The 115343-nt window shown below is 41.2% G+C and carries 83 protein-coding genes, 3 tRNA genes and 2 pseudogenes (1 of these 88 running past the window's edge); 27 read left to right on the top strand and 61 right to left on the bottom strand.

Going from position 1 to position 115343, the window contains the following annotated elements; all coding sequences use genetic code 11:
- From ACJV45_RS02520 to map, 5 genes are all read right to left on the bottom strand, one after another.
- Window positions 1-871, bottom strand: partial view of a CHAP domain-containing protein gene (locus ACJV45_RS02520; protein WP_004126147.1) — the 5' portion only. It extends 524 nt beyond the left edge of the window; 871 of the gene's 1395 nt are visible here — the first part of the coding sequence; it begins with the start codon at window positions 869-871; its stop codon lies off the left edge, out of view.
- 154 nt (window positions 872-1025) lie between these two features.
- A complete protein-coding gene (gene ftsX / locus ACJV45_RS02515; RefSeq protein ID WP_004120862.1) occupies window positions 1026-1949 on the bottom strand; it encodes a permease-like cell division protein FtsX in 924 nt (307 codons plus the stop codon).
- Window positions 1949-3301 carry a cell division ATP-binding protein FtsE gene (gene ftsE / locus ACJV45_RS02510; protein ID WP_419397582.1) on the bottom strand — a complete coding sequence of 451 codons (1353 nt, stop codon included), beginning with the start codon at window positions 3299-3301 and terminating at the stop codon, window positions 1949-1951. The genes ftsX and ftsE overlap by 1 nt, the downstream gene beginning before the upstream one ends.
- Before the next feature lie 118 nt (window positions 3302-3419).
- Window positions 3420-4562 carry a peptide chain release factor 2 gene (gene prfB, locus ACJV45_RS02505; protein ID WP_004113494.1) on the bottom strand — a complete coding sequence of 381 codons (1143 nt, stop codon included), beginning with the start codon at window positions 4560-4562 and terminating at the stop codon, window positions 3420-3422.
- A 60-nt stretch (window positions 4563-4622) separates the two neighbouring features.
- Window positions 4623-5396 carry a type I methionyl aminopeptidase gene (map, locus tag ACJV45_RS02500; RefSeq protein WP_004107450.1) on the bottom strand — a complete coding sequence of 258 codons (774 nt, stop codon included), beginning with the start codon at window positions 5394-5396 and terminating at the stop codon, window positions 4623-4625.
- A gap of 91 nt (window positions 5397-5487) precedes the next feature.
- On the opposite strand from map, the gene ACJV45_RS02495 reads away from it, so the two are divergent.
- A complete protein-coding gene (locus ACJV45_RS02495) occupies window positions 5488-7626 on the top strand; it encodes a M13 family metallopeptidase (protein ID WP_419397581.1) in 2139 nt (712 codons plus the stop codon).
- Between the two features lie 118 nt (window positions 7627-7744).
- Here the strand turns inward: ACJV45_RS02495 and ACJV45_RS02490 are convergent, their stop codons facing one another.
- On the bottom strand, window positions 7745-8956 hold the full coding sequence (locus ACJV45_RS02490; RefSeq protein WP_004113062.1) for a CAP domain-containing protein: 1212 nt from the start codon (window positions 8954-8956) through the stop codon (window positions 7745-7747).
- Window positions 8957-9349: 393 nt separating this feature from the next.
- Here ACJV45_RS02490 and ACJV45_RS02485 point away from each other — a divergent pair, with 393 nt between their 5' ends.
- Entirely contained in the window at window positions 9350-9994 is a 645-nt protein-coding gene (locus ACJV45_RS02485) for a single-stranded DNA-binding protein (protein WP_419397580.1), read from the top strand.
- Window positions 9995-10200: 206 nt separating this feature from the next.
- Here ACJV45_RS02485 and ACJV45_RS02480 read toward each other — a convergent pair whose 3' ends face one another.
- From ACJV45_RS02480 to ACJV45_RS02425, 12 genes are all read right to left on the bottom strand, one after another.
- Window positions 10201-12030 carry a proline--tRNA ligase gene (locus tag ACJV45_RS02480; RefSeq protein ID WP_353582838.1) on the bottom strand — a complete coding sequence of 610 codons (1830 nt, stop codon included), beginning with the start codon at window positions 12028-12030 and terminating at the stop codon, window positions 10201-10203.
- A 383-nt stretch (window positions 12031-12413) separates the two neighbouring features.
- Window positions 12414-13871, bottom strand: coding sequence for an ATP-dependent DNA helicase (locus tag ACJV45_RS02475; protein WP_419397579.1), 1458 nt, complete (start codon window positions 13869-13871; stop codon window positions 12414-12416).
- Window positions 13872-13910: 39 nt separating this feature from the next.
- Window positions 13911-14618: an oligoribonuclease gene (orn, locus tag ACJV45_RS02470; RefSeq protein WP_419397578.1), complete on the bottom strand. Its 708-nt coding sequence runs from the start codon at window positions 14616-14618 to the stop codon at window positions 13911-13913.
- Between the two features lie 85 nt (window positions 14619-14703).
- Window positions 14704-15012, bottom strand: coding sequence for a type II toxin-antitoxin system RelB/DinJ family antitoxin (locus ACJV45_RS02465; RefSeq protein ID WP_019261631.1), 309 nt, complete (start codon window positions 15010-15012; stop codon window positions 14704-14706).
- Window positions 15013-15243: 231 nt separating this feature from the next.
- Window positions 15244-16788: an IMP dehydrogenase gene (gene guaB, locus ACJV45_RS02460; protein ID WP_004113076.1), complete on the bottom strand. Its 1545-nt coding sequence runs from the start codon at window positions 16786-16788 to the stop codon at window positions 15244-15246.
- Between the two features lie 81 nt (window positions 16789-16869).
- A complete protein-coding gene (locus tag ACJV45_RS02455; RefSeq protein ID WP_353582842.1) occupies window positions 16870-17973 on the bottom strand; it encodes an MraY family glycosyltransferase in 1104 nt (367 codons plus the stop codon).
- Window positions 17970-18632 (bottom strand): L-threonylcarbamoyladenylate synthase, encoded by a 663-nt coding sequence (locus ACJV45_RS02450; protein ID WP_419397577.1) that lies wholly within the window; start codon window positions 18630-18632, stop codon window positions 17970-17972. Before ACJV45_RS02450 ends, ACJV45_RS02455 begins: the two co-directional genes overlap by 4 nt.
- A complete protein-coding gene (prmC, locus tag ACJV45_RS02445; protein WP_419397576.1) occupies window positions 18625-19533 on the bottom strand; it encodes a peptide chain release factor N(5)-glutamine methyltransferase in 909 nt (302 codons plus the stop codon). The genes ACJV45_RS02450 and prmC overlap by 8 nt, the downstream gene beginning before the upstream one ends.
- A 57-nt stretch (window positions 19534-19590) precedes the next feature.
- A complete protein-coding gene (gene prfA, locus ACJV45_RS02440) occupies window positions 19591-20688 on the bottom strand; it encodes a peptide chain release factor 1 (RefSeq protein ID WP_419397575.1) in 1098 nt (365 codons plus the stop codon).
- A 167-nt stretch (window positions 20689-20855) separates the two neighbouring features.
- Window positions 20856-21068 carry a 50S ribosomal protein L31 gene (gene rpmE, locus ACJV45_RS02435; RefSeq protein WP_004114884.1) on the bottom strand — a complete coding sequence of 71 codons (213 nt, stop codon included), beginning with the start codon at window positions 21066-21068 and terminating at the stop codon, window positions 20856-20858.
- 102 nt (window positions 21069-21170) lie between these two features.
- Window positions 21171-31193, bottom strand: coding sequence for an InlB B-repeat-containing protein (locus ACJV45_RS02430; protein WP_419397574.1), 10023 nt, complete (start codon window positions 31191-31193; stop codon window positions 21171-21173).
- Between the two features lie 817 nt (window positions 31194-32010).
- On the bottom strand, window positions 32011-32631 hold the full coding sequence (locus tag ACJV45_RS02425) for a 50S ribosomal protein L25/general stress protein Ctc (protein ID WP_419397573.1): 621 nt from the start codon (window positions 32629-32631) through the stop codon (window positions 32011-32013).
- Window positions 32632-33020: 389 nt separating this feature from the next.
- Between ACJV45_RS02425 and ACJV45_RS02420 the strand changes: the two genes are divergently transcribed.
- Both ACJV45_RS02420 and ACJV45_RS02415 read left to right on the top strand, forming a co-directional pair.
- A complete protein-coding gene (locus ACJV45_RS02420) occupies window positions 33021-35087 on the top strand; it encodes an AMP-dependent synthetase/ligase (RefSeq protein ID WP_116692010.1) in 2067 nt (688 codons plus the stop codon).
- 535 nt (window positions 35088-35622) lie between these two features.
- The gene (locus tag ACJV45_RS02415) at window positions 35623-40242 is read left to right on the top strand and encodes a coiled-coil domain-containing protein (RefSeq protein ID WP_419397572.1); all 4620 of its coding nucleotides are present in this window, start codon (window positions 35623-35625) and stop codon (window positions 40240-40242) included.
- Window positions 40243-40655: 413 nt separating this feature from the next.
- Here ACJV45_RS02415 and era read toward each other — a convergent pair whose 3' ends face one another.
- From era to ACJV45_RS02385, 6 genes are all read right to left on the bottom strand, one after another.
- A complete protein-coding gene (era, locus tag ACJV45_RS02410; protein WP_419397571.1) occupies window positions 40656-41741 on the bottom strand; it encodes a GTPase Era in 1086 nt (361 codons plus the stop codon).
- A gap of 18 nt (window positions 41742-41759) precedes the next feature.
- Window positions 41760-43304 carry a hemolysin family protein gene (locus ACJV45_RS02405; RefSeq protein ID WP_419397570.1) on the bottom strand — a complete coding sequence of 515 codons (1545 nt, stop codon included), beginning with the start codon at window positions 43302-43304 and terminating at the stop codon, window positions 41760-41762.
- A complete protein-coding gene (gene ybeY / locus ACJV45_RS02400) occupies window positions 43294-43821 on the bottom strand; it encodes an rRNA maturation RNase YbeY (protein WP_004124548.1) in 528 nt (175 codons plus the stop codon). Before ybeY ends, ACJV45_RS02405 begins: the two co-directional genes overlap by 11 nt.
- A gap of 2 nt (window positions 43822-43823) precedes the next feature.
- Window positions 43824-45125 (bottom strand): PhoH family protein, encoded by a 1302-nt coding sequence (locus ACJV45_RS02395; RefSeq protein ID WP_419397569.1) that lies wholly within the window; start codon window positions 45123-45125, stop codon window positions 43824-43826.
- Window positions 45126-45128: 3 nt separating this feature from the next.
- Complete coding sequence (locus tag ACJV45_RS02390) at window positions 45129-45497, bottom strand: histidine triad nucleotide-binding protein (RefSeq protein ID WP_004122874.1); 369 nt, start codon at window positions 45495-45497, stop codon at window positions 45129-45131.
- Window positions 45498-45610: 113 nt separating this feature from the next.
- Window positions 45611-46408: a 16S rRNA (uracil(1498)-N(3))-methyltransferase gene (locus ACJV45_RS02385; RefSeq protein WP_419397568.1), complete on the bottom strand. Its 798-nt coding sequence runs from the start codon at window positions 46406-46408 to the stop codon at window positions 45611-45613.
- A gap of 118 nt (window positions 46409-46526) precedes the next feature.
- Between ACJV45_RS02385 and ACJV45_RS02380 the strand changes: the two genes are divergently transcribed.
- On the top strand, window positions 46527-47690 hold the full coding sequence (locus tag ACJV45_RS02380) for a succinate dehydrogenase/fumarate reductase iron-sulfur subunit (RefSeq protein WP_419397687.1): 1164 nt from the start codon (window positions 46527-46529) through the stop codon (window positions 47688-47690).
- A 46-nt stretch (window positions 47691-47736) separates the two neighbouring features.
- Here ACJV45_RS02380 and ACJV45_RS02375 read toward each other — a convergent pair whose 3' ends face one another.
- The 5 genes from ACJV45_RS02375 to ACJV45_RS02355 form a co-directional block, all read right to left on the bottom strand.
- The gene (locus ACJV45_RS02375; RefSeq protein ID WP_353582854.1) at window positions 47737-48597 is read right to left on the bottom strand and encodes an LOG family protein; all 861 of its coding nucleotides are present in this window, start codon (window positions 48595-48597) and stop codon (window positions 47737-47739) included.
- 69 nt (window positions 48598-48666) lie between these two features.
- Complete coding sequence (locus ACJV45_RS02370) at window positions 48667-49926, bottom strand: Na+/H+ antiporter NhaA (protein ID WP_020761832.1); 1260 nt, start codon at window positions 49924-49926, stop codon at window positions 48667-48669.
- Window positions 49927-50176: 250 nt separating this feature from the next.
- Window positions 50177-50249, bottom strand: a tRNA-Ala gene (locus tag ACJV45_RS02365).
- Between the two features lie 129 nt (window positions 50250-50378).
- Window positions 50379-51503, bottom strand: a complete 1125-nt coding sequence (locus ACJV45_RS02360) for a hypothetical protein (RefSeq protein WP_353582855.1) — start codon at window positions 51501-51503, stop codon at window positions 50379-50381.
- Window positions 51504-51580: 77 nt separating this feature from the next.
- The gene (locus tag ACJV45_RS02355) at window positions 51581-52576 is read right to left on the bottom strand and encodes a DMT family transporter (protein WP_353582856.1); all 996 of its coding nucleotides are present in this window, start codon (window positions 52574-52576) and stop codon (window positions 51581-51583) included.
- 830 nt (window positions 52577-53406) lie between these two features.
- On the opposite strand from ACJV45_RS02355, the gene ACJV45_RS02350 reads away from it, so the two are divergent.
- Window positions 53407-53811, top strand: coding sequence for a pyridoxamine 5'-phosphate oxidase family protein (locus ACJV45_RS02350; protein WP_419397567.1), 405 nt, complete (start codon window positions 53407-53409; stop codon window positions 53809-53811).
- A 174-nt stretch (window positions 53812-53985) separates the two neighbouring features.
- On the opposite strand, the gene ACJV45_RS02345 is transcribed toward ACJV45_RS02350, so the two are convergent.
- The 6 genes from ACJV45_RS02345 to ACJV45_RS02320 all read right to left on the bottom strand — a co-directional run bounded on the left by ACJV45_RS02345 (window position 53986) and on the right by ACJV45_RS02320 (window position 58125).
- Window positions 53986-54435, bottom strand: a complete 450-nt coding sequence (locus ACJV45_RS02345; RefSeq protein WP_004122890.1) for a DUF3021 family protein — start codon at window positions 54433-54435, stop codon at window positions 53986-53988.
- 89 nt (window positions 54436-54524) lie between these two features.
- The gene (locus ACJV45_RS02340) at window positions 54525-55046 is read right to left on the bottom strand and encodes a LytTR family DNA-binding domain-containing protein (protein ID WP_419397566.1); all 522 of its coding nucleotides are present in this window, start codon (window positions 55044-55046) and stop codon (window positions 54525-54527) included.
- A 213-nt stretch (window positions 55047-55259) separates the two neighbouring features.
- Window positions 55260-56081, bottom strand: coding sequence for a histidine phosphatase family protein (locus ACJV45_RS02335; protein WP_004122897.1), 822 nt, complete (start codon window positions 56079-56081; stop codon window positions 55260-55262).
- Window positions 56082-56090: 9 nt separating this feature from the next.
- Window positions 56091-56537 carry a ribosome silencing factor gene (gene rsfS / locus ACJV45_RS02330; protein WP_419397565.1) on the bottom strand — a complete coding sequence of 149 codons (447 nt, stop codon included), beginning with the start codon at window positions 56535-56537 and terminating at the stop codon, window positions 56091-56093.
- 22 nt (window positions 56538-56559) lie between these two features.
- Window positions 56560-57987 (bottom strand): bifunctional UDP-N-acetylglucosamine diphosphorylase/glucosamine-1-phosphate N-acetyltransferase GlmU, encoded by a 1428-nt coding sequence (gene glmU, locus ACJV45_RS02325; RefSeq protein ID WP_419397564.1) that lies wholly within the window; start codon window positions 57985-57987, stop codon window positions 56560-56562.
- A gap of 65 nt (window positions 57988-58052) precedes the next feature.
- A tRNA-Arg gene (locus tag ACJV45_RS02320) sits at window positions 58053-58125 on the bottom strand.
- Window positions 58126-58363: 238 nt separating this feature from the next.
- Between ACJV45_RS02320 and ACJV45_RS02315 the strand changes: the two genes are divergently transcribed.
- Window positions 58364-58437: transfer RNA gene (locus tag ACJV45_RS02315), tRNA-Leu, on the top strand.
- Between the two features lie 348 nt (window positions 58438-58785).
- Here ACJV45_RS02315 and pyk read toward each other — a convergent pair.
- From pyk to ACJV45_RS02295, 4 genes and pseudogenes are all read right to left on the bottom strand, one after another.
- A complete protein-coding gene (pyk, locus tag ACJV45_RS02310; RefSeq protein WP_415685733.1) occupies window positions 58786-60225 on the bottom strand; it encodes a pyruvate kinase in 1440 nt (479 codons plus the stop codon).
- 278 nt (window positions 60226-60503) lie between these two features.
- Window positions 60504-61835, bottom strand: a complete 1332-nt coding sequence (locus ACJV45_RS02305; RefSeq protein ID WP_419397563.1) for a glycosyltransferase family 2 protein — start codon at window positions 61833-61835, stop codon at window positions 60504-60506.
- Between the two features lie 699 nt (window positions 61836-62534).
- Entirely contained in the window at window positions 62535-62876 is a 342-nt protein-coding gene (locus ACJV45_RS02300; RefSeq protein ID WP_419397686.1) for a helix-turn-helix domain-containing protein, read from the bottom strand.
- A pseudogene (locus ACJV45_RS02295) lies at window positions 62876-63288 on the bottom strand (type II toxin-antitoxin system RelE/ParE family toxin). The gene ACJV45_RS02300 and the pseudogene ACJV45_RS02295 overlap by 1 nt, the downstream one beginning before the upstream one ends.
- Before the next feature lie 302 nt (window positions 63289-63590).
- On the opposite strand from ACJV45_RS02295, the gene ACJV45_RS02290 reads away from it, so the two are divergent.
- A complete protein-coding gene (locus ACJV45_RS02290; RefSeq protein WP_419397562.1) occupies window positions 63591-63902 on the top strand; it encodes a hypothetical protein in 312 nt (103 codons plus the stop codon).
- Here ACJV45_RS02290 and ACJV45_RS02285 read toward each other — a convergent pair.
- From ACJV45_RS02285 to ACJV45_RS02250, 8 genes are all read right to left on the bottom strand, one after another.
- Window positions 63887-65398, bottom strand: a complete 1512-nt coding sequence (locus ACJV45_RS02285; protein ID WP_419397561.1) for an RNA-binding domain-containing protein — start codon at window positions 65396-65398, stop codon at window positions 63887-63889. The genes ACJV45_RS02290 and ACJV45_RS02285 overlap by 16 nt on opposite strands.
- 452 nt (window positions 65399-65850) lie before the next feature.
- Window positions 65851-67980, bottom strand: a complete 2130-nt coding sequence (locus ACJV45_RS02280; RefSeq protein ID WP_419397560.1) for a hypothetical protein — start codon at window positions 67978-67980, stop codon at window positions 65851-65853.
- A gap of 384 nt (window positions 67981-68364) precedes the next feature.
- Window positions 68365-70479 (bottom strand): excinuclease ABC subunit UvrB, encoded by a 2115-nt coding sequence (gene uvrB, locus ACJV45_RS02275; protein WP_419397559.1) that lies wholly within the window; start codon window positions 70477-70479, stop codon window positions 68365-68367.
- An 80-nt stretch (window positions 70480-70559) separates the two neighbouring features.
- Complete coding sequence (gene coaE, locus ACJV45_RS02270; protein WP_419397558.1) at window positions 70560-71249, bottom strand: dephospho-CoA kinase; 690 nt, start codon at window positions 71247-71249, stop codon at window positions 70560-70562.
- Window positions 71250-71304: 55 nt separating this feature from the next.
- Window positions 71305-71829, bottom strand: a complete 525-nt coding sequence (locus ACJV45_RS02265; RefSeq protein WP_419397557.1) for a GNAT family N-acetyltransferase — start codon at window positions 71827-71829, stop codon at window positions 71305-71307.
- 147 nt (window positions 71830-71976) lie between these two features.
- Entirely contained in the window at window positions 71977-72306 is a 330-nt protein-coding gene (locus ACJV45_RS02260; RefSeq protein WP_004123395.1) for a TM2 domain-containing protein, read from the bottom strand.
- A gap of 161 nt (window positions 72307-72467) precedes the next feature.
- Complete coding sequence (gene rpsA / locus ACJV45_RS02255; protein ID WP_004122912.1) at window positions 72468-73970, bottom strand: 30S ribosomal protein S1; 1503 nt, start codon at window positions 73968-73970, stop codon at window positions 72468-72470.
- 163 nt (window positions 73971-74133) lie between these two features.
- Entirely contained in the window at window positions 74134-75018 is an 885-nt protein-coding gene (locus ACJV45_RS02250; RefSeq protein WP_004122914.1) for a bifunctional methylenetetrahydrofolate dehydrogenase/methenyltetrahydrofolate cyclohydrolase, read from the bottom strand.
- A 233-nt stretch (window positions 75019-75251) separates the two neighbouring features.
- Between ACJV45_RS02250 and ACJV45_RS02245 the strand changes: the two genes are divergently transcribed.
- Window positions 75252-76325 carry a metal ABC transporter solute-binding protein, Zn/Mn family gene (locus ACJV45_RS02245; protein WP_419397556.1) on the top strand — a complete coding sequence of 358 codons (1074 nt, stop codon included), beginning with the start codon at window positions 75252-75254 and terminating at the stop codon, window positions 76323-76325.
- A 122-nt stretch (window positions 76326-76447) separates the two neighbouring features.
- Here ACJV45_RS02245 and ACJV45_RS02240 read toward each other — a convergent pair whose 3' ends face one another.
- A complete protein-coding gene (locus ACJV45_RS02240) occupies window positions 76448-77044 on the bottom strand; it encodes a CarD family transcriptional regulator (protein ID WP_196218602.1) in 597 nt (198 codons plus the stop codon).
- 146 nt (window positions 77045-77190) lie between these two features.
- Between ACJV45_RS02240 and glgB the strand changes: the two genes are divergently transcribed.
- Genes glgB through ACJV45_RS02225 form a run of 3 tightly spaced genes read left to right on the top strand, consistent with a single transcriptional unit; the run spans window position 77191 to window position 81357 of the window.
- Window positions 77191-79464 (top strand): 1,4-alpha-glucan branching protein GlgB, encoded by a 2274-nt coding sequence (glgB, locus tag ACJV45_RS02235; RefSeq protein WP_004122368.1) that lies wholly within the window; start codon window positions 77191-77193, stop codon window positions 79462-79464.
- 47 nt (window positions 79465-79511) lie between these two features.
- The gene (locus tag ACJV45_RS02230) at window positions 79512-80252 is read left to right on the top strand and encodes a response regulator transcription factor (protein ID WP_004123388.1); all 741 of its coding nucleotides are present in this window, start codon (window positions 79512-79514) and stop codon (window positions 80250-80252) included.
- Window positions 80224-81357, top strand: coding sequence for a sensor histidine kinase (locus ACJV45_RS02225; protein WP_415703551.1), 1134 nt, complete (start codon window positions 80224-80226; stop codon window positions 81355-81357). Before ACJV45_RS02230 ends, ACJV45_RS02225 begins: the two co-directional genes overlap by 29 nt.
- 7 nt (window positions 81358-81364) lie before the next feature.
- On the opposite strand, the gene ACJV45_RS02220 is transcribed toward ACJV45_RS02225, so the two are convergent.
- A complete protein-coding gene (locus ACJV45_RS02220; RefSeq protein ID WP_419397555.1) occupies window positions 81365-82171 on the bottom strand; it encodes a ComF family protein in 807 nt (268 codons plus the stop codon).
- Window positions 82172-82290: 119 nt separating this feature from the next.
- Window positions 82291-83109 (bottom strand): HAD-IIB family hydrolase, encoded by an 819-nt coding sequence (locus ACJV45_RS02215; protein WP_415704812.1) that lies wholly within the window; start codon window positions 83107-83109, stop codon window positions 82291-82293.
- 151 nt (window positions 83110-83260) lie between these two features.
- Here ACJV45_RS02215 and ACJV45_RS02210 point away from each other — a divergent pair, with 151 nt between their 5' ends.
- Entirely contained in the window at window positions 83261-83689 is a 429-nt protein-coding gene (locus ACJV45_RS02210; RefSeq protein ID WP_004138024.1) for a metallopeptidase family protein, read from the top strand.
- A 46-nt stretch (window positions 83690-83735) separates the two neighbouring features.
- Here the strand turns inward: ACJV45_RS02210 and ACJV45_RS02205 are convergent, their stop codons facing one another.
- Both ACJV45_RS02205 and ACJV45_RS02200 read right to left on the bottom strand, forming a co-directional pair.
- Window positions 83736-85337 (bottom strand): DUF5719 family protein, encoded by a 1602-nt coding sequence (locus ACJV45_RS02205; protein WP_419397554.1) that lies wholly within the window; start codon window positions 85335-85337, stop codon window positions 83736-83738.
- 49 nt (window positions 85338-85386) lie between these two features.
- Entirely contained in the window at window positions 85387-88686 is a 3300-nt protein-coding gene (locus ACJV45_RS02200; protein WP_419397553.1) for a glycosyltransferase family 2 protein, read from the bottom strand.
- A gap of 104 nt (window positions 88687-88790) precedes the next feature.
- Between ACJV45_RS02200 and ACJV45_RS02195 the strand changes: the two genes are divergently transcribed.
- The 4 genes from ACJV45_RS02195 to ACJV45_RS02180 all read left to right on the top strand — a co-directional run bounded on the left by ACJV45_RS02195 (window position 88791) and on the right by ACJV45_RS02180 (window position 94233).
- Window positions 88791-90245: an LCP family protein gene (locus tag ACJV45_RS02195; RefSeq protein WP_004123373.1), complete on the top strand. Its 1455-nt coding sequence runs from the start codon at window positions 88791-88793 to the stop codon at window positions 90243-90245.
- Between the two features lie 141 nt (window positions 90246-90386).
- Window positions 90387-91772, top strand: coding sequence for an LCP family protein (locus ACJV45_RS02190; protein WP_016813300.1), 1386 nt, complete (start codon window positions 90387-90389; stop codon window positions 91770-91772).
- 105 nt (window positions 91773-91877) lie between these two features.
- Complete coding sequence (locus tag ACJV45_RS02185; protein ID WP_419397552.1) at window positions 91878-93779, top strand: FtsK/SpoIIIE domain-containing protein; 1902 nt, start codon at window positions 91878-91880, stop codon at window positions 93777-93779.
- Window positions 93780-93960: 181 nt separating this feature from the next.
- Window positions 93961-94233, top strand: a complete 273-nt coding sequence (locus ACJV45_RS02180; protein ID WP_004113182.1) for a WhiB family transcriptional regulator — start codon at window positions 93961-93963, stop codon at window positions 94231-94233.
- A 7-nt stretch (window positions 94234-94240) separates the two neighbouring features.
- Here ACJV45_RS02180 and ACJV45_RS02175 read toward each other — a convergent pair whose 3' ends face one another.
- A complete protein-coding gene (locus tag ACJV45_RS02175; protein WP_016813303.1) occupies window positions 94241-95725 on the bottom strand; it encodes a sensor histidine kinase in 1485 nt (494 codons plus the stop codon).
- Between the two features lie 96 nt (window positions 95726-95821).
- Here ACJV45_RS02175 and ACJV45_RS02170 point away from each other — a divergent pair.
- Window positions 95822-96001 (top strand): annotated as a pseudogene (locus ACJV45_RS02170) (toxin-antitoxin system HicB family antitoxin); the annotation flags it as partial.
- Window positions 96002-96024: 23 nt separating this feature from the next.
- On the opposite strand, the gene ACJV45_RS02165 reads toward ACJV45_RS02170, so the two are convergent.
- Window positions 96025-96630, bottom strand: a complete 606-nt coding sequence (locus tag ACJV45_RS02165) for a pyroglutamyl-peptidase I (RefSeq protein WP_419397551.1) — start codon at window positions 96628-96630, stop codon at window positions 96025-96027.
- 336 nt (window positions 96631-96966) lie between these two features.
- On the opposite strand from ACJV45_RS02165, the gene nox reads away from it, so the two are divergent.
- On the top strand, window positions 96967-98307 hold the full coding sequence (gene nox / locus ACJV45_RS02160; protein ID WP_419397550.1) for a H2O-forming NADH oxidase: 1341 nt from the start codon (window positions 96967-96969) through the stop codon (window positions 98305-98307).
- 164 nt (window positions 98308-98471) lie between these two features.
- Entirely contained in the window at window positions 98472-99605 is a 1134-nt protein-coding gene (locus tag ACJV45_RS02155; protein WP_419397549.1) for a 4-hydroxybutyrate dehydrogenase, read from the top strand.
- 97 nt (window positions 99606-99702) lie between these two features.
- Here the strand turns inward: ACJV45_RS02155 and ACJV45_RS02150 are convergent, their stop codons facing one another.
- Together ACJV45_RS02150 and ACJV45_RS02145 are read right to left on the bottom strand one after the other, a co-directional pair.
- Window positions 99703-101781 carry a YhgE/Pip domain-containing protein gene (locus ACJV45_RS02150; protein ID WP_032812326.1) on the bottom strand — a complete coding sequence of 693 codons (2079 nt, stop codon included), beginning with the start codon at window positions 101779-101781 and terminating at the stop codon, window positions 99703-99705.
- Window positions 101771-102514 carry an ATP-binding cassette domain-containing protein gene (locus ACJV45_RS02145; protein WP_419397548.1) on the bottom strand — a complete coding sequence of 248 codons (744 nt, stop codon included), beginning with the start codon at window positions 102512-102514 and terminating at the stop codon, window positions 101771-101773. The genes ACJV45_RS02150 and ACJV45_RS02145 overlap by 11 nt, the downstream gene beginning before the upstream one ends.
- Before the next feature lie 582 nt (window positions 102515-103096).
- On the opposite strand from ACJV45_RS02145, the gene ACJV45_RS02140 reads away from it, so the two are divergent.
- The 3 genes from ACJV45_RS02140 to ACJV45_RS02130 all read left to right on the top strand — a co-directional run bounded on the left by ACJV45_RS02140 (window position 103097) and on the right by ACJV45_RS02130 (window position 106344).
- Window positions 103097-104428: a Na+/H+ antiporter NhaC family protein gene (locus ACJV45_RS02140; RefSeq protein ID WP_016813311.1), complete on the top strand. Its 1332-nt coding sequence runs from the start codon at window positions 103097-103099 to the stop codon at window positions 104426-104428.
- A 189-nt stretch (window positions 104429-104617) separates the two neighbouring features.
- Window positions 104618-105370 (top strand): SDR family NAD(P)-dependent oxidoreductase, encoded by a 753-nt coding sequence (locus tag ACJV45_RS02135; RefSeq protein ID WP_004123030.1) that lies wholly within the window; start codon window positions 104618-104620, stop codon window positions 105368-105370.
- Window positions 105371-105381: 11 nt separating this feature from the next.
- Window positions 105382-106344 (top strand): 2-keto-3-deoxygluconate permease, encoded by a 963-nt coding sequence (locus ACJV45_RS02130; protein WP_004123028.1) that lies wholly within the window; start codon window positions 105382-105384, stop codon window positions 106342-106344.
- A gap of 172 nt (window positions 106345-106516) precedes the next feature.
- Here the strand turns inward: ACJV45_RS02130 and ACJV45_RS02125 are convergent, their stop codons facing one another.
- Window positions 106517-107095 carry a LemA family protein gene (locus ACJV45_RS02125; RefSeq protein ID WP_419397547.1) on the bottom strand — a complete coding sequence of 193 codons (579 nt, stop codon included), beginning with the start codon at window positions 107093-107095 and terminating at the stop codon, window positions 106517-106519.
- A gap of 81 nt (window positions 107096-107176) precedes the next feature.
- Window positions 107177-108163 (bottom strand): DUF3137 domain-containing protein, encoded by a 987-nt coding sequence (locus tag ACJV45_RS02120; protein ID WP_419397546.1) that lies wholly within the window; start codon window positions 108161-108163, stop codon window positions 107177-107179.
- A 335-nt stretch (window positions 108164-108498) separates the two neighbouring features.
- Here ACJV45_RS02120 and ACJV45_RS02115 point away from each other — a divergent pair, with 335 nt between their 5' ends.
- From ACJV45_RS02115 to ACJV45_RS02100, 4 genes are all read left to right on the top strand, one after another.
- Window positions 108499-109098 (top strand): hypothetical protein, encoded by a 600-nt coding sequence (locus ACJV45_RS02115; RefSeq protein ID WP_016813314.1) that lies wholly within the window; start codon window positions 108499-108501, stop codon window positions 109096-109098.
- Window positions 109099-109176: 78 nt separating this feature from the next.
- Window positions 109177-109977 (top strand): energy-coupling factor transporter transmembrane component T family protein, encoded by an 801-nt coding sequence (locus ACJV45_RS02110; RefSeq protein WP_004113221.1) that lies wholly within the window; start codon window positions 109177-109179, stop codon window positions 109975-109977.
- Window positions 109959-110813 carry an energy-coupling factor ABC transporter ATP-binding protein gene (locus ACJV45_RS02105; RefSeq protein ID WP_419397545.1) on the top strand — a complete coding sequence of 285 codons (855 nt, stop codon included), beginning with the start codon at window positions 109959-109961 and terminating at the stop codon, window positions 110811-110813. The genes ACJV45_RS02110 and ACJV45_RS02105 overlap by 19 nt, the downstream gene beginning before the upstream one ends.
- Window positions 110810-111625, top strand: coding sequence for an energy-coupling factor ABC transporter ATP-binding protein (locus tag ACJV45_RS02100; RefSeq protein ID WP_419397544.1), 816 nt, complete (start codon window positions 110810-110812; stop codon window positions 111623-111625). Before ACJV45_RS02105 ends, ACJV45_RS02100 begins: the two co-directional genes overlap by 4 nt.
- Window positions 111626-111866: 241 nt before the next feature.
- Here ACJV45_RS02100 and ACJV45_RS02095 read toward each other — a convergent pair whose 3' ends face one another.
- From ACJV45_RS02095 to ACJV45_RS02085, 3 genes are all read right to left on the bottom strand, one after another.
- The gene (locus tag ACJV45_RS02095) at window positions 111867-113129 is read right to left on the bottom strand and encodes an ATP-binding protein (protein WP_019261468.1); all 1263 of its coding nucleotides are present in this window, start codon (window positions 113127-113129) and stop codon (window positions 111867-111869) included.
- 322 nt (window positions 113130-113451) lie between these two features.
- Entirely contained in the window at window positions 113452-114291 is an 840-nt protein-coding gene (locus tag ACJV45_RS02090; protein WP_419397543.1) for a nucleotidyl transferase AbiEii/AbiGii toxin family protein, read from the bottom strand.
- Window positions 114292-114840, bottom strand: a complete 549-nt coding sequence (locus ACJV45_RS02085; protein WP_004123016.1) for a type IV toxin-antitoxin system AbiEi family antitoxin domain-containing protein — start codon at window positions 114838-114840, stop codon at window positions 114292-114294.
- Window positions 114841-115343: the final 503 nt, after the last annotated feature.

Here is a 115343-nt window from a genome sequence, read left to right as displayed (position 1 = left end):
CTGCAGCCGTAGCAGCTAAAGCCCTAGCTTGAGCGTCAATTTGTGACTTCAAAGCAATTATTTCAGCAGCTTCGCGAGCATCTTGAGAAGTAAGACTATTCTTTTGACTCTCTAACTGCTTTCTTAGAATAGTTCCCTGATCTCTTAAAGACTGAAGAGAACGCTGCTTTTCACTAGCAGCCTTAGCCGCAGCCTGAGCACTTTGCGCCTCAGAATCAGCTTTTGCTTTTAACTTTTGAATCTCTGTTTCAATAGCAGCTAAGCGCTGACGTCTATTCATAGAATTATTCAAAGTCACAGCAGCATCATTTGCAGCATTTGCTTCGCTACGTGCAACAGCAGCTTCTGATTGAAGTTTTCCAACAAACTGCTCAGTAGTAGTGGAATTAGTCACCATTGCCATTACGTTAGAAGCATTGGAGCCATGGAAACTTTTGCGAGCAAGTTGAGCTACAGCAGCCTTTGCATCATCGAAATCTTCGCCAGTCTGCTTGATTTTTTCTTCCAAATCGCGTTTGTCTTTTTGTGCAGATTGCAAACGCTGATTTGTTGATTCAACAAGACTCATAGCTTGTTGAGCTTGCTCCTGAGCTTGCTGAGTAGCACGGACTTGATTAGGGATTTGATGCTCGTTTAAATCATTAAGCTCTAGAATTTTATCAGCAAGCTGTTTATTTACTCCAGCAAGACGCTTTTTAAGAGCAGCATTACTTTGAACTTTCCTGTTGTAATCTTGCATGGTAACGGCATCAGCGCGTAGTGGCTGGTAAGCATATAAGGTAATACCAGCGGAAAGCATAAGAAAGCTGCTTGCAATCGCGCTTGCAACAGTGCGCTTACAATATTTTGCATGGCATTTCTTGCTTTCCATATTTACTTCCCTTTCAAGTAGAAAATTCAAACACAACTAATGCGAATTATACATTGAAAATTCTATTATCGATAAAATTTTTTTATTTATGATTTTTTATTTATGATTTTTTAATGTTCATAATTTATTGATAATTTAAATTTTGCTTTTATATTTACGCTTGCAGATATCTTCTGAGTGCAGCCGCGGAGGCGACTATCGAAAGTAGCACAGCTCCAAGAACCAACACTGGAACTGTCATCCAAACAGTTGTCTGATTCACAAATGGCATCCAACGAACGTTTTGTGCAAGCCAATCTGTAATAAACACTTTAACAACAACGCTTAGCGCGCATCCAGATAGCAGAGATCCCATAAGGGACGCAAAAGCACCTTCTAAAATAAATGGCATGCGAATAGTCCAATTAGACGCGCCCACAAGTCGCATAATCTCCGTCTCTTGTTTTCTAGAGGCTGCAGACATGCGAATAGTTGTGCCTGTTAGCATAATCGCAACAACAACCATAACTGCAGCAAGCACAATAGTCACAGCCGTAGCATGATTCAAAACGCTAAACACTGGGTCAAAAATCTGCCTTTGGTCTACTACTTCCTCAACACCATTTCTGCCAGAAAGAACTTCTGAAACAACCTGATATTTTGTTGGATTTGTAAGCTTTAGTCGCAAAGAATCTTGCATATCGGCAGCTGTTAAAGTGCGACCCTGGTATAAGCCATTAGGATATTGCTTAAGAAAAGTGTTCTTGTAAAATTCGCTTCTACTAACATAAGTAATATTCGAAACATCATCACCTAACTCTTGGTTAATAATGTTCTCTAATTTTACAATTTCTTCTTTAGTAGGAGCTTTTCCAGAAGCACATGATGCTGACTGACTTGTACCGTCTGGGCAAAGCCATGCTACGACTTCTACCTTGTCATACCAATCGCCTTTGGCTTTTGTGATTTGCGCTTGCATAAGAACGGATGCGCCTATAAACAAGAACGATATGAAGGTAACGAGCATTACCGAAACAATCATAGAAACGTTTCTGCGCAAGCTAATCCACGTTTCTGAGAATATGAACCGCAATCGCATTACTCGTCTCCTTCATTCTTAAGATTTTCGCTTTTACTGGCTTCAGATTTACTGTTTTCATTGGATTCTTTAGATTCAGTATAATCGCCAGTTTCGCTTGAGTTTTCGCTTGTATTGTCAACGTCTTTGCCAGAATTATCTACAGAATTATCACCAGAATTATCGCCAGAATTTTCAATATCGTTTTCGACAATATTTTCTGTATTATTCTTATCTTTTTGATTCTCGCTTAAATCCAAAGAGTCGCCAGAATCTGCAAAATCTGAATTGTTCTTATCTTCAGCATCATTCGACTTTTGCACAGGAGGAGCTGGTGGAATCGAAAGACCACGCCCCCAAGTCATAGTTGTTTCTAAAGGCTGAAAAACTTCACCATATCTACCCGTTCTGCCTGAATGAACAGATTGCGCAAGTCGAGCAATACCCTCATTATCTTCAGAACCATTTTGCAAAGTTTGCGCAACAGCATCCATAGCTTGCTTTGCTTGAGCGGCACGCTTTGCGCGTTTAGACATGAATCTGTAATTTTTAGGATCTTCAGAAGACGAGTTAAAACTAGTGTTATCAGAGCCAGAATCTGCCACAGCACGAACACCTGAATCGCCTTCAACTGCCTGCTGAGCTTTCGACTTTTGCTCAACATCTGCGTCTGGGAAGTAAAGCGCGGAATCATAAGAGCCTTCGCGCTCGTCTCGCACAATCTTTCCAGCATGAAGCTCCACAACTCGCTTGCGCATTGAGTTAACAATTTCCTCATTATGCGTAGCCATAACAATTGTAGTGCCCGTACGATTAATGGCGTCCAAAACTTCCATAATTCCAAGCGAAGTAGTTGGATCCAAATTACCAGTAGGCTCGTCGGCGAGAAGAATTTGCGGATGATTCACGTACGCGCGCGCAATAGCAACACGCTGAGCTTCACCACCCGAAAGCTCATGCGGATAATTATTTTCTTTACCCGTTAAGCCAACTGTTTCAAGCACACGCGGAACAAGCGACTTAATAGTAGAACGACTCGTACCAATAACCTCTAGCGCAAAAGCCACGTTCTGATACACGGTTTTATTATTCAACAGTTTATAATCCTGGAAAATAAAGCCGAGAGTGCGTCTATACTGCGGAACCTGACGATTCACAAGGCGTCGCAAGTCATTGCCAGCAACGTGAATCTCACCCTTAGTTGCCTCCTCTTCACGCAACAGCAAGCTTAGAAGAGTTGTTTTACCAGATCCAGACGCTCCAACAAGAAACACGAAGTCGCCACGATTAACGTCTAAAGAAATATCGTCCAAAGCAGGGCGCGTACCCTTAGGATAAATCTTCGACACATGTTCTAGTGAAATCAGAGACATATTCTGCAGTTTCCTTTACGAACTATTGAACGATATACTTTAATTTTGTTTTTAACTATTTTATATTTTATTTTTGATTTTTATTCTGACTTTTATCTTGAATTTTACCTAGTGCAGACTAAGCTTGCGACTTTTCCTCGGCTTCTTTTTTAGCTGCAACTCTCTGTTCGTGTCTCCATCGAATTCCAGCTTCAATAAAACCGTCAATATCACCGTCAAAAACAGCCTGAGTTTGCGAAGTTTCGTAGCCAGTGCGCAAATCCTTCACCATCTGGTATGGGTGAAGCACGTAAGAGCGCATTTGGTCTCCCCAACTTGCCTTAATATCTCCAGCAAGTTCCTTCTTTTTCGCTGCTTCCTCAGCATGCTTAAGCACAAGTAAACGCGATTGCAAAACCGCCATTGCAGCAGCTCTGTTTTGAATCTGACTACGCTCATCTTGCATAGAAACCACCAAGCCGGTTGGCAAATGCGTGATTCGCACAGCAGAATACGTAGTGTTCACGCCCTGACCTCCAGGACCAGAAGCTTGGAAAGTATCCACTCGAATATCTGAATCTGGAATATCAATATGATCTGTAGCTTCAACAAGAGGAATTACTTCCACGGCACTAAAGCCAGTTTGACGCCTGCCTTGATTGTCGAATGGAGAAATACGAACCATTCTGTGAGTGCCGCCTTCTACAGAAAGGCGACCATACGCATATGGTGCATCTACTTGGAAAGTGGCGGATTTAATACCAGCTTCTTCAGCATAAGACGTGTCCATCATCTTAGTTTTATAGCCGTTTCGCTCTGCCCAACGCAAGTACATTCTAAGAAGCATTTGAGCAAAATCGGCAGCATCCACACCACCCGCACCAGAACGGATTGTAACAACCGCCGCACGCGCATCGTATTCGCCGTCAAGAAGAGTTTGCACTTCCATATCGTCCAACTCGTGAGCAATATTTCCAAGCTCCTCTTGAGCCTCGCTCATGGAATCAGCATCCTCTTCTTCCTGACCAAGTTCAATCAAAGTCTTAGTATCTTCAATTCGCTGCTCAACAGCTTGTAAACGCTTCAACTGAGACTGAGCAGCCGAAAGCTTACTCGTAACCTGCTGCGCATGCTCAGAATCATCCCAAAGCCCAGGCTCCGAAGCCTGCTTTTCTAAATCTGCAATAGCAGTCTTCAACGAATTAACGTCTAAAGCCTTAGAAATCAAAGAATACTTTGCTTCAACATCATTTAACGCTTGGGCAAAATCAAATTCCGCCATTTACTTAAAGTACCTCTTTATATTTTATATTATTCGTTTTACGCACTTACTATTCGAAGTTTAGCGTACGGTCAAAATCTCTGGACCATTCTCAGTAATTGCAATCGTATGCTCAGTGTGTGCACCGCGAGAACCATCAGCAGAACGAAGAGTCCAGCCGTCCTTTGGATCTTGGTAAATTTCGTCAGTAGTCTTTAGGAACCATGGCTCAATTGCGATAACAAGACCTGGGCGAAGCTTATAGCCGTGGTGAGCAGTGCCATCGTTAGGAACGTGCGGATCGCCATGCATAATATGACCGACTCCGTGACCGCCAAACTCAAGGTTTACGCTGTAACCATACTCGTGAGCAACGCAACCAACAGCTGCAGAAATATCTCCAAGACGGTTTCCAGGCTGAGCCATGTTAATTCCAGCCTCAAGCGCTTCCTCAGTGCACTTAATTAAGCGCAAATCCTCAGGATCCGCATGCTTTCCAACCACAAAGCTAATAGCAGAATCTCCAACCCAACCATCAACGTTAATTGCTAAGTCAAGAGTCAACAAATCGCCGTCTTTAAGGTTATAGTCAAAAGGAACTCCGTGAAGAACAGCATCGTTTACAGAAGTGCAAATGTAGTGAGCAAAAGGACCAGTTCCAAAATCAGGAGCGTAGTCAACATAGCAAGAAGACGCACCTTTACGGCTCATAATGCGTTGGCGAACAAAGTCATCGATCTCAAGAAGATTTGTGCCAACTTTTGTCATTGCTTTCAAGTCTTTAAGAATACTACCAACGAAGCGACCTGCAGGCTTCATAGCTTCAATTTCGGATGGAGTTTTAAGTTCAATCATGATTTAAGACTAACTCGCAGGCACGAAAATAGCGCAAAATATGGCGAAAATACTAGCTAATGATGTCGCTTAATACTTGTAATCTAGGCACATGCATAATAACAATGAAAATAATAATAACAATGAGGAATCGCAGAAGGAAATTTCTGCTGTAAATTTTGACCCAGCTTCCTTCTCTTCAGTTACTCGACCACAAGACGATTTGTTCCGCTATGTGAACGGTCCTTGGATTGACACTTACACTCTTCCAGAAGATAAGCCAATGTATGGTGCTTTCTACAAGCTCGCAGAAGATGCAGAGACGCAAATTCGAGATATTTTAGAAAGCGAAGATTGCCCAGCCAAAAAGTCGCGAATCTTATACCGCAATTATTTGGATACTGAAGCTATTGAAAAAGCTGGAATTACGCCAATTAAGGGCGATTTAGACGCTGTTGATGCGGCTGCTAGCAAAGAAGACTTAGTTCGCACTATTGCTGCACTTACTCCATATGGCGGACCAAATGCAATGTTTGCTTTTGGCGTTTGCGGAGACCCTAAAGACCCTAAGACGAATATTATGCATATTGAGCAGGCTGGATTGGGCTTGCCAGACGAAGCATACTATCGCGAAGATAATTACGCTCCAATTCGCGCTGAATACGTAAAAATGGTGGCAAAGTTGCTGCGCTTAGCTGGCTACGGTGATGCCACAACTACAAGCGAGCAGTCGGAACGTTTCTTGAAGGTTGAAACACAAATCGCAAGCAACCATTGGGATAACGTAGCAACACGCGATTCTCAAAAAACTTATAATCCTTACAATTATGCGGATTTGGCAAAAACGCTTGAAGCTCTGAATCTTGACGCTTTCTTAGATGCTGCTCAAAAATCATACGACGATTCCGAAGAAGCAAAGAATCAGCCAATAGATTTTCGCAAAGCTTTTAGCAAAGTAGTAGTTCACGAACCAAGCTTTATAGAAGGATTGAATAAGATTTGGCAAGAAGCCGACTTAGAAGATTTAAAACTTTGGGCACGCGTGCACGTGATTTTGTGCTGGGCAAGCATGTTAAGCGAGGACTTTGCACAAGCACGATTTGACTTCTACGGTAAAGTGCTTTCTGGCGCCACCAAGCCGCGCGACCGCTGGAAGCGCGCAATCGGAGTTGTTGACGATGCTTGCGGCGAAGAAGTTGGCCGCGAATACGTGCGCTTGCACTTCCCTGAGTCTTCTAAAAAGTATATGCAAGGCTTAGTTGACAATCTTATTAATGCTTACCGCGAGTCGATTTCTCACAGCAGCTGGCTTGGCGAGGAAACTAAAGCAAAGGCTTTGGAAAAGCTTAGCAAGTTTGAGCCAAATATTGGTTACACGAATCATTGGATTGACTACTCTGCGCTAAATATTAAGGAAGATGCTGGCTTAATTGAGAATATGCGCGAAGTTTCTCGATTTGTGTTTGGTAGGTACACTGCAAAAGCTGGAGAACCTGTGGATCGCGAAGAATGGCAGATGACTCCGCAAACTGTAAACGCTTACTACGATCCGTTGCTTAACGTAATCGTGTTCCCAGCTGCGATTTTGCAACCGCCATTCTTTAGCCCAAGTGCTCCAGACGCAGCAAACTACGGCGCTATTGGTGCCGTAATCGGTCACGAAATCGGCCACGGTTTTGACGATCAAGGTTGCGAATACGACGGCGACGGCGTACTTAACAATTGGTGGACTGAAGAAGACAAAACCAACTTCACTGAGCGCACTAAAGCGCTTATTGAGCAATACAATGCTTTTACACCAACGCAGCTTATTGTTAAATACTCTCACTTAAAGAGCAAAGAAGAGCGCGATGCAATGCCTCACGTAAATGGCGCTTTAACAATCGGCGAGAATATTGGTGATTTAAGCGGCGTAACTATTGCTCTTAAAGCCTACGCTTTTGCTTTGCAAAAGAGCAAGGGACAAGAAATCGACGGAAGTGACGATGCGATTCGCGAAACTTTGCTGAGCGCTCCTAAGATTGATGGCTTCACTGCTTTGCAACGATTCTTCCTAAGCTACGCGCTTGTATGGCGTTCAAAGTCTCGTAACGAGATTGCGGAGCAATACCTTCAAATCGACCCACACTCCCCTGCAGAGTGCCGAACTAACGGCATTGCGCGCAACGTTGACTTGTTCTACAATGCATTCGATGTTAAAGAAGGCGACGAGATGTGGCTCGACCCTGCTAAGCGCGTACACATTTGGTGAATTGCATATTAAAACAAATAAAGTAAACAAATAAACAAAAGCCTGCAAGCGTTTAAAACGTTTGCAGGCTTTTTAAATGATACTAATCAGATTTACTAATCAGATTTACTAATCAGACTCACACTCCGAAAGCGTAGGTCTTAACGTCAGACAAATTACCGTTCTCATCGTAAGCTTCGAAATGAGTCCAGTAAACGCCTGGGCGTGGGCTCCACAAAGCCCAAGGACCATCAAATCCTTCAACCCACTGCTTAGCATTGTAATCATAAATCTTAATCTTGGTAGAACCATTAGGATTATTAGTAGTTGCACCAAGAAGAACATTATTACCCTGCCATGCAGCATAAGTTCCAGAAACAACAGTCTGACTTGGAACAGCATAATGGAAAGCAATGGTCTTTTCTAGAACAACTTCCTTGGTAGAAGGATCACGAGCTTCGCAATGCAGCCAATAGTCACCTGGCTTTGTAACCCAAGAAGCCCAGTTTCCAGTACCCCAATCAGCAATAGTAGCCCACTGCTGAGTATTCAAATTGTAGGAAAGCCAACGATACTCAAGCTGCTTGTCGGTGTAAGCATTTGCACCAACAGCAATATCGTTGTTACGGATAATCCAAGCAAAATCAAGGTGAGGAGCAACACCTAACTTGCCTTGTGGGTAGTCAGTGTCTCCAACCTGAGTTGAAAGAGTTAAAACAGATACTCTTCCGTATGAGGTACCAGCTACTTCACCATATCCGAAGGAAATGTTTTCTGGATTCAAAATCTGGTAAAGATGAGCATTGTCAGTAGTTGCAGCACCATTAGACTGATGTAACGCAGATTCCTCTCCAGCAGTCCAATCCGACATAGCTTCTTCTGGGCTTTCACCCCAAGCAATGTTTTCGCCCCAAGCCTTACGACCATCGTAGTTTGGAAGGCTCACACCATCCGCAGCAAAATGTCCAAGTTTTCCATGCTGAACAGTCTCACTTGCGCGACGATAAGCATCCTCTTCATTAGCGCGATCGTAGCGAATATCGTTAATATACTGTTCTTTTGTAAGACCCTTAGAAGCAACATAATCTGCAAGAGGCATACCGTTCATAAGGGTAACGCCATCGTCATAATACTTTGAACGCACATCACGAATTGCACCTAAAATGTAGCTTGCAACTGACTGATTCTGAACTTGCCAATTAGTATTAACATTAGCAACACTGTGATTCTGCACTATAACCAAAGCACTAGCAGATACGGCAGTAGATCCAATCATTGCCACGCAAGCAACGGCTGATGCCGCAGCAGCTAAACATTTCTTTGCAGAAAATACGTGCGACTTATGCCACATAAATGTAGTCCTCTCTCCACGTGATTAATAACTACTTTTCAGTAATCTCTGATTCAAATAACGCAAACAAGTAGGCAAAAAACTCAAGTTTCACCTTCCAATGCAAATGAAAAACAAAAACTACTTTCGCTAAGTATATCAATCTACATATATTTTCCACATTTTAGACTCGCCTACTCAGTTTTATATATTTTGTCAAGAGTTTTTGAACGATGTGCATAAAGCATAGGCTTTAACCACATTGATAAAAATAACTTGCAAAACTATTTTTGATACTTCATAGTTGATTCTACTGCGGCGAATTTATTGAAAATCACAATAATCAACACGTGTTGCGTGATGAATTTTGAGATTTAAATTAGTCGCAGTCCAAACTTTTGAAAGGTTAAGAATATGGCACAACAACAAGCAACACTAACAATCAGCGGCTATGTAGGGAGTGACCCTGTGAACTTTAGTCGCAACGAAAACTCACCAGCATGCTCACTTAGAATAGGAAGCACAACGTCTTACTATCATAGCGAGGAAAGACAGTGGAAAGATAGACCGACAACTTGGATGACAGTAAAAGCATACAAGTCTTTAGCTGCAAATGTGCTAAAAAGCGTGCATAAGGGAGATGCGATAGTCGTGTGCGGAAATTTAAACACGGAATCCTGGCACAAAGATGGAGAAGACCGGTCTCGAGTTGTACTAGAAGCAACCGCAATTGGACACGACCTAAATCGAGGAATTAGTGCTTTTACTAAATACTCTTATAATCGTGGAAGAACCGATCAGAGCAGCAATAGTAAATATCACACTAATCAAATAAACCAAGAAAATCGGGCAAATCAAGATACTTATTCCAATCAAGATTTGAGCTTGGCGATGAAAAACCCTATGGCTAATACTTATTCTATGGATTCTTCACAAGAAAACGACAGTCAAGAATACCATCATGATGCTGAATCTTCAGCAAAAGAAACAATAGATTTCGGCTCACAAGTCGAAGAAAACCAATATGACGATATTGAAGGAGGCGCGAATGATTTTTAGAAAGTTTTAATAGAATTAAATATTAAAACTTATGAACATTTTATTTTAACAATTCAGATAATTTTTTACTATTCATAGCAATATTGCCGCTGAAAATAATGCGCATAATATGCAAAGCATTACACCAACGGCAATATTGCTTAGTCGTTTAATTGTTTAATAGTTTAATTGCTTAATCGCTGATTAGTTGTTAACAGCTATTGCGATTACAACTGTTCGCGAACGCGCTCTACAATGCGGCTAGCAGCCTCATCCACTGGAACCGCCTCAACGTTTGAACCGTTACGATCGCGGATTTCAATCGTTCCATTGTTCACAGTATCGCGGCCGGCTACAGCAATCAGCGGAACGCCAACAAGCTCAGCATCCTTAAACTTCACACCTGGAGAAACCTTTGGACGGTCGTCGAAGATTACTTCAATTCCCTGCTTACTAAGCTCTTCAACAACTTTTTCAGCAGCATCGAAAGCAACTTGATCTTTGCCTGTAGCAACGACGTGAACTTGAGCTGGAGCAATCGCCATAGGCCACGCAAGACCAGAATCATCGTGATGCGTTTCTGCCAAGCATGCAATCACGCGGCTAACGCCGATACCGTAGCAACCCATCCAAACTGGTACAGCTTTACCGTTTTCGTTAAGAACGCTTAAGCCCAAAGCCTTAGAATACTTTAAGCCGAGCTGGAACACCTGACCGATTTCCACGCCGCGTTCGAAGCTCAATGGTCCGGAACCATCTGGGCTCATATCGCCATCGCGAACCTGAGCTGCTTCAACAACACCATCAGCCTCAAAATCGCGGCCGTAAACAGCGTTATAAACATGCTTTCCGTCTTCGTCAGCTCCTGTAATCCAGGCGCTTCCCTTTGCAACATGAGCATCCATCAAGTAGCGGACAGGATTTTCAATTCCACTACCCTCTTTGCGAGCTTGAGGACCTAATACACTAAAGCCAATGTAGCCCTTAACAAACTCAGGATGAGCCTTCAAATCATCCTCAGTTGCTTCTTCAATTTCTGCAGGAGCAAACTGAGCTTCAAGACGCTTCATATCTACCTGGCGATCACCTGGAATACCAATAGCAACGATTTCGCGCCATGGCTCTTCATGCTCGCCGCCCTCAGCATCAGCCGGGTGCTTAACAGCAATAATAAGGTTCTTCAAAGTATCGGACGCTTGCCATTCGCGACCATCTTTACGCGGATGCAAATCGTTGGAAACCTTAACCAAAGCCTCAATTGTCTTAGCGTCTGGAGTTTCAAGAGCTTCTGCTGCAGGAGTTGCCGAATAATCAACCTCTTGCATTTCTGGAGTGGTAAGAGCTTCAACATTCCAAGCTTTTCCAGAAGGAGCGAGAGCAAAAGTATCTTCGCCAATTGGCATTGGAGCCAAGAATTCCTCGGAATCAGAGCCACCCATAGGGCCAGAAACAGCGTGAACAATCACGTATTTAATGCCCAAACGGTCGAAAATTCGAGAGTAAGCAGCACGCTCTTCAACATAAGCAGACTTTAAACCATCTTCGTCAATCGAGAACGAGTAAGCGTCTTGCATAATAAACTCGCGGCCGCGAATAAGACCTGCGCGAGGACGGAATTCGTCGCGATACTTCGTTTGAATCTGATACAAAGTAACTGGCAAATCCTTGTAAGAAGAATACATATCCTTAACAAGGAGCGTGAAAACTTCTTCGTGAGTTGGAGCAAGAAGATAGTCAGCCTCATGACGATCTTTAAGACGGAAAATGTTATCGCCATATTCTTCCCAACGGTTTGTAGCCTCATAAGGCTCACGTGGAAGAAGCGCTGGGAAGTGGACCTCCTGCGCACCGATACCGTTGATTTCTTCGCGAATAATCGCCTGAACCTTGTTTAAAACCTTGAGTCCGAGCGGCAACCAAGTCCACACACCTGGGGCAGATTTACGAATATAGCCTGCGCGCTGCATAAGTTTTGCGGAAGTCACGTCCGCGTCTGCTGGATCCTCGCGCAGCGTACGAAGGAACAGCTGAGACATACGAAGTACATTGGAATTCATGCGTTCCAATCTATTTGCGCATGAGGACATAAACACTTGTTTACACTATTAAACAATAGCAAAAATAGCGTTCGCGCGGTCTATTCGCGCGAACGTCTTCGCCGCACGTAAAGTCCACTGGACTTTACGTTTGAGCGTCTCAGCGCTCCGAATTGACTTCTCGCGCTACGCTTTAAGCTCGAAGGCAGGTCGTCGCGCCCGCGTTTGTTTCTTTTTTCCCGCATTTGTTCCCTTTTTGGGTCAAATGGTAAACAAAAGCAAGAACACTCTCCCGCATTTGTTCCCTTTTTGGGTCAAATGGTAAACAAAAGCAAGAACACTTCCCCGCATTTGTTTACCGTTTTGCAAAATAACAACACCGTTTCAACAGCAACAAATAAAAACTAAAACTCGTTATCGAAGGAAAATTCGTCATTATACGCGTAATCGCCAGAGCCAAAAATATCAAACTCTTGTTGATCGGCAGAATCGCCTTCAAACTTATCTGTCGAAAACACAGAAGCACCATCGCTAGCAAGCATCTGACTTGCTTTCTCAGAAGCCTCACGCAAAGATCCGTCTAGCAGTACAGCATCCGCCGAAACACTAAACGCGCGATCGTTAATACCTTCCAGATAAAGCCCGCCCAGATTTTCCACGCGAGAAAGCGCCACGTATCCCATTCCAGGAGCAAAAGTTCTACGCAAATCCATTACAGCACTGTCAAGCGTCATACCTTGCGACTTATGAATCGTAATTCCCCACGCGCAACGAAGAGGCACTTGATTTACGCTTGCAAGTACAGTCTCACCGTCCGTCATTTCCCATGCAGCTGGCTTAAGAGTGACAATATTGCCGTTTTCAAACTCAACAATCGGCCAGCCACCTTTGGATTCAGGTGCGAATCTCAAAACTCGCCCAACAGAGCCATTTACATACTGCTTTTCCTGATCGTTTCTTAAAGCCATTACTGCAGCTCCGGCCTTTAAAACTAAATGCTCCGGAGCAAGCATATTCTTTTTTAAACGCTCGACGAGATTTTTAGGCCCTGCTTCCGTTGCCACGAATTCGTGAGACTCAGCATCAATCGCCGCAAGTTGCACATTATTTAAGCCATCTGCCTGTGAGTTCGTAGGGAAAAGATGAACCGAAACTTCGCTATTTTGAGGATATTCTCCAAGCCGACTGGCAAGAACTTGTTTATCTTCATCACTCACAATACCGCTTCGAATATCCGTCAAAACTTCAAGCAATTTGCCGTCATCCTGACGATGTTGCTCAGTTAAATAGCACACAACAGGCTTTAAAGAATCCCAGGCGAAAGATTCCGTAATATAGCCTTCCGGATTTTTGCCAGCGGCAGCATACTTTTCGCGCGACTCAATAAATGCCTGACTTGGCTCGAACACATCGCGATTTCGCATAGAAGTGTTAACCGGCGGCAACTGGAAGAAATCTCCCGAAATAACTACTTGAAGCCCTCCAAAAGGAGCAGGATTTTTGCGCACTTTACGGCATACTTCGTCAACCATGTCAAAAAGCCACGCGTGAATCATTGAAACTTCGTCCAACACAAGCACGTCCGTGGCTTTTATGCGTTTCCCCCGCCGAGATCGAATAGTTTTAAGAAGCGTATCACTAAGCGCATTTGAAACTCCAACTCCACTCCACGAGTGAATGGTTTGACCGTTCAAATGAGTTGCCGCAATACCGGTAGAAGCAGTTACGGCAACACTTAAACCGTTTTTTCGCATTTCGCGAATAGCTTCGTTTAATACGTAGGTTTTACCTGCACCCGGAGCGCCGGTAATGAACGCGCTTGCACCAGCGTTGATTATGGTTAGAGCTTCGGATTGCTTCATTGGCAGTACCTTTTATTGCGTTTAGTAGTCGCGCTTTGTTTAGTAGTCGCGCTTTTCTGCGGAATTTACATCTTCTAGCGCTTCACCACGACGTTCGTAGTCACGAAGCAAGCTCGTGCTCTCAATGTGCTGCGCACCGGCTTTTACCTGAGCCTCGCTTGGGCCTGGCGCTGGAACGAACATCATATCACGGTAGTAACGAAGCTCATCAATCGACTCAATAATATCCGCGAGCGCACGGTGGCCGCCATGTTTTGCTGGCTTATTGCGGTATACGTCTGGGTAAAGTCTGCGCGAAATCTCCTTCAACGTGCTTACGTCGATTACACGATAGTGCAGATTTGCCATTAAATCTGGCATATAACGGTCGAGGAACTTTTTGTCGGAACCAACCGAGTTTCCAGCAAGATGAGCTTTTCCGCGCTCTGGCAGGAAACGCTTTACATACTCAACAACCTGCTTTTGCGCTTCTTCCAAAGGCAAACCGTTCTTATTCCACTCGTCAACAAGTCCAGAAGAAGTGTGCATATTGCGCACAAAATCGTTCATATGAGCCACAGCAGCATCGCTCGGCTTAATCACTAAATCAATGCCATCGTCTAGAACTTTCAAATTAAAATCGGTTGGAACTACAGACACTTCGCATAATTCGTCGTGGAAAATATCGAGTCCCGTCATCTCGCAATCGATCCAAATTAAGCGCGATTCTTCCGGCGTAAACGTAAGATCTTCCTTAACTTCTGCCATTTTCGTTCCTTTCCTAATATTTTCGAACCCATCAGCCTACATCTTCCCAGCGACGACTATGAGCTGAGACGAGCGAAATATTGATTTAATCATCTAATAAATCCTGCATAAGTTCATCTGTGTTATTAAATGATTTTCCCTCATGAGCTTCAGATTGACGACGAGCTTCAACACTTTCACGGCTTTCACGAGTAATCAAAAAAGGCATAGCTTGATCAACAATTGACTGTCTTAAAAAGACATTAATCGCAGTCGACAAATCCATTCCCATTGAAGAAAATAATTTTTTTGCTTCCTCTTTAACTCTAGAATCTGTGCGAAAACTCACAGTTGCTTGAGACGTGTTTTCAGTATATTTACTTTTGACGCTATCGCTAACCAATATTGCAGACAATTTTATACACACTTTCTAATGATTTTTATTTTTATTAAATTGCTATTGTAATACAATATACATACAACAGCAATCATAATGTTTAAACAAACAAAAAACGACGAAAAGCATGCAAGTTGTGGGAAACTTGGTTAACTTTTCGCCGTTTAAAATAGTTGCGATTTATACGCGCTTTATACGCGATTTAATTGCACAATACGCGCGACATACACACCACGCGCACCACGCGATTTAGTTGTGGAAACCGCTGTAGTTTGGCGCTTCTGCAGTCATCACGATATCGTGAGGATGCGATTCGCGAAGACCTGCATCCGTAATGCGAATAAAGCGTCCGCGCTCTTGCATTTCCTTAATATTGTGAGCACCAACGTAGAACATGGATTGATGCAAGCCGCCAAGCAACTGGTAAAGCACAGCGTTAAGCGGACCGCGATATGGAACTTCGCCTTCCACGCCTTCTGGAACCACCTTGTCAGAGCTGGTAACGTCTGCCTGGAAGTAACGATCCTTAGAATAAGACTTTTTACCGCGAGGAGCCATTGCGCCAAGCGAGCCCATGCCACGATAAAGCTTATACTGCTTGCCGTGAAGCAAAACCTTTTCACCTGGAGCTTCCTCGCAACCAGCCAAAGTGCCGCCGAGCATAACGGTGTCAGCGCCAGCAACCAAAGCCTTAGCAATATCGCCAGAATAGTGAATACCACCATCAGCAATGCATGGAATGCCAGCAGCCTTGCAAGCCTGAGCAGCGTCGTAAACTGCAGTAAGCTGAGGCACGCCAACGCCAGCAACAACGCGCGTAGTGCAAATAGATCCTGGGCCAACGCCAACCTTTACAGCGTCAACGCCAGCATCAATCATCGCCTGCGCACCCTGGCGAGTAGCAATATTTCCGCCAATAATTTGTACGCCGTCAAATGCCTTATCTGCCTTAATGCGACGAATCATATCAAGAGCCAAGCGAGCCTCGCCGTTTGCGGTATCAACCACAAGTACGTCAACTCCAGCTTCCATAAGAGCGCACGCACGCTGCCAAGCATCCCCAAGGAAGCCAATTCCAGCAGCCACGCGCAAGCGACCCTGATCATCCTTAGTAGCATCTGGATACTGCTCAGTCTTCACAAAGTCCTTAACAGTAATCAAACCAGTAAGCTTGCCTTCTGCATCAACCAAAGGCAATTTTTCAACTTTGTTGTCTGCAAGCAAACGATGCGCGTCTTCTTTAGAAATATTAGAAGGACCAGTGACGAGATTTTCGCGAGTCATCACGTCTTTGACTTTCAAACGATCATAGTCTTCGGAAGCAATGAAACGCATATCGCGATTGGTAATAATACCAACTAGACGATTTTCGCTATCTACTACTGGCAAACCAGAAATATGAAAACGCCCGCACAATTTATCTAAATCTGCGAGCGTTGCATCTGGGTGAACAGTGAGTGGGTCTGTAATCATACCAGACTCGCTGCGCTTAACAATATCAACCTGCGCAGCCTGATCATCTATAGAAAGATTGCGATGAAGAACACCAATTCCGCCATTTCGAGCCATTGCAATAGCCATATCGGACTCGGTTACTGTGTCCATTGCTGCAGAAATTGCAGGAACTTTCATAGTGATTTCGCGAGTCAGATGAGTGGTTGTATCCACTTCGGATGGGATTACATCGGTTTCGTTTGGAAGCAACAGCACATCATCATAAGCAAGGCCGAGCTTCTCGAAAATTGGTGGAACAGGAGCATACACGGATTCCGTGTTCATATCAGTTGTAGCCATAGGGTTACTATACGTTTTTGCTATGACGTTTGTAAAAATCGCGTTTCATAAACTATGATTCGCGAGTATTCGAGTATTATTTCACGAATTTCGTAGCTCTGGCAGCCGCCTGCGCAAATATGGCATCATCGTGAGCACTGTAAGCAGCACAGCCGCAATAATCATGCCAATCATCACGTAAACTGCTTTAAAGAACAGTATCATTATCGAACCGAAAGATATAAGCGCCGCCCATCCCCAAAGAATAAGCACAGCTCCTTGCACAGAGTGCCCAATGCGCAACATGCGATGATGCAAATGCATGCGGTCTGGATGCATTGGCGACTGCCCTTTTGCAAGCCTCCTGCATATTGCTAAGCACATGTCTAATACTGGCAAAAACAGTACTAAAATTGGTAGCAAAATCGGCATAAATACTGGCAAATAGATACTTGTGTGCACTGCAGATGGATCTAAGTGACCTGTCATTATAATAGACGCGCAAGTTATTAGATATCCGATTAGCATGGATCCAGAATCGCCCATAAAAAGCTTTGCTGGATGCCAATTGTGCAAAATAAACCCTAAGCACATTCCCACCATTGCAACGTCTATAAGAGTTGCCATTGACGCATAGCTTGGAGATGTGCGCGCAAGAATATAAGAGTATGTTGCGAATGCGATTCCGCCTATTGCTACAATTCCAGAAGCCAGCCCATCTAGTCCGTCTACAAAGTTGACTGCATTAATTGAAGCCACGATTAGTATTGCGGTTATTGCGATTGAAAGACTTGGAGACGCTGTAACTAGCGATCCTAGCGGCAATGTAACAATTTGTAATCCGCCCCACGCTACAAAAACAGCTATTAGCAATTGACCTGCAAGTTTTAGCATCCAATCTAAGTCCCAAATGTCGTCGCAAACGCCCAAAAGGCATATGAGTACAGCTCCAGCTAAAACTACCCACGGCTGGTGTGTTCCTGTAAAAAGCCCTGAAATAAAAGGCATGGAGCTTGCAAACGCCATTGATACAGCAAAGCCGAATAGCATTCCCACTCCACCCATACGTGGCGTAGGTATTGTGTGCACGTCGCGAGCGCGCACTTTTCCAACGGCTCCTATGCGAATCGCAAGATGACGTACAAGCGGCATTATTAGCCAAGTTGCGCCTCCTGCGACTGCCGCTATAAACAGGTATACCCTCATTTCTTGCGACTTTCTGCTCTTATCTGTTCTTCACTTATTACGCCTTCGCGCAAAATCACAATTCCGTCTTTATCGCTTGCATCCGCGCCAACTACTGTGCTTGCTACGTGCGAGCGAGTTGGACCGGCATTTAAATACAGAGGAATCTCGTCTCCAAAAGCTGCTACTGCCTCTTCTACGCTGTCTGCGCTCTCGTTTCCGCTGCGATTTGCGCTAGATGCAGCCAAAGGCCCAGTAACTCTTAAAATTTGCATTAATTCTGGGCAATCTGGCACGCGCACGCCTTGCGTTGCTTCACATTTCTCACTGCTCTCATCTGCTTTACAAAGCGTAGCAAGCCTTGTAGCTACCGAATCTTTTTTTGCGCGCGCGATTGGCGAGTATCCGCCTGGCAGGAATTTTTCCGCCAGCACGTCTAATGGGCTTGGCAAGTAAAGACCGAGTTTTTCTAAATCACTTACGCTGCTCATAAGTATTTGCAAGGCTTTTGTGCGTGGCCTGCGTTTTAGTTGGTAGATTTTCGCTACTGCCGCCTCGTTAAATGGGTCGCATGCTACTCCGTAAACTGTGTCAGTCGGCACTACGATTACGCCGCCTGCGTTGATTATTTGCGCTGCGAATTGCAATGATTCTTCGTTAATCGTGCAAATTTTACTCATTTTTAGCCTCTTTTTTGCATACTACAAATCTTGCTCTGTTTGTTAAGTCGTTTTTGACTTTTGCGCTGCTAAATCCTATGTTTTTTGCATAATCTGCAAGCGCTTTTCCTTGTGTAACGTCGTGTTCCATAATCATTATTCCACCGTTGCGCAAATACGCAAAACTTGTTTTCATAATTTTTTGCGGTATTAGTAGTCCGTCTTGAGATCCCCCGTATAGCGCCATTTTTGGGTCGTAGTCGCGAGCTTCAATCTGCTCTAGTGGCTTGCTTTCTGGCACGTATGGTGGGTTTGTGATTACTACGTCTACTTTCTCTTTAATCGCAGCTGTTTCAGGCAGATTAACGTTTGTAGCATCGCCTAATATTGCGCGATATCTGTTTGAAATATCATATTTTTCCGCGATTTTGCGATAGTTTTTTTGCAAATATTCAAAAGCTTTAGGCGACTTTTCTACAGCCCACACTTGCGCATCTACGACTTCCGTCACAACCGACAATCCAATTGCTCCCGATCCTGCGCATAAGTCTAAAACAATAGGATTTTTTAGATTATTTGCGCGAATCCAATCTATTCCCTCTTGAACTACAACTTCTGTTTCGGGCCGCGGCACAAAAACGCCTTTTCCAACGCTCAAATCTAAGTATCGAAAAGTTGCGCATCCAATAATGTGCTGCAATGGCTCGCGCGAAGCACGCCTAGATATAAAATCGCTATATTTGCTAGCGTAATCGTGCGAAAAATCTTTAAAATCGCCAAGTATTAGCGCTTTGTTTAAGTCTGCCAAACTTACGCCACAAGCGTGAGCCAGTAGCAAACGTGCGTCGTATTCTGCTGACTCTACTCCTGCAGACTTAAGTTTTTCGGCAGATGCGCGCAAAATGTGTAAAATTTCTTGCATTTTACAAGCCACGTGGTGATTTTACTTAGCTTACTTAACTTACTTGGATAACTTAACTTACTTGGCTTTAGCTAAGCGATCGGCTTCATCCGCCTGAATATCACTGTCGATAACAGGCTGCAAGTCGCCGTTAAGCACCTGGTCAAGATTGTATGCCTTGTAGTTTGTGCGATGATCCACGATACGATTTTCTGGGAAGTTGTATGTGCGGATTCGCTCGGAGCGATCCAACGAGCGCACCTGCGAGTGGCGCATATCCGCCGCCTCCGCTGCCTCCTGCTCGTGCTTCATAGCAAGCAAACGCGACTTTAGCACGCGCAATGCTGCCGCACGGTTTTGAATTTGCGACTTTTCATCTTGCATGCTAACCACAATTCCAGTTGGAATATGCGTCATACGAACAGCGGAATAAGTAGTGTTCACGGACTGTCCACCAGGACCAGAGCTCATGAAAATATCGATTTTCAGGTCTTTTGGATCGATTTCGATTTCGTCATCGTCTTCGTCTGCTTCTGGGAACACGATTACGCCAGCCGCGGAAGTTTGAATACGCCCCTGAGATTCCGTAACTGGGATTCGCTGCACGCGATGCACGCCGCCCTCGTACTTCATACTTGCCCACACGCCGTCTTCTGGAGCAGGCGTGCCTTTTGCGCGAATCGCAAGCTGCACATCTTTTACGCCACCAAGTTCCGTCGAATTTTCGCTTTGGATTACGGTAGTCCAGCCGCGCTTTTCCGCGTAACGCATATACATGCGCAACAAATCGCCAGCAAACAGAGCCGCTTCTTCGCCGCCCGTACCAGCTTTAATTTCCATAATCATGTCTCGCGCATCGTCTGGATCTCTAGGAATCAGCGCTGTGCGCAACTTTTCTTTTGCTGCTGGAATTTGTTCTTCTAAATGTTTTGCTTCTTTTGCCAAGTCTTCGTCTTCGCTTGCCATTTCGCTAGCTACTTCGTAGTCTTCGCAAAGCTGCTTGTAATTTATGTACGCGCTTACAATTGACCCGAGTTCTGCGTGCCTACGACCGAGCTTGCGAATTGCGTCTGGATTAGACGCTACTTCTGGCTCTCCCATGCGATTTTCAATATCGCGGTATTCGTTTAGAGCTGTAACCGCTGCTGGGAACTGTTCTTCTACTGACTCAGCCATTTTGTTCCTTTGTAGTCGCGCATAACGCGGATTTTGAATCGAAAATATTAAATATTAAGTTAAGTATTAAATATTAAATAAGACACACGAGCACATGTATGTTTAGCACATAAAACGCCAGCCCCGATTCCGCGAGTTACACGAAAGCAGGGCTGGCGTTTAAAAAGCTACTTAGTCTTCTTACCGTAGCGCTTCTCGAAGCGAGCCACGCGGCCGCCGGTGTCGAGAATCTTCTGCTTGCCGGTATAGAATGGGTGGCACTTTGAGCACACGTCAACCGTCATATGATCACCATTAGCGGTGGAACGAGTTACGAAAGTGTCTCCGCAGGAGCAGGTAACCTGCACTGCGTGATAGTCGGGATGAATACCCTGCTTCATAATGTCTCCTATGGAATTCGGGCGACCCGGGTCGCAAAGCCCCAATAGCTAAGCGTGAACCGGAACCTTCGTTATTTTAGTCACCACCCTCGACTCAACAAATCAACTTTCGTTATCTTCGTTCTTACGTCTGCGATGCTTAGCAGCAAATCCAGCTAAACCAACAGACGCTAGCAAGCTGGCGACTAACGCGGACTGTGTAACGTCACTACCAGTTTGAGGCAAAGCTTCTGACGGCTGTTTTGCAGTATCCTTCACAGCTTCTGGCTCTATTTTTTGCTTCGGTTCCGCAGCCTGTTCAGGTACGACTTCAGTCGAAGGAGCTTCAGGCATTGGAATATACGGATATAATTCTGGCATCGGATATTCTTCTTGTCTTGGTTCTTCTTCTGGCTTCGACGGAGCTGGTGTAGGAGCTGGCGGCACAGGCGTTGGAACAGGTGCTGGAGTTGGCACTGGCACTGGAACAGGCTTGCTCTCAGAAATCACATCAATTTCAACAGTAATTTCCGCTTCGCGACCGTACTTGTCAGTAGTAGTAAACGTTAGCTCAACTTTTGGCTTTCCGTCCACAATCTTCGGAGTGCCGGAAATTGTGCAAGCAGTACCAGCGCAATTTGCGTTAATGCCGTTTACAGAATTCTTAACCTGGGAAACTAAATCGTTAATAGTTACTTCCTTGCCGTCTACTGTAATCTTTGTATTCTTAGTATCCGGCGTTCCGTCAGCATTAAGATTGCCTTCAGTCATGTTTTGCAAACTAAAGTTCGTTAGAATACCCTCGCGAGCAGAACCACTAAACTTAAACTTCATAGGAGCCATCTTCTCGAAGTTTGCAGTAATGATGGTTTCACGTATTGGCTTAGGCTCTGGTAGAGAAGTCTCAGGATTTACACCTACATTGCGCAAAAGTTGCTTCAAAGCTTCCAAACTAGACTTCTTGGAGCTGCGAATTATCTTTGCAACAAATGATTTACCTGCAGCATCAGCAAGATCAGCAAGCTTGTCGCGTTCAATAGTATTATTAATCTCCAACGGATTAGTAATATTCTGCGCTAATAAGTTACTCAATACAGCTAAAGTACTGTTATTAGATTTGCGAATCAAATCAGCTAAGTAATTCTTACCATTACTTTCCGCAATTTTAGCTAATTGTTCTTTCTTCGCGTCATAAATTACCTTTGCATTCTCCTTTTGAGCTTCACTAAGCAGATTCTGCAATGCAGCCAAAGTAGAATTATGCGAATTACGAATAATCTTTGCCACAAACTGCATACCATCAACAATAGCTATATTAGCCAATACTTCACGCTCTTCATTGGTAGCTTTACGTTGATCTGCCGGAGACGCTGGCTTTTCAATCGTCTTAGACGACCAATCCTTAAACACGTATCCCTTATCAGCAAGAACGTCTGGAATATAATCTTTTATTGCAGACTCTTTGCCATTACGCACCCAGTAAGTGTGCATTGGCGACTGCATGGTTCCACCCTCGCCAGCTGCATACATTACCTTCGTGTAGTTCTGCGCAATAAATTCATATTCCTTCGTACCTTTTTCTGGCAAATCTTTATCCGCAATAACTTTCGGAAGCACACGAATATGTACCTTAACAGGAACTATTACCTGTTCCTTCTTATCATTCGTGCGAGTAACGTTTACTACGACAGTGGTAATACCCGGCTTAGTAATTGCCTTGTTAATATCGTATACGCCAGCACCTTGCACGCCAACAATATTAGGATTCGACTTAGCATCATTCCCGTGCACAAGCTCATCAGGACCAGGTATGCCGTCGCCAACGCTTAGAACAATATCCGACGCGTTCACGTCGTCAACACGCGCCTGTTTTGCAACATATACGCGAGTTTCTTTTTTATTATAATCAGGTGAAGCGGACGTGAGTTCGTTGCCAGCAGCACCATAAATAGACCAGCCACCAAAACCTTTAAGCTGACTACCTAAATCATCAACTTTATTATTAATATCGTTATAATAGTTACTACTTTCTGGATCAAAGTAGTACACCTTCGGATTGGAAGTGCCATCGGTCCACCTTCTACCAAAACCTGGTAAGAACAAATGTGGCACGTAATTATCCGGAATCTTCTCATTGGTGCCAGGCTTCAACACGTTATCCACTCTTCTAAGGACAGCTCTAAACTTGGTGTTTTGAGTAAACGCCATCTTAGCAATTTGTTCTTTAGTGTAAAGATTTGTCGTTGACGAGCCACCCGTATTAGCAGAACGTGTTTCAGCAGGAGATGTTGCGTTAGATATAGTTGCAAACAGAGCTAACGTTGGCAGAGGAGCTGCAGCAGGTAAGCTAGCACGTGTGGCAGGCACAGTACTGCCCTCAACCATCTCCCAACCAAGAAACTCGTAGTGGAAGCTACGATCATCGTGCTTTGCGCCAGTAACTTGAGGAGCCTTTATGCCCTTAGTATAGTCTCCACTTGTAATTTCGTCGCTGCTAGCCTTCAAGATGTAATATTCTTTACGGCCCGAAGCAGCACCTTCATAAGCAGTTGGATCCTCAAACTCTACCTTAACGTAGTTTTTGTTATTCTTTGTAACAAAATCAATCTCGCCAGATTCGCCAATAACTGGTTGTTTATCAGTCTGAGTACCAGAACCAGGCTGTTGAGTACCAGAATGAGTATTATCAACCTTCGGCAAGCTTTCTGGATACATCAGCTGGTAAATCACCTTAAGGCGGGCAACGCGCTTATACTTTTTAGGTTCCACTCCGTCCTTGTAATTGACTGTAATCCTTAGCGGCACAGTGTACAAAGAAGGCTTCTTAAGCATTTTATCTTCAAAGTCTTTTGGATCCTTACCTTTCGGCAAATCGTATTCGATTTTTACATCTTCTATATCGCCCTTAGTTTCTGCCTCTTTCTTCAAATCATCAAGATTTGTCAAGTACTTGTCTAACGCCGGAAGCGTGTCACGCTTATCTTGCACAGCAACCAAGTAATCAGTCTGCACTTCTGGCTCTGTCCAAGGAGTTTGATCTGCCACAAACTCTTGGAATGGTTCATTGACATGCCAGCCGTCTTTCCAATCACCAGTCACGTCAGCAACATCTTTAACTTCAGCAACTTTATTACCGTCATTAAGCATGCTGCTTCGAGACCACTTGCCAGTAGGGTTGGTGAGATTGTTTTGAAGCATCTCAAGAACATTCACTGTCTTCCCATCAACAGTCTTCGTGATTTGGGAAAGATCAGTGCCCTTCTTTACGTAGAACACCTTAGGGCCATTTGTGCCGTCAATCTTCCACTTTCGTCCTGGAGCAGGCTTGAAGATTGCAACTACAGAATCTTCTGGAACTGTTCCGTTGTCGGACGAGCTGGAGAAGTAGTCGATTCGCTTGTAAATAGCGTGGTAAGTTACGCCGTTGTCTAAATTGACCTTCTTGTAGCGGTCGCTTGAATTTATGTCAAACGTCTGCTCTGGCTTCTTCTGCTCTGGCTGTGCTGTACCAGCAGAAGTCGTGCCAGAAGAAGGCGTACTAGTAGTCGGTTCTACAACCTTAGTCGCCCAACCCTTAAACACGTAGTGGTAATGCTGGTCGTTGTAATCTTTACCGAAGGCTTGCGGCACACGGATTCTAACATCCTTACCCTTATAAACGTACGCAGTAAGCGTAGTTTCTCCGCCAGCAGGAGTATTAGCATTACCGCCATCGTGACCAATAATAGTGCCTTCATCGTTCTTGCCAGTAAAGGTAATCGGCACGTAATCGCCAGCATTATTGCTGCCGTAGTCAGTAGCCTTAAACTTATCCCAATCGCTTGCGTACACTAAATCTGGCAGCACGCGGTACAGCACTTCAGCTGCAGCAGTGTTATTGCCAAGCGTCACTTGCACTTTAATCTTGTGCAATCCTGGAGTGTTGTCAAACTTTTCGCCAGGCGCAAAGCTGAACGTAGCATCAGCCGGATAATCATTAGCATTGGTTATAAGCTTCTTAGCATCATCACTACTTCCGGTACTAATATTCTCCTTTGGCGTAAGCACTTGCGGAGCTGCAGCAACAGGTGCCTTCAGCTTGAAGTTAGCAATGTAAATTACTTCAGGGCTGTTCTGCTCTTCGGAGCGAATCGGCAAACGATTTACGCCATCAGAATACTGAAGCTCCGTAGAACCAGCTTCAGACGAACCGATTTTCGAAGTCCAGCCAGCAAACTCATAGCCTTGCTTCGCTTTCACTGTTGGAAGCGGCATCTGGTAAGCCTTCGTGCCCTTAATCGCATCGTACACAAGAGCAGAGCCGTCAGCTACCTTACTTCCTTGCCAGTCAACAACGCTACCCATAGAGCTTTGGTCTTTGGCCACTTTAAACACGTAGCGCGTGTAGTGATCCGGGCGATACTGAGGATGCTTAGGATCCTGATACTCAGTATCCTGAGGATGCTCAGTATCCTGAGGAGGATAACACTTGCGCTTAAGCACGCGAACGTCTTTATACCTGAAGGTGATTTCAGGAATCGTATCAGCTTTTTGCTTGCCATCATCGTAAGTGTCATACGTAAAACTATTCTGCGTAGTTTCCGGCATAAAGCCTTCAATCGGCTTGTAGAATGCTACGTCATACTTTCGATTTATAGAGCTGACTTCGCTTTCTGGAAGAAGATCCTTTTCTTTGCCATCCTCACCAATAGTTACATAGCGAACCTTATACTTGCGCGTATTGTACGTTTGGTACACAAACTCGCCAGTATTCTGATTCTCATCGCTCGAAGCTTCAAAGCTCGTGAAATGCTTATCTGGGAAGTGCGTTTCGTCACTGTAGACTGCTTCCGCATTGTAGCGCAAATGCTCACGCAAGCCGGAAACCGTTTGAGTAGAAACGTGATCCACCATCGCGGCTTTGGCTACAGCATTAGTAGCATTCTTATAGTCAGTAAACGTGTACCCTGGCTTTAAGAATATATGCTTAAAAGTACCGTTGTAGCGAGTATCCTTAACCCACACTGCATCAAGCGTTATATCTTCTACTACTTTGTTGCCAAAAGCGTACGGCAAAGTCGTGCCGTTCTTTTTAATCTCCCAGCCGTAGAAGTCGTAGCCTTTGCGAGTTGGAACCTTTATATCTTTATTTTCCTTAATAACATAGTAGTGATCGAACTGCTGTTTCGTAACTACGTTAGAGTCCTTTATTTCTTTGCCGTTTCCGTCAATTTCAGGCATATTGTAGTTAAGCGTTACAGTGTGCTTAATACCTTCTGGCTTACCCCACGCAGCGTAAAGCTTAATGCCGTTGACTGGCACTGTAATATCTTTGTCTTCGCCATTTATAAACCGAGTGCCGGCTTGATCAACAGCCCAGCCCTTAAAAACGTAGTCTTTTGGCAGATTTTTAGGACGCTCGATGGAGTAAGTCTTGCCATTAAGCGTGAAAGTGTACTTGCCGTCGAACTGAGTTGCGGTATCGGTGCCACCGTTTTTAGTTACAGAAGCATCGTAAGACTTAACGTTGCCATTGTCGTAGTACAAGTCTGCGTCTTTGCCCGTCAATTTAGCGTTGCCGCGCTTAGACAAGCTATACTCAAACGGCAGTTCTTCTGTAGCAGCGACACTGCCGTCCTTTATAGCATTGCCGTCCGCATTATAAAACCGCACGAAGTACTTCTGGCGCTTGTACTCGAGAGTTACTATTCCGTTTTCTTCTAATTCATTAGGAACATTGCTGTCACCAAACTTAAGCTTTCCTTCAAATCCAACAAGATAAGAATGCCAACTAATATGATACTTTTTCTTAAACTCATAATATTTCTTATATGCTGGATCAGTTTTAAGTCTTTCAGCAATAGCATCATTTAAATTTTTAAGAGCAAGTCCTCCATCTTCATCTTCTTCGCCAGAAGTATAATTAGGGGTAGGAAAGCTGTTCCTATCTTCTTCTGGAGCATCTTCGTCTGGAGTATCTTCACCTGTTAAATTGTTATAAATATCATGTATTTTGTCATAGAAATCACTGAAATCGTCCCGTTCAGGTTTTACTTTTTCATCTTTTGGTTCAAAACCAGCAATAGACGGCGCAGTATACTTGTACTCGTCGTTATTGGTATCATCCTTAGCATAGGAATCTGTTGAAATCACATAATCATCATCGCTTGGATCATTGCCGCTTTTAGCAGACGCAATACTTTGCTTTTTAATAATAACCGTATATGGAATATCATTATGAGCACCGGTTGTATCAACTGTAAGCAGACGCTGATTATCTTTTAACTCGTGTGTAGTCTGAGGATTATGCTCAGGGTCATCGCTAATTTTAGGCGCTTGTTTCTCACCCACTACACGGAATTTAGGGTCAGCAAATTCTTTTTTAGTAAAACGAAATGGAGGAGTGTCACGATAATCCGCTTTACCTGCAGGTCCAATACGCCACCCAAGAGAAGCCTTTTTTTCTTCTTTATCACTAAGCAGATCATTACTAAGATCTATCTCTTCTGCTCCTGGCCAAATATCAGTAAGCTTTTGACCGTAGCGAACATTTACACGGTAACCTTTGTGGTTAATCTCAGTGCCATGCTCATCTTTGGTTGCGCCATCATACTTCTTTGAGCACTCACCGCCGCCAGCATAGCAGTAAATAGTTGTTTTGCCATGCTCGTCTGTTTTCTTTATAGCAGCATTGTTGGCACCTTCAAAAGATTTAGCAGGCTTAGCAAAAATAAGCTCATAAGTATTGCGGTCGTAAACTAAGTTGAGTGTGTTGTTTAAGTCGTCCGCGCAAAGCATCGACTTACTGCGTTTGCCAAAATCTGGGCGACCCGGCACAAAATCATGTTCCTCACGGTTAAGCTTTTTAGTAAGCTCCTTATTCACGTGGAAGTAGCGCGTGAATAAGTCCTTAGAAGTTCTTATGCCCTTAGCGTCTTTAACATAGTTTCCTTTAGAATCTTTAATGTAATTGTTTTCAAGATTATTAGTATCATACCCGTCTAAGTTTGTTACATGCGTATCGTTCATCCAGTTGAACTTTGCAATTAAGCCGTCTTCGTGGTCATTCGCTTCTGTACCCTGCAGCTCTTTTCTAGTTAAGCCAAGCTCTGGGCTTTCTACATAATCATCTACGCTTTCGCCATTAAGCTTACTAGTATCCTTAGCAACGCCAGCATCATCCATCTTATCAAGCGCAACTTCACTATCAGTTTGCACGTTCTTGCGCTCAACAAGACCAACAAAGTCGTAGTTTGCAAGCGAATTCGGATGCTCTTTATCAACCAAATCCGCCTTTTGCACCCACACATTCACGCGGTAGCTAGTAGTCTTGTTCGCTTCCCAATTAGCGAGGAATTGCACATTGTGATCCGGCATCTGGTAGTCATCAAGAGAAACAATAGTATTATCATCATAAAGTGAATTACTCTTTTTGCTAGGATCTACTAAAGACCATCCTTTAAAAGTGTAGCCGCGCCTAGTTGGTTTCGTAACTTTTGGCACAGGTTGCTGGTAATACACTTTTTGAGCAGTAACATCCGTACCGCCAGCAGAATCGTAAGTAACCTCATACGCTTTACGGTAGTAGCGAAGGTTCAAAACAAGCTTGTCGCTTTCATCTTCAGAATCCGAAAGCGGCGAGCTAATAAGATTGTGCTCAGGTTCATAGCCTGGAATATACGTTGAAACAGCTGTTACATCCGAGCCAACTGTGCCAGTAATCTCCGTAACGTGAATATTCTCAGAAGTGCCATCCTTATGCTTTACAGTAATTACTTTACCTATACCCAAATTTGGAGCATCGTGGAACTCATCCTTATGATCAAGATCCTGCACCAAGTGACGCACATAGTACTTAGCTGTTTTAGGAGCGTAGTTGATGTTCAACTCGCCGTAGTACTGAATGCCGTCTTCTGCTTTTGGCTGCGTAGAGGATGAAGATTGCGGATTTGTAGTTGCTTGAGATGATGAGGTTTGCGGAGCTTGAGCGCCGTTATTGCCCCCAACAGCCGGCCTTTCCTTTACAGCGTAATCAGTAATCAGCTTCTTGCTTAAACGCAAGTAGCGAACAGCATCCGCATCCGTGCCATCGTCAATAACGAACTTGCTGTTATCTCCCTCACCTTTTTTAACGTAGTACTGGTAATCACCGGAGTGATATACGGACGGGCGGTATCCAGCAGACTTTGGAAGCTCAATGTATTCGTAACTATTAACATCGTCAAGCTTATTCAACTTTTCAACGTCAATCGTAAGCTCGTACGGCTGCACAAGCTGCTTATTCGCAGCGCCACCAATCGTGTAGCGAATTTTCAAATTGTAAGTAGCTTTTGGCTTTTTGTCAGTTTGTACCTGACCATTGGCTTCACTGGTGCTGCCAGCCGTTGGATTATCCGTATTAGGCTTAATTACCTGGCTATTTGGATCAGTTGCTGCGTTATTAGTTGTTGTGCCAGTGGTCGGTGTGCCAGTGGTCGGTGTAGACGTTGAAGCAGGTGAAGACGTTGGATTATTGCTCGAAGCAGACCCAGGCTCTGAAGCAGTGTTTTGTGCAGTAGCTGAATGCGTAGCGCTTTTATCTTCGCTTGTAGCACCTGTAGTTGCACCTTCTGCACTGCTTTGCGAACCTTGAGCATTGGTTTGCGCACTTGGTTTTTCTGAACTTGGGTTCGCTGTAGTTCCAGCACCAGCATTAGATTCCGCACTTGCAGGAGTTACAGGAGCAGACGGTGCAGTTGTATTGCTTGCAGGAGTAGTAGTCGGAGTTGCAGTTGTATTATCTGCAGGAGCTACACTACCCCCATTAGAAGCACCATCGCCGCTCCCAACAGACCTACGAACACGCCCATTTGGTGTATTTGCATCGCTTACTGTATTCGTATTTTCTGAGTGAGTGCTTGAAGGTTGTGCATTTGTATTCTGCTCAGCCGCAGGCTTCGAGCTTTCAGCATTTCCAGACTGCGCATTCGCAGGCTGCTGATTTTCAGCTGGCTTAACATCAGTAGGCTTAGTACCCTCAGAATCAGTATTTGAAGCAGCTGGTTTTGCGTTTGCAGGCTGCTGATTTTCAGCGTGTTCAGTCTGCGCTGAATTCTGATTTGGTTCAGCCTTTGCTTCTGGTTCCGTCTTCGCAACAGGCTTTGCACTTGCAGGCTGTGAAGTTTCTGGTTGTGTAGGTTGCTTCGATGCAGGAGCGGCAGCTGGCTTTGTGCCTGCTGGCTTTACAGCATCAGGATTTGTCGCAGCTGGCTTTGTATCTGAAGCCTTTGTGTCAGCTGGCTTTACAGAATTTTCAACTTTAGGTTTTGCAACAGCTGGCTTTTCAGTCGTTTTAGTTGCAGGTACAGACGCGTTCGACTTTGGCTTTTCCGCAACCTTACCAGTTTCAGCTGGATTGGTTTGCTCAGCCTTAGTATGCTTTACATCTGGCTTCTTCGCAGATTTTACAGGTTTTGCAATCTCAGAACTTGCTGTATCTTGCTCACTCTTAGTCGCAGTCTTAGTAGCACTATTATCTGCACTACTAGTAGCAGATCTATCCTCAAAATTATTAGTATCAAAAGAACGATTTGAAGGCGAAGACGAATCGCCATTTGTAACAAAATATTCGCCAGAATCCTTAACACCTACGGAAGAATCGCCAGCAACCGTTTCCTGATTCTTAACGCCTTCAGCGATAGCATTAGAATCAGTATTCTTAACTAAATATTCCTTAACAGAATCAACCATCTGACGCATAGTGCGATCAGAAGTAGCACCCGTGTTAAGCAATCCATTCTTATATAAGCCGTTTCCATCGCCATCGCCCTTGCCATTACCAGAGCCTTTGCCGGCGCCATTTCCAGCACCTTTGCCAGAAGTCTTAGCAACACTATTTACATAAGACGGATCAAAAGAATCAGGGTTAAAAGAAGTCCTAGCTAAAGCCGCTGCGCCAGGCAACACCATAGACAATGTAGACGCTAAAGCTACAGCTGCAACGCCAAGGCGACGACCAGAAACACTAGTAGCGGTAGACGAAGAAGAACGCTTAGCAGTCTTAGCATTTTTCTTAACGCTCTTAACACTCTTAACGTCATTAGCGTTACTAGCGTCGCCAGAAACGCTCTTATGCTTAGCAGATTTAATGCTTAAAACGTCACTACCACTATTTTTAGTTCTAGCCAATTCGACTCCCAAACTCCGTTACATCTAGTATATAGAATCAACATGCACGTTTAGTATTTAACAATCAAAATACACAACATACGACAATGTTTAACAACCAGTGCACTCCAAAAAAATACTTAACCTTTATTATTCAAGCACAAGCTATGGATACCCCCCCCCCATAACAATTGCAATATATGTGTTTTTGGTGTTTCTTGTGATAAATGTTTAAGAAATACGCAATTGTTCAAGCATGCAAGAGGGCTGGGTGATTCTTGGTCGAACAATATAAGAGCGGCAGCCGATACCAAATAATCCAATGAGCCACCACTACAAACAAACTTCAACCAAAAAAACAAAATCAAAGACAAAACGGAACAACCGCAACAACAACCAACACGCAAGAGGCAGAGCGTTGTGCGAATCGAAGTGACTTCTCGCGCTACGCTTTAAGCGAAAAGGCAGGTCGGAGCGCAAGTGAGGTGGAGATTCGAGATTTTTCGCACTGAATGAGATGAACCTCAGCATCTTTGATGGTGATTCATCGAATGAAGAAGAAAAATCGAGAATCTCGGTGATTAAGATATACGCAAAAGTTTTAGATATTCAGAAGGTTTGATGTATTTCTATACGAGCAATAAAAGAGGAGCGTAGCGACGGGAGTTGCGAGGAGAGAAATACTCAAACCTCGCGCAACACCAAGTAGGAAAGCGCGCTACGCTTTAAGCGAAAAGGCAGGTCGATTCGAGTGTGCAGAAATAACAAAAACCGCGCAAGCCAAGAAAATCTTGACTACGCGCGGCTTATAAAATCTTAGAAAATCCTAAGCAAAACCTTACTCGGCTGCAGGAGCTTCTGCAGCAGGAGCCGCAGCAGCATCGGCTGCAGGAGCGGCAGCTGTCTCTTCTGTAGCAGCATCTTCTGGAACAGTGACGCTAACAACAGACTCTTCGCCATCCATGTCGAGCACAACGCCCTCAGGAAGCTTAACATCTTTAGCAAACACCTTGGTGCCATCGGTCAAGCCGTCAACATTAACCACCAAGCGCTCTGGCAAGTTGGCAACGTCTGCGCGAACCTTGAGCTCCTGAACGTCTACGAATGCAACAGCAGCACCCTTTGGAGTGCCTTCAACAAACACTGGCACCTCGACGTCAATCTTTTCGCCAGCCTTAACTTCGTAGAAGTCAATGTGCTCAACGATGCGCTTAACAGGGTTGCGCTGAACGTCCTTAACAACTGCGATTCGCGATTCCTTGCCAAACTTAATGGTAAACAAAGCGTTTGCGTGACGAAGAGAAAGAGTAGTCTCTCTCATTGGAAGAGTCACATGTACAGGCTCAGCACCACCAGCGTAAATGCTGGCTGGAATCAAATTGGCAACACGCAAACGGCGAGCAACGCCCTTACCGAATTCATTGCGAACTTCGCCTTCAAGTGTAATCTTTGTAGCCATATCGGTCTCCTTATGGTCTGGATTATGCGGATAATCTTATTTAAATCCAGCTTCAGGCGCACCGACGCGCCGAAAACCACCATAAGTTGGCTATCAGCCCAGTCGATAACGGAACTTACACAACAATCGCAAGCAACCAACGAATCGCAAAGTGCCTGCTACAAGTATCGTAGTGTTATTCCCTCGCCAAAGCAACTTACCTAGTCTACAAAAACACTTAGACAGATAAAGTCTAAAGTCAAATCCAACACCAAAAGGTGACTTGAATCACACCAACGATTATCATGTATATATAGTCAAAGGCGCATAACAAATATGTGCTCGAAACAAGCTGATTTAACCAAAACAAATTAGCAAATTTAAGCATTTAGCAAAATTAAGGAGCAGATGTGTCCGTCCTAAATACACTCCAGCAGCAAGCTTTCAATCTTGCTCGCAAGGCTTTGCAAATTGGCAGCAACTTCGCGCACCCAGTAAGCGACGACATCGCAGGAGAACCAGACTATTCTATTCCACAAGATCAGCAAGACGGATCACAGAATAAACAGAATAATCTGCTTCAGCAAAATCAGCATCTTCCACGAGTAGACGAATGGGGTTCCCAACTACAAACCACCACTTTCCTAGACCCACAAACTGGCTTGCTAACCACAAAAACGGACGGAAATCCGCCATTAGACGAAGGCACAAGCATCTACGACTTGTATGCAGACAGGGCAGCCAGAATGGGAGATGATCCGCTTTACACATACAAAGAAAACGATGAATGGGTTACAAAAACAGCCAACCAGTTCCTTACAGAAGTTAGAAAAGCTGCAAAAGGCTTGATTCACTATGGATTGCGCAAAGGCGACGCTGTTGCACTAATGTGCAAAACCTCGTATGAGTGGGATGTTGTTGACGCTGCAGTTATGGCTTGCGGAGGCGTGCTGGCTACAATTTACGACACGGATTCTGCCGAGCAAATTCGCAACATTGTAAACAACTCCGACTCGCGCTTTTTGATTGTTGGCACAACTGAAATGAAAGACAAGGCAGATGGAGCTATTGAAGAATGCCCGAGCCTTGAGCGCATTATTTGCATAGAAACAGGCGGATTGGCGGAACTACAGGCCTTTGAATACTCCGTTAGCGACGAAGAACTAGACGAGCGCATTGACTCGGTTAAAAAAACCGACTTATGCTCTATTGTGTACACTTCTGGCTCTACGGCTGCGCCAAAAGGCGTGGAAATGACGCATGAGCATTACTGCACAACCGCGTTAAACTTGCCAACTTATTTGCCGGACTTGCTTAGCGAGCCTAACGGTTCTGTACTTTTGTTCTTGCCTCAAGCCCATTCGTTTGCGCGCGCAATCAACTATATTGTTGTTGCTAGCACGCTTAGAATCTACATTGCGCAAGGCATTACAACGCTTATATCTGACCTTCAAGTCGCAAAGCCAACTGTTATGATTGTTGTTCCGCGTGTGCTCGAAAAAGTGTATAATGCGGCTTCGCAAAAGGCGGGTCATGGTGCTAAGGGACTTGCTTTCCAGGGTGCTGTTGTTACAGCTCAGCAATATATGAAGGAAGTACAGGATTCTGGAGATGCTAAAGCGCTAACAAAGGCTCGCCGCGCTGCTTACGACCCACTCGTTTACCGCCCGATTCGCCAAGCGCTTGGTGGGCGTGCGCGCTGGATTGTTGCTGGCGGTGCGCCACTGGATCCAGAGCTGCTAGCGTTCTTCCGCGGCGCAGGCGTGCCAGTTTACGAGGGCTATGGTCTTACGGAAACCACTGCACCGTGCGCGTTTACTCCTATTGGCGTTCCATTCCGCGAAGGTTCCGTTGGCATTGCTTTCCCAGCTTTCACTTTGCGAATTGCTAAAGATGGCGAGGTGCAAATTAAAGGCACTTGCGTGTTTAAGAAGTATCACAAGAACGAAGAGGCGACCGAAACTTCGTTTACAGAAGACGGATGGTATGCTACTGGCGATTTGGGCAGAATTGACGACGATGGCATGCTTTACATTACTGGTCGCAAGAAGGACTTAATCATTACTGCTGGCGGCAAGAATGTGGCTCCTGGTCCTATTGAAGAAGTGATTAAGCGTTGCGAGCTTGTGTCTCAAGCTCTTGTTCTTGGAGATAAGAGGCCATTTATATCTGCTCTTGTGACTTTAGACGAGGAGATTTTACGCAATTGGCTTAAAACCAAGGGCTTGGACGATACTATGAGCATGGAAGACGCCGTAAATAACGCGGTTGTGCGAGCGGAAGTCCAAAAGTTTGTGGATATTGCAAACGAGGGCGTATCGCGCGCGGAATCTGTGCGAAAGTTCATTATTCTGCCAGAAGAGTTTACTCAAGAAAACGGATTAATGACGGCTTCTATGAAGATTATTCGCCCGCGCGTTATTAAGAAGTATTCCGCATTGCTCAACGCGCAAATGTACACGATTCGCAAGAAGTAGCGCTTAAAGCGTAACTCGCAAATCGCCCAAAACCGCGGTTGACTGGTCTTATAACTGACTAGTCTTCCGCGGTTTTTCGTATCTACACACGATTCAGCGTTTCGTATCTATCCCCCACACCCATGCTTTTTGCATCTACCCCATGCTCATGCGTTACAAATGCCTCACTCGCGAGACAAATCTAACGAAATTAGGGCAAAAAACGTTACAAATGCCTCATCAATGATGCAAATATAACGAATTTAACCCAAAAAACGTTACAAACGCCTCACCTCCGAGACATATATAACGAATCCAGCCCTCGCTCAACAGTAAACAGAGAATGTCGCTCGCACAGATTTAATCCATAGGTATTTGATAAAATCGCATTGAAAACTTGATACCCCCCCCCCGTAGAGCTGTATACTGTTTTCGTATGAAGCAAGGTTTAAAAAAGATCGCAATGGAAGCGAACAAAAATTGCGATTCTCGCACAAAATCTTGTTTAAATAGCAGAGTCTACGATTTTAATCATTAGAAAGAGGAGAGGTTAGTTATGAACGCTAAGCTTGCCGTAGCAATATCTTTAGGCGCAAGTTCTCTTGCATTATTCGGCATGGCAGGTGTTGCCAATGCTGAAACGGTTAATCCAACAAATTCTGGCACAAATCCACAACCTGTTGTACAGACTCCACAAGGTGGAAACACAAATCAAGGTGGTGCTTCTGGGCAGAATCAACCTGGCAGCACTCCTGCAGGCCAGCAAGGCGGTGGAGATAGCGAGGGAACGAAGCCAAAAGAAAAGAAAGATGAAGCTGCAGAACAAGTTATAAAGGATGCAGAATCCAAGAGTAAAGACGCTCAAAAAGATGTAACTGCAGCAGACGAGGAAGTTAGGCAAGCAAACGAAAAGGCAACTAAAGCCAAGAACACTGCCAAAGAAGCTCAGAATGGTTTAAATGCTGCTAAAGAGTTAAAAGATAAAGCAGATAAAGAAAAGACTGAGGCTGACAACAATTTAACCGAAGCTAACAATGTTGTTAAGGAAAACGAGAAAGTAGCTAAAGAAGCTAAAGGCGATGTAGCTGAAAAAGAAAAGACTTTAAAAGACGAGCAAGCTAAGCAGACTGCAGCTGAAGAAGCAAAGAAGAAATCCGAGGAACAAAAAGCTGCGGCTGAGGAAGAAAAGAAAACTGCTGAAAATAATGTTAATGATAGAACCAAAGATTTAGAAAAAGCAAGTGGAACTTTAGAATCTAGGCAAAACGAGAAAAACGATTACGACAAAAAATTAAAGGAAGCGAAAGAAAAGTTAGAAGATGGAAAGACGGAACAATCTCGTTTAGATGATATAGCCGATAGAGCCAAAACAGAACAGAAACGAGCAGATGAAGCTGTTGAAAATAACAAAAAAGAGCAGCAAGAGAAACAATCTGCTATTAACGCTCTCGAGCATCCAGAAACAGCTCCAACAAACGAAAAAGTTCAAAATCTAAAGAAAAAAGCCGAACAGGCTCAAAAAGATGCTACTGCAGCAGAAGAAGCTGCAAAACAAGAAGAGAAAAACGTTACAGACAGAAATAAAGAAGTTGACACTGCTGGAAACAATCTCAAATCAGCAGAAAAAGATCTTGAAAATAACCAAGACGCTAAGAATTTGAGCGATGCAGAAAAAGCTGTGAAAGACGCTAAGAATGCTGCAGATAAAGCTGCTAAGAATGCTTCTAAAACTACAGCAAACTTTGCAGGATTCTTGGATTATGTGATTGAAACTTATAAAAATTCTACTAGCAAAGAAGATAAAGCTCTTCTTGAAGACGCTCAGCGCGCTAAGCAGATTTTGAACGGTGAAAGAGTTGAAATCATGAAGCAAGTCCAGAACGGAGACAAAACAGAAAACGTTCTAGACCGCGTTATAGAAGTTCCTATGTGGTATAAGGATCTCGTAAAGCTCGGAAAAGTTGGCGGCGCGGATTCATTGCAAAACATGAAGGAAGCTGCAACTTACTACGATGCGCTCAACAAGTTACGCAAAGAAGATAGCAATGTGAACAGCGCAAGTACTGAAGAGAAAAAGGCGTTGGGCGACGTTAACGTGCGTCTTAGCTTGATTGCAGAGTCAATTGTAAACTCCTTCTATTCTGGTGCATATCATAATCATGCTCAAAATCACACTGGTTATAAGAGTAACGAAGTGATGAAAACTAACCCGTACAACGCTACAGAAAATCTTGCGTGGGGCAATTACGACGGCGATTCTACAGAGCACAAGAATCAGGAATATGGCAAGTGCTATGTAACAGCAAATGGCAATACGTCTTGTTCCGTTGATTCTGAAAAATATAACGCTCTTAGCGGCTGGTATACGGTTGAAAAAGATCGTTACGACAAGGCTATTGAAGGAACGTTTGTAACTGGCAAAGGTAGCAGTGCGAAAACACACGCGATTTCTGATGCTGGTAAAAAGGTTCTTAAAGAACATCGTTATGATTTACGTCAATACATGTGGCAGCATCCAGATACTAAGTTGTTTGAGTCTGCTGATGATAATAATGGTAATCTTAAGGACATTTTCTTGGAATCTGTGGGTCATTACACGAATTTTGCTAGCAAAGATATTACTGCTGGCGGATTCGCTGAAAGCGACTTGAGTTTGGAAGAAGTTACAAAAACAACCACAAAAACAACCACAGAGGGAACTACATCTACAACTAGCAAAGAAGATGTTGCAGGAGATGTAGCTGTATGGCACGGAAGCAACGAATCTTCGATTACTATTGCAAAGTATAAAAAGCTTCTTGATGATTATGAGAATAGTCTTGGCAGCAGCGCTAAGGCAGAGCTGAAAGAAGATGACGCTATAAACAAGCTGAATGCTGATGCAAATAAAGCAAACTACGATTTGTTTGTTAAAAAGTATGAGCTTCGTAAATTGCATTATGACTTGAACATGAGCGATGCTAACAACTTAGACGCTGCAGATGCCGCTAAATCTAAAACTGGTTTGCAAGATCAGGAAATTGTTGCTCTTGAAAATGATGTTAAAGAAGTTCAAAAGAATATTGACTACATTAATTCAGAGAAGCAAAAAGCAGCAAACTTTATAAAAGAATATGAAGATCATTTGAATGACGTACATAGTCATTGGAAAAATCCAACTGAAGCAAAGAATGTATATGACAATAACAAACAATATTTGGTGTATGCAGAACAAACTATTGCCGAATTAACTTCTGATTTATCTTCTAAGAAGAGCACATTAGATACCGCTAAATCTGCTATAAATACTGCAAACGCTACGCGCACTAATATTGAAAAACTTAAGACTGCTGTTTCAAAAGCAAATACGGAGTTTAAAAAGGCTAAAACTGCTTCTCAAGAAGCAGCTAAAGCTTTAGCACAGGCTCAAGAAAAAGCTAATAGGTTAAATACTGAAGCTACAAAAGCTCAAGAGGCTGCAACAAAGGCTGAGCAGGAGGCTCAGGCTGCAGCTCAGCAGACTATTGAAGAAAAACAGAAGCAGATTACTGAGCTTAAAAAACAACTGCAAACTTTGCAAGCAACAGCACAAGAGTTGAGCACAAAGGCTGCGCGAGCCAAGACAGCTGCTGATGCAGCTCGCGGTAAAGCAATTGCACAGCAAACAAAAGTTGATGTCGAACTTACCAAAGCTGTTAATGAAGCTCAAGACACGGTTAATAAAGCAGAACAAGCTGTAAAATCGGCTGAGCAAGAAAAAACTAGAGCTGAGAAAGCTGTTGAGAACGCCAAAGCAGAGGTTTCTAAATTAGAAACCAAGATATCTGGATTTGCTGCATCAATACAAAAACACAGCAATGAGATTGCAGCTGCAGAAACCAAGGTAGCTGCTGCTCAGCGCGAGCTTAATACAGCAAAACAAACGCAAACTAGCGCTGAAACTGATCTTAACAATGCAAAGCAAGCAGCACAAGAAAAAGCTGAAGCCGTTAAAACCGCTAAGCAAAATGTAGAAAAAGCAATTGTTGCTATTAATGATGCTAAAGAATCTGTTAAGCAAGCTAAAGCTAAGGTTGCTTCTGCTCAATCTGTTCTAGAAGCTGCTAAAGCTAAGGTTACACAGGCTCAATCAAAGGTTGAGTCTTATAAGACTGAATTCGCAGCAGCTGTGGCTGCTCTTCCAGCAGAGGTCCAAACAACATATACTACTGAGTTTGCTGCTGTAACTGGTAACTTTGCAACAATGCTAGTAAATCTTGGAAAGCTAAACACTACATTAACAAATGTTGCTAGTACGTTGCAAACATCAGCACAAAGCCTGTCCAAGGCTGTTCCAGAGGAGCAGCATACAGAAGAACCACCTGCTCCTGTTCCTCCAACTCCAGCTCCTGCGCCAGTTCCATCCCCTGTTCCTGTTCCAACGCCACCAGTAGTACCGGAACACAATAGTGAAGGTGGTTCTAATACCAACACTGGCACTGGAACACAAGAGCAAAGCACTGAGTCAGGAAACGCTAATCAGAATACTGGTTCAACTAGTGCAACGCAGAATAACACTAGCAGCAGTAAGAGCAACACTTCTAATAGTTATAACAGCAGTACGAGTTCTAGCGAATCCTTCGAAAACTACTACAACCAGTATCTTGCAGGATACGCAAACAACTTGTTCGGCAACGAGCAACTCGGATTCCACGCTGCTATTCCAGCTGCGCAATCGCAGAGTGCAAACGGCGCTAACGGAGCTAACGGTGCAAATGCTCAAAACGCTCAAAATGCTAATGGCGTTGCAGCAAATAATGTTGCAGGAGCTGCGCACGCTAACACTCTTAGCGCAAGCAGCGCTAACCGCATAGCAGCTGCTCTTGCATCTGGCGCTAAAGCTGCAGTCAAGGATCTTGCTAAAGATCTTGCTAAAGCACAAGATGCTGCTAAGGATTCTGCTGCTAAGAGCGAGTCTAAGCAGGATAATGCAAAGAACGATGCAAAGGATTCTGCTAAGGATTCCGCAAAGAGCGAATCTAAGAACGAATCCAAGGAAGATTCCAAGATCGCTCAGGCATCTGGCGGCGCACAAGACGGAGCGCAAAGCGCATCCAACAGCACTACGATTAAGATTGTTGCAGCTATAGCGACTGTTGTTGCAGGAATCGCAGCAATCGGAGGCGGCACTTACTTTGCTCGCCATCGTCGCTCGTGACGACCTGCCTGAGCGCTTAGACCGCACTAACGATACGATTTGTTTTCCGCATTTTGTACGTGATTTGGGTCAAATTTGGTACAAAGTGCGGAAGTTTATGTAGTGCGTTTGTATCGCGACACGCCGTATTTTAAGTACAATCGCACTACAAGAAAAATCGAGAATCTCGGTGATGAAAGACACGCAATTGTTCAAGCATGTAAGAGTGCTGGGTGATTCTTGGTCGAACAATATAAGAGCGGCAGCCGATACCAAATAATCCAATGAGCCACCACTACAAACAAACTTCAACCCAAAAACAAAATCAAAGACAAATCGGAACAACCGCAACAACAACCAACACACAAGAGACAGAGCGTTGTGCGAATCGACGACTTCGAGCTGCATATCGCGCGAGAAGTCACCTCGATTCGCTAGAACCCCAAGCGCTCAAGCTTCTTAGGGTCGCTCTGCCACCCCTTTGCAACCTTTACATGCAAATCGAGCACAGCTTTAGCGCCCGTAATACGATTCACAGCAGTACGCAAACGCTTCTTAACACGCACAAGATGCTCCGCACCGCGCCCAATAATAATCGGCTTTTGCGAATCTCGCTCAACATACACCGACACAATCACATGCGCTTTATTATCGTCATATTGCGCATCACCCCCATCGCCTGGGCGCACAATGTCATCTACAACAACCGCAAGCGAATGTGGCAACTCGTCGTCAAGCTCCTCAAGAAAAGCCCCACGAATCAGCTCCGCAATCATGCTAGAAGGGCTTTCCTCGCTAAGCTGATCGTCTGGATACATCTTTGGGCCTTCTGGAAGATTGTCAATCAAAACCTTCTTAACTTCGTCAACATTGTCTCGTTCTAGCGCGCTGACTGGCACAATATCTGTAAAATCAGCAAACTGTTGAATCTCAATCAAATGAGACACCAACTCATCGCGGCTTAGCGTATCAATTTTTGTGACGATGCCAATAAGCGGAACCTTCCACACCCAGTTTCCCGACGCGTCTTTTTTAGCAAAGTCGGAGCGAAGTCGGCTTAAGATTCTTCTATCTCCCGGCCCAATCTCCTGATCTGCTGGAAGCAAGAAAGCAATCGCATCCACATCTGCAAGAGACTCGTCTACAATATCGTTCAAACGCTGACCTAACAAAGTGCGCGGTCTGTGGATTCCTGGCGTATCAACTAACACCATTTGCGCGTTTGGAGTTGTTAAGATTCCGCGAATCGCCTTGCGCGTTGTCTCTGGGCGAGAAGACGCGATTGCGATTTGCGTTCCAATTAGCGCGTTCATAAGCGTTGATTTTCCAACGTTTGGTCTGCCTACTACCGCAACAAATCCCGATTTATAGCCGTTAAAATCGGGCGCTTCTACGCTAGCTTTTAGGGAAGGATCTAAATTAGCAAACATTTCGTCATTCATATCGTCCATATCGTCCATATCGTCCATATCGTCCATATCCTCATTCATTTCATCATTCATTTCATCAATATCTTTCATATTATTCTTAATTCCACACTATTTATCGCCAGCAACTTGCGACGATCTACTGTCTTTGCCACTATCTTTATCGCCATTTTTTCCATCAGTCTTTCCATCGTTTTTCCCATCAGTCTTGCTATCACTCTTTCCGCCGCTCTTTCCACTATCGTCTTCTTCTTTGAGACCTTGAATATCTTTAAGCCCTTGAATATCTCGCTCAACAAGAATAGTGGAGACTTTCTTGCGCCGCCCAGCAGAATCAACAGCGGTTAGTTTAAGACCTCGCGTAACAGCACTCGACCCAACAATCGGCACGTTTCCAAGCAACTTGGTAAGCAACCCAAACACAGTGTCTACATCGTCTTCGTCTATATGAACTTCAAAAATATCTTCCAAATCAGCGATTGGCGTGCGCGCAGGCATTTTCCACACGCCCTTACTCACCTCTTGCGGATCCGCGTGCTGAGTGCGGTCGTGCTCATCTTCTAGCTCTCCAACAATTTGCTCAATCGCGTCTTCAATCGTCACAAGCCCTGCAATTCCGCCATATTCGTCTACAACAACAGCAACGTGTTGGCGGATTCGCTGCATTTCGTGGAATAAATCATCCACTGGCTTGGACTCTGGAACAAGCATTGGACTTCTACTAATCGTAGAAACCGCGCGCGAAGATGCCGCTGGATTAAACACGGTTGCGCGCACAGCATCCTTTAAATACGCGATTCCTTCCAAATCGTCAACCGACTCGCCAATTATAGGCACGCGAGAAAATCCGGATCTTGAGCATAATTTTAGGAAATTTTCCAGCGTCTCATCGTTTTTAACGCAAATCATATCGGTTCGCGGAACCATGATTTCTCGCGTCAACGTGTCGGAAAGCGTAAGCACATTGCGCATCATTTCCGAAACTTCTGGGTCAAAATCGTTTGCTTCCACGAGCCTATCAATACTCGCTTTAGCTTGGTCTAATTGAATATTTTCCAACTCTTCGTCGTCGGAAAGCGCAACATTTTTCTTATGATTTTGGCTTTGATTTTGCGAATCTCCACGGCTTGCGATTTTTGCAAAAGGATTCATAAAAACAGCAATCGAAACTATTCTAGACAAGCGCATTAGCTTAAAAACTGGCTGAGCTGCGCCCACTGACCTTGGTCGCACAAGAATGGAAACAATTGCAACAATCATTGCCACTATTAGTCCGATTAATAACGTTAACCAAAGAGGCGCGCCAAGAGTCGCCGCGATTGCAGAAAAAGCCACACCATCTAGCACGTTACACACGATTCGCACAAACGCACACGCTCCGCTAGTAGCATATCTATCTGCTATAAGCTTTTTTGCTCTGCGTATTCTAGCAAGCTTCCTCAAGCGAACGATTTGACTTTCGCTATCGTTTGTTTGCTCTTCAATCATAAGATTATTAAGACTAGACCTTGTAACTCTTGGCACAGCTCCTTCCGCCGCCGCCATTGCAAGCGAAAGCCACACAAGCAAAACTGCGACTATTGCAATCGCACCCAAGCAAGCCCACATATGCGCAGGTAAATCGGGAATCGGCGGAATTGTAATGTTATTTAGCATGATTTTTCTCGTATTCTTCCAGCTCATTTACGGCACCATCTGGCAAAGTGGCGTCGTAAAGTTCGCCAGATCTAGCTGCAAAGAACGTTAGCAAAAGCTGTCTTTGCAAGCCGAACATCTGCTTTTCTTCTTGAGGCGTAGTGTGATCGTAGCCAAGCAAATGCAACATTCCGTGAATCGTGAGCAATAGCATCTCTTCCATTGTGCTATGCCCTGCCGCTGCCGCTTGTTGAGATGCTACCCATGGGCAAATCACAAGGTCTCCAAGCATTCCTTCACTAACTTTGTCGTCGCTTCCAGGAGTCAGCTCGTCCATTGGAAAGCTCATAACGTCTGTAGGACCTTCTAAATCCATCCACTTTTCGTGAAGACTAGCAATTGGCTCTGGGTCCACAAAAGTAATCGACAAATCGGATTGAACGCTTACTCGCATTTGTTGCAAAACCCACATTCCAAGGTCGGAGAATATTTTTGGGTCGATTTGCCAAACGGTTTCGTTCATCACTTCAACACTCATGATTACTTGCTATTCCTCTCAAGACTTTGCGATTCTTCGGTTTCTGGCGACTCTTCGGTTTCTGGCGACTCTGCGGCTGCTGGCGATTCTTCGGTTGCTTGCGACTCAAGACTTTTCCGATTTCTGTACTTCTCGCGCCTAAAATCAGCCTCGCGCTTTTCCCACGCTTCATACGCTTCTACGATTCGCCCAACAAGCTCCGCTCTAACAACGTCTTGTGCATTTAAGTGAACAAACGCAATACTTTTAACGTCTTTTAGCACGTTTTCAATCGAAGCTAAACCAGATTTTGGAACCGCTAAATCGACTTGCGTTCTATCTCCCGTAATCACCATTGTGGTGTTAAATCCAAGACGCGTCAAAAACATCTTAAGCTGCTGAACAGTGGCATTTTGCGCTTCGTCTAAAATAACAAAAGCGTCATTAAGCGTGCGACCTCTCATGTATGCAAGCGGAGCCACTTCCACAACGTTTTCGTCCATATACCTCTTAAGTTGCGGCGCGCCCAACATGTCGGAAAGCGCGTCGTAAAGTGGCCTTAAATATGGGTCTACTTTGTCGTTTAGTGTTCCTGGCAAGAATCCAAGATTTTCTCCAGCTTCTACAGCAGGGCGCGTCAACACTATTCTTCGCACTCGCCCGTCTTCTAAAGCTCTAACCGCTTTAGCAACCGCCAAATACGTTTTTCCGGTACCAGCAGGCCCAATGCCAAACGTTACGGTATTTGATTCCATTGCTTGCACATAAGCCGTTTGACCCGCAGTTTTTGCGCGAACAGGATTTCCGCCTGCAAAAGTTATAACGCCTTTAGCCATTCGCGCTTTGCGGCTCATTGCGCGCCTTTTAGCATCTTCACTAGATGGCATTAAATCGGCAGAATCTCGCGCAAAATCGCTTTCCATTGAAGCAGAGCCAAAGCCAGCCCCATCTCCAGCACCAGTACCAGCACCAAAAGACTTTAATCCGCCAAAAACTCCGCCATTGTGCCCAATCCTATCGATTCTCACATTATGTTCAGCGCCTTTAAGCACATCTCTTTCTAACATGCGTTTTACAGCATAAGAATCAACAGGAGCTTCGTAAGCGCAGTCAACTATTTTGCGCAACGCGTGTTCGGCTTTGCAAGCGTCTTCCTCACTTCTTGCGCTTCTAGATACGATTTTCACACAATCCGCATGAACGGAAATATCTACGCTTGGAAAAGCCTTCTCCAACTCTCTTAAGTTTGAATCTGCTGCTCCTAAAACAGCAACTGGGCTTAATTCGCTTGGAATTTGAACAATACGCGTTGTACTATTTGCCACGATTTATAAACTACCTTCTTCAAGTTTTTCGCCTGTTAAAACATGAGCATGAACATGGAACACGGTTTGACCAGCTCCCAAACCAGTGTTAAAAACAAGGCGATAATCGCCATTATAAAAGTCGTTTGCAATTTTTTGCGCAACGCATGCAATATGAGCCAAAACAGCAGAATCATTTTGCGCAAGATCTGCAACATTCTTGTAATGATTGCGCGGAACAATCAAAACATGCACCTTGGCTTGCGGATTAATGTCTTTAAAAGCCACTACCGAGTCGTCTTCATACACTTTACTGCTTGGGATTTGCCCATCAATTATCTTGCAAAAAATGCAATCGTCGTCAGTTTTGTATGTTTTGCATGCTTTATCCATTATTTTGCCCACTTTTCAATAATTCTTGTTGCAATTCTTATTGCCGAACACCATTTACTATTTTACACAGAACACGCACAAAGCTCTCAAAAATTGCTCGCAAAGATTGCTTACTATTCATACCTGCCAAGTGCTCTAGAAAGCAACGATAAGCATACTGGTCCTGCTGTAGATGCGCGTAAAATATTGCTTCCTAAAACGCAACTTTTAGCGCCAGCGTCTATAAAACTTTGCACTTCTTCTTCGCTAATTCCGCCTTCTGGCCCCACAATTACGTAAACAGTGCGCGTTTTGCCGTCTTTTAAGCATTTTTCTGTTAAGTCGTTTACGTAGTTTTCGATTTGACTAAAAGAATCCGTTGCGTCTTGATGCAAAACAACTACAAGACTTCCGTAAACGCATGCACGCCTACAAATCGCTAGAATCTGCTTGCTTGTGACTGGTTCTAAAAGTTCTGGCATCCACGCTCTGCGCGATTGCTCCGTTGCAGCCTCAAGCACCTGATTCCATCGCTTATCTGTGCGCCCTGGCTTCCATTTTGAGATTGACCTATTCGCGCACCAAGGAATTACTTCATCTACTCCGATTTGCGTAGCCATGTCTATTGCTTGCTCGTCATGGCCTGTTTTTGCGAGCGCCTGAATAAGCGCTAATCGGGTTGTTGACGCTGGCTCTTTTATAAACGAATCTACTCTAACTAAGCCGTTTTCGCTGTCTGTAATTGTTGCGTGAATTCGCACTCCTTTTCCATCCGAAAGGTCTAGCGAATCGCCCTCCGAAAGTCGCATTGCGCTTATTGCATGCCTTTTAACGTGTTGAGGCAAGCTAAGAGTCCAGCCCTCTTCAATACCGTTTGCAAGAACGGGCGCATCGTCTTTATTTGTATCCAGCAAAAACAAAGCATCTGTCATAATTTAAGCCTAACGTTAGGCGCAGCCAACATTTTTGTTTACTTCTGTATTTCTGTGCAAGTATTTCTGTGCAAGTATTATGGCAAACTAGAATTGTATGAATTGGAGGTATGCGCAAATGGTTGACGATTTTAGACGCAACTTTGCGCATCCCATTAATCAAGATTGTACTTTACAAGATGAAGCTTTTGTGACTTTTCGCATATCTCGTTTTACACCAAATGATGATTTTTGCGACTCTTCGACGGCTCTCGACTCTTCGGTTGCTGGCGACTTAAACTCTGGTTCAAACTCTGATTCAACACCAAGCACTTCCACTAACTCCCATGGTTTAGTTAGAAGACAACGAGAAAGCCCTTTTGCAAAAAAGCGCAAAAGTAACCCATTTTCAACGCAAAATTCTGGCGATTTACATGCCAAACCATTAAGCGGAAAACATTGGATTCAAGATTATACGATTCGCGCGCGCAAAAACGACACGATTTTAGACTGTTTGCTTAAAATTAAGCGCACACTAGACCCCACTTTGGCATTTAGATACTCTTGCGGTCACGGCGTTTGTGGATCGGATGCTGCAAATGTAAACGGCATGCCCACTTTACTTTGCACAGCTACAATCGCCCAAAACGCTAGGCAAAATACGCAAACTCAAGGTGTTAGATCAAGCGGTTTTAGAAAAACTGGTAGCGTAAAGTCGCAAGCAACCGCAACAGCAACAACAAACGAAAATCACAATCCGCAAGTGAAATCTCAAGAAATGTCTTCTTTAATCCAAAATGGAAGCTTTGGCATTATTGAAATCGCACCACTTTCAGGCTTTGCTGTTCAAAGAGATCTTATTTGCGACCTTTCTACAATGATTGCTCAGCTTAAAAGAATGGAACCATATTTGCAAGCGCAAAACGTTCAAACAAGAAACAGCAGCGGAAAGCTTGCGATTATTGAGTTTTTGCAACACCCAGAGCAGCTTGCAAAGTTTGAGCTTTTAAGCAATTGCATAATGTGTGGAGTGTGTGAAGGAATTTGCCCAGTTTATGCAGGCGGAGAAGCGTTTATTGGACCTGCAGCGCTTATAAATGCTGCGCGATTTATTAACGATTCAAGAGATAACGCCACTAATCGAAGATTAGATTTGGCGGATTCTAGCGACGGCATAAGCGCGTGCCAATCCGTGCGCGCGTGCTCTAGGCAGTGTCCGCGCGGAATCGACGTTGGAGAAGAAATTTGGCAACTTACAACGCTTATAAATGAGCGAAAAATAAGCCAAAATAAGCAAGGATAAGATAAGACTAGCCACAACTATCTAAGATTAGATAAGACAGCTAAGACTAGTTAATAAACTTATCTCCGCTAGCGATTCGCACAGCTTCTATAGGATCGTCTGTAATCGCAAGCAAACTAGGGTCAAAAGACGATATAAGTCCTCTTTCTTTAACCGTAGTTTCAATCCAATTCATAAGACCCTTCCAATATTCGCTGCCAAAAAGCACTACAGGAATTTTAGAAACCTTATGCGTTTGAACAAGCGTAAGCGACTCAAAAAGTTCGTCCATTGTGCCAAAACCGCCTGGGCACACAATAATTCCTGAAGAATATTTTAGGAACATTGTTTTGCGAACAAAAAAGTAGCGGAATTGCATACCGAGATTCACCCATTGGTTTAAGCCCTGCTCGTGAGGCAATTCGATTCCAAGCCCCACGCTTGTTCCTCCAGCTTCTGCAGCTCCGCGATTTGCCGCTTCCATAATTCCAGGACCGCCGCCCGTAATCACCGCAAAACCGCGTTTTACAAGCTCTTTGCCCATTATGCGAGCGCTATTGTATTCTGGCTCATCTGGCTTTATGCGAGCAGAACCAAACACGCTAACAGCTAATCCAAGTTTTGCTAAAGCGTCGAAGCCATCAATAAATTCGGCTTGTATTCTAAGAACTCGCCAAGGGTCAAGTCCTTGCCACGCGTGATTATCTTGCAAATCGCCGTTAGGTAAATCGTGTTGCAACAGCGTTTCCGTTGTGCTTTCCTTAGGAATCATTGGACCGCGCATCATTACGGCGCCGCTGTAATAAGTGTCTTTCCAAGGTGAGTTCTGTTCGCTTTGCGCGCGCAAGTCGCAAGAATTATCTGGATTATCTGGTTTACCAGAATTACCTAAATTATCAGAATTACCTAAATTATTATTAGAAACCATAAGTCACCTTTAGAACTTTCTAGTCACTTTCTAGTCATCTTGTAATCGCGTTAAATAAACGCATTAAAGTCACTCTTCAATATCGTCTAATTCTTCTTCCATATGATTCGATTGCTTTGCAAGCATAAATCCCGAAACAGCAGCCGCAATAATAGACGCCACTAGTACGCCGAATCGTGCCTCGCCCGAAAGATCCGCGTCGCTATAAGAAAGCGAAGCTATTAACAAAGACACAGTAAAGCCAATTCCGCACGCGCATGCTGTAGGAAAAAGATCGCGAACGCGCAAATCGTCTGGAACGCGCAAGCCCATAACTTTCTTAGCAATCCAAGCAGTAATCATAATTCCAAGAGGCTTTCCAACAACTAGCGCAATCGTAATCGCAATTAATATTGGAGACAAGAACAGCTGCCAAGTCAAAGTTTCAAAATGAACTCCAGTTGCGAAAAGCGCAAAAATAGGCAACGCAAACAGAGAAGACAAAGGCTGAATTTTCTGGCGATACCTTTCAGCTCTAAGCGACTTTTCGCCGTGAACAAGATGCGCAGGAGTTAGCAAACCAACCATTACGCCTGCAAGAGTAGGGTGAACGCCGGCCTGATACATCATAACCCACGCAAGCAATCCAACAAGAGCCACAACTGGCCATGGAACGCGCTTTAATCGCACAAGCATAGTCCACACTAATCCGCATAAAACAACGCCTACAAACCAATACCATGCGTTAAGCGAAGAGAAGAATAATGCGATTAATGCGATTCCAAGAAGATCGTCAACTGTAGCCAGAGTCATTAAAAATGCGCGCAATGCTTTAGGAAGCGTTTTAGCAAAAAGCGCAAGAACCGCCAAGGAGAATGCTATATCTGTTGCCGTAGGAATAGCCCAGCCAGCGCGAACCATGTCTAAAGACGGAAGCGCTCCAGAAGTAAGTCGCATAATCTCTTGACCAGCGTGCAACTCCGAGAATATTGTAACAGTTCCAGCAAAAAGAATAGGAGGAACAATCATGCCACCAACCGCGCAAATCATTGGCATTGCTGCCGCGCGAGGGTCTCTAAGCGATCCTGCAATAAGCTCGTGCTTTAAGTCTAAACCAACTGTAAGGAAGAAAATAGTTAGCACGCCGTCTTGAACCCAGTGGCTAATCGACATGTGAATATTTGTGTATGGAATTCCGATTTGCGTGTGGGAAACAGCTTCAAAAATCGGCGACGTAAATGGCAAATTTGCAAGCATTAACCCAGCTAAAGCAAATCCGAGCATAATCAACCCAGACGTACGCTCATTATTGGCTATTTTGCATACTGTTTTCCAAGAGCGGCTTAGCATTATGTAAATCTTCCCTCCGATTTTCTATCTTTTATTTTCTATTTTCTATCTTTGACTTTTGACTTTTGACTTTTGACTTTTGACTTTTAGTTTTTAATTTCGACTTCTTACTTTCGACTTTTGTTTAACAATTTACGGCATATAAATTTTATGCGATAAAGTTTATGCACCTAGGACTTATAAGTATATAGGATACGTATCGAAATATAACAAAAAACGCCACCTCGCTTAGAAGTGACGTTTCAAATCGTGGAGCTAGGGGGATTCGAACCCCCGACCCCCTCCATGCCATGGAGATGCGCTACCAGCTGCGCCATAGCCCCGTTTTTAATTGTGCGGCTCAAACGAACCTTTGATAGAATACAACAGATTTTGCTACCAACCAAACTCGGCGTGTCGTAAGCTCCTCAATTTTTTTTGTAAAAATATGGATTTATTGCCACATAAAGCTATTACTCGCCACTACCCGATGATTGTTGCGATCCAGATTCTCCCTGCTGTACGGAAGTACCACCATCCGCACCATTAGGTGAAGAATAAGAAGGAGATGAAGGAGACGAAGCCGATCCAGAATCTGTGTTTTGTGAAGAATCGCCTTTCGATCCGCTAGATTTTGAGTCAGATCCAGAATTGTTTAATCCATCCGCACCCTTTGAATCACCGCTATTCGAAGAGTTTTTATCATCTAAAGAGTTTCCTTCATGATTATTCTCATCTTTTTTATCAGACGGTTTTTTATCCGAACTATTCTCATCATTCTTATTGTCTTCACTAGATTTGGAATAGTTGCCTGAATCCTGATTCTGGTTTTGAATACGATTATTCTCACTATTTTCAGGAGCCTGATTTCCCCTATTAGTCTGATTATTATTTTGCACAGGGTTCTGCGGTAAATTGTTTAAATTATCAGTGCCTTTTCCTTGCGTAAACAGCAGAACCATGCCAGCAGTAATAATCACCGCAGCAAGGGCGCTAAGAACAGCAACTAAAATAGTAAGTCGTTTGTACCTTGACTCATTATCTACGTAACTTTTCTGCTTTGCATAGTCATAATCACCATTGTTGCCTAATCTACGCTTTGCGTCGGTTAAGGTAAGCAGAGAATCCGAATCCCCTTCCGAAAGCGAATTATCTTCTTCTTTCATCTTTCTTAATGAAGACAATTCCATGATGCTTGTGTTATCGACGCTATTATTAGGATTTTGCTCAGAGGCAGTAGCCATAACTTTTCTAACTGTTTTTATTCTGCGAGGTTCGTTCGCTTCATGAACCTCATATTCTTCTGGCATATCATCCTCTAATGCAATAAACCGCGCATTATTTACAACTTTAGTGTCATCATCTGCATAATGGCTTGAAACTGACTTTAATGCAGAAGAAGACTGGATCTTTTTTGAAGACGCGTGAATAACATTTTGATAAAGTTGTGATGCTACAGCAGACACAATCGAACCTATTGCAACACCAATTACTGATCCTGCTATACCGATCTTTGACGATAGAAGGAATGCTGTAACAGCTGCTAAGGAACCAGCCAGCACTTGCGTAAACGATATTCCTTTGAAGAAGTTCTTCACAAGTACCACCTTACAAAATTATTATTTACTACTATTCAAATTGACAATTATTGACAACTATTTAAATTGACAACTATTTAAATTGTAGATGCTGCTGCAGATGCAACTTTAGACTCTGTTCCAGAAATTTTCTGCTTATTTTTGATTTTTAAAAGCTCAATATGCTCTGCCAAACTTGCAAGCAAAATCGCAGCAAAAATCAATGCAAAGCCAATAAAAGCAACGCTTGTTACGCGCTCATTGTAAAGAATGCTAGAGAATAGCAATGTAAACAAGCATTCTGTGCACATAATCACGGAAGCGTTAGCTGTTGAAAGATAAATCAGAGTATAGTTTTGAATAATTTGCGCAAGAACAGTTACTATCACTATAAGATAGAACATGTTCGTAATAGTTATCCAATTATCTTCGGCATTGAAGTTAGGCAAAGGCTCACTTATTGCAGCTCCGCACAAAAATAGAACTCCAGAAACACTAAACTGACCGAATGTTAAAGCAACGGGATTGTATTGCCTAGAATAATACGCTAAGTATGTTAAGTTAAACGCAAAAACAGCCGCGCAGATAAGAGTTAAAACGTCTCCGTGAGAAAGTGTAAGAACAAGAGATCCTGGCTTTAATGCAACGAATCCAACACCTACAACGCATGTTAGAGCCGCAATAATTCCTAAAAGCGTTGGCTTTTTTCTAATAATTATCCAAGCAGAAAATGGCGCTATAACACAGTATGCGGCTGTAAGAAATGCGCTTCTACCTGGATCAATCCACCTTAATCCTTCTGTTTGCGTAACTAAAGATGCGTAGTATGTAACGCCTGTTAAAAGCGAAGGAATTATCAGCTTTTTAGTAAAATTTTTGCGGATTGTTTTAAAGAAGACTACGCCCATTATTATGCACGCTCCAAGCATGCGAACTCCCATAAGCCATTGAGGTGGGAATACCTCTAGAGCGTATTTAGATGAGACGTAGCTTCCGCCCCAAATTGCGGCGCATAGAAGCAACATGATTCGCGCGAAGTTTACGTTAATTCGATTGTTCTGCCTTGGTTGAACCGCGCTATTTATTTCACTCATGTCACTCCCCTCAATTTCTTGCAAATCACAAGTCTATAGCATTAAATTTTTCTTTAAGTTAGCTAAATTGCCTTATAAACTTTATAGAATAGCCACAAAAACAAGAAAAGTACAACCTATCGGCGTTCCTTCGGAAAATTTCCTAATTGACAACTGAATTGGTTGTACACACTGCGACTTTACCTTAATATTTACGATTCATGATTTACAACCAAAAATTTACCAACACATAATTTATAATGATTTATGTAGTGCGTTTGCTCCACGCACGCCCGAGTTTGTTTATCTTTCCCCGCGTTTGTTCCCAACTTTGGCATTTCGGTAAACAAAAGCAAGAGCACTTTCCCGCGTTTGTTCCCAACTTTGGCATTTCGGTAAACAAAAGCAAGAACACTTCCCCACGTTTGTTCCCAGATCGACCCATTTGGTAAACAAAAGCAAGAACACTTCCCCGCGTTTGTTCCCAACTTTGGCATTTTGGTAAACAAAAGCAAGAACACTTCCCCACGTTTGTTCCCAACTTTGGCATTTTGGTAAACAAAAGCAAGAACACTTCCCCACGTTTGTTCCCAACTTTGGCATTTTGGTAAACAAAAGCAAGAGCAACGACCTGCCTTTTCGCTTAAAGCGTAGCGCGAGCGATTTACCGACTTTGTAGCTCTAACGATATTCGGCAATTAGTGATTTAAGTCACAAGTTTAGGCATTTTTGCAAAAACACATCGAATTTTAAGCCTTTATATGCAGGATTGCGCGTAATCTTAGATGTGATTGAATCATAATTATATGATTGCGCGATTGCACAATAATCAGTTGAAGAAAGGACTCAACATGGCAGCTCTTAGTGAAGATATGAAGACTTTTATCGCGAACAATTTGGCTTGGATTGCAACGATTAGCAAAGATGGCGAGCTTGATCTTGGACCAAAGATGTCAATGTTTGTACTCGACGACAATCACCTTGCCTATCATGAGCGCACTGCAGGTCAGCATTATAAGAACTTGCAAGACGGCAGCCAGCTTGTTGTTGCCGTTGCAAATTTGGCTGAAAAGAAGGGATATCGCTTCCGCGGAACCGTTACTCTTCACACAGATGACGCGATTTACGAAGAGCAGGTGCGCGTTGCAGAAGAAAAAGGCACGAAGAAGCCTGCTGCTGTTCCTGTTATGGAGATTACTGAGATTCAGGATTTGACTTCTGGAGCTAATGCTGGAAAGACAATTGCTAAAGATTAATCAAAATACTAATTTTTAGCAAAAATCTAACAAAACGCCGAATTTTTAGGTCTCTAATACGAGGCATACAATAGCGAGTGGCGTTCGTCCTCAATGGCGAAGATGAACACCACTCAATTATTTACTTTATGATTTTATTTGATTATTTTATTTGATTATTTGATTGTCACTAATTTACTTGCTTTCTTTACGCAATGCTTGCAATCTAGAGTTCATTTCTTCCGCTTTCTTCTTCTCGAAGTAATAGATTATTCCAGCAATTGCAATCGGGAAAATAACAGTGAACGCAATCCATCCGCAAATAACCGCTGGCTCATCTTTGAATGAAATCCATCCAACAATCACAGACACAATAAATTGAATAGCAATTGGTGGAACTAGCGCAAAAACAAACTTTGCAAGATTTGACATACGTTCATTCGACCAAAAAATAGCGAACACTCCATAGCCTATGCCTATAACAAACGCTGCTACAGCATAAGATGCGATTCTGTTTCCAACCGCGCTATGCGCTAACAGGCTTGAAATAAAAGACATTACTGTAAAAATAGTGCATCCTATGCCAATGCCATTAACAATGTTTTTTACCATTGTTTTACCTAATGTTGTAACTTGCTTTTCCATAATAATCGCTTCCTTTTTAAGTATTAAAATCTAGTAATAAATAATTAGTATTAAAATTTTGATAGTTTTATATCTAACTACGCTTAAAATTACATTCCTAAGCGCTTTTTGAACCCAGCTAAGCATCTGCGACTAATCCACTCAACGCTTCCGTCGTCCATTTTTACGCTCATACTTCCGCCGAATCCTGGATCGACTCGAACAATGCGATTCAAGTTCACGATTGCGGATTTAGATATGCGCACAAACGACGCGAATTGCGGATTGTCGAAATCCATTAAGCGCTTGTAAGACACGCACTCGCCTTTATCACTGTGAATGATTACGCGCGAATTTTCTACGCAAATCATAATCACATCTGGCTCGTGCATAACAATAATCGAATCGTTAATATAACCGTATATGAATGAATTATTGTTGCTATTTGCCGCATTCGCAGTACTATTTTCGACAATCTCAGTATTATTTTCAGCGTTGCTTGCTTTTGCAGACTTAGAATCAACGCTTTGCAACTGAGCTATAAGACGCTTAATATCATCGTCAATATTGTGAATTGACAACTGCGCGAACTGCTCCTCTTCTGGCGGAACAATAGCAATCGTTACTTTCATCAGTCCTCCTTTCCATATTGCTACCGTTAGCGTTTACTAGCTTTTGCTAGCCTTTACTAGCTTCTGCTAACTTTTCTTAGCATTGCTAGCTTTTTGTTTTGTAATTTTGACTATACGGCACTGTAAATAGTCTGTCTTTACAAAATCGCTAAACGGTAGCTTTCGAGGATTAAGCGGCGAAAAGCGGCGAAAATGGAAAGATGACGCAGCTCCCTATGCAGCTCCCCAAATGCGAATAAGACGCTGACTTGTAGGGTCGGCTGCAGGACCTTGATCGTAAGCATCCAAACGCCAATGAATCGAGCCATCTGAGTTTTGGCTTGGAATTAAGCGCGCCCAACGACCGTTTCCCATTCCGCCAATCGTCTTATAAGAAGGATCTACCTTGTCTAATCCAAGAAGCTTATGAACAGTTTGTGAAAGACAAGATCCGTGTGAAAATACTAGTAAATCGCGGTCTGAGCCAGTTTTGCGCGCCCAATCCTCAACAGCTTTCGCCGCGCGATCGCCAACTTCTTGCTTAGTTTCTGCACCGTGGTTGAGTTCTCCACCTTTGCCATCAACCCATGACTTAAAATCTTCAGGCCATTTTTCGCTAATTTGCTGGCGATTAAGCCCTTCCCACTCGCCAAAAAAGCGCTCGCGCACGTCATCTTCAACATGCACATTAAGCCCAATCTTATCCGCAAAAGCGTGAGCTGTCTGTTGTGCACGAATAAGCGGCGAAACAATAGCAACAAAACTCGCGTCAGCCTCTTCTGGAGTAATGCGAACGTGCTCTTCGCTATTTGGATTCTTTGGGTCTTCTAAGTCGGAAGCTCCAAAAAGAACGCGCAAAGCTTTGCCAGAGCGAGTCACCTGGTCTATTCCAGACTCATCTAAAGCAATATCAATCATGCCTTGAAGTCTAAATTGAGCATTATAAGGCGTCTGACCATGGCGAACAAGCATTACAGAACGCGCAATACCTTCGTGAGAGCTGTTTTTATTGGCATTATGCGCGATTTGCGTCGCGCTTTCAACAAAATCAACCATTATCTTGCACTACCTTTCAGACTCTTGATCGCCATTTTGCGCATCATAGCCATAATCGCCATCATCACTATGCGCATCGTTTTCGCTATGCTCTGGAAGTTGCAAATCAATTGCAGGACAATCATTCCACAAACGCTCAAGGCGATAAAACTCGCGCGCTTCCTCGTGCATAATATGAATCACAAAGTCGCCAAAATCAAGCAAAATCCACTGTGCTAGTTCTAAACCTTCGCGAGATATTGGCTTACGCTTGTTGTCTTTTAAGTACAAGTCTTTTTCGATTTCTTCACTAACAGCTAAAACTTGACGCTCGTTAGATGCAGAAACAATCAGCATGGCGTCTGTAATTCCAAGCAGATTGCTAACGTCAAAAGCTTGGCAATTAGTGGCTTTTAACCTATCAGCTGCAGCCGCAGCAATCCTAATCGCGTTAACAGAGCTTTCTAAAGCCGCCATATGTTTCTCCTTAACTATCGAACTAGCGCTCCCAAGCTGGCTTCCAGCCTTCTACAACGTGCTGCGTGTTTTCCGAATACACCATGGAATCCGCTGGAACATCGTGACGCACAACAGAGCCTGCACCCGTTGTAACCCCATCTCCAACAGTAACTGGAGCTACAAACAGGTTTCCTGCGCCAACATGCGCGTTAGAGCCAATAGTCGTATGGTTTTTATGCACGCCATCGTAGTTTGCTGTAATCGTGCCACCACCAATATTCGTGTGCTCTCCCAAATCAGCGTCGCCCATATAGCTCAAATGCGGAACCTTAGTACCGTTTCCAATATGCGCTTTCTTCATCTCCACAAACGCACCAGCTTTGCTATCCTCACCAAGCACATTTCCTGGTCGCAAGTACGTCCACGGACCAATGTTTGCAGCGCGGCAAATATGCGATTCTTGCACACGCGAGCGCTCCACAACCGCGTCTTCATCCACTTGCGCATCAATAAGCGTTGTATAAGGACCGACTACAGCACCGCTTTTAATAATCGTGTGCCCTTGCAAGAAGCACCCTGGAAGAACAGTAACGTCTTCTTGCAAAACAACATCGTCTTCAATCCACGTGTTTTCTGGGTCTAGAATCGTTACGCCTTCAAGCATCCACTTTTCGCAAACGCGCTTGTTGTATGCTTTTGCAAGCGCAGCTAACTGAACGCGCGTATTCACGCCTTCTACACTCAACGAATCTGCTGCCGCCATTGCTCCAACTCGTCCCATTGTGCGAGCGTGCTCTAACGCATCTGTTAAATAGAATTCGCCTTGAGCGTTCTTTGAATTAAGGTTGGATATTGCGTCTGTAAGCACTTCCGCATCGAACACGTACACAGATGTGTTCACTTCCTTAATCGCAAGCTCTCCCGCATTGGCATCTTTGTGTTCTACAATTCGCAAAACATCACCATTTGCTTCTCGCACAATTCGCCCATAGCCAGTGGCGTCGTCTAAAACAGCGGTTAAAACAGTTGCCACATTGCCTTGATTATTGTGAAAATCGATTAATGATTGCAATGTTTGCGTGTCTAAAAGTGGTATATCGCTTGCTGCGATTAACACAGCCCCTTTAAGCGCATTACCGCATTCTTGTTTTGAAGCTTCATTAAGATCTCGCATTGCGCATTGCACAGCCCTGCCATTTCCAGGCTTATCATCCTGGTTCACAATCCGCACAGCATTGTTGTAGCTTTGCGCAGCTGCCGACACTCGTTGCGCTTGAGCGTGCACTACAACAGCAAGCTCCTTAGGATTTACGCCTGACATTGCGTTCATTACGCGATTTAGGAATGTTTTTCCAGCAAACTTATGCAATACTTTCGGCGTTGTTGAACGCATGCGCGTCCCATCACCTGCTGCCAGAATTATTGATGCTGCTACACTAGCATTTTTCACTACACTATGATTTTCCACAAGTGCTCCTTATTTTTCATAATACGTGACAAACATTTTTCACATAACACAAGAGCAAAGCAAAGTGCCCCCGACGCGATTCGAACGCGCAACCAACGGATTAGAAGGCCGTTGCTCTATCCATTGAGCTACAGAGGCGCAAGTTGCAATTATACCAAAATTCTTACATCAACACACCCAGTCTTAAATAATTTGCAAATTAATATTTCTGTTTTGATTCGGTTTTGATTTATATTTATTTATTTTGATTTTACTTTGGGTTTTTGGCGCACGGTTGCTTGCGACTTTTCCATGCGCGCAACACGCGGTATATTTGATTACTCTACAAAATGTGGTATAGTCATCAAGTCGCGTTAAAACGCGGATAATTTAAGATGCCCCTGTATCCCAATTGGTAGAGGAAACAGCCTCAAAATCTGTGCAGTGTGAGTTCGAGTCTCACCGGGGGCACGTGCACAAAGCCGCTTACATTCTAAGCGGCGTTTTTGTTATCTTCATTCCTGCGTTTGTTCCCTCGTTCGCTCAAATGGATATTTGTTATCTTCTCTCTCACGCGATTTTGCACGATACACAAACTACACACAAAACGACACACCTAATCCTCGTAGCGCTTTTCATTCCCGCATTTGTTCCCTTTTTGGCCCAAATGGTAAACAAACGCGGGAATCGACGACTTCGAGGTTAAATCCTAGCGTGAGAAATCACAAGATTCGCACTAAACAAAAACGCGCACCCCAAAAGGATGCGCGTTTAAGAAACTAACGATTAACTAGCAATCAGCTAGCAATTAGCTATCGATTAGTCGCAAGCACCAACGGTGTGAACGTAAATAGAGTCGGTACGACCGGCCTGGCGCTCACCCTGAGCAGTGCTCAAAACAACAATCTTGTCGCCGTCAGCAACCTTGCCAGCTTCACGAAGAACCTTGTCGGTGAAGATCATAAGATCGTGACGATTCATATCGTGGTAATCCTCGCTAATCAAGAAGCCTTCAGTGCCCCAGCTCAAAGCCAACCAGTGATAAGTGTGCTCATTGTTGGTCAATCCGTAGATTGGAGCAGCTGGGCGTTCACGAGAAATACGATGAACAGTACGACCAGTTTGAGTGTAAGCAACAATCGCCTTAGCGTTGAGCTTGTCTGCCAAGTCTACAGCTGCAGAAGAAACTGCACCCGTGCTAGACATGTCAAGTTCCACGGCTGGAATGCGATCATAACCATTTTCAGTAGCGTACTGAGAAATACGGGACATGGTCTGAACGGTAACTGCTGGATACTTGCCAACTGCAGTCTCGTTAGAGGTCATAGTTGCATCGGCGCCGTCAAGAACAGCGTTAGCGCAGTCAGAAGCCTCTGCACGAGTTGGAACTGGAGAGTTAACCATAGATCCAAGAACTTCGGTAGCAACGATTACTGGCTTTGCGTATTGGCGAGAAAGCTCAATGCAGCGCTTGGTAACGAGTGGAACCTGCTCAAGTGGCATCTCCACTGCCATATCTCCACGAGCAACCATAATGCCATCGAAGGTCTTAACAATCTCTTCCAAGTTTGCAACAGCCTGTGGCTTCTCAATCTTTGCAACGATTGGAATGCGGCGACCTTCTTCGTCCATGATTTCGTGAGCGCGATCAATATCGGTAGCAAAACGCACGAAGGACATTGCAATAATGTCTGCACCCGTGCGAATAGCCCAACGAAGATCAGCCTCATCCTTTTCAGTTAATGCTGGAAGAGACACGGCAACGCCTGGAAGGTTAATGCCCTTGTGGCTAGAAACTGGGCCAGCAACAACAACCTTAGTGTGTACGTCGTTGCCTTCTACCTTTGTAACCTCAAGACGAACCTTGCCATCATCAATCAAAATTGGATCGCCTGCGTGGCAATCTCCTGGCAAACCCTTGAAGGTTGTGGAAGTGCGATGCTCATCACCCTCAATATCGTCTGTGGTGATAATGAACTCTTGACCTTCTTCCAAATAAACCTTGTCTTCGCCGTCAGCGTTCTTCTTGAACCAGCCGCAACGAATCTTTGGACCCTGCAAATCAACAAGAGCAGCAACATTACGACCAGTGGTCTTTGAAGCTTCGCGCACATTGTTGTAAACGCGCAAATGATCTTCAGGAGTGCCATGCGAACGGTTTAAGCGAGCAACATCCATGCCAGCTTCAACAAGCTTGGTAATGCCCTCTAACGATTCGGTAGCTGGTCCAATAGTATCAACAATTTTGGCTTTTCTCATAATGCCTGCCTGTTTCCTTGTTTGTTTATTTTTAAATGGGAAAATACCCACTTTCCGAGTAATAGTGTACCAGCAAATTGTGACCTATAGATAAAACTCGCGACTATTTATTTATCGTGTCTATTTATTAGCCACACTTATCACTTAGCAACACTCATTTATTAAAATTTATTTAAACACGATTGACTTGCGACTAAACACGATTAATCACTACTAGCTACGCTCGCTTATTAATCACGCTAGCGGCGCTCACACAATTAATTCTCAAACAAGATTATTTATCTATCAACGTGCTCCCAAGATACACGTTTGCTACCTCTTTTTATCTCTCTTATTTTAAATATGCAAACTATTACAGATACAAAATCAATAATTATAGTTGTTATTAACAGTAAAAATGCGAATGGTGACAACAAAAAAATATGCAGCTTATTTTTAAAATCCAGATAAGCATTTTCTGCTATAGATACTGTTATAGCAAACAACACAGCAGACAACACGAATATGAAAAATATTAAACCTTTTGTTATTGAATCTGAAGACATCATTATCATAATCACCCATGAAGGTGTTAATACTAGTACAACCTGATCCATTATCGCTTTTGGAAATATCCACCAACATAGAGCACGACAGTATTTACCATGTCTAATATTAAATAGAATATTCTTATACTTAAAAAATGACTGTATAAGACCATACTTCCAACGTAATCTTTGTCTAAAAAGCTGAATATATTTATGCACCGCTGGAGTCCACGTTATTACATCACTTGCAAAACCAAAATGATATTTTTTGTTTCCATAATGCATAATCAGCTTCATAGTAAAATCTAAATCTTCTGTAATGCAATCAGTATCATATAGACCCACTTCAATCATAGCGTCTTTTCTAAATGTAGATCCTACGCCACCAATAATATACTCCATGTTAAGCAAAGCTTCGGCAGATTTAAGACGATAAGAAATTAAATACTCAATTTGCTGAATAAATTCAATAATCTTTTTGGGAGAAAAAACCTGTACATTGCTTGCGCATGCAATCAGCTTTGAATTCTTGTCAAATTTATGAACCATATTTTGTAATGCATCTATTCCTAGAGAAGAATCAGCATCAAGAATCATCACATATTTACCAATCGCATAGTTCATAACAGCATTATTAATTGCTTTACTTTTACCAGAATTTTCTTGATGAACTACACAAATCATTTTATCTAAAGGAATATCTTTACTGAAATAAGATTGTAAACTTGCATCATTTATAAACTTATCTCGTAAAGAAATCAGTACAGAAAATGTTTTATCTTTTGAACCATCATCTACGATAATAATCTGTTTATATTTCCAACTTTGAGTTAGTACAGACATAACGCACTTACTAATTGAAGTTTCCTCATTATACGCTGGAATAACAACAGATATTACAGATTCATCATGCAAAGAGCGCTTACCGCATACCCCCCCCCCCGTGTTAGAATAAGCACTTATGCTCCTTACATGACGCATTCTATATTTAGGAGTTTTAGCACTGTTAACAAGTATTTCATGTGTATTAATAATAATAAGCTCGCATATAGTAGCCAATAGAGGCAAAGAAGCAGCTACCATTACAACAATACATAACGTAATAATCATTATAATGAACCAATCTATCTGTATTGTAGTGAATGTCGATTCACATGATGTAAGCACAAAGAAGTAACGATAAGGATAATAAGCAAGAGAACCGTTATACCCAACATACAATAACAGGTTTCTGTAATTGGATTGTTGTTATATTGAACAAACAACCACTTAATAATTTGCATCTCAATTCTCCCTATGTAAGTTACTTAAACTTATCACACGAATTGTATACCTTGATGAAGAATTTATTCTGCTATTTAGTTATTTTGTTACGTTAAAGCACCCATTAAATACAAACACACTTGATGACAACGTATTCTACCCGTATTTATTATCTACCAGAATTTATGCTACATACAACGATTATCACTTATAAGTGAAATTTAATGACAAAAATCGATAATTTATAAGTTATAACTAATAAAAAAAAAAGACAAATCACACTCAAAACAGCAAGAAGTCAGCCTAAAACAACCACAAGCTAAAACTTTTATCAATAAAAAGCTGTAGATTTAAAAATGTGTCATTTTATTTCTTAAACAGTTGCATACTCTTTTGACTTTACTGTATGAACAAGGCGAGCACATTGTGTTACAAGTACCCGCCTTAATTTATTAGAATCTAGACATTAACGCTGACTAACGCAAATACTTAACGCGCTTGCAATTTACGGCATCCAGACTACTTTGCAACCTGCTTATTCTGCACAAACTCAATCCTACAAGTCGCATTCAAAGCACTTGCAATACGATTCAAAAGCGCAATAGTTGGATTCCTTGAACCATTTTCCAACCTGCTAATATCAGACTGACTAATTCCTGTTTTCGCCGAGAGCTCCGCCTGAGTCATGCCAGCCTTTTTCCTTGCCATAACAAGAGACATAGTTAAATCCCTTTCTGGCTGAAGAGCATCATACTCTTTCTTGAATTCAGGATCCCTAATAAGCTCGTTTGTAAGTTCATGCAAATCATTCATTCGTTTTCCCTGCAACTCCTGACTTCCATGCAACTCCTGCTTTTTCATCACAAACCTATCTTTCGATTAAAATATTCAGCCCTTCTCTGCATAGCTAATATTATTTCACTACGCGGAGTTTTCTGCTGTTTCTTAACAAATCCATTGGTGGCAACAATAATCTCATTAGCGTCAAAAAGTATAAAATACGCACTATGTTTCCACCTAAAATAGTGCGAAGTTCAAAAATATGATTGCCAATATACTTACTAAGTGGTTCTCTTGCATCATTTCCTAGCATCTCCAAACGGTGCAAATCCGAAACCACCTTTGCTCGCAACTTAACGTCTAAACTTTTAATAAACTCACGTACTGGCTTATCACCATCCTTATCACTGTAAAAAATCACATCAAACAATTTTCCAACCCCCGATTTTATGCTATATATAGCATAATCTCCTTTATATATTTTGTCAATCATATAAAAATCGCATAAAACATTTATAACGCAAATAAGATGAATATCGCGAAGGTGTAAACAAAAACAACTAGGCGAGCACGTTGATTGTTGCAAATTACTAGCCTTAATTTTATAAATTAGACAATAACACCGTGCTAGCAAAAATGTTTAGTACGCTTACGATTTATGGCAGCTCAAGAAGACACAAACAAGCCAAGCACTAGCACACCAAAGGACTTGAATACTATCTTATTAGGAATGAGAGAATCCCTGAGCTTGCCATTTATTCGTTTGATTCAGGCGAACGTTTTGAGCCTGATTTATTGCTCTTTATTCGTGAGAAAGAGTATAAGGATGTTAAAACATATCAAGCATATGTTGAGCCTAAAGGTAGTCAACTTTTATTTGAAGATGAGTGGAAAGAAAAATTCTTAGGGCAGATTGAGAACAACTACAAGATTAACGATATTCTAGGAAGAGGATACAAGATTATAGGTCTTCCATTCTTTAATCAAGAAAACAGAATGTCTAAATTCGACAAAGTACTTAATAACCCAATATCTAAGCTGCATTGTAATAAAACATATTCACACAAACAAGTCCTAGAACTCGTTACAACTCAAGACTTTTTATGATTATTAATCATAAAATCTTCTGTTTGTCTTAATAATCCTTTCATGCTATAAGCATACTCAGCTGTATTCTTTTTTAAGGTATATACAGTAGATCTGCCTTTACCTATAAATTCAACAACTTTATCTTCTAATAAACCATTAATGGCCACTCTAAAGTGATAACTATCTATGCAAAGTTCACTTTGAGCATCTCTTTTACTTATAAACATGTTATCAATCAGATAAAGAATTATATTTCTCTTATCTCCATCATATTTCTCTTCTATAAATTTTTTCAAATCCACTTTCCAAATTCTCAAAAATGTATCATATTGATTTCTCATTACTTCTGGAATTTTCAGATTGTATTTTTCTGATATATCAAATATTCTCGGGCCACCACTGCCCGCTTTCTCAGATATTCCTACTCGTCTCATAATGGAAGACATTGTATGATTTCTAATATCAGACGTTCCGCCATGGACAAATTCATCAATTGTGATACGCATCTTCCCAGGATTTTTAAATTCATAATAATCAGGATACGCAGTAATAACTATAGGCTTGTTTGAATCATAATACGCATGCATTAGAGAATTTACTAATGCTTCCCTAAGAGATGTCAACAAATCAGATTTGTATGGAACCCTAATCTTACTGCCTTCTTCTAAAGAAAACTCATCCTTAATTGTTAAATTTAATTTATCCAACACGATTTTAAAGAATTCGTATACGTTAATATCTGAATATTCACCATCACCAGAAGATACTCTATCTAACCAGATAGTGCTCAAAGATGATTCCTTTTCAAAATAATCTAATTGAAAACCCGGGAATCTATCAGTTATAGAATTATATTTACCAAAGAATAGCAATCCACCAACTGTTAAAAGATATTTACCATTTCCTTGTCTATCTCTTCGCATCGCTCCTATTTCAATAAGCATATCTGTAAAATCCATATTTTTATATTTTTCATTTCCTGTGCGAAGATATAATTCATTCCTATATTTCAATAATGAATCAAAATTCAAATCGTCAATATTATATTTTTCTAACAAATAATTATCTGTTTCTTTTTGAGATCCAACTACTAGTGATTTATATCTTTCTTCTGATAGTTTTCTGTCCCCTTCACCAAGTCTTTCGTAAGCTTCACGAGGATTAGCATTTAGATAGACTGGCTTTAACGAATAATGTGCTTCTGGAATTTCCACTATTAAAACATTTAGTCCATTGTAGATATCAATTTTTACAGAATCATTCGAAATAATATTTGCACTTACTTTTCCAGGATTGTTGACTGTATTAAATAATTCATCCCTAAGCCTATACGGATTAGCAACACCGGTTACCTTATTGTTTTTCTCATCGAATCCAAAAACTACAATTCCACCATCAGTATTTGCGAATGCTGAATATGTCTCCCAAAATGATTTAGGGAATCCATTTTCAGCTTTCTTAAATTCTACCCTATTGTCCTCTCTCATATTGAAAATCTCATCTATACTTTCCATACATAATCCTCCAATACAATCTAATCAACATTATACAAATTCTTATTTTCCAAACATTTCACAAAACGAAAACACAAATTTCGCACGATTAACGCACGATTAATTATACCGAAAACTCTTATTTTCCAAACATTTCACAAAACGAAAACACAAATTTCGCACGATTAACTCACGATTAATCATGCTCACTTATTAGCCACTTATTAGCCGCATCCATTTGACGCAACTCTTTCTTTAGATCGCGTATCTCGTCGCGCAAACAAAAATAGAATAAATTTTTTATCACAAACACCAATCATGCTTTTTACGCACCGTACTTCCAAATATCATGTCACATTTAATACAATCCCAACCGTATTAATATCAGAAAGCCTCACTCCGCGAAAAATATCACGAAGTGAGGCAATCAATAACAATAAAAACCAGACTAAAAATCCAGTCTTAACACGCTACTACTTGTTGCAATGACGAGAAACACCACGACGCTTACCAGCGAAAAGTGTCACACCAGCAGCAGCAACAACAACAGCAAACATGCCAATTACAGACACTGCACTACCAGTATTACCAAGCTTATTCTTCTTACCACTATCACCAGTAGCCTCGCCAGCACGAGCCTTAGCACCAGCCAAACCCTTACGAGCAGCAGCAAGCTTCCTAGCAGCAGCATCAACCTGAGCCTGGGTAGCATGAGGATCCGCAGCAACCTTCTGAGCAGCAGCTAAAGCAGCCTTCAAATCAGCCTTAGCCTGAGCCACACCAGCAGCATTACCTGCAGCAGCAAGATCAGAGTTTGCACCCTGAACCTGAACATTCAACTCACCCTTATCCAAAGTAGCGGACTCATTCTCAGACACTGGAGAACCTGAATTAGTCTCAGGAGCTGGTGTAACAGGAGTTAATCCTCCTGGAACAGGAGTTGGCTCCGGAACAGGAGTTGGGGTTGGAGTTGGAGTTGGAACCGGAGCAGGAGGAACCGGTGCAGGAGGAACTGGTGCAGGAGGAACTGGAGTTGGCTCCGGCTTCTTGCCCTTCTCAGCTTCAGCAAGCAAAGCACGAGCACCCTCAACAGTCTTAGCCTTACGAATCTGCTTAGCAGCGAAAGTCAAGCCCTTATGCTCAGCCTTCTTAGCTACTTCCTCAATAGCATTAGCAGTTTCAGCAGCAGTCTTAGCAATAGCATTAAACGCAGCCTGAGCAGCAGAAAGCCTAATAGCATCAACCTCAGGAATCTTACCATCCTTAGTAACAGTCTTCAAAGAGTTGACTTCATTAGAAATCTTTTCATACAAAGCCTTAGCCTTATCATAAGACAAACCTTTAAACTCAGCAGTAACACTAGCAACTAAAGCATCCTCAGCATCAGACTTAACACCAGCAAAATTCTTCGAGGTAGCAAGCTTATGCAAATAATCAAGCTCAGCCTTAGTAAACGGAGAACCATGCTCCGTACCATCAGGATTCTTACCATCTAAAGCATTCACATAAGCCTTATTAGCCTCAAACTTATCATGGAATTCCTTAGCATGATCCTTCTCAGCCTGATCCAATAAATTAGTAAGAGCTTCTAGAGTACTATACTGAGACTTTTCAATCTGCTTAGCAACGAAATTAAGACCCTCTGCTTTAGCTTTCTTAACTAAAGCAGCCTTACCATTAACGTAAGCAGACTGAGCTTCATCACGCTTTGATTTCATTGTTGAATCAAAGAACGCTTTAGTCGCAGCATCAAAACCAATGAGTTCGTAATTTTTACGCACAGTAGCAGCAAGCTCATGCAAACCAATAACATCAAGATGCTTAACACGATACTCAACAATCTTAGAATTCACATAATCAACAACAGCCTCATGCTCACCAGAAGCATTATCATCAATATACTTAGTTAATTCAGCAGTATCACTCTTAGGAAGACCTGCATTCTTCACGCGAGTCTTAAGACCTGTGGCCCATTTTGACAACTTCTCAGCTTCAGTAAGCAGATTCTTTAAAACATCAAGCTTAGACCTCTTAGAATCACGAATTAGCTCAGCAGTGAAGTGCAAGCCATCAGCATCAGCCTTCTTAGCCAAAGCTTCTTTCTCAGCAATCTCATTATCAGCCTTCTTGGATACCTTTTCAGATTCCTTCTGCTGACTATTAGCAACGGTCTTAAGATTCTTAAGCTCATCATTGGTATAACTCTTTTTAGTACCGTCAGGACCTTTACCATCCAAAGCATTCACATAAGTCTTATTAGCCAAGAATTTAGCACGGAATGCTTCACTGCGCTTCTCTTCAGGTGTCTTTTGATCCTCTATCTGCTTCTTAGTGGCAGCAGGATCCTTCGAAGTAGCAATCTTCTTAAGCTCTTCAAGCTTAGAGTCAGTAATGGTATCAGGATTACCATTAGCGTCTTTACCATTCAAAGCATTCACATAAGCCTTATTAGCCTCAAACTTATCATGGAATGAAGGCTGATTCTGTTGCCCCTGACTAGAATTAGCATTTAGTTTTTCTGCCATAGCAGGCGCGGCAATTGCTAAACCGGAGACGAGTGTGGCACCGGCAGCGAATGCGGCAATCGCTTTCTTATTTAACATAATCTTTTTCCTTTCTTCTTCCTTCTCACGTTTACGCGTGCGAAGAATTCGACTGCCGGAATAACCACGTAATCCTGATACAGCCACAGCCACTAAATGGCTAGTTAGCTCTTAAGATACCCCCCCCCCGTAGGCAAAAATCAAGAAAAACACCACTAATTCATTAAAATTAAGACAAATAAAAAATACTATTTACGAAATCAAAAAACATAAAAACATACCCTAACAGAGTATATAAAACCTTGAGTTTACGCCTAAAATACGCTCACAGTAATCAACTACACTAGCTTGCAACAATAAAACTCTTAAAAATTTTTTAATCGCGTTTCATATACGCGCGCACGGCACGATTAACTCACGATTAGTGCGAAACTATTTATTAGCTCACTTATTAGCCGCATCCATTTGCCGCAACTCTTTCTTTAGATCGCGGATTTCGTCGCGCAAACGCGCTGCAAGCTCGAATTGCAACTGTTCTGCAGCAACATGCATCTGCTCGCTCAAATTTTTAATCAGCGACATAATCTCATCTTGCGGCAAGGCCGAAATATTCGCCATGCGCTTTTCTTTGCTTTGCTGCCCAAGATTCGGCTCTTTTGGCACGCCATAATGCGAGTTCCCAGCCTTATTAGCATTCCTGTAACCGCCTGCTAGCAAAGTTTGCGTATCAACATCCTCTTTAGCGAGCATATCGTTCACATCGCTAATCTTCTTTCGCAAAGGTTTAGGGTCAATTCCATGCGCCTTGTTATACGTGATTTGCTTTTCGCGACGCCTCTCCGTCTCGCTAATCGCCTTGCTCATAGCATCCGTAACAGCATCCGCATACATAAGAACAGTTCCAGAAACGTTACGCGCAGCGCGGCCAATCGTCTGAATAAGCGAACGGTAAGATCTTAAGAAGCCTTCCTTATCTGCATCCAAAATCGCAACAAGCGAAACTTCCGGCAAATCCAAACCCTCACGAAGCAAATTAATGCCAACAATCACATCAATTTTGCCTTCGCGAAGCTCGCGCAAAAGCTCCACTCTGCGCAAAGTATCAACATCCGAATGCAAGTACTCAACTTTAATACCAAGCTCAAGGAAGTAATCAGTTAAGTCCTCCGCCATTTTCTTTGTAAGCGTAGTAACAAGCACGCGCTCATCTTTTGCCACACGCGCCTTGATTTCCGCAAGCAAATCGTCAACCTGCCCTTCCACGGGCCTAACCTCAATCTTAGGGTCAAGCAAACCTGTAGGCCTAATAATCTGCTCAACTACACCATCCGAAAGCCCAAGCTCGTAATCTCCAGGCGTTGCAGAAAGATACACAGTTTGACCAACATGCTCCAAAAATTCTTTCCACTTTAACGGTCGATTATCCATTGCCGAAGGCAGCCTAAAACCATGCTCTACAAGAGTTCTTTTGCGCGAAGCGTCTCCCTCATACATAGCTCCAATTTGCGGCACTGTTACATGCGATTCGTCTAAAACAAGCAAAAAATCGTCTGGGAAAAAGTCAAGCAGAGTATGCGGAGGCGTGCCTGCATCACGTCCGTCAAAATGCCTAGAATAATTTTCAACCCCTGGGCAAACTCCAACTTGTCGAAGCATTTCCAAATCATACGTAGTTCGCATTTCCAAACGCTGAGCTTCCAGCAATTTATTCTGCTTTTTAAGTTGCGCTACTCTCTCGCCAAGCTCCGACTCAATCGCCTCCAACGCGCGCTCCATGCGCTCAGGACCCGCAATATAGTGAGATGCTGGAAAAATATGAACGCTACTCTCCTGGCGAATCACTTCTCCTGTAAGCGGATGCAGCATTGTAATTCTGTCGATTTCGTCACCGAAGAACTCAATTCGCACAGCCAATTCTTCGTACACAGGAATAATCTCAACCGTGTCGCCTCGCACTCTAAAAGTTCCGCGCGTAAACGCAATGTCATTGCGCTTGTATTGCATGCTAACAAATTGACGTAATAAATCGTCTCGTTCAAGCTGATCCCCAACACTCAGCATAAGCATTCGCTCGGCATACTCCTCTGGAGTACCGAGTCCATAAATGCACGAAACAGTAGCAACAACAACGCAATCCCTGCGCGTAAGCAAATTCGCTGTAGCTGCGTGACGAAGACGCTCAACATCGTCATTAATATTCGAGTCTTTTTCAATATACGTGTCTGTTTGCGGAATGTACGCTTCCGGCTGATAGTAATCGTAGTAAGACACAAAATAGCTCACAGCATTATCTGGCATAAGCTCGCGAAACTCCGCGCAAAGCTGAGCTGCAAGAGTTTTATTCGGCTCAATAATAAGTGTCGGTCGTTGCAAACGCTCAATTAGCCAAGCGGTTGTAGCAGTTTTACCCGTGCCCGTAGCACCCATTAAAACAACATCGTTTTCGCCGTTTTCAATGCGATTTGCCAACTCGTCGATTGCTTGCGGCTGATCGCCAGAAGGCTTGTATGGCGCTTTTACTACAAAAGGCTTGTTTGTGCGCTGAATTTTATTCGACATTATTCTTCTCCAAAAGCATTTTATTTATTTTACTAAAACCCAACAATCGCGCGGTTGCTTGCGACTTTTCCTTTGGGTCTCTAATGCTCCCCACGAATCCACGTTTTAATTTTTGAGTCAACGCTTTTAAGCATAACTTCCATAGGCTTTGTAGAATCAACCACAAAATCCGCAATTTTTCTTCTAGCGATCTCTTCAACTTGATTATTTATGCGCTGCTCCGCCTGATTCTGACTCATTTTGCGCTCGTTTATCATTCGCGCAATGCGAACATCTTTAGGTGCTTCAACTGTAATAATATGGTCAAAACTAAATGGAATGCTGTCAATTACTTGCGCGAGAAGCGGAATATCGTGCACAATAATCGAGCTCATACTGCCTAGTGCACTGTGATTTTCTTCAGCACTGTGATTTTCTTCAGAAATTTTATTAACATACCCGCTTATATACTCGCCTTCTAAAATCTTCGCTAAATCATAAATAGCAGGATGAATAAGCGACTCAATCTTACTTAACGCTTGCTTATGATTTACATCATCCCCAAAAATACGCTCTGCAATAAACGCACGATTTAAAGAGCCATCATTCTTAACGGCATTTTCCCCAAAAATGCTTACGATTTTCTGCAAGACTGCGCTTCCCGGTTCCACTACTTTATGCGCTAAAACATCGTAATCAATAACAAACGCGCCAAGCGAACGCAAATGGTTTACTACAGTAGATTTTCCAGCCGCAATTCCGCCCGTTACCGCAATCCGCATCATTGTCATATTTTGATTATAAACGATACATTTCGCACAGTAGCGCAAGTTTTCATTGAGCCTACTAAAACTTCTTATATAGCACGCAGTAAATAGGTCCGTAATAAGATTTCCAATTATCAGTTAATAAACTGTATCCAAGCTTGTTATAAAAATCTAAAGCAACAGCATTGTTATCTTTTTCTGTAGATAAAATTATTGTCTTATATAATTTAAGATTTTCGACTTTCTTCATAAGCGCACTGCCAACGCCTAAATGTTGAAACTCAGGGTCTACAAACAACTCATTTAACTCTAAGCTTTGATTGAACCAATCATAATTTTCTGATAAAAATGGCTTAATTTGATTCGCATACCAATTATCTTGTAATAATTCTATGCCATATAAAACACCGATAATACGATTATTCATAGTAGCAACAAGTAAAAGCGCACTATTGCTATTTTTCAAACTATCTAATATGCGTTCACGAACATTATCTATACGATCTAGTTCTTTAGGGAATGCTTTTAGATATAAATCTAAAAGCATATTCATATTATCTTTGGCTTCTAAATAATCTAATTTTTTAATTTCAATATTCTTCATAAAATTATTCTTCTAAATACTTCCGCTTATATTTACTCAATCACTATAATTTATTATTTTTTAAAAGATGCGTTTTGGAAATTGAATTCTAAAACGCATCTTTTATTTGTAAAATTACTTATAAATCTTAATACTAAATATTTATTTTTAATCCTTTAACTCGGCACCATCAGCATCTTTGTGCCACTTAGTTCCAGGCTTTGAGCAAAGAATCAAAATACCCTCAACCAATGCCCATATTCCAGTAATAATCAATAGGAACCCAAAGGAAAGAACAGAAATAAGCAGCTGTGCAATCGCCTTAGTCTTAAAACCAAGATAAAAATTGTGAATACCTAATGTGCCTAAGAAAATCGCTAGCAAACCTGCAACAATTTTATTGCGCGAGCTTACTAAAGTTGCTTTAGCGTTCTCCTCACTATTCCCATCGTACGAAGGGAACTGAGCATTTTGCTGATTGTTATCAAACGTGCTCATAATCTTCACCAATCCTTTTAATAATTATGATTAATGTTTAAAAGCATCATATAATCACGATTCTTAAAAGAAAATTGATTGTACCCATATTTAATTACAAAATTGCCCCGATGATCACTCACCAGGGCAATTGTTAATAAGCTTCTAGTAGAAAGTAGAAACTACTTCTTTTCGCTCAAAAGCTGTTCGCGCAAAGCTGCGAGCTGATCGGAATCAGCTAAAGCACCTTCGTTAGCTGCTTCAGAAGAATAGTTGGAAGCAACTTCTTCCTTCTTTTCTTCCTTAGCTGGCTTCTTTTCAGCTTCTTCGTTCTGACCATCAGCGGCTGCGGATTCTGCTGCAGCTGCGAGTTCCTTAGCGGCGAACACCTTGTGCTGCTCCCACAATTCGTGAGCTGCTGCATACTGTGCTTCCCACTCTTCGCGCTGCTGCTCGTAACCAGCAATCCACTCGTTAGTGTTTGGATCGAAGCCTTCTGGATACTTGTAGTTTCCTTCTTCGTCATACTCAGCTGGCATGCCGTAAAGAGCTGGATCGAAATCTTCAGAATTTGGATCAACAGCCTCGTTAGCCTGCTTCAAGGAGAGCGAGATACGACGACGATCGAGATCTACGTCAATAACCTTAACGAATACTTCTTCGCCACCCTTAACAACAGTTTCTGGGTTCTCTACATGACGGTTAGCAAGCTCGGAAATGTGAACCAAGCCTTCGATGCCGTCTTCAACGGAGATGAACACACCGAACTGAACAATCTTGGTGACCTTGCCCTTAACAACCTGTCCAGGAACATGGGTGCGAGCGAAGCGCTGCCATGGATCTTCCTGAGTTGCCTTAAGGGAGAGGGAGATGCGTTCGCGATCGAGATCAACGTCGAGAACCTCAACGGTAACCTTATCGCCAACCTTAACAACCTCGGATGGGTGATCGATATGCTTCCAAGAAAGCTCGGAAACATGAATGAGACCGTCAACACCGCCGAGATCAACGAATGCGCCGAAGTTCACGATAGAAGACACAACGCCTTCACGAATCTGACCCTTCTTAAGCTGCGAAAGGAAGGTCTCGCGAACTTCGGACTGGGTTTCCTCGAGGAATTGACGACGAGAAAGCACAACATTGTTGCGATTCTTATCGAGCTCAAGAATCTTAGCCTTAATCTTTTGACCAATGTATGGGGAAAGATCGCGAACGCGACGCATTTCAACGAGGGAAGCTGGCAAGAAGCCGCGCAAACCGATGTCAACAATCAAGCCGCCCTTAACAGCCTCAATAACGGTACCTTCAACAATGCCGTCTGCATCCTTGATCTTCTCAATATCACCCCAAGCACGCTCGTACTGTGCACGCTTCTTGGAGAGAATAAGACGTCCTTCCTTGTCTTCCTTAGTGACAACAAGGGCTTCGATGGTGTCGCCAACTTCAACAACATCATCTGGATCAACGTCTTTCTTGATGGAAAGTTCACGGGAAGGGATTACACCTTCAGTTTTGTAGCCGATATCCAATAATACTTCGTCGTGATCAATCTTTACGACGGTACCTTCAACTAAATCACCATCATCAAAATTCTTGATGGTTGAATCGACTGCCTTGATGAAGTCTTCTTCGGTGCCAATATCATTAATCGCAACCTTGGCGACTTCGTTATTATTCTCTGCCATTACTTATTAGTGGTTTCTTCTTGGGGTGGATATTACTCGATATTAAATTATGACTTTTGCACGCGCACTATGCACGCGCTCTGTCAATGTTATATACAGGCATAGCCAAAAACGCCGTTTTACTTCGGGCGTGTCGCGCTACTTGATATTTGCTACTTAACACCTACTTGCCACTAGCTGCGCGCTCAGCCATGTCAACAACATTAGCCAATAGCATTGCGCGAGTCATTGGTCCCACTCCACCAGGATTTGGCGAATACGCTCCCGCGACTTCTCTACAAGCAACATCTACATCGCCTTTTACGCGATATCTGCCCACTTCTTCATCGAAAACGCGCGATACGCCAACATCAACCAACACAGCTCCAGGCTTAACATCGCACGGCTTTACAAACCCCGCACTGCCCATTGCCGCAATAATAACGTCGGAGCGCATCATAATATCATGCAAATCACGCGTACGCGTGTGGCACAATGTTACAGTTGCATCAACTCCCCTGCGCGTAAGAAGCAGCCCAATTGTTCGTCCAACAGTGATTCCTCGTCCAAGAACGCACACATTTTTGCCCTCAAGATTAATGTTATAAGCGTCTAAAAGCGCCAAAATCCCTCGCGGTGTGCAAGGCAACGGAGTAACAATATCTCCCGAAATATGCATAACCAGCTCGCCTAAATTGTATGGGTGCATTCCGTCGCAATCTTTTGCAGGGTCTACTGCCTCAATAATCTTCTGGGAATCAACGCCTTTTGGCAAAGGCAATTGCACTATAAAACCTGTGCAAGAAGGGTCATTATTTAATTTTTCGACAGCAGCAAGAATTTCATCTTCACTAGCATCTTCAGGCAGATCACAACGAATAGAATTAATTCCCACTTCTTCACAATCGCGATGCTTACCGGCAACATATTTCAACGACCCAGGGTCACTTCCAACTAAAAGCGTTCCAAGTCCTGGATTAATGCCTTTTTCTTTAAGCTTTTCTACTCTATTTTTTAAGTCGCTTTTAATACTTGCGGCTAGTGCTTTTCCGTCTAGTACAACAACCATGATTCACTCCCCAACTCGTATGTTAATTCTCATGTTCAACTCACATAATCATCTAACACAATTCGTACTCGTATGCTATTCGTATGGATAGGCTATCGTGAGGTATAGAGGTGTGCGACACAACTACTAATAACAGGATATTAATAATAGAATGGTATTTATTATTAGCAATACAATTTATTAGCAGTACCACACTTTTATACGTGCATGCTGTTTACGGAAGGGGCGCAAAGATGTGCGAAAATACTTTTCATTTAAGTCGCGCAAAGAAAATATGCAAAGCGATTTTAGCTTGCGTAATTGTGCCGTCAATGTTGATTGGCATTGCTGGGTGCGGTGCAAATTCACAATCTTCTGAAAAGACAACGCATCCAAAAAAAGAAATTAAACAAATTAAAGTTGTTTCCACACTTGAATCTTGGGCAAGTTTAGCCAGAGAAATCGGAGGCAACGATGTTGTTGTTAAGTCAATAATAGACAAGCCAGATGTTGATTCGTCCTCATTTAAGCCATCTAGTAAGGACTTGCAAAAACTTTATGATGCACAAGTTGTGATTTCTAACGGAGCTGGATATGACAGTTGGATTGCAAAACACTTATCTAAAAAGAGCGAAACAGTAAATGCTGCTTCTACAGTGGGCGCTCTAAATGGTGATAATCCTTATTTATGGTTGTCCAAAGATGCGAGAAGTGCTATGGCGTCTAATATTTGTGACGTTTTCTCTAAGATTCTTCCATCAAAGAAGAAGATTTTTGCTAAAAGACTTAATACTGTTAAATCTCAAGAAAAAAATCTTGACGAATATATTGAAAAGTTTGGCAAAGATCACAAAAACTTAAAATATGCGTCAACTAATCCTATTCTTTTCTGGCTTATGTCAGATATGAATATAGAGGATTCTACTCCTAAAGAGTATGCTACTCAGGCTGCTCAAGACGATGCTATTGATAAGGCTAATGTGGACAAATTCCAGAAGCTAATAGAAGAAAGAAAATTTGACGTAATAATCAACAACAGTCAACGAAATAATACTGACATAAGCATTTTGACTGGAACAGCTGGAAGAAGCTACACGTCTGTAATGTGGGTTAACGAGCTCATGCCAACATATGCAACCGATTTAAGAAAATGGGTTATGAAAATTTGCGAAGACATTGACAATGCTGGTAAAGCTACGATTAACATGAGAAAAGAGTTGGGAAAGCACGAAGGCTCTCAGCAAAATAAACCTATTACAGAAAAGCCTACAATTTCTAAACCAGATCCAAGTAGGTCTAACGAAGGTCAGCAGGATCCTGGAAAGTAAATCTGAAAAATAAAAACAATCAGAAGATATAAAAAAATATAAGAAGATATAAAAAGTTATAAATAAAGAATAAAAAGTCACCTCCTAAATTTTTACAACTTAGGAGGTGACTTTTTTATGTCCTATTTCTTTTTAGATTTTTTAGACCTTTCGGCAAGCAATCTAAGTGTATCCGCAGCAGCTTCTTCTGGAGCCTGAGTATGGTGTTGCTCATCTCCAGGTAGAGGATCAGAATATCCAAGATTCACATTTAGTAAGCGTTCTGCCTGCTCTTCGTCAATCTTTTCAGATAACGCAATTTCCGAGATAAGAATACTGCGAGCGCGTGCAAGCATACGCTTTTCTCCTGCAGACAAACCATGTTCGTCTACATCTCGCTGAGATAAATCTCTAACAACTTCTGCAATCTTGTTAACATCGCCAGTAGCGATTTTCTCAACATTAAGCTTATATCTACGAGACCAATTCATTTCTTTTTCGAGAATAGGAGTGCGCAAAATTTCAAAAACTTTAGCAACTTCTTTTGCGCCTACAATATCTCGAACGCCAACTTTTTTGACATTGTCTACTGGAACATTAATCTCTAAACCATCTGAAGACAATACAACTAAGCGTAAGTATTGCCTAGTAATACCTTTGACAGTGCGTTCACTAATTTCCTCGACTCGAGCCGCACCGTGACGAGGATAGACGACCATATCGCCGACTTGATAACCCACAGAACCCTCCGTATGCACAGAAAAACTCATTTCAGTTTCCCATAAGGCAACGACTTGATGCTCAAAAAGCTATTTTTTTGACTGATTAGTCAAACTTTGCCCAAAACACACAAGACATACGCAAATAATGTTGTATGATAGACAACATGAGTACAGTATCTAACATCAATGAAGATGCAATCGCAGTGGCTGTTCGTCAGGACGTGCTTGCTGCGGTCAGCAACGCAGAATACTACAATCCACACGAGGTCCTTGGTGGACATCTCGGAACTGGCAAAGGCGCTGGTACTGCCACGGTTCGCGTATTGCGACCAATGGCCAAGAAGGTAACCATTCTTACTAAGGGCGGAGAATACGAAGCCCAGCACGAATACAACGGTATTTTTACTGCTGTTGTTCCTGCAACAAAGCATTCTAAGAGCAAAGAGTGGTCTGTTCCTAGCTATCGTGTCCGCACTGTGGAAGTGGATGGAACTGAGTCTGTAGATGATGATCCGTACCGTTACTTGCCTCAGATTGGCGATATGGACATGTATCTGTTTGGTGAAGGCAGACACGAAAGACTTTGGGAAGCTTTAGGCGCTCATGTTAAAAGCATTACCGATTCTTGGGGTCTTGTTAGCCCAGAAACAGGAAAGATGGTTAAGAAAGTTACTGGAACTGCTTTTACGGTGTGGGCACCAAACGCACGCGCTGTAAGAGTTGTTGGTAACTTTAACTATTGGAATGGTCGCCGTCACGCAATGCGTTCTCTTGGCTCTAGCGGTATTTGGGAGCTTTTCATTCCAGGAGTTGGCGCAGGCGAAGTTTATAAGTTTGAGATTATGACTCAAGCTGGAAACTGGATTATGAAGGCAGATCCTATGGAGCGCTCTCACGAGCTTCCACCTAATACTGGGTCTGTTGTTGTTGATTCCGAGTTTAAGTGGCACGATAATGAATGGCTTGAACATCGTGCAAAGACTAATGCTCACGATGGTCCTGTGAGTATTTATGAGGTTCAGGCAAATAGCTGGAATCGCGATTACGATAATTATCGCGAGCTTGCAGATCACTTGGTTGACTATGTTCAGCAAGAAGGCTTTACTCACGTTGAGTTTATGCCTCTTACCCAGTACCCATTCTCTGGTTCTTGGGGTTATCAGGTGACTGGTTATTATGCTGTTGACTCTAGGCTTGGAAGCCCAGACGACTTTAAGTACTTGGTAAATAAACTACACAAGGCTGGAATTGGTGTGATTATGGATTGGGTTCCTGCACACTTCCCTAAGGATGATTTTGCTTTGGGTAGATTTGATGGCACTGCGCTTTATGAGGATCCTGATCCTCTTCGCGGAGAGCACCCAGATTGGGGAACGTACATATTTAACTTTGGTCGTCACGAGGTTCGTAACTTCTTGGTTGCTAACGCATGCTTCTGGCTTAGCGAGTATCACGTTGATGCTTTGCGAGTAGATGCCGTGTCTTCTATGCTCTACTTGGATTACAGCCGTGAAGCTGGTCAATGGCGTCCAAACATGTATGGTGGACGCGAAAACCTTGAGGCTATTGACTTTATTAAGGAAGCGAACGCTACTGCATACAAGAATAATCCTGGAATTATGATGATTGCAGAAGAGTCCACCGCATACCAAGGTGTTACTGCTCCTACAGATATGGGCGGCTTGGGCTTTGGCTTAAAGTGGAACATGGGTTGGATGCACGACACTTTGCAATACCTTAAGGAAGAGCCGATTAATCGTCGTTGGCATCACAATGAAATCACATTCTCTATGGTTTACGCATATTCCGAACATTATGTGTTGCCTTTGAGCCACGATGAAGTTGTGTATGGCAAGGGATCTCTTCTTGGAAAGATGCCTGGAGACGAATGGCAGCAATTTGCTGGTCTTCGCGCACTTTTGGCATATCAGTGGTCTCACCCAGGAAAGAACCTCCTGTTTATGGGCGGTGAAATTGGTCAGTCTTGCGAGTGGAACTTCAATAACTCGCTTAATTGGCACGAGCTTCAATGGCCGTTCCATCAAGGTGTGCAAAAGCTGGTAGCAGATCTTAACGCTTTGTATAAGAGTTCTAGAGCATTCTGGAGCCAAGACTTTACGCCAGACGGATTCCAGTGGCTTACTAGCGACGATTCTGATCACAACACTTTAAGCTACATTCGTATTGGTGATAACGGTGAAGAAATTGTTGTGGTTGTTAACTTCTCTGGTCAGGCTTGGCAAGATTACCAGGTGGCATTGCCTAAGGGCGGTCAATGGGAAGAAGTTCTTACAACCGACGATGCTAAGTATTGTGGTTCTGATATTCACAATGGCACATTTACTGCTGCTGCTGAAGAATATCATTCAAGACCATATTCTGCAAGGATTACTGTTCCAGCACTTGGAGCTGTGTTCCTTAAGCCAGTCAGCAAGTAGTTAGTTGATAATTAATAACTTAAGTTAGGAATCTGAATTAGGTTAAAATGTTGGACACTCCATCAGAAAAAGGTGTTCCTCGAACAATTCTTGTTGTAGAGGATGAGCCAGATTTAGCCACAGCTATTGCGCAACGTATTGTTGCTAGAGGTTGGAAGGCTAGAGTTGTTTCTGATGGAGTGTCTGCTGTTAAAGCTGCTTTAACCTTAAAGCCTGATCTTATAATTATGGATGTTATGCTTCCTGTTATGGACGGCATTGAGGCGACTCGCAGAATAGTATCTAGATGTCCTATTCCTGTGCTGATGCTTACAGCTAGAGATGCTGAGTCGGATAAACTTGCTGGATTAAGCGCTGGAGCAGACGATTATGTTACTAAACCGTTTTCTCCTAGAGAGCTTATTGCAAGATGCGCTGCTATTTTGCGTAGAGTTGAAAGAGCTACTCTAATCGCAAACAGAGCGCAATATAACGCTCTGTTTAAGTTTGGAGATTTGATTATTGACCCTAGACAGAGGCTTGTTACTCTTAACGGTAAAGAAATTCATTTTACTCCTACTGAATTTTCTTTATTGACTACTTTTGCAAAGCATCCTCATGATGTTTTAAAACGAGAAACACTTTTAGAAGAAGTTTGGGATTGGCCAGATGCTTCTGGAACTAGAACTGTTGATTCACATGTTAAATCTTTAAGACGTAAAATTGGTTCTTCTTGGATTCGCACAATACATGGAATAGGTTATGCTTTTGAGCCACCTGATGAAGATTATGACCAAATATTTAACTAGAAATAATAAAAATAACAATAACAATTCTGTTGATAAAGTAGGTAAAGTCGATTCTTTTTCTAATGCCACTTCGCAATCTACTTTGCACCCTAATCGTTTTATAGGATTTTTTGCGTCTTTAAAAGGTGAATTATCTGCGATTATTGTTGTTGCAACAGCTATAGCATTTGTAATGGCTTGGTTTCTTCTAAAAGTTGGGTTGAGCGGATGGATTGCAATGCCTATAACGCTAGCTGTAGCGCTAGGTATAACTTACGCATTTTCCAGAGGGTTAACTGCTCCGCTTAGACAAATGCGAGATGCTTCCGAAGCGATGGCGGATGGAGATTATTCCGTACGAGTTCAGATTGAGAATAGAAAAGACGAGGTTGGAAAATTAACTCTAGCTTTTAACGAAATGGCTGAAGAACTAGAGCATGCTGATAATATGAGGCGTGACCTTATAGCCAATGTAAGCCACGAGCTTAGAACACCTGTTAGCGCATTACAAGCTATGGTAGAAAATCTTGCTGATGGAGTTGTAGAGCCAACACCGTCGAATATGGAGGCTATTCTAAATCAGATTCACAAGTTGGCTGATTTAATTACTTTTCTACTCGATTTGTCTAGAGTAGAAGCTGGTGCAGAAAGTCTTGTTATTACAGAGTTCGATTTTAAAGATTTTCTTAACAGTATTGTTGAACCTATAGAAATAGCGGATGCTGGGCATAATCATCATATAAGTCTTAATGTTGAAAATGATATTACGCTTGTTGGAGACAAAAATCGCCTATCGCAATTGTTTACTAATGTTGTTTCTAATTCTATTAAACATTCTGCAGACAATACTAAGATTCTTATAACAGCAAAATCGAATCATGAGAAGAATACTTTAGTTTGTAATGTTATTAATTTTGGAAACCAGATTCCTAAGGAGGATAGGGCTGATATTTTCCGAAAATTTGTTAAGGGAAGTCAAGGTATTGGAACTGAGTCTGGTGGAACAGGATTGGGTTTGTCTATTGCAAGATGGGCTGCACAATTGCATAACGGTACTGTAAAAGTTGTTGATGATAAGCGTGGAGCTAATTTTGAGATTACACTACCGCTTACGTATAACGAATAACGAATTATTATAGACTGTATAAAACACTTTCCTTTGACCATACTCCTGCTATAGCAAAACATGCAAAAACTGTTATACAACAATCTTTTAATGCCTCAACGCAATTTTTCATCGTAGATCCTGTAGTGATAATGTCGTCTAAAAGTATTACTTTGCATCCTTTTGGCACTATTCTTGTGTCTACTAAAAACCCTTTTGTGGTTCGCAAAGATCGTCCCCTACTTCCTTTAACTTGAACTGATTTTACTTTTATTTTGCCCATTTTGATTGCTTTTACAACACGCGCATTAATACCATATTCTTTAAGATTTTTAGAAACGTATTTAGCAATAGGATCCATGTGTTTTCTTCCGCGTTTTCTTTGTGATTTAGAAGACGATGGAATTGGTACGATAATAAGATTTTCAATAATATTCTCATCGGTATTTTCGCAATTACTTTCATAACTATTTTCATAACTATTTCTGCTATTTTCATAATCACTAATAACTTTGATTATTAATTGAGAAACCAAATATGAAAAAGGCTTATCGAGAAGTTGATTACTATGATCCTTCCAACACAACAAAGATTTCCTTACAAAACCCACATAAGTTGAGCACGAATAAATATTTCCACACATTACGCTTATCAAAGGATCCTTATGCCATTCTTTAAACATACTCGTGCAATCATCGCACAAAACGCAATCAGGAAGATCACATCCTGCGCAGCCAACTGGAAGAATAAGATTAACCATGGTTTTAAAAATACTCGTCCAAGAAATGTTAAGAATAAGCCTATTTATTTTATGAGTTAGATTTTTTAAAAGCATAAAATCGACGATAAATATTACAAAATGTAATTGCAATAGAATTAAGTCAATGTGGTTAAAGGCTATTTTAAAATTCGAAAATATTCATGGAATTAGAAAATTGTCTAAAAATCAACACACTAGGAATTAAGATGTTTTAACATTCCAATGCACAAGTTAAATGTGTCACTAGGATCTTTCACCCTAACAGCCAAAGCTCCAGTTAAAGATGTTGGGTAATCATTACCACCTTCATACATTCGATCTCCAACAAAAGCCATCTTATTTAAAGGAATATGGCAATAGGAAGAAAGAGCCTTAAGAGCTTGAGCCTTATTATCGCCTTTGCTGACAATATCGACACTAGTAAAACCACCAGCACGCACAGAAAAATCAGGCAAATTTTTAGAAATTTCTTGAGCTAAAGTAGTTTTTAAAACACCACTAGGATCCCACTGTTTTTTAAATTCAACTGGAGCGAGTTGACCTAAAGCCGAAAAAGTAATTTGCGTACCACGATTCTCTATCTGACTCCCCCAAAGTTTCTCATCTGAATCACACTTCCACAAACCCATTTTTTTAGCACAAGATATAATTACTTCAATAACATGATTTGCATCATCGTCAGAAATATTATGCGAGTAAATGCAGGACAATCGCCCATCCGAAATGCGATAATAGCTTGCTCCATTAGTCGGCATAATATGCAGATTATCAAGTCTTGTATATGTAGGTAAAACATTTAAAATCTGACTTTTAACTAGTCGCAAGTCACCGCCAGTAATAACAGCAATAGGCAACCTATTTATCAAATCACCAAAAACTGTGCGCATTCCACTTGTCATAGGTTTTTTTGAACAAGCAAGAGTATTGTCTAAATCAAAACCAATAAGCGAATACGATGCAAGATACTCACAAAGTCCTTGCTCATTCCACTCATGAATATTAGACTCCAACACTTGCCTCCTGTACAAACCTTGCAATTCAAGTATTCCATATTATTAACATATTTACTACAACGTGTCTTGCATGTTTTGTAGCCCACTCATTTCACTACCTATTCCACTATGAGTTTGCAGAATTGCCCTAGCATACAAATAAAGTTAAAGCATGACGTCTTTAATATGGGAACAGCGAAGATATAAAAATCGACATGGCAGAGGAATGAGAATGCCAATGTTTGGCACAAGACTACCACGGTATAGAACAGCAAGCGGAATGTTTGACTCAATGGTAGCTGGTCAAATACGAAGACTTAATGGCGCATGGTCTAATCTTACAAAAGGCGTGCAGTTTGCTGTAGAAGACGTTCCACCATCTCAACCAGTACTTTGGGAAAGCAACAAAAGAATAATGTCTCAAGTATTTCCAGCTTCCAAAGGAATACCACCTAGAATCGTATTGTACAGGCTGCCGCTATGCACACACGTTACTAGCCGCGCAGAATTACAATACGCCATACGAGATGAGATGGTACAACGTCTAGCAGAATTGTATGGCAGAAGACCAGAAGAAATAGACCCAGACTGGGGATTATAAAGCTAATTAAAATAATAAAGCTAATTAAAATAATCTACTAAATAAACTACTTCACAATAGCAGGATTTGCTCTAACCTTAACGCTTATCCTATTAGGATCAAGTGATTTAGAAGGAATCCAAGCAACTCCTGCAAGCCCCGCACTATTTACAGTATTATTTTGAATCCTAGAAGCAAAAGATACACCAGACTTTGATTTAAGCGTAAACATAACTGCCTTAGGATTAATATCTTTTGCAGATATTGTTGAAACAGTATAAGGTTTAATATCAACTACTTTGGAAGATACCTTTATCCCATAAGAATCATAAGCATTTATGGTTACGTGAGAATTATCCACTAAACCATTTGCAATATATAACGAAGTTTCATCTGCAGAAAGCGGAGACACAAAAGCACTATTAGTCATAGGATTAACAGCATTAACAAAAGCAATATCACTCTGACCATCCTTACCGTTTCTTTCAACAGAAGCCATAATAAAAGTCGGAACAGTGCTTTGAGCAAAAATAGCGCCAACTCCCTTAGGAGCATTTTCTAAATCAACAACCTGAACTTGCCTTGCATTAAGATCTACTTCCTTAATGCTTTTCTTTCCTGAATCATCCAGCCAATATAAATCGAGTTTCCCACTTTTATCAGACCAAATATAAGCTTTGACCTGATCTCCATCTGTAATGCCTGGTAAAACAGGTTCCTTAGACGCTGAGCTTGTTGGTTGAATAATATCCACTCCCTTAGAAACAAGTCCTTGAGAGCGAACGACTTTAACAAAAGATGAAACTGGTGCTTGGTCACTTGAAACTTGAATATACAGCCCATTAGTTTTCTCGGCTGCGGCAGAAATGTTAAAAGAAGAGTCACTATGCGCTGGAACAGTAAAAGTACTTCCAGTAGATAGATTCATTTGAGCACCTGATCTACTTGTTGACCACGCTTTAACACTCACAACAGTTGGTTTTGATGAAAGATTAATAGAATTTAATCTTATTGACACACCTTCCGATATTTGCGGAATAATAAAGTTTTGTCGCATTGATGGAGATACGCAAGAAGTAGCAGACAATCCTTTTAAATCCCCATTTGTTGCCCAAGATACACTAGAAGCAACTGATCCAGTACCAGACTGTGCATTAAGAAAATTGCTTTCTAAAATTTGAGAATCTTTATCTACATTATTTTCAGCAAAATAAGCTTTACTATCATCATCTAAATTAGAAGCATTAGTAAAAGATTTATTGACTAAATCTTTAGAATTCCCAGAATCTTTTAAACCATGTACCGAGGATTTATAAACATTGCCAAAGGATGCATATCGCGCAACCGACTTTAAATCACCTTCGGATTCTTGAAACTCACTATCGCCATAATTTGCTAAATCTGGCAAAGATACTCTAGTCGGACAAACCGTTTGAAAATTAGTAGAACTTACTTGTTTTTCCACACTTCCATTCGGATAAATAGGATCATCCATAATATGTTTAAACGGAGATGTGTAGGATATTACAACAGCAGTAGAAACTAGTATTGCAGCGCTTAAAAGCGACAATGACCATAATTTGAATCTTCTAAAACGAGTAGAAGGATTAACAGAAGCATACTCTTCTGCATGACGATGACTATTTTTAGAATTCTTATTCGACTTCATTTAAATCTTCCCTGACATATTATTCGTTTAATAAATCATAATCATCTAACTAATCATCTAAACGCTCTATTAAATTGCTATTATTAAAACGCGGTAACGCTACTAAGCAATACAATAATAGGACTAAAGCAAAAACAATAAACCAAGGCATTCTCCATGAAAGTGGACGAGAATGACTATAAATCGATGTTTTTGAAACAGATTTTTTACTGTTATCAACATCAAAACGGCAGTATGTTCCATGATCAGATGAAACAACAAGTTGAGTACCATCCGAAGCATTAACGTTCGCAATCAGGGTTTCTGTAGCCGCATTATTCGAAGTGCTATCAGAAGACAATATGGAATTGTTAGCAGATAAGTTAGTTTTAGTTCTGGAATCGTTAACAATATAAATTCCACCTATTCCAAGCTGTTTCAGAGTTTCTATAGACTCATCGTCTGCATGAGAAAGAAGCTTAGAAGCCGCATAATATAATGTGTTTCTGCTAGGAGAATACCCGTAAAGTACATCTCGAACTTGCAATGCTGGAGATAGATCAATAAGATCACCGCGAACAGTTCGCATAAGTGAAATATCTAGCTCACGACTATTTATTGCTTTAATAGCAAGAACACGATTAGAGTCATTCTTCCTTAAATAGTCAGAAACAACCATTGGTAAACCATTATCACTTGCATAAACAGAAGTTAAAGGACCACTTGTTACAGCAAATAATCCAAGCAGAATAGCAACAGCAAAAATACCAAAAGCTAAAATTCCTCTAGCAAGATGAATAATCTTACGGAGCATCGCTTTAGCAGAGCGCCTAATAGCAGCACGCTTAGAAACGCGCGTCGTATAATCGTCTGGATTATTATCAATATTTACATTAGACCTTCGCAAAGGCTCAAAACGATGAACAGCCTTACCAGCAACCATGCACATGCAAGCAAGTACGCCAAGAGCGCTTAAACATACGCCTGGAAGAACGCTAGAAGATATAGGACCATCAAAATCCGCTGCGATAACGACTCTAGAAGCAACTAATGAAAGAGCCATACCACTTACTATCACAACCCACATCATTCTAGAAGTTCTTAAAGCAAATGGAAGAGCAAGAGAAGCTAAAGCCATTAACAAAGCGAGAACAGCAAACACAATCATTATGATTCCGCGAAGCTGCATAATAGGCAAAGATTGAGAAGAAAAATGATTCAAATCAATATTGAAAGCTCTAAGTAAAACATCTAAATAGTTGATAACCCTAGGAGCACCATTGATTTTTTGCGATGGAACAGCCATGGTCGCAAAAAGCTGACGCCACATTCCAGATTCAAAATAACGAACTACACTACCTAAAGTTGGAAGAAGAACCAACACAGAAGGTATAGGCATAAGCGCTAGCATAAAACGATGTGAACGAACCATTATCAATGATGCTATGAAAATAACAATCATAGGTAGGATAAGCTGAGGGCAAGCTGCAAGAGGAATCATAAAGCATAACGACGCGCATGCAGCACATTGTATAGATGGAACAGGAAGCACTGGGTCTTCTGTAACATACATTCCTACAGCGTGGAAAGCAAACGCAAATGCTGCTGGCAAAAACACCATTGTTAGAAGCATTGGTAAGTCGCCTCTAGCGAATATGCCAAATGCCATTGCAACCATTGTCCAACAAATGCCAGAGCAAACTCTTACAATATCGGAACGAGTAAATACTCCTGCAAGCGCCCAAAAACTTAACAACATTGCTGGAGCTGCAAGGAAGAAAATAACACTTACTGCAGCGATTGCATTGCCACCAAACACAATAGAGGCGAGCATCCAAATAATAAGAAGAGGAGATGGAGGTATTGCAGAGGCAAAACCATCATCTGGAATATAAGATCCGATTGCAGAATTAAAAAGTTGATTAAAACTAGAGCCAGTAGGAAGTAATTGGCTTGAATAAAGCGAGGATCCAGAAAAAATCTTACTAATAGGAGCACCATAAAGAAGCATAACAGCCGCAAACACAATCAAAGAAGCAAAAATAGCAGCACTCCAACGAAGTAAAATTCGCTTATGCAAATGTCGCCTTGCAAGCGGACTTAAAATAACTCCCTTTTTTTGAGTTTTAAAAGCAACAGTCTTGTCTTTCCAACGTGTAATTTGGCTACGACTGGCTATAAGGGACGAAAGCCTCTTCAAAGACACTTTCGCAACTCTAGATACTCTTCTTCTAGCAAAAATAGCTCTAGGAAATTGAGCTAATGCTATCCACGGAAGCATAAGGTGCATGAATGCCACATATGGCTGCTTAGCAAACAAAGACTGCAATGCGCGAATTAATGACATAGGCAGGCTACACAACCAAACAATTGGCCACATAATCACACGAATATCCGTGTACAAATATCTTTGTTTTGCCATAATCGAATATGCAGAACCGTAGCAAATACTAGATTTTTCAGCAGGTCTTTCTTCTCCACTTCGAGTGCGTATTCCATCAAAACGCGCTCTTCTATGCGCTATGCGAGCTTTTGGCACAACGACCACTCGCCCACCGCTTAAAATAACTCGCCTACAAAAATCATTAGACTCTTCAAACGTTGTTAACCAAGGTTGAGTCCCTCGCATTGTTTGCCATGCGCTAAGAGAAACAAGAGCACCAGCCAAAGAAACAGAATAAACATCTCCGCGAAAATCATACTGCTCCTGATCTGGTTCACCTTCTACAGTGAGAGAATGCACCCTATGCTTCCATGCATACATGCCAACATTGTGCAAAATCTTACCCTGCCAATCCACTTGTTTTGCACCGAGAATACAAGCTGTTGGCGTATTTCTCCATGTTTCTCTTAAAGCTTCAAGACACTTGTTATCGCAAGGTTTTGAATCGTCGTGAAGAAGCCACAAAGATTTAACGCCTTGCAATGGTAAAAGTTTTCTCAAAGATTTTTCTACCGCATCACCAAAAGATTTTGCAGATTTAATAGGTAGAACAATAACCTTTATCTTTGCGTAAGATTCCTGTATATAGCCCTGATTGTTGTTATAAAAATCACCACCATAATTACTAACAAAATCTGCGCTAGAAATTAGACCAGATAATGTTGTTGGTTCTATTTGAACATTAAAAGATGTTACAGATTCTTTTTCTACTCTATTAGCACAATCAGCTACAACAATAGTTCCTGGAAGAACAGTTTGATTTATTAAAGCTTGCAAAGTGTCTTCATAAAACCGCGTATCTCTCTCAACACTCATTATTGAAATAATCGACGAATCAACTTCGCGCGGTTGCTTGCGATTTAAAGCTGAAAAAACGTGTAAAACATTATTTTCAAACGTATCAGTCTCAGCGGTTAATGAATCCATACATAATAGTGTACGCAAGGGGTATGTATTATGCATGTTTAGATAATTCTCAATAGAATGCACTATAATAGTGGCTCATATGTGTGTTTACGAAAGAAGGAAGCATGGCAGCCTCTCGCTATGAACAAGACCGCCGGTACCAAACTAACTATTGGGACTCCTCAGCTCCACATCATAGCCTAAGCAACCATATTTTAGATAATTCTCGTAAATTAATTTCTATTGTTATTGTTGCCGTTCTAGCCTTCTTTTCTACAATCATAGCAGCTGTTTGGCTTGATTTTTCGTCTACAATACAATCCCGTGTTGTTAACATAATTACAAAAGATGGCAAAAAAGTTCAAGCAGTAGATCCTAACGCTGGGAAAACAATCAACATTCTTGTTCTTGGTCAAGATACTCGAGAAGGCAAAAACCGTGCTTTTCAGGGTGGCGGAGAAGATGAAAATCATCAGTCAGATACGGCAATGATTGTTCAAATCAGTGCGGACAGATCTTATATAAATATTGTTTCTATTCCAAGAGACTCAATGGTTAAAGCAGCATCATGCAATACGACTAACGGAAAAATTCCTTCCAGACGCAAAGTGATGTTTAATTCTATTTTTGCTCTCGGGTACGCTAAAGGCGGAGATTTAGCGTCGGCAGCATCATGCACTCTTGCAACAGTAAATGAAATTACTGGATTAGATATAACTAATTTCATTGTTGCGGACTTTAGTGGTCTAAGCGACATGATTAACGCAATAGGCGGCGTAAATCTGTGTATTCCAGTAGATACTAAGGATTACTACACTGGAGTTAACTTAAAGCACGGATTACAGCATTTAGATGGTGTTCAAGCAACACAGTATGCAAGAATGAGGCATGATACTGCAAGCGACGGCTCAGATATTATGAGAACTACGCGTCAACAATATCTACTAAAACAGCTTATTCATCAAGCATTGTCTAAAAACTTGTTCACCCAATCTGGTCAGCTATATCAGCTTGCAAAATCTGCTCTAAAATCACTTAATATAAGCGAAGGATTAGCAAATCCTGCAACACTGGTTGGATTAGCAACAAGCCTTCACAAGTTAAATACTTCTAATATTTATGCACAAACAATACCGATTACAGCTGATCCAGCTGACGAGAATCGTGTTATTCTTGACGACAGTGCAGAAGATGTTTGGGAATTGATGAGAGAAAATAAACCACTTACTAAGCATCTTGCCTCTAAGCAAAGTAAGTCTGAAAAATCTACAAAGAAGAATTCTAAAGAAGATAAAAAATCAACTTCTAAAGATTCCAATGTCTCAAATGACGATTCGGATAATACGAACGGTACAGGCTCCTACGATTCTACAAATAACGGAACAGCAGGAAAACTTAGCGCTATTAATCCAAAAACTGGATTAGCTAAAGACGAATTAGGTAGACTAATAGACCCAAATAGTGGAGGCATAGTGGATCCAGATGATGGAACCATAAGAGATCCAAATACTGGACATTACATGGGTATTGCAGATAAATACTTAAATAACACTATTTGCGCAGTTCCAAAAGGGAAATAATAAGAAAGATAGAAAATATATTTTCGACACTGCGTTATAACCACAATGCTTTATAATGCCATTGTTGGTTATTGCTTTGAGTTAATACGATTAGAAATTATTAATTAGCAAAAACCTACGAGTCATGCTACAGGAGGATAAATGAGCCAGCAACGTCCAGAAGACGCTTCAGGGAATCAGAATAATCCTCCTAGTTTTGCACCATCTAATCGTAGAAAAAATATGAATGGCTCTTTCTCACACAATGCAAGCTCAAATAATGGAAATGCAATACCGAGTTTTCCTCCTAAACAGAATCACAAATTTAAAGAAGTAGAAAACCAAAACTCACAAATCAACCAAAAAGCACCATCTTTTGCACCAACATCGCGCAGAAACGGTAACATAAGTCATCCAAAAATATCGAATACAACACCATCAATTAATGTGCAACCGATTAGCACAGCATATTCAAATTCCAAATCGCATACGATTTCACCTGACTCTTATATAGGAACGTCTAATGAAATCTTTGAAAAACCAGACGATGTAGAATCAATTGATAATTCTGCTAATAATCCTATAGGTTATAGGAAAAAACATCATTTCTTAAAATACTTAACTCTATTGTTAGTAACGCTCTTAATTATTGTAGGAGTGTGTGGAGCGTTATCTTGGAACTGGGTTGATTCACAAATAAAACGCGAACCATGGTTGACTAATACAGAAGACACTCAAGAAACAACATGGCTTATTCTAGGATCAGACCAGAGAGAAGGCGAAGAAGCTAAAGAGATAACAGGCTTTAGAACAGACACTATACTTGTACTAACAAAACCTGTAAGCGGACACAGCTCTTTAATATCAATTCCAAGAGATTCGCTTGTTTCAATAAATGGTCAGCAAATGAAAATAAACACTGTTGCACAAGATATTGGAAAACGAGCCTTAACAAAAACAGTCGAAAAAATAACTGGTCACAAAATAGACCATGTAGCAGAAATAAAATTTGAAGGACTTACAAAAGTTGTAAATTCTCTGGGCGGAATAGATTTATGCTATAACCGCACTGTAAGTGACGCATACAGTGGTCTTAATTGGACAGCTGGATGCCATAGTGTAGACGGAACAGTTGCGCTAGCTTTTTCCAGAATGAGATACGCGGATCCACAATCCGACTTTGGTAGAGCGGCAAGACAACGCATGGTGATAAGCGCAATAATGAAAAAAGCATTATCTAGCAGCACACTTACAAATTTTGGAACTGTAAAAGGATTTGCAAAAGCATCTCTCGATTCAGCAATGTTAGACGAAAACACAAATCCTGGAACACTACTAAACATGGGGCTTGCGTTTAAAGAAGCTACAGGAAAAGACGGTGTAACGGGAACAGTTTATTGGACAAACCCTGATTATGAGGTTTACGGAGTCGGATCATCAGTATTGTTAGACGACGCCAAGAACATTGAATTATTCAACCAGTTATCTGCAGGAACACATGCTCCTGGAAGCGTAGGAACACTTGCAGAATTAATGAATCAACAATAATACGAATACGATTAACACAATTAGCACGATTAACACAAAAAGTTTTATCGTATTTAAACCTTTAACCACACTGCTGTATTTTCCTTGCACAAACTGTAAAAACTCATGCATGATTGCGCTATGGAATATAAGGAATGTAAAAACTACAGAAACTATGAAAACAACGCGATCTGTAATAAAAACGCATCCTCAAAATCAATGTTTTGGATGCAGATTATCGCTAATATTGTGCCGATTTTTGCCAATATTGCTCTAGCAATAATGGCGTGCTTGCAAAAAAGTTGGATGATGTTAGCTATGGTCATCCCAAGCATAATGATGTATATTGCTTGCTTAATACCACAAATTATTCAATACAATGTGAATAAGAAAAGTGATAACAAAAACGAAAATAATATTAAAAAACATGTTGAAACACAATTTTCTAAAAGTATAAGTCGCCAGCATGTTCAAGGTGTTCCAAATACGCTTGTTCCAATAAATTTAGAAGCAATACTTATAAATAATGCGAATCAAATAAGCAGCATAAGTAATTCTAAAAATATAGTAAATCACGCTACTCCTCCATGGAAAAATGTTGTTTACTCTTGGCTAAAATCTTCCAACGAGTCAAATAAAAAACTCGTAGCACCAATCGGTATAAGCGAAAACGGATACTTTTGTTTAGACCTTATTAGAAACGGACCACACGCTCTTGTAGCAGGTACAACAGGCTCAGGAAAATCTGTGTTACTAACATCATGGTGTTTGGCTTTAGCATTCAACTACTCCCCCAAATCTTTGCAATTTGTTTTTATGGATTTTAAGGGTGGAGCCACATTTGACGCTCTTTCCACACTCCCACACAGCATTGGGAATGTAGGAGATTTAAACCTTCAACATGCAGTAAGAGCACTTAGAGGATTAGAAAAAGAATTAAATAGAAGAGAAAGATTAGTAGCATGCCAAGGATGCCATGATATTAATCAAGTAAAACCATACCAGCCTTCACTGGCTATTGTTATAGACGAATTTCACGCATTAAAAAATCAATTGCCAGACTACATGAATCGTCTTATACGAATAGCATCAGTTGGAAGATCCTTAGGAATGCACCTTATAGCATGTACACAGAATCCAATGGCACAAGTAAATGCAGATATGAAAGCAAATATGTCTATAAACATATGTTTAAGAGTTAGAGATGCAATGCAATCTCATGAATTATTGGGATCATCTTGTGCAGCAAGCATAAATCCAAACAATCCTGGAGCAGCATATTGCAACACTGGAGATGGAATAATAGCATTACAATGCTCACAAAGCAGAAACAAAGATTCTCTTATACAAGCAATAAAATTAGCTGGAAAATTCTACTACTATAATCAGCCTAAACAACTATTCAGTGCCCCACTACCAAGATATTTAGGTTATTCAACAATCAAAAATTATTGCAATAATACTTTTTGCAACGATAAATATTCTAGGTCTGATTCTGACTCTAGCTCTGACTTTAACTCTGACTCTAGTAAAGAAGATGGATTGTTAATAGGCTTAAAAGACGATGGCATTAATTTAAGCGAAGCAATTCTACCTATAAATCTGGGGAATATCGCAATTATTGGAGGAAATAAGAGAGGAAAAACTAATCTTATAAACGTAATTTCTAAAGCTATAAAATCAAGAAACACATACAACAATTCGCAAAATATTTATATTTTAGACAATGCAGACTCACTGCTAGAACCTTTTAGTAGCGACACAAGGTCTCAAGAATTTCAAAGCAAACTAGTCAATCCAAAAATAACTGTAATTTTCTGCGCACAAAATGCAAGGCATATTCGTATACCAGAACAAGCGCCAGTAAGAATAATATTCCCAACAGGAGATGCTGGAGCGGATACAATGCTTGGAATACCATCAGACTTGCTAAAAACTCTTAATGTAGATGATTATCAAACTCCAGGAAGATGTGTAATGGTAATTCCTGGAAGTGCTAATCTATTGCAGATTTTAAGTTTTACATAAAGTTTTACATAAAAAAGATATTTTAAATTATTCAAAAAATTAAAAAAATAAAAAATTCTTAAAAAAGTCTTGAAAAAAAGTTATATTCATGGTTTCCTTGAGTGCGGATAGTTTTTAAAAACAAAGTTTAATAATAGTTTTAACCAGCGTAAGCTACGTTTTTTAAAGGGGATATTTATTTATGAGCAGCGCATTTGATTGGCGTTCAAAAGCAGCATGCAGAGACAAAGATCCTGAACTTTTCTTCCCAGTGGGAAGCAACAGTGCATCTAATCAGCAGGTTGAGGAAGCCAAAGCAGTGTGCAGAACTTGTAACGTTGCAGACAATTGCTTAAGATGCGCGCTCGAAACAAGCCAAGATTACGGCGTATGGGGTGGTCTTAGTGAAGATGAACGACGTTCACTAAAACGCAGAGCTATACGTGCAAGAAGAAACCAAAACGCAGAACTGTAAGCTACGTCTACTCCACTCCTGGAACTCGTAGCTTAATATCGAGAAGAACACGAGTTCCGCCTTCTCTACGTTGCTCCCATTTAACTGTTCCGCCAAAGTCGTTAGTAACAAAAGTATTGATTAGCTGAGTGCCTAACCCAGATCCAGAAGACTTAGCCATACCGTGCAAAGACTCACTTTCAATACCCTCTCCATCATCTTCGACGACGATACTCAGATTATCCCCACCTCTACCAACAGAAATCTTAATATGTCCTTCACTAACTCCTTCAAAACCATGCTCTACTGCATTAGTAACAAGTTCTGTTAAAACAAGAGAAAGAGGAGTTGCATCTTGTGCCGCCAACATTCCAAACTTGCCACAAAAATCTATCGTAATATTCTGATTTTGCGAAGCAAGCTCGATAGACATTTTAAGCAAACTAGAAATAACCTTATCAAAATCAACAACCTCATCAGCTGTTTGACTTAAACCTTCGTGAACAAGAGCAATCGTCTGAACGCGTCTTTGTGCTTCTTCTAATTCTTTACGCACTTCTGCAGACTTAGTTTTTCTAGCTTGAAGACGAAGCAAAGCAGAAACAGCTTGAAGATTATTCTTAACACGATGGTGAATTTCAGAAATAGTAGCATTCTTAGTTTGAAGCTCTTTTTCCCTACGAAGAACCTCTGTAACATCACGACAAAGAACAACTGCGCCCGTTCGATCATTTGGACCATACAATGGAAGCGAGCGCATAGAGACAACAGAATTATTGACTTCTAGTTCGCAATCAACATCCGCTTTACCACTTAATACAAGAGGCAAACTTTCAGGAACAACATCGTTTGTGTGCAACAATCTTGCTCCAAACTCGCATAGAAACTCTCCTTGCATAGTGTCTAATCCGCCTAATCTACGGAAACAGCTAATTGCGTTAGGAGAAGCATAGCGCACAATTCCGCTTTCTTCCAAAACAATAAAGCCATCTGCAACTCGAGCATTATGACGCTGATTGAGCATTGAGTCATGGTACGGGAATTGTTCACGAGGAATCATATCGAACAACGTTTTGCCAGCATTAATGCTTTCGGTCTCATACCTACCGTTTGATTCTCTTGTAGCAAGATTTGTTTCTCGAAGAACAAGACCTAGCGTCTTGCCATTGTGACGCACTGGGGCGTAAACATTACAAACTGTTGCCCTTCCAACAGTTCTTAATACAGAAGAGTGGAAACTTGTTTCCTTACTCATTGCTGCACTTAGTTCTTGATGCATTGATTCATCTAGCTTTACGCCCAACAAATCTTCAGTTCGAAGTGTAATTGCTGTAGACGGACGACATTGTTCTGCCACAACGTAATCACCATTGCCGTTTTGAATAATCAAAAGCAAGTCTGCAAAACTTAAGTCTGCTATTACCTGCCAGTCTGCTACAAGGTGATGCAGCCATTCGCGATCAGACTCATCAAAATCTGGACGCGTTGCAAGAATATGAGAAAAATCAGCCATAACCACAATAATATAGCCACATGGATAAATCTAAAACTATGGAGGATTTACTCCTAAACTATGGAGGATTTACTCCTACCAATTACGTGACAACAAAAAGAGCCGTCTTGCCATGAGCTAAATGATTATTCTGGGCAATTCAAATTGCGTCTTCCTAAAGAATTACACAGGCAATTGTCTGAGCAATCTCAAGCCGAAGGCATAAGCATGAACCAGTATTGCGTTTATCTTCTTTCGCAAAATAACGCTATTGAGCGCGTGCTTGAGCGAGCATAGAAAATAAATACTTATACTATTTATTAGCAATTCCTCGCAATTACTTGCAACGCAATTTCAATGCCTCGAAGCATATCAGCTAAACTCATAGAACTCGTACTCGGCTTATTGAGAATCTGCTCAGGCAAATACGGAACGTGAATAAAACCGCTCTTAATCGGCAATTTCCTAGTTTGGCAATAATGACAAACACTGTAAAGCACGTCATTACACACGTACGCGCCAGCAGAAAAAGACACAGACGCCGGCAATTTTGCTTTATTTAAAGCGTCAACTATGTTTACAACTGGCAAAGTCGATTTATAAGCCACATCACCATCTTGCACAACAGGCTCATACCAAGGCTTATATCCACTATTATCCGGTATGCGCGCAGCTCTACAGTTAATGCCAACATACTCGACGTTAAAACAAGCAGAACCGCCAAATTGCCCTAACGAAAGCACAGCATTAGGATGAACTTCCTCTATTTTCTCAATAACTTTTTTCGCACCCTTGTTAAATTCCGTAGAAATCTGCAAACGAACAAGTTCCACACCCTCAGGCGCATGCACTGATTGCGCAATCTCCCACGACGGATTTATAGACTCATTATCAAACGGCGTAAAACCAGTAATCAAAATACGCATTAAAATACCCCCTCATACAACTCTCACTTATCAAACTTTATAAAAGTTTATCAAAATTTATCAAAGTTTATCAAAAGACATTGCGAAAACTATATATACACGAATGCACTTATATAAAACACTCACGATTCTATTACATACTTCACGTTCATAGAAAAGATTAAATGGTAATTACAACTTATACAATAATCAAAAACAACACACCTAGAATCAAAATTAGCAAGACTCGTATCAATGTAATAAGATTTAGTACCAGCGTGTAACTAACGAACAATGTTGTTAACAGCACGCATATGAAAATTAAACAATAATATCAACGACGAAAAGAGATTACCGATGACCAAGATTATTCAGATTGGCGCAAATCATGCTGGCACTGCCTGCGCTAACACCATTTTGAGCTACCCAGGAAACGATCTTACAATTTACGATCAGAATAGCAATATTTCCTTCCTTGGCTGCGGTATGGCTTTGTGGATTGGCAAGCAGATTCAAAGCAGCGATGGGCTGTTTTACCAAAAGCCAGAAGATTTCGTTAAAAAAGGCGCTAAGGTAAATCTCGAAAGCAAAGTTCTAGACATTGATTACGCAAAGAAAGAAGTAACAGTCGAGCTTAAAGACGGCACTGTTATTCACGATTCTTACGACAAGCTTGTTCTCGCCACTGGTAGCCTTCCAAACAAGCCACGCATTAAAGGCATTGACTTGGAAAACGTGCAAATGGTAAAGCTTTTCCAGAATGCTCAAACTGTTATTGCAAAGCTTCAAGAGCGTGATTTCCATAATGTTGTGGTTCTTGGCGGCGGCTACATTGGCGTTGAACTTGCGGAAGCTTTTAAGCGTTTGAACAAGAACGTTACTCTTATTGACATGGAAGACCATATTCTTAACGGCTACTTTGACCCAGAGTTTTCCGATAACTTGAAGAAAATTATGGAAGATAAGGGCATTAAGTTTGAGCTTGGTCAAACTGTTGAAGAGATTGTTGGAGATACTGAGGTCAAGGCCGTTAAAACCAGTAAAGGCACTTACGACGCCGACATGGTGATTTGCGCTATTGGATTCCACCCGAATGTTGCTCTTGGAAAAGATCATTTGAAGCAATACGAAAATGGCGCTTTCCTGGTTGACAAGAAGCAGCAGACTTCCGACCCAGATGTGTACGCTATCGGCGACTGCGCTACAATCTATGACAACGCTCGAGACCGCGTAAACTACATTGCGCTCGCCACTAATGCCGTTCGAAGCGGCTTGATTGCAGGCCACAACGTTTGTGGCACTCCTGTAGAAACTGAGGGCGTGCAAGGTTCTAGCGCAATGATGATTTACGATTACAAGCTTGTTTGCACTGGTTTGAGCTTGACCGCCGCTCAAAAAGAGGGCATGGATGTTAATTACGTTGATTTTGAGGATACTCAAAAGCCTGCATTCATGGAAGTTGAGAATCCAAAGGTGAAGATTCGCATTGTTTACAAGAAAGACACTAAGGTGATTGTTGGATGCCAGTTGGCTTCTAACTACGATATGTCTGCAGCAATCCACCTGTTCTCTCTTGCTATTCAAAAGAAGGTCACGATTAAGGAGCTTGCTTTGTGTGATATCTTCTTTATGCCTCACTTCAACCAGCCATACAATTACATCACTATGGCAGCTTACACGGCTTTGTTGAAGGGCTGATTAGACTTTTCTGATTAGTTTAGACTGAATCACTTTTTACTGATTAGCTTAAATCGCGTTTATTAAACCAAGCAACCTGTTCTATAATGGAGCAGTTGCTTGGTTTTTTAATCATCCGCGCACTATTGGCATAAGACATGCAGATTAACACAAAGGAGTCTAGGATGAAACAGCTCTCTATTAAGCCAACTATTCATAAATTTGAAAATACGAGCGATTTTGCGCAAGAATTTAAGCTTGGCGAAGACGATTTGGTTATTACAAACAAGTACATTTGGGAACCTTATTTTGGCAGCTTGAACCTTGATTGCAATGTGATTTTCCAAGAGAACTACGGCAAGGGCGAGCCAAGCGACGAAATGGTTGATGCGATTGTTCGCGATATTCACACTACCCCAAAGCGCGTGATCGGCATTGGCGGTGGAACCGTTTTGGACATTTCCAAGGTTTGCGCTTTGAAGCAAACAAGCCCGCTCGAAGATTTGGTTGACGGCAAGATTCCTGTACAAAAAGGCGCGGATCTTATTCTTGTTCCAACTACTTGCGGAACTGGCTCCGAAGTTACTAACGTCGCCGTGTTCTCGCTTACAAAGCGCAACACTAAAAAGGGTTTGGCAAACGATGCTTGCTACGCTACAGACGCAGTTCTTATTCCAGAATTATTAAAGAGCCTTCCAGATTACGTTTTTGCAACCAGCTCTATTGACGCTCTTACTCATTCGATTGAGTCTGCGCTCTCCCCTATTGCAACCGAGCTTACAAAAATGTTTAGTTACAAGGCTTGCGGGCTTATTTTGCAAAGCTATATGCGAGTTGTTAAAGAAGGCAGCAGCGCAAAAAGCCAAGTTGTAAGCGACTTGGTTTCTGCAAGTCTTTATGCTGGTATTGCTTTTGGTAATGCTGGCTGCGGTTGCGTGCACGCGATGGCTTATCCCCTTGGCGGCACTTTCCACGTGGCTCACGGAGAAACGAACGCCGCGCTTCTTACAAGCGTTTTGCGATACTATGCTAAGCACGACTGCGAAAACAGCAATAGCGCAGAATACACTGAGCTTTCTAAACTTTTCGACTTCATGGCAAATATTCTAGAATGCAATAAAGCAGATGTATTATATAAGCTCGACGAAGTGCTTAACACAATTCTTCCTAAGCACAAGCTTCACGAGTATGGCATGACCGAAGACATGATTCAAAGCTGGGCTTCGAGCGTTGTTAAAGAGCAGCAGCGACTTTTGAAGAATTCCTACATGCATATGAGCGAAGATGCTATTGCCGAAGTCTACGCATCTACTTTCTAAAGTCAGATTTCACTAATTTCACTAAAAAATAATCCCCACAACAATGAAGGTTGTGGGGATTTTTGTTAATTAATAACCCTTACAGCAAGCTCAAAGCTCAAGGCTCAAGCGTTATTACAGGATGCAAATCAAACATAGTAACTGTGCGCTTTACACAATCAACAATGCTTGTTATTGCAATCGCAATAATGCCAAAGATTACAAGAATTCCAATGCTTGAGGCTATTGCGCCACTGTTTCTTCCAGCCATTGCTTGACGCAACCCCATAATCGAGTATGTCATAGGCAAATATGGGTGAACTGCTCTAAAGAACGATGGCGTCATTTGCACTGGGAAAGTTCCTGCAGAGCTAGTGATTTGCAGCATAAGTAGCACAATCGCAACTATTCTTCCTGGAATCTTAAACACTGCCATAATCATTTGCATTATAGCCATAAAGACTATTGACGCTATAATCCCCAGCGCGTAGAATTCGCCAACATTATCGATTTGCAATTTCAACGCTCCGTGAACAACGCCCATAAGAATAATCGCTTGCACAACGCCCATAAGCACAAACGGCGTAAAACTAATAAGCGCGCTTTTAAGCGGATTCATGCCATTAAGTATTGCTCGCCTATCCATAACTCTCAAAACAAAAGTTGCCATAAGCGCACCAACCCAAAGACCTATAGAAATAAAGTAAGGTGCAAAGCCGGTTCCGTAGTTTTCAACATGTGAATAATCATGCTCTTTCAACGCAACTGGAGCGCTCATCATCTTGCTTTTTTGCTTAACATTGTTGATTTTGCTAGAGTTTTGAGCATTTTTAAGCCCCTCATGTAACTTTTTAGCTCCATCAACAAGCTTTGGAGTATTTTCAGAAAGCTTTTGAACTCCAGAATTCAATTGACTTGATCCATCAACTATTTTTGAAGATCCAAGCGCAGCAGAATTAATACCATTATTGAGCTTTTCACTGCCGTTGCTTACTTTATTAAGACCTTCCGCCAGCTTATTTGCTCCAGAGGAAAGCTGAGTCGAACCATTGTGAACGCTTGATATTCCTTTAGAGACGGCGTCAACTCCAGCTTTTATCTTCAAACTACCAGAAGAAAGTGCTCCAGCACCTTGACTCAATGCCGAAAGATTCGTCTCTAAGAGCTTAGAATTTTCGCTTAATCCTCCTGCAAGACCTTGCAATTTTTCTAACACAAGCTCTTTTGTTACAAGCGGATTTTGCGCTTCAACAAGCAATTGAGCAAGCTGATTTTTTGTAGCCTCGTTTACAGCCTTAACATGTTCTTCAAGCTGCGCACTAGAATCTGAAAGCTTTTGCGCACCATTATATAATTCGTCTGTTGCGTTATGTAGCGTTTGCGCTCCACTATTTAGCTGATTTGCGCCATTTGCCAAATCGTTAGTTTTTTGAGCTAAGAATTGTGCTCCATCTTTGCTCTGTGCATTTGCATTGCTAAGCGATTGCGCTCCCTTTTGAAGTTCACTTAATCCGTTTTGTAGTTTTTGCAAAGACTGAGTAAGCTTGATCGATCCATCAGCAAGCTTATCTACTCCACCATTAAGCGATTGCATTCCTGCACTTAAATCGCCAGAACCACTCACTGCTGAATTAAGAGAATCAGAAGCAGAGTTTACTTTTTCAAACATATGCTCCCAATATTCCTGAGCAATCGCCTCGCTGATTTCACTCCTTAAAGTTCGAAACGCTGTTTTGCCTATTTGCGACGCAAGCATGTTACTAGCTTGGTCGTATTTTACGTGAAGCTTTGCTTTAGTTGGACTATCATATTCGGCTGAAGCAATGCACTTGCTAAAAGACGATGGAATAGTTGCTACCATAAAGTAATCGCCATTTTTAAGTCCTTTGTTTGCTTTAGCGCTATTTACAAAGTTCCACTGGAATCCTTCACTTCCATCTTTTTGATTCTTTAAACGATTCTTGATTTCATCGCCAACATTGCGCATTTTGCCGTTTATCATCGCACCGTTATCTTCCACAACAACTGCGACTGGAACAGTGTCTAGCGTTTTGTAAGGATTTGTAAAAGCCCATAAATATAACGAACCATATAAGAGTGGTATTAAAGCTACTGTTCCTATAACAAGTTTTCTAGCTTTTCCTTTTATGGCATTATTTAGTTCACGGAATGCAAGAGCAATAGTATTAACGTGCATTCTTACCATCTCCATTTATGTTAAGCTCATCAATGTTTCTATAATTCGCAGAGCTTAGTTTTAAAACTTGATCCGCCTGATTTTCTAGCTCACTTTGTAAGACTCCTATGCAACATGAGCAAAAATGTGTGGTAACGTATGCGCGAATATCTGCAAGCAAGCATTCACTTTGTTCACTTGTAAGCTCAGTTTCTACTCCATCTACAAAAAGAATCCACGGCTTTTTCAGCAAAGCAAGTGCGATTCCCAATCTCATTCGCTCATATGGTGTTAGATCACCAATAGCAGTTTCTCTAGGAGATAATACTTTCCAATATGCTAATAGGTTATACGCGTACTGTTGTAGAGCTTCGCGATTTTTAACATTATTCTTGTATTGTTTGCGAAATAGCGGAGATGCGCTGGCAAGTTTCAGCTCACTCATAAGCGCTTCTTCTATTGTTTGAGTCTTATAGAACTCGTTAATTCCGTTGAATATGCCCAGTCCAACATATTGACGCGATTCTCTAGTGTCTGTTGGCATATCCAAATCTGCTATTTTTAACATTCCACTTGTGAATTTCATATATCCAGATAGTGTGAGCAGCAGTGCAGATTTTCCCGAACCGTGTTCTCCAGATATTGCTACAATTTCGTGCGGCTTAACTTTTAGTGACACATTCCAAAATGGAGTTCTTGTAAATCTTTTTAATCCTAATTCTTTCGCTTCTATAAGCGTTTGTTCTTCTTGCATAATTTACATGCGGCGAAATAAGCATTTGAAGCGAAACCGTACGGCACGCTTCTATTGCAATCGCCGAGCATTCCTCCTTTTGCTCTTTAATTGTGGATTTTTAATTTTTAATTTTCAATTTTTTGGTTTTATTTTGATTTTTTTGATTATTTTGATTCTTCTAACTTCAGACTCAATATTTAATTCTGATATCGCCTATAATGATTTTGGCGACTACCTCATATTGCTATGTTGCAACAAAAGGTTATAAATTAAGAGACCAATTATTGACGTTGATCTCCTGAAAGTACTTTCATCGTACTATTCAAGGCGAACAAATATTAACTTATTTTTAGACATTTTGTTCATTTGTTTATGTTTTAACCATAAAAACACGATATATAGTGACAAAATGTCACATTTATGATTCAAACATGTAAATTTCAAGCATACTTAATATCTTTATTTTGCCAATAAAAATTTTACGTATGTCTTTATGTTATATTGTCTTTAATTATTAAAATTGAAAAAATATCAAAATTAAAAAAACATATTATTTGCAAACATAAAAATGAAGATAACTTTAAAAAGAGGTGAAACAGTATGCAAATTTTAAACATTCTATGCAATCCGGTAATCGTATCGGTTGTAGTGTTATGCGTGTTAAGTCTTGCAAAACTTAATGTTTTACTCGCAATGATTGTTGCATGCGTTGCAGGAGGCATAGCTGGGCATCTCCCTCTTTTTGGAGATGGGAATCACACTATTATGGCTTTGCTATGTGATGGTTTCTCAACAAACGCGCAAACTGCGCTCGCCTACATTCTTCTTGGAACCTTTGCAGAGGCAATTACTTCAACTGGATTAGCTCAAATTATTTCTAAGAAGATCAGTCAAATAATTGGAAATAAAAAATATGTTTTGCTTGCGATTTTAACTTTGATCGCTTGCATGTCTCAAAATATTGTGCCTGTTCACATTGCTTACATTCCTATTCTTATTCCGCCAATTTTACGAGTTATGAATAAGATGAAGCTAGATCGCCGTGCTGCAGCATGTTGTACAGCATTTGGTCTTGAAGTTCCATATATTGCTATTCCTTTTGGCTTTGGCTTAATTTTCCAAACGGTTATTGCAACTAATCTTTCTAAAAACGGTATGAAGGTTAGCGTTGCAGACGTTAGTGCTGTGAACTGGTATTTAGGTGCAGCAATGCTTGCCGCACTCCTATTCGCCGTGTTTGTGCTATACAGAAAGCCTCGTGAATACACTACAACTGAATCAGACACTCGCGCTGCAGACGCTGTGGTTGGTGGTCTTACTAGCCGCCATTACGTAACTATTCTCGCGATCATTGTGGTTGTCATTGTGCAAGTTATTAGTAAGGATCTTTCGCTTTCTTCTATTGCAGGTCTTGCAACCATGATTATTTTTGGAGCCATAAAATGGAATGATATTGATAAGCAGCTTACTGGTGGCGTAAAACTCATGGGTCTTATCGCTTTTGTTATGCTTATTGCCGGCGGCTACGCTAACGTAATTCAAGCCACTGGTGGAGTTAATGAACTTGTACACATAGGCGTTGCAGCAATGGGACAAAACAAGATAATCGCCGCATTCGTAATCACGATTATTGGTTTGCTCGTTACTATGGGAATTGGCACTTCGTTTGGAACTGTTCCTATTCTTGCGGTTTTATTCGTTCCACTCTGCCAAAGCATTGGTTTTAGCACTCCTGCAACAATTCTTCTTATGTCTTCTGCAGCGGCTCTTGGAGATGCAGGCTCTCCTGCTTCCGACACAACGCTTGGACCTACTGCTGGATTGAACGCAGACGGTCAGCATAGCCACATTTGGGATACTTGCGTTCCAACATTCCTTATTTTTAACATTCCACTCATGGCGGCAGGTATTGTAATATCGCAGTTTATTTAGATACCTATTTATGTATTTAAGAGTTTGTTGATTTATGAATTTATAGTTTATGTTTTATGACTTTTAAACATAAAAATTCATAAGTTATTCTTTAAAAATTAAATACATTAATACAAATTTGTTAACAATAGCATTTAAGAGTAGACTCAGCCATGTTATTATCTCTTTTTCAGAAAGAAGGTAAAAACAATGAATTTCACAAATGACGTGGTCATTGTAACAGGAGGCGCTCAAGGAATCGGCAGAGAAGTCGTCCGAGGCGTACTAGATGGAGGCGGAAAAGTAATTATCGCCGATATCAATGAAGAAAAAGCAAACCAAACAAAATCTGAATTAGGTTCAGATAATATCTTTGTCTATAAGATAAATCTTGGTGATGTTCAAAATGTTAACGACGTTTTTGCGCAAATCATCAAAGATTTTGGCAAAGTAGATGTTTTGGTAAACTGCGGCGGCGTTGTTTCAACTGTTCCATTTGAGCAGTTAACAGACGCTGAATTTGATAGAACAGTAAAGATTAATCTTTACGGAACTTACGCAACAAACCATGCTTTATTTGAGCATTTTAAGGAAAATGGCGGCGGAAGAATCGTAAACGTTAGCTCTGTGGCTGGAAAGATTGGCGGCGGTTTACTAGGAACAGCAGCATACGCAACATCTAAAGCTGGTGTGAATGGTTTAACAAAAGCCGTTGCAAAAGAAGGCGGCAAGTATGGTATTCGTTGCAACGCAGTATGCCCATCTTATACTGAAACACCAATGACTCAAGCTTTGAAGGAAGACAAGGAAAAAGAAGCAAAAATTATTAATGCTATTCCTTTGCACCGCAAAGCACAGCCTGTGGAAATTGCGCAAATGATTCTATTCTTTGCAGCTAAAGAATCTTCCTTCGTCAACGGAGAGATTGGCGATGTTGATGGCGGAATCGTATTAGACGGCTGACGGAGAAAATCATGTTCGCAAATCTAAAAAGCCAAAGCACAAAAATAGACTTAAAGAAAATAAAAATTCCAGGAGCTACAATTGTTGTTCCTCTATTTATAGGCTGCTTAGTGAACTCATGCTTCCCAGCATCCTTAAAAATAGGTGGTTTTACAACAGCGGTAATTAATGGAACTGGTCCTTTGGTTGGCGCATTCATGCTTTGCATCGGAGCAAGTCTTTCATTTAAGAATGCTCCTAAAGCTTTATGGCGAGGTGCCGTAATTATTAGCGTTAAGATCCTAACTGCTATTGTTATTGCTCTGCTTGTTTCCAAGTTCTGCAATAATAATCTGCTTGGATTGTCAATGTTGTCTATTTTGGGCGCAATGACTGTAGCCAATAATGCGCTTTATTCTGGCATTACAGCAAACTACGGCACTGAAGTAGATCGTGGAGCTGTAGCTATGACAACCATAAGCGTTGGCCCAACAGTAACCATGATTGTTATGAACTCTTCTGGGCAAGCCGTAATACCATTCTGGCAAATTGTTGGATCGATTTTACCTCTTGTTTTGGGAATGATTCTAGGAAATTGTTTCCCTTACATGAAGAAGCAACTGGTTAATGGCATAATACCTATAACCATGATTCTCGGCTTTGTTCTAGGAGCAAACATGAACTTTGCTCAACTAGTTGAAGGCGGACTTTCTGGTGTGCTGCTTGGCATTATAGTACTTTCTGGATTTGTGTTTACAGTATTAGCAGATCGTTTCTTAACTAGAGGCTCTGGTATTGCTGGTGCTGCTATAAGTAGTACTGCAGCAAGTGCTGTTGCAACACCAGCTGCAATGATGGCTATAGATCCAAATTTGGCAAAAGCCGCATTAATAGCGACTCCTCAAATTGCTGCCGCAGTAATTATTACTGCCTTGGCTACGCCATGGTTGACTGCACTAGTGAGTAAAAAATTTGCTAAAAAATCTAGCAAGTAATCAATAGATAATAAATAAAAAATAGATAATAAATAAAATAAGTAATTCAGCCCTGCAAAATAAAATTTGTGGGGCTGAATTACTCTTGCAATAGCTTTTCGCAATAAAATCTCAATATCGCAAGTAGCCAATCGCCGCAAATTTGCGATGATTGGCTACTTCAATATGACATTTAGCTCAATATGCTATCAATATTCTTCTTATTGCTTAGATCATCTTCACTAAGAAAATCCATCTGCTTTATTCCGCTTAAACTTGCAATAATCGATACTGGAAATGTAACGATATCTTGATTAAGAGTGCTGATGTTACTATTTACTATTCTTTTTGCTGCCGCCAGCTGCTCGTTTTCATCGTTTATTTCCTCTTGCAAATTCAAAAATTGTTCAGAAGATTTTAATTCTGGGTAAGCTTCTGCTAAAGCATAAATCTTCCCTATCGCATGATTCTGATTTTTTATTACCGCACTAGAATCATCAGAGTTTAAGCCTTCTCTTAGACTCACTAAATCCACTAATGTTGTTTTTTCATATTTTGCAAATGACTGTGCAACTTTGAACATTTGGCAAATCGTGTCATATCTTTTAGCGAGCGCAATATCAACGTTTTTCTGCGACTCTTTTATAATCACTCTATATTTTCTTAATCTATTTAAAGTGCCAATAAACCAACCAATAATCATCACAAGCACTATTGCAATAACTATTAAAATGGTGTCCCTATCCATAATGTCATCCATAATGTCACTCATAATGTCTCCTTTAGTTCTAGTCTTTCTCTAGTCTTAGTTTTTCTACTTTTGCAATTCGCTAGTATTGAAATTTTCTAGCTTCTAATTTTGCAATTTTTCTCTAATTAAGCTGATTACCTCGTAATACTCAGCCAAAACATCTCTAAATTTTGCGTATTCTCTTGTTAAAGATAGGTTTTCTATTCCAGATTTTCCTGGAGCGCCGAATAGATACCGACCAGAGTCAAAAGCTGCAATAATATGTTCGCTATCTAAATATACGCAAATTCTCATTCTTTTTTGCAAATTATTCAATATTTCTATAAAACTTGGATCTAATACCAGCTTCGTATAAAAATCGTCTGTAGAAAAGATTGAATACGAATTGTTAAATTCAATGGATTCTGTTTGGACTTCGCTCTCTTCTTTTGTTTTTTTGCCATAATATCCATTTAGTTTTTGCCCCATAAAGCTCTTTCCAGTAACTGGAACGATTCTAATATGACCATTTATATTGGTTTTTGTGTTTATTAATAAGACTTGCCCAATAAAATCCGTTTTTTTGACAGTTTTTCCACTTTCACTTCTAGAAAAGTGCATTGCTTGCATATTTGAAAATTCGGTTTTAGATTCATCGCCAAAAATTATGTGTTTATTTGAATAATACCTACTCGATATTGGCAGAAGATTATTAAAAATACTATTGTCAATTCCTTCAGAATTTTCTAATACCGTTCCAGGCAGAATCGCATTTAGAATCGGCGTTAAAACATTATCCGCGTATAGCGAGCTTACATCAACCTTATTACTTACAAAAAACTTACCAGCAAAGCAAACAACAAAAGCAATTACTATGAGTAAAGGATATTTATAAGTAGAGTAATCAAACGAAGGAAGATAATTGCCAACAGCACCAATAATCAGCACTACTGGTATTAATGGGATTAAACGCATTGGGTCAAAAGCGTTGTTTTTTACGCCGTCTTTTAACTCATTTAGTTTCCCTTGCATTTGGGGAGATTTTTCTAATTTATTAAGTCTTTCTAAAACTTCTGGATCTGTAAACACGCTACTATGCTTTACATTCATCGTCATCTCCCTCTTATAATCGCCAATATTTTCGTAACAACATTTTTATAAAAGGCATAAAAGGCTCTTATATTTTTTTATCATAAATAATCATTATTTGGAATAGTTGAATAATAACGACTTTGATTTTGAACAACTTTGATTTTGCTAGCAAAGTAGCTTAGATGTGATTATTTTCAATAAAGATCTAATACAAAACAAATAGCAAAGAACAAAATAACACAAAATAAACAATATAACAATTTATAACACATTAATTTTCAACTACTTTAATAACATTTGGCAAAGCGTATAATGAACTTGAATTTATTCCTTAACTGATAGGAAATTCCAAAATGGTAAATAAACTAAAGAATATTTGGAGCGTTAAATTAACTACTGCTTCACTCGTACTAATACCAGCCGCAATTGGCATAAATTATGTTGCAAAACTATTTGCAAGCATGCTAAAACTACCACTTTGGCTTGGCACACTAGGCACTTGCATTTCAGCATGCTTAGCAGGCCCAGTTGTAGGCGGAATTGCGGGATTTTTAACTAATATTGTTTACGGCTTAACGATTGATCCAATTTCTACAGTTTATAGCATTACAGCTGCAGCAATTGGTGTAAGCGTTGGAATCGCTGCACGATTAAAATATATGGACAAAGGCTTGCACATTTTTATAACAAGTCTTATTGTTGCAGCAATCGCAATAATCATTTCTACACCTCTAAACATGATTTATTGGGGCGGAACCACCGGAAACGTTTGGGGTGACGCTGTTTTTGCAGCAATGGGTTCCAAAGGCTTCTTTGCGTCATTCGTAGATGAGCTTGTTGTAGACATACCAGACAAGATTGTTGTTTTGTTCCTTGCAGCTGGAATTTATAAAGTTCTTCCTAAGAGTTTAATAGCTATCTATCAATCCGATGACGAAGATCTTGATAAATAAACGTTTATCGCAAACAAATAAATCACATAAACGCTAAGATTTACAAGTTTTAATATAAGCACAATAAGACGAGATAGTATGAAAAGCATAAGCCTATTTGAAGATAAGAATTCGTTTTTAAACGGATTATCTGCAAAAACCAAACTTGCATACGTAATATGCGCTATAAGCACACCGGGTTTGCTTGGAGGCTATACTTCTTTCGCTATCTTTATTATTTTGAGCCTAATATTACTTGCAACATCAAGGGTCCTAGCAAAAATAAAAATTGTAATACAAGTTACTGGTTTTATTATTGTAACTATTTTTATAGTTCAGACTTTCTTTAGATCGGGAAACTATACGATTTTATTCAAACTAGGACCTTTGATTGCTCGCAAAGAAGGTTTTGAAGTAGCAATGAAGATCGTGCTAAATATATTAAATATTTCGTTTGCGTTCTGTGTTTTAACGCTTACAACTAAACCTTCCGATATGATGCAAGAGATGATACAAGCTGGTTTACCACCTAAAATGGGCTATGTTTTTGTCTCGCTATTTCAAATCATTCCTCAAATAACACAGCAAACTTCGACTATTGTTGACGCTCAAAGAAGCAGAGGATTGAAAACAAAAGGTTCCCTAATAACACGTTTCAAAGCTTTTTTGCCTCTGATATCCCCGATTATAATGTCTTCATTTATGAGTTCTAAAGAAAGAACTATAGCTTTAGAAGTTCGCGGATTTTCATGCAATAATCAAAAAACATTCATAAAACCATTTAAGCCAAGTAAATACAATACGCTATTTTTATGCGCTTGTTTAATCGTAATAGTCGCATCTATTATTTACGCGTTACTCAATAATTTAGGATATATAGCATGGCAGCTATTCATATAGAGCACTTAAAATATCGCTATCCTTATAGTAAAACTCTTGCACTCAATGACATTTCTTGCGATATTAATAAAGGCGAATCTATTGGAATAATAGGTGCTAATGGAGCTGGAAAATCAACCTTATCGCAAGCTATTTTAGGTCTTGTTCCCAATCTTTACCACGGAGCTTACGGCGGCAAAGTTGAGGTAGACGGTCTTAACGCAAAAACTACGCCAATAGATAGTCTTTGTAAAAAAGTTGGTTTAGTTTTCCAAAATCCTTTTAATCAAATTACTGGCTCTAAGCTTACTGTGTACGAAGAAATTGCGTTTGGGCTTGAAAATCTTGGCGTTGAGCAAAACGAAATGCAAAATCGCGTAGAGAAAATCATGGAGATGCTTAACATTGCTCATCTTAAAGATTGTTCTCCATACGATTTATCTGGCGGTCAAATGCAGCGCATGTCTATTGCCGCTATTTTAGTTATGCAACCAGAAATAATAATTTTAGACGAGCCTACTTCGCAGCTTGATCCTAAAGGTTCGGAAGAGGTTTTTAAGTCTGTAGAATCCTTAAAAAATCAGGGTCAAACTATTATTATGGTTGAGCACAAAATGGAAAAAATCGCGCAATATAGCGACCGCGTAATGCTTTTAAGCGAAGGAAAACTCGTTGATTTTGATACTCCGCAAAAAATCTTTTCTCGCGAAGACTTGGAAGAATATGGCGTAAATCCTCCTATTTATACTCAAATTTGCAAAAAACTTTCGCTAAAAAGCGATAATGGCTTGTACCCAATAACTCTTGAGCAAACATCACGCATTTTAAGCTCGCACGAAGGGAATCGCTTATCATGACTCCTACTATTGAAATACGAAATGTGTCTTTTTCTCATACTCCAACAACACAAATATTCGATGATCTCAATTTGTCTTTTGCACCTGGAGCATGCGCTATTGTTGGTCAAAATGGCACTGGAAAAACAACTTTACTAAAAATCCTTAGAGGACTTCTTACGCCAAAATCTGGAAGCGTTTTATTAAATGGTAAAGATATTGCAAAATGTAGTGTTCCATCTCTTGCTAAAGATATTGGCTTTGTATTCCAGAATCCAGATGACCAGATTTTTGAATCAACTGTTATACGCGAAGTAATGTTTGGACTTTTGAAAATTGGAATTGATAAAGATAAAGCATTGATTCAAGCAAAAGAAAGTCTAAAACTTGTAGGACTTTTAGATAAAAGCGAGATAAATCCTTACGATTTAAGTCTTTGCGAAAGAAAAATGGTTTCTATTGCGTCAATTTTAGCAATGAATACGCAAGTTGTTATTTTAGATGAGCCTACAATCGCTCAGGATGATTGCGGAAAACGTTGTATTGAATCAATTATTAAACGCCTTGTTTTGCAAGGAAAAACTATTATAGCTGTTCTTCATGATATGAATTTTGTGGCTCGAGTATTTAATCGCGTTGTTGTGCTTGCAAATGGTCGAATTCTTTTTGACGGTGCTGCGCGCGACGCTTTTAGGCGAGACGACATACTTTCTATTGCACAGCTCGACAAGCCAGATGTTGTGAAGCTGTGTGAGAAACTGGGTTATGAAGATACGTTCCTATCTGTTGAAGAATTTGTGAACACTTATCGTGAACGAAATAATCGTGGGTAAAATAAACGAAAATAAAAAAAAAATAAAGGCGACCTTAACTATCAACTAGTCAAAGCCGCCTTTATTTGGATAGATTTTACTTTATACCAACAATATTATCTATCAGCTGCGCATTGTTTTCCTCTTGCACAAAACCATAAAACCAACAATCGCAAAGCATCCAATACCAAAGTAGCCAATCGCTGCAAATTTGCACCTAATGACTACTGGTACCATCTCAGCTGTGAAAAATCACAAAACCTTACATGTAAATAGTTTCAGGATTAAGAAGGAAATTCAGCAATCCCAATACAAGAACGCCTTCCTCAGTATGCCAAGGCTTTACGCTCCCACCAACAAGAATAATCTTACGGAACGCATCGCTAATATTCATCAGAGATTTCTCTTCTTGCAACGTCTTCTCTCTAGTAGGTAACGCAAGCGCAGATTGAATATAAAATCTTTGATCTGCCTTATTTACAACAAAATCAACTTCCGTTTGTTTGCGAACTGATTTGCCATTTTTATTCACTTCACTAACTTGCACACTACCAACATCCACCTTATAACTAAGACGTTTTAACTCATTGTAAATAACATTTTCCATTATGTGAGTTTCTTCCATCTGCCTAAAGCCAAGCAACGCATTCCTCACACCAAGATCCGTAAAATAATACTTCACAGGACTACCTATATACTTCCTGCCTTTAATGTCATATCGAATAGCACTCTCTAAAAGGAACGAATCTTCTAAATAAGAGATATATCTCTCAACAGTCGTTCTTGTAGTCGAAACCTGTGAAACAGATTTAAACGTTTGGACGATTTTTCTAGTGCTAGTTAAAGCGCCAATAGAAGAAGCGATTACTCTAGTAACATCATCAAGTTCACTTCTTTTCCGTATTGCATGACGATCAAGAATATCTCTTTTATAAGTGTTTTCAAAAACTGATTGAAGAAACTCACGTTTTTGCTCATCGCTTTCCATTAAAACAACTTGAGGAAGACCGCCAAATCTCCAATATTCTTCCCAAGCGTCTCGCTCATCTTTTTCATTAACAGACATAAATTCAGAAAACGAAAGAGGGTAAATTCTAATCTGATCACTTCTTCCTCTAAATTCTGTAACGATATCCGACGAAAGGAATTTAGAATTACTACCGCTAACGTAAACATCTAGATTACTAATATGCAGGAAACTATTAAGCACATCTACAAAATCATCCATCATTTGAACTTCATCAATAAACAGGTAGTATGTCTTATCGTCTTTCAGAAGCTCATCAACATGCGCAAGAATATTATCAGGATTACGCAAGTCTTTATTTCTTCTATCATCTAGTGCTATGCGGATAATATGATCATCTTCTACACCATCCGCAATCAAATGGTCATAAAATAGTTTCATTAAAATATACGTTTTACCGCATCTGCGCATGCCAGATATTACCTTGATAAGACCATTATTTTTCGCCGAATCAAGCTTTTGGATATAATAATCTCTCTTTATTTCTTTAACAGGCATATCTGCATCCTTTCAATAAGTATTGTGCAAACGTACTGCGATATTGATATGCAAATCTTTTTATTGTTACTATCGTTACACAAATCTTTCCACTAACATTGCGAAAAGTATGCATAAGTGAACGATTGTAAAGTAGTAAATCCCAAAGTAGCCAATCGCTGCAATTTTGCACCTAATGGCTACTATTATAATCTGGATAATTTAAACTCTCAATATCCCAAAGTAGCCAATCGCTGCAATTTTGCACCTAATGGCTACTAGCGCATAACTCCCAATGATTTAGAAAAGCCAGCAATCACTTCAAGTATTTCAATGCAAAATTCTATTTAAGCAATTTCAACAATGCATCCAGGCTTAGTAACACACTGCTAAAATCAATGTCTTTAGCATAAGAATATTTACGCTGATATGACAACCACAATAAAGAAAGTCTCTCATCACAAGCGATACTTTCATAAATACCTTTAAGATTATCTATAATATTTTCAGTTTTACGATTTTCACAAGTTGCATGAAAAGCACGCTTAAGAATCTCCCTATCTACATCTCTTTTATGTGAAACAAGTAGCACGTGAACATCATAAAAATCTCTCATACGCGTATTAAGAATTCCGCGCGATAAAATAGTTTGCAATTTTTCCGCAAACACTGTTTCAATATTGTAAGAAAGAATAGAAATAGAACGATCCTCCAACATCAACTTATAGTCATACTCAATTGCGCGTGGTGTAATAGTAGCTCCCGTAGAAACATCAATCTTTATTGGCGTTATCATTCTTCCAATTCGTGAATCAAGCGCAAAACGAATACCTGGATATTCCATATCATCCATAATTTTCATTGCACTTTTAATAGTAAAATCAACTCCATCGTCTATGTCTATACGAGATATATCCTCAATCATTTTTTTCGTATTCTCAAGAGACAAATCATAATTTTGAATAGTCGTATCTATATCCATAGTGGATCGCATAGAAATACCAAGCAAAGATGTTACTAGAACACCGCCTTTTACAATAAAATTGTTGCGATATTTTGAAACTGACACACGCTCTAAGTAGCGTTCCATCATGTAAAGACGCATTAACACACTAGAATCTGCGTTATTTAGTTCGGCGAGATTTTTGATTCTACCTCTTATTTGCGCATCAGTTAAATTCACTTATAGTAACACCTCAAAATACTTGCGAACAACATTGTTTACTCTAAAAAGTTTCGCATACTCCATCAACAAATTAAGATCCTTGTCTGGTCTAGCAATATAGGATTTCAAGATTGTATTAAATTCTTGAATCTCAATTAAATTTCTGCTTCTAAACGCGTCACAGACACTTCTTTCAAGATCATACATTGGTACTTTATTACCGAGATTATCCGTGACTAAAATCTTTCCAACTTCAAGCAATTCTTTTTTTACGCTATAAACTTTCACATTGCACGATGCTTTAAGCCTGTGAGCATTAAAACCACTATAAACAGTAATAGTGTGAGTAATTGGCTCCATATCAACTAATCCATGATAAAAGAAAGCTTCGTCGTGAGAGAAAACAGCAGACGGTGAACGCTTATGAATAAGAAGCAACTCATCTACCCAAGAGTCTTTAGACGCGTATATTCCACCGCTTAACTGTTCTAGTTCATTATCTTTAACAAATTTATAAAACTTATATTTTGACAGTCCGCAAGATTTTGCTTCTTTCAAAGTAATCATATTGCTGCCATTAGCGTTTAATAATGTGGCGATAACACTCACCGTCCTTTCGTGCATATATTGTAACTTATATTAGCACGATTGGATGAATTATATTAAATTTTACTATCCTATTACTATCACGATTACTATCACGATTTACGCTAATAGAATTCTGTGATTACCGCCCACCTACTTAATGACATGTTTATTCTGATTTCATATGCGATATCAGCATAAACGTATCAAATGCGCAAGCAAAAACCAAAATCATCAAATCGCAAAATAACCAAACCAAGATTAGCAGTAACCACAAAGTAGCCAATCGCTGCAATTTTGCACTTAATGGCTACTGGCATTGTTCTTTCGCAGTTTATTTAAATATTTTTAATAGGAAATAAAAGTATTTCGAAACGCGAATAAGTGTTTATTGATAAAATTATCAATAAACACTTATATTTTTTATCAAAATCGTTATAATGTAATATGCAATTATGTATTTGTTATATTTTATGAAATAAAGT

Origin of the sequence: Gardnerella lacydonensis (assembly GCF_048545055.1) — a bacterium.
In the GTDB taxonomy this organism is placed as follows: domain Bacteria; phylum Actinomycetota; class Actinomycetes; order Actinomycetales; family Bifidobacteriaceae; genus Bifidobacterium; species Bifidobacterium vaginale_C.
This window is presented reverse-complemented; position numbering and strand designations above follow the sequence as displayed.

Excerpts from the sequence above, each read along its gene's own strand:
- ftsX (WP_004120862.1), bottom strand. The coding sequence starts at position 1,949 with ATGCGATTGCGGTTCATATTCTCAGAAACGTGGATTAGCTTGCGCAGA.
- ftsE (WP_419397582.1), bottom strand. The coding sequence starts at position 3,301 with ATGTCTCTGATTTCACTAGAACATGTGTCGAAGATTTATCCTAAGGGT.
- prfB (WP_004113494.1), bottom strand. The coding sequence starts at position 4,562 with ATGGCGGAATTTGATTTTGCCCAAGCGTTAAATGATGTTGAAGCAAAG.
- map (WP_004107450.1), bottom strand. The coding sequence starts at position 5,396 with ATGATTGAACTTAAAACTCCATCCGAAATTGAAGCTATGAAGCCTGCA.
- ACJV45_RS02495 (WP_419397581.1), top strand. The coding sequence starts at position 5,488 with ATGCATAATAACAATGAAAATAATAATAACAATGAGGAATCGCAGAAG.
- ACJV45_RS02490 (WP_004113062.1), bottom strand. The coding sequence starts at position 8,956 with ATGTGGCATAAGTCGCACGTATTTTCTGCAAAGAAATGTTTAGCTGCT.
- ACJV45_RS02485 (WP_419397580.1), top strand. The coding sequence starts at position 9,350 with ATGGCACAACAACAAGCAACACTAACAATCAGCGGCTATGTAGGGAGT.
- ACJV45_RS02480 (WP_353582838.1), bottom strand. The coding sequence starts at position 12,030 with ATGAATTCCAATGTACTTCGTATGTCTCAGCTGTTCCTTCGTACGCTG.
- ACJV45_RS02475 (WP_419397579.1), bottom strand. The coding sequence starts at position 13,871 with ATGAAGCAATCCGAAGCTCTAACCATAATCAACGCTGGTGCAAGCGCG.
- orn (WP_419397578.1), bottom strand. The coding sequence starts at position 14,618 with ATGGCAGAAGTTAAGGAAGATCTTACGTTTACGCCGGAAGAATCGCGC.
- guaB (WP_004113076.1), bottom strand. The coding sequence starts at position 16,788 with ATGGCTACAACTGATATGAACACGGAATCCGTGTATGCTCCTGTTCCA.
- ACJV45_RS02455 (WP_353582842.1), bottom strand. The coding sequence starts at position 17,973 with ATGAGGGTATACCTGTTTATAGCGGCAGTCGCAGGAGGCGCAACTTGG.
- ACJV45_RS02450 (WP_419397577.1), bottom strand. The coding sequence starts at position 18,632 with ATGAGTAAAATTTGCACGATTAACGAAGAATCATTGCAATTCGCAGCG.
- prmC (WP_419397576.1), bottom strand. The coding sequence starts at position 19,533 with ATGCAAGAAATTTTACACATTTTGCGCGCATCTGCCGAAAAACTTAAG.
- prfA (WP_419397575.1), bottom strand. The coding sequence starts at position 20,688 with ATGGCTGAGTCAGTAGAAGAACAGTTCCCAGCAGCGGTTACAGCTCTA.
- rpmE (WP_004114884.1), bottom strand. The coding sequence starts at position 21,068 with ATGAAGCAGGGTATTCATCCCGACTATCACGCAGTGCAGGTTACCTGC.
- ACJV45_RS02425 (WP_419397573.1), bottom strand. The coding sequence starts at position 32,631 with ATGGCTACAAAGATTACACTTGAAGGCGAAGTTCGCAATGAATTCGGT.
- ACJV45_RS02415 (WP_419397572.1), top strand. The coding sequence starts at position 35,623 with ATGAACGCTAAGCTTGCCGTAGCAATATCTTTAGGCGCAAGTTCTCTT.
- era (WP_419397571.1), bottom strand. The coding sequence starts at position 41,741 with ATGAAAGATATTGATGAAATGAATGATGAAATGAATGAGGATATGGAC.
- ACJV45_RS02405 (WP_419397570.1), bottom strand. The coding sequence starts at position 43,304 with ATGCTAAATAACATTACAATTCCGCCGATTCCCGATTTACCTGCGCAT.
- ybeY (WP_004124548.1), bottom strand. The coding sequence starts at position 43,821 with ATGAGTGTTGAAGTGATGAACGAAACCGTTTGGCAAATCGACCCAAAA.
- ACJV45_RS02390 (WP_004122874.1), bottom strand. The coding sequence starts at position 45,497 with ATGGATAAAGCATGCAAAACATACAAAACTGACGACGATTGCATTTTT.
- ACJV45_RS02385 (WP_419397568.1), bottom strand. The coding sequence starts at position 46,408 with ATGACAGATGCTTTGTTTTTGCTGGATACAAATAAAGACGATGCGCCC.
- ACJV45_RS02380 (WP_419397687.1), top strand. The coding sequence starts at position 46,527 with ATGGTTGACGATTTTAGACGCAACTTTGCGCATCCCATTAATCAAGAT.
- ACJV45_RS02375 (WP_353582854.1), bottom strand. The coding sequence starts at position 48,597 with ATGGTTTCTAATAATAATTTAGGTAATTCTGATAATTTAGGTAATTCT.
- ACJV45_RS02370 (WP_020761832.1), bottom strand. The coding sequence starts at position 49,926 with ATGCTAAGCCGCTCTTGGAAAACAGTATGCAAAATAGCCAATAATGAG.
- ACJV45_RS02355 (WP_353582856.1), bottom strand. The coding sequence starts at position 52,576 with ATGAGTGAAATAAATAGCGCGGTTCAACCAAGGCAGAACAATCGAATT.
- ACJV45_RS02350 (WP_419397567.1), top strand. The coding sequence starts at position 53,407 with ATGGCAGCTCTTAGTGAAGATATGAAGACTTTTATCGCGAACAATTTG.
- ACJV45_RS02345 (WP_004122890.1), bottom strand. The coding sequence starts at position 54,435 with ATGGAAAAGCAAGTTACAACATTAGGTAAAACAATGGTAAAAAACATT.
- ACJV45_RS02340 (WP_419397566.1), bottom strand. The coding sequence starts at position 55,046 with ATGAAAGTAACGATTGCTATTGTTCCGCCAGAAGAGGAGCAGTTCGCG.
- ACJV45_RS02335 (WP_004122897.1), bottom strand. The coding sequence starts at position 56,081 with ATGGTTGATTTTGTTGAAAGCGCGACGCAAATCGCGCATAATGCCAAT.
- rsfS (WP_419397565.1), bottom strand. The coding sequence starts at position 56,537 with ATGGCGGCTTTAGAAAGCTCTGTTAACGCGATTAGGATTGCTGCGGCT.
- pyk (WP_415685733.1), bottom strand. The coding sequence starts at position 60,225 with ATGAGAAAAGCCAAAATTGTTGATACTATTGGACCAGCTACCGAATCG.
- ACJV45_RS02305 (WP_419397563.1), bottom strand. The coding sequence starts at position 61,835 with ATGGTAGCTGCTTCTTTGCCTCTATTGGCTACTATATGCGAGCTTATT.
- ACJV45_RS02300 (WP_419397686.1), bottom strand. The coding sequence starts at position 62,876 with ATGAAAAAGCAGGAGTTGCATGGAAGTCAGGAGTTGCAGGGAAAACGA.
- ACJV45_RS02285 (WP_419397561.1), bottom strand. The coding sequence starts at position 65,398 with ATGGAAAGTATAGATGAGATTTTCAATATGAGAGAGGACAATAGGGTA.
- ACJV45_RS02280 (WP_419397560.1), bottom strand. The coding sequence starts at position 67,980 with ATGTTAAATAAGAAAGCGATTGCCGCATTCGCTGCCGGTGCCACACTC.
- uvrB (WP_419397559.1), bottom strand. The coding sequence starts at position 70,479 with ATGTCGAATAAAATTCAGCGCACAAACAAGCCTTTTGTAGTAAAAGCG.
- coaE (WP_419397558.1), bottom strand. The coding sequence starts at position 71,249 with ATGACAATGATGCGGATTGCGGTAACGGGCGGAATTGCGGCTGGAAAA.
- ACJV45_RS02265 (WP_419397557.1), bottom strand. The coding sequence starts at position 71,829 with ATGAAGAATATTGAAATTAAAAAATTAGATTATTTAGAAGCCAAAGAT.
- ACJV45_RS02260 (WP_004123395.1), bottom strand. The coding sequence starts at position 72,306 with ATGAGCACGTTTGATAACAATCAGCAAAATGCTCAGTTCCCTTCGTAC.
- rpsA (WP_004122912.1), bottom strand. The coding sequence starts at position 73,970 with ATGGCAGAGAATAATAACGAAGTCGCCAAGGTTGCGATTAATGATATT.
- ACJV45_RS02250 (WP_004122914.1), bottom strand. The coding sequence starts at position 75,018 with ATGGTTGTTGTACTAGACGGAAAAGCACTAGCCGCAAGTATTAAAAGC.
- ACJV45_RS02245 (WP_419397556.1), top strand. The coding sequence starts at position 75,252 with ATGTGCGAAAATACTTTTCATTTAAGTCGCGCAAAGAAAATATGCAAA.
- glgB (WP_004122368.1), top strand. The coding sequence starts at position 77,191 with ATGAGTACAGTATCTAACATCAATGAAGATGCAATCGCAGTGGCTGTT.
- ACJV45_RS02230 (WP_004123388.1), top strand. The coding sequence starts at position 79,512 with ATGTTGGACACTCCATCAGAAAAAGGTGTTCCTCGAACAATTCTTGTT.
- ACJV45_RS02225 (WP_415703551.1), top strand. The coding sequence starts at position 80,224 with ATGAAGATTATGACCAAATATTTAACTAGAAATAATAAAAATAACAAT.
- ACJV45_RS02220 (WP_419397555.1), bottom strand. The coding sequence starts at position 82,171 with ATGCTTTTAAAAAATCTAACTCATAAAATAAATAGGCTTATTCTTAAC.
- ACJV45_RS02210 (WP_004138024.1), top strand. The coding sequence starts at position 83,261 with ATGACGTCTTTAATATGGGAACAGCGAAGATATAAAAATCGACATGGC.
- ACJV45_RS02205 (WP_419397554.1), bottom strand. The coding sequence starts at position 85,337 with ATGAAGTCGAATAAGAATTCTAAAAATAGTCATCGTCATGCAGAAGAG.
- ACJV45_RS02200 (WP_419397553.1), bottom strand. The coding sequence starts at position 88,686 with ATGGATTCATTAACCGCTGAGACTGATACGTTTGAAAATAATGTTTTA.
- ACJV45_RS02195 (WP_004123373.1), top strand. The coding sequence starts at position 88,791 with ATGGCAGCCTCTCGCTATGAACAAGACCGCCGGTACCAAACTAACTAT.
- ACJV45_RS02190 (WP_016813300.1), top strand. The coding sequence starts at position 90,387 with ATGAGCCAGCAACGTCCAGAAGACGCTTCAGGGAATCAGAATAATCCT.
- ACJV45_RS02185 (WP_419397552.1), top strand. The coding sequence starts at position 91,878 with ATGCATGATTGCGCTATGGAATATAAGGAATGTAAAAACTACAGAAAC.
- ACJV45_RS02180 (WP_004113182.1), top strand. The coding sequence starts at position 93,961 with ATGAGCAGCGCATTTGATTGGCGTTCAAAAGCAGCATGCAGAGACAAA.
- ACJV45_RS02175 (WP_016813303.1), bottom strand. The coding sequence starts at position 95,725 with ATGGCTGATTTTTCTCATATTCTTGCAACGCGTCCAGATTTTGATGAG.
- ACJV45_RS02165 (WP_419397551.1), bottom strand. The coding sequence starts at position 96,630 with ATGCGTATTTTGATTACTGGTTTTACGCCGTTTGATAATGAGTCTATA.
- nox (WP_419397550.1), top strand. The coding sequence starts at position 96,967 with ATGACCAAGATTATTCAGATTGGCGCAAATCATGCTGGCACTGCCTGC.
- ACJV45_RS02155 (WP_419397549.1), top strand. The coding sequence starts at position 98,472 with ATGAAACAGCTCTCTATTAAGCCAACTATTCATAAATTTGAAAATACG.
- ACJV45_RS02150 (WP_032812326.1), bottom strand. The coding sequence starts at position 101,781 with ATGCACGTTAATACTATTGCTCTTGCATTCCGTGAACTAAATAATGCC.
- ACJV45_RS02145 (WP_419397548.1), bottom strand. The coding sequence starts at position 102,514 with ATGCAAGAAGAACAAACGCTTATAGAAGCGAAAGAATTAGGATTAAAA.
- ACJV45_RS02140 (WP_016813311.1), top strand. The coding sequence starts at position 103,097 with ATGCAAATTTTAAACATTCTATGCAATCCGGTAATCGTATCGGTTGTA.
- ACJV45_RS02135 (WP_004123030.1), top strand. The coding sequence starts at position 104,618 with ATGAATTTCACAAATGACGTGGTCATTGTAACAGGAGGCGCTCAAGGA.
- ACJV45_RS02130 (WP_004123028.1), top strand. The coding sequence starts at position 105,382 with ATGTTCGCAAATCTAAAAAGCCAAAGCACAAAAATAGACTTAAAGAAA.
- ACJV45_RS02125 (WP_419397547.1), bottom strand. The coding sequence starts at position 107,095 with ATGAGTGACATTATGGATGACATTATGGATAGGGACACCATTTTAATA.
- ACJV45_RS02120 (WP_419397546.1), bottom strand. The coding sequence starts at position 108,163 with ATGAATGTAAAGCATAGTAGCGTGTTTACAGATCCAGAAGTTTTAGAA.
- ACJV45_RS02115 (WP_016813314.1), top strand. The coding sequence starts at position 108,499 with ATGGTAAATAAACTAAAGAATATTTGGAGCGTTAAATTAACTACTGCT.
- ACJV45_RS02110 (WP_004113221.1), top strand. The coding sequence starts at position 109,177 with ATGAAAAGCATAAGCCTATTTGAAGATAAGAATTCGTTTTTAAACGGA.
- ACJV45_RS02105 (WP_419397545.1), top strand. The coding sequence starts at position 109,959 with ATGGCAGCTATTCATATAGAGCACTTAAAATATCGCTATCCTTATAGT.
- ACJV45_RS02100 (WP_419397544.1), top strand. The coding sequence starts at position 110,810 with ATGACTCCTACTATTGAAATACGAAATGTGTCTTTTTCTCATACTCCA.
- ACJV45_RS02095 (WP_019261468.1), bottom strand. The coding sequence starts at position 113,129 with ATGCCTGTTAAAGAAATAAAGAGAGATTATTATATCCAAAAGCTTGAT.
- ACJV45_RS02085 (WP_004123016.1), bottom strand. The coding sequence starts at position 114,840 with ATGATTACTTTGAAAGAAGCAAAATCTTGCGGACTGTCAAAATATAAG.